Here is a 115,106-nt window from a genome sequence, read left to right on the forward strand (position 1 = left end):
CTACGTCGACGGGTCGAGCGTCGGGGAGATCACCGAGGTCGAGCTCAAGGACCGTCGGATCCTGGGCGACGAGGGCTTCGTGTCGATCTTCGCGGTCGTGTCGTCGGCCGACGGCAAGGTGCTGGCAGGCCCGCAGATCCATGCCCGCGGGTTCGCGGAGCAGGACGCCGTGTTCGACGACATCCTGCCGGAGCTCACGCGGGCGCTCGAGGACGCGGCTGCGCAGGGCGCGACCGACGTCCACCAGCTCCAGCAGGTGATGCGCCGCGTGGTGGGCCGCTGGGTGAGCAACCGGCTGCGGCGCCGTCCGATGATCATCCCCGTGGTGGTCGAGGCCTGAACCGGAGCGCAGTGCGCGGTGAGGGGCGCGAAGCGCCACTCGCCGCGCGCGGAGCGCAGGTTCAGGCCGACCGGGAACGCGAGGCCTGAACCGGAGCGCAGTGCGCGGTGAGGGGCGCGAAGCGCCACTCGCCGCGCGCGGAGCGCAGGTTCAGGCCGACCAAGAGAACAGGGCCGTCCGTGAGCCCGCGCACCGACCAACCCCGCGGGCTTGAAACGTAGCCCGAACACCGCCCAACCCCGCGGGCCTAAGACGTAGCCCGAACACCGACCAACCCCACGAGCCAAAGACGCAGCCCGAACGCAGGCCCGCCAAACGGGTGACTTCACACCGTTCCTGCCCACACCCGCCCCCAGCACCGCCACGATGCCCACGTGACGATCTCTCGAGGTGCCAGATGGGCGCTCGCAGGCGCCGGCGTGATCGCGATCGCGGGCGCGGCCGCCGTGCTGTGGCCGCGTTCCGAGGCGGAGGCGACGCCCGAGCCGCTCCCGGTGGTCACGGTGCAGGCGCACCCGGAGGTCGAGCTTCCCTACACGGTGGGCACGCCGTCGGGCTGCCCGTCGTTGTCGTACCGGAGCTCTGTGGAGTCGGCGGCAGGGACCAACATCAGGCTCTCGTCGGGGTCGCAGCGGCCGTCGATGTTCAACGTGGTGTGCTTTCCGATCGACTCGTTCGGGTCGGTCGACGAGCTCGTGGCGTGGAAGATGGCGCACCGCGTCGACTCTCAGCTCGTGGGGCAACCGGTGTGGGAGGTGGGCGCGATGGGTCGCTCGGTGCGCACCGAGCTGGACATGGGCAGCGGCACCCTCATCACCGAATGGCTCGCGGAGCGTGAGGGCAAGCTGGTCATCGCGGGCTACTACCACCACGACGACGATCCCGTGGGGGCGTCGGACGTGGCGGACGCGATGGTCGCGTCGTGGGAGTGGCGCTGAGCCGACCGCAGCGGGCGGCGGCCAGTCGGCACGCCTCGGCACGCTGTCACGGGGTCTCGGTGTCGCGGCGGTGTTCGCGCTGGTCGCAGCCGCAGGAGGATGCGCGCACGACGACGACGAGCGCGAGCGCATCCGCGACGAGATCGCGCGCGCGGGCACGATCCTCGACGAGCTCGCCCTGGCGGGGTTCGAGCTGACGCCGTGCATCGACTCGGTCGCGTCGAGCGACCGCTGCTGGCGCGTCGACGACGAGCCCCGCGCGGCGCTCGAGGCGCTGGCGGACGGCGTAGCGCACGCGGGCTACGTCGGCACGGAGCTCAGCTGCTCGCCGGCACCGGGTTCCACGGGTGGGCAGGAGCGTTGCCACATCCGGTTGGGCGCGATCCTCGCCGACGCATCCGGCGGCGTCGGGGCCGCCGGCACGAGGGGCACGTCGACGGTGCACGCCTTCACGATGCAGCTGATGCCGGACTAGTGGGCCGGTCCCGCGTCGTCAGCGGGACTGCGCGTTCGACGGGGTCGCGGCGACGTCGTCGATGCGCGGGCTGTCCGCCGTCGTCGGCTGCGCGGCGCCCGGACGGCCGCGCAGGGAGGCGGCTGCCGACCCGAGCACGATCAGGAGCGTTGCGGCGGCAATCGTCCAGGTGAACGGCTCGTCGAGGACGAGCGCACCGAGCACGACGGCGACGACGGGGTTGAGGTAGGCCACGAGCGTCGAGCGCGCCGCGCCGACCTCGGCGATGAGTCCGAAGAAGAGCACGAAGGCGAGCGCCGTGCAGACCGCTCCCAGGGCGGCGAGCGCGAGCACGGCGTCGGTGTCGGGCCAGGGGTGCGGACCCGTCGCGAGGACGATCGGTGCGTACACGAGCGCGGAGACACCGAGGCAGGTGGCCGTCAGGGGGATGACGGGGACGTCGCGGAGCCAGCGGTCGGCGATCATCGGCGCGGTCGCGTAGCCGAGGGCGGCGAGCAGCACCTGTGTCACCGCCCACGGGTCGTCGGCCGCCGCGCCGGGACCCAGCAGGAGCGCGACGCCGGCGAGCGCGACGAGCAGCCCGACCCAGCGCACGGCTGCGACGGGAGCGCGGTCGCCGACCAGCCGCCCCAGGACGACGGCGGCGATCGGGACGGTCGCGACGAGCAGGCCCGTCGTCGAGCTGGTCAGGGTGCGCTCGGCGTTCGAGAGCAGGATCCACGGCCCGACGATCTCGAGCGCGGCGAAGCCCAGCACGGCGGGCCAGTGCCCCCGCAAAGTGCGCAGACCTCCGGCGCGGACCGCGAAGGGGATCAGCAGCAGGGCGCCGAGCCCGGTGCGCACGAAGACGACCGTGGCGGGGGAGACCTGCCCGACGGCCACCTTGATCAGCAGGTACGGCACGCCCCAGACCACGCCCATGGCGATCAGGAGCAGCCAGCCGCGGCGGCTCATCGGGCCGTGCCCGGACGTCGAACGCTCACGAGACCGACGCTAACCCCGACCACCGACACGACTGTCCGCCTCGCAGGGAGCGTGCGGCGAATGGCGGTGGACCGACGGTCGTCGTCAGGATCTGGACGGTGCTGCTCGTCGGGTGCGTGGTCCTTGGCTCGTCAGGCGACGACGCGGAAGGCATCCCGGTGCCGCCTCGGCGAGGTGCCGTACCGGCTCGCGAAGTGGACGCGCAGCGCGGCGGCGGTGGTGTAGCCGCAGGCGTGGGCGACGGCCTCGACGGGTTCGTCGGTCGACTCGAGCAGCATGCGGGCGTGCGCGAGGCGCCGCTCGACGAGCCACTGCGTCGGGCTCGTGCCCGTGCGGGCGCGGAAGCGTCGCGTGAACGTGCGCCGGGACATCGACACCTGCGCGGCCCAGCGGTCGAGGTCAGCGGGTTGCTCGAGGCGCTGTGCTGCCCACGCCATCGCGCGTTCGACCGGGTCGGGTCCGGCGGAGGGGGCGAGCGGGGCGGGGATGAACTGCGCCTGCGACCCGTCGCGATGCGGCGCCAGGACGAGGGACCGAGCGATCTGCGCGGCGACGCGTTCGCCCTGGTCGGCGCGCACGACGTGCAGGCAGCAGTCGAGCGCAGCAGCGACGCCTGCGGAGGTCACGACGTCGCCCTCGTCGCACCACAGCACGTCGGGCCGGACGCGTACGCGCGGGTAGCGGGCGGCCAGCTCGTCGGCCGCGTGCCAGTGGGTCGCCACCTCCCGGCCGTCCGCGATGCCCGACGCGGCGACGAGGAAGGAACCCAGGCACAGCCCGACGACGCGCGCCCCGCGGTCGTGCGCTGCCCGGACGGCCGCGAGCAGTGACGACGACGGCGCGACCGACGTGTCGGCGCTGGGCAGCACGACGGTGTCGGCGTCTGCCAGGGCGTCGAGGCCGTGGGCGACGACCACGTCGTAGCCGCCGCTCGTCGGCAGCGGGCCCGGTTGCTCCGCGCAGACCACCACTCGGTACGGCAGCGCTGGCACTCCGTGGCGCTGTGCACCGAACACGGCGGTCGGGACGGCCAGGTGGAAGGGGCTGATGCCGGGGAACGCGACGACCACGACCGTGTGCATGGCCCGATCCTAGCGATCATCGGCCTCCGGGCCCCTGGCGACGGCCGCCCGGCGCGATGAACCTGGCAGGCATGACGCACACCCCGATCACCGCGACCTTCGTCGGCGGACCCACGTTGGCCTTCACCTACGGCGGGCTGACGTTCCTCACCGACCCGACGTTCGACGCCCCACGTGACTTCCCCGGCCCGATCACCCTCAGCAAGCTCGAGGGGCCCGCGCTCGCCGCGCGCGATCTCGGGCCGCTCGACGTCGTCCTGCTCTCCCACGACCAGCATGTCGACAACCTGGACGACGCCGGCCGGGAGCTGCTCGCCGACGTCCCGCTCGTGCTGTCCACCCCGGACGCCGCCTCTCGGATCCCGGGCGTCCGGGGCCTGGTCGCGTGGGAGCACGTCGAGCTCCCGGGCGGGGTGGTCGTCACGGCCGTGCCCGCGCGGCACGGACCGGAGGGCGCGGAAGCTCTGAGCGGGGCGGTGACGGGATTCGTCCTGGAGGCCGACGGCCTGCCGACGACCTACGTCGCGGGCGACAACTCGTCGCTCGACGTGGTGGCCACGATCGCGACCCGGTTCCCGGCGATCGAGCTGGCCGTGCTCTTCGTCGGCGGCGCCAACGTGGGGCGGTTCGGCGACGAGCCCGTGACGATGGACGCGGCGCGGGCCAGGGCAGCCGCCGACCTGCTGGACCGGGCACGGATCGTCCCGGTCCACCACACCGACTGGGCCCACTTCGTCGAGCCGCTGTCCGCGGTGGTCGACCGGTTCGAGCACGGCGGGGTCGGTGACCGTCTCGTCGTCCTCGAGAGGGGCACGCCGACAGAGCTCTGACCAACCGGACCGCCAGGCCCTCAACCCCTGGCCCCGACGTGTCGATGCCGACGTATGACGAAGACGCGGCTCGTCGCTGCCCTGGCGGTCCTGGTCGTCCTGGTCATCGCGGCGGGTGTGGCTTTCCACCAGCACCGTGAGGACGAGCGCGTCGCCGCCGCAACATACGCAGCAGCCGCCGCCGGACGCGCGGTGGGCGCCACGACCGTGCCGGCCACGTTCACGCCGGTGACCTGCACGGGTGGTCAGCGCGACTACGACCGATGCTGGCGGGCGGCGCTCCCGGCCGACGACGCCGTCGCAGCTCTCCAGGAGGCGCTCGCTGAGCAGGGCATCGACCGCCTCGTGGTCGACTGCCCGAGCAGCCCGCGCTATCGCGGGGAGTCCTTGGGGTGCACGCTCACCGGAAGCACGGTGGTCGCCGTCGCGACGCGGGACCTGCGCACGACGGTCGCAGACGGTGGCGAGCTGCTGGCTGGCACCTCCAGCGTGGCCGTGGCGAGCGCGCCCTTCGTCGGGGAGTGAAGGTCGATCACGCGGGTCGCAGGCCTCGGAACTCCGCCAGTCGCCCGTGCTCGCGCTCGACGGCCGCTCGCGTCGACGCGTCCCACGGCACCCACTCGTCGAGCTCGAGCCCCAGCACCCGCCCCTTCGCCCGCGGGCGCCACGTCCCGACGATCTCGCCTCCGGCGAGCACGGCGCCCGGTCGGCCGAGCGTCCGCCACAGCTCCGGGCGCCGACGGGCGTCGGGGACGATCACCTCGCGGTCGCGCCCCTGCAGGAACAGGTCGTAGGGGCCGAGCAGGCGCACGACCGGGTCCCCGTCGGGCGGCTCGGCCGCACGCTCGAGGGCCCCGACGTCGCCCGCGAGGAGCGAGGCCGGCGCACCGTCCACCAGGACGTCGACGGCGTCGTGCGGCCACCACTCCCGGATGTCGCGCGCCGGGGCGTCGAGGAGCTCCGCCGCCTGGCCCGGCGTCATCGGGCCCAGGAGGTGGAGCAGCGCACGCAGGACGTCGGACGGGCCGCCGGGCTCGGGCGGCGTCAGGTCACCGACCTGCGCGGCAGGCCAGCGCGGGATGCGGCGGATCACCGGGGGAGACGTGCCGGGCTCGAGCTCGAGCCCCGCGTGCAGGGCGGCGAGGCGGAACACCATCTCGTAGGGGTGCGTGGCCTGGCACGGCTCGCACCAGCGCAGGTACGGGTCGTCGAGCACAGCCGTCATCCGCGTGGAGAGCGCGCCCTTCTCGAGGGGCTGGGTCACGACGTCGCGCATCGCGGTCGCAGCGACGGACAAGGCGTCCGCGCGGCCGATCCCGGCTTTCTTCAACGGACCCGCCGCCGACATGATGCGCTTGGCGGCGTCGGCCTCGGAGAACGGGCGCACCGCGCGCTCGACGGCAGGCAGGTCCGAGCGCCGGTAGGCGTGCGGCGCCCCGCGCAGCGTCCACGCGAGGGCGAGCTCGTGCGGCCATCGCCCCGCCTCGACCGGCACGCCGCGCAGCGCCAGCGCCCACAGCGCCCCGTCGGGTCCCGTGTCCTGCACCCCGAGATCGAGGACGTCGGCGGCGTCGACGGCGCGATCCGACCGCGGTCGTCGGTCAAGCTGTTGAGCGTGCACGCGGTAGCGCAGCACCTGCGCACGGTCCACGCTCACGGCCGGTCGGGTGCTCGTCGCCATCACCCCACCGTGCCACGAGCCACCGACATCGACACCGACACGCGCGCCCGCACGCCCGTCTCGTCGGCGGACCCGGCTAGTTTGAGGACCATGGCGACTCGTACGTCCTCCTCAGGCGGCCGCGCCGGCGCGCCCGCGACGGCGCGCGCCTCCGGCCGGTCGACCGGCAAGGCGCCCGCCAAGCGGCCCGCGCCCACGCGGCCGCAGGGGCGCAAGCCCGCACCCGCACCGCACAAGCCCGCGCTCCCGGTCCGCATGGTCAAGGGTGCGTTCATGGGGTGCGCGCACCTGATCGGCGGCACCGCGCGCCGCATGGGTCACGGCGCCCGCGACCTCGACCCGGCGCACCGCCGCGACGGCGCCGCGTTCACGCTGCTCGCGCTCGCGGTCGTCGTGGCCGCGCGGGAGTGGTGGGCGCTGTCGGGGACCGCCGGCGACGCGATCCACTCGGTGGTCGCCGGCACCTTCGGCGTCGTCGGCGTGATCGTGCCCGTGCTGCTGCTGGCCGTCGCGATCCGCCTCATGCGTCACCCGGAGCGTGTGCAGGCGAACGGCCGGATGGGCATCGGCCTGACGGCGATCATCGTCGCCGTCTGCGGGATCGTGCAGATCTCGAACGGGTTGCCGGGCACGGACGACTTCGACGCGCTGCGCAGGGCCGGCGGGATCGTCGGCTTCGCGGTCGGCAACCCCCTGGCCGGCCTGGTCACCGCGCCCGTCGCGGTGATCCTCCTGCTGCTGCTGGCGTTCTTCGGGATCCTCGTCCTGACCGCGACCCCGGTGCACCAGGTGGTCCCGCGGCTGCGCAACGGCTACCACCGCCTCACCGGCGGCCACGAGCGGCCGGACGACGACGCCGAGACCGAGGACGACGACGAACCGCTCGTCATCAACGCGCTGCACTCCGCCGTCGACGAGGACGAACCGGCGCAGCCGCGCCGCAGGGGCCTCCTCCTGGGACGGCGCAAGCGGGCCGACGAGCTCGACGAGCCCGCCGACGACCGGCTGGACGGGTACGACGGGGACGAGGCGTTCGTCCGTGCGGCGGTCGTGGCCGCGGACGACGAGAGCGTCGAGCCCGCACCCGACACCGTCCCGACCGCCGTCCTGGACGCAGCGCACGCGGAGCGCAAGACGATCGTCGCCCCGACGCCCACGCCCGTCCCGCGCGGGGAGCAGCCGATGCTCGAGGGCGACGTGCTCTACACGCTGCCTGCCGAGGACGTGCTCGCCAAGGGCGCACCCCACAAGGTCCGCTCCGCGGCGAACGACCGCGTGGTCGAGTCGCTGACGGGCGTGCTCGAGCAGTTCGAGATCAACGCACAGGTCACGGGCTTCACGCGCGGGCCGACGGTGACCCGGTACGAGGTGGAGCTCGGCAAGGGCACCAAGGTGGAGCGCGTCACGGCGCTCAGCAAGAACATCGCCTACGCGGTGGCCAGCGCCGACGTCCGCATCCTGTCGCCGATCCCCGGCAAGTCCGCGATCGGCATCGAGATCCCCAACACGGACCGCGAGACCGTCTCGCTGGGTGACGTGCTGCGCTCGAGCGCCGCCAAGCGCACCGAGCACCCCATGGTCATCGGCATCGGCAAGGACGTCGAGGGCGGGTACGTCACGGCCAACCTGGCGAAGATGCCGCACATGCTCGTGGCCGGGGCCACCGGTGCCGGCAAGTCGAGCTTCGTCAACTCGATGATCGTCTCGGTCCTCATGCGGGCCACGCCCGACGAGGTCCGCATGGTGCTCGTCGACCCCAAGCGCGTCGAGCTGACGATCTACGAGGGGATCCCGCACCTCATCACGCCCATCATCACCAACCCGAAGAAGGCCGCCGAGGCCCTCGAGTGGGTGGTCCGCGAGATGGAGGCGCGCTACGACGACCTGGCCAACTTCGGCTTCAAGCACATCGACGACTTCAACGTCGCGGTGCGTGCGGGCAAGGTCAAGCCGCTGCCGGGCTCGGAGCGCAAGATCGCGCCGTACCCCTACCTGCTGGTGGTGGTCGACGAGCTCGCCGACCTCATGATGGTGGCGCCGCGCGACGTCGAGGCGTCCATCCAGCGCATCACGCAGCTCGCCCGCGCGGCCGGCATCCACCTGGTGCTCGCCACGCAGCGCCCGTCGGTCGACGTGGTCACGGGTCTGATCAAGGCCAACGTGCCGTCGAGGCTCGCGTTCGCGACGAGCTCGCTGACGGACTCGCGCGTCGTGCTCGACCAGCCGGGCGCCGAGAAGCTCATCGGCCAGGGTGACGCGCTGTTCCTGCCGATGGGTGCGGCCAAGCCGATGCGTACCCAGGGTGCGTGGGTCACCGAGTCGGAGATCCACGCGGTCGTCGAGCACGTCAAGGGCCAGCTGAAGCCGGTCTACCGCCAGGACGTGACCGTCGCCGCGGCCAAGAAGCAGGTCGACGACGACATCGGCGACGACCTGGACCTGCTGCTGCAGGCCGCGGAGCTGGTGGTCACCTCGCAGTTCGGCTCGACGTCGATGCTGCAGCGCAAGCTGCGCGTCGGGTTCGCCAAGGCCGGCCGGCTCATGGACCTGCTCGAGTCGCGCGAGATCGTCGGGCCGTCCGAGGGGTCCAAGGCCCGCGAGGTGCTGGTCCAGCCCGACGACCTGCCGGGCACGCTGGCCATGCTGCGCGGCGCCCCGGGGGACGACGACGGCGGCATGCCGGGCGACCCGCCCGTCGCGACCGACTACTTCGACGACGACGAAGGGGACGACGCCGGCTGGTCCGGCGCGGGCCGGTGAACCTGCGGACGGACGCGGGCCAGGTGCCCGCGTCGTTCCTCGGGTCGTCCGACACGTTCAGCACGGTCAGCAGCATCCTCGGCATCATCGCGATCATCGCGCTGATAGCCGTGCTGGTGCTGATGTCGCGACAGCGCCGTGAGGTGCGTCGGGCCAACGAGCTGCTCGCGCTGTCCCGCGAGCTGCGGCACCGCTACGACGCGCTGCAGTCGGTCACCCGCGAGGGTGCGCTCGTCTCGTCGTTGTCCGGGCGGGTGCTCGACATCTCCGACCGGGCCGCGGCGATCCTGGGCGTCGACCCGGCGTCGTCGGTGGGGCGTCAGCTCGGGGACCTGCCCGTGGTGCTGGTGAACGAGACGGGCCTGGCGATGAACCCGTCGGCGGTGCTGGGGCATCGGGCCGGCATGGGGCGGGCCGGCTTCACCGTCGACTCCGAGCTCGTGGGTGTCGCGCTGCCCGGCGGCCCGCAGGGGCAGGCGCGCATGGTGCAGGTCTCGAGCCAGCTCGTGCCGGCCGGGGACGGTGACAGCGCCGCCGTGCTCACGACGCTCGTCGACGTCACGGGGCGGCGCGAGGTCGAGGCTGCGCTGTCACGCAGCGAGACGCAGTTCCGCGTCGCGATGGAGAACGCGCCCATCGGCATGGCGCTCGTCGACCTGGACTGGGTGATCGTCGAGGCCAACGCCGCGTTGGCCGAGCTGCTCGGCACCAGCGTCGCGGCGCTGCGGGGCTATCCGATGGCGGACCTGAGCACCGCCGACACGCGCGCGACCGAGCGCCTCGAGGTGGACCGGCTGCTCGGCGGCGGGCAGCACCGGTTCTCGCTCGAGAAGCGCTACCAGCGCGCCGACGGCCACCAGGTGTGGGTCGTGCTCGACGCCGCGCTCGTCCGGGCGCCGTCGGGCGCACCCGACCACTTCGTCGTCCAGGTCCGGGACTCCACCGAGTCGCGGCTGCAGGCGGAGATGCTCACGCACCGCGCGATGCACGACCCGCTGACAGGCCTGGCCAACCGGACGCTCCTGCAGGAGGTCCTCCAGTCCGTGCTGGAGCAGCCCGGCATCGTGGACCGCGTCGCGGTGCTCGCGTGCGACCTGGACGGGTTCAAGGAGATCAACGACCGCTACGGGCACGCGGCGGGCGACGAGGTGCTGGTCCACGTCGCGGGCGTGCTGCGCGCGGCCACGGCGCGGCGCGGGACTGTCGCGCGGCTCGGCGGCGACGAGTTCGTCGTCGTCGTCCAGGACACCGACGGACCGAAGGCCGTCTTCGAGGTGGCGGCCGCGATCCACGCCGGGCTCCAGGAGCCGGTGCGCGTCGCGCGTCGTCGGCTCAGCGTGGGCGCGAGCATCGGCATCGCGCTGGCCGAGCCCGAGGCCGTCGAGGGTGGGGCGCCGTCCATGCTCGCCGCGGCGGACGCCGCGCTCTACCGCGCCAAGGGCTCGGGCCGCGGCCGGACCGAGGTGTACGACCAGTCGATGAGCCGAGCGAGCGGTTCCGACCTGCAGCGGGAGATCGCGAGCGCGCTCGAGACCGGCGAGCTGGTCGTGTACTACCAGCCCATCGTCGATCTCGGCGACCAACGCGTGGTCGGCTACGAGGCGCTCATCCGCTGGCGGCACCCCTACCGTGGCCTGCTGCTGCCGCAGGCGTTCCTGTCGCTCGCGCAGGAGGCGGGTCTGTCCGTGCCGCTGGGGCAGTTCGTCGCCCGACGGGTCGTCGAGGCGGTCGCGGCGATGCCGGACCAGACGCGGTGGGTGTCGGTCAACGTCTCCGCGGACCAGCTCGGTGACGGCGAGTTCGCGACGACGCTCCTCGCCGAGATCTCGCGCCACCGTGTCATGGCCGGTCGGATCGTCGTCGAGCTGACCGAGACCTCGCTCGTCGCCTCCGGGACGCGCATCCGGCACGAGCTCACGCAGCTGTCGGCAGCCGGCGTGCCCGTCCTGCTCGACGACTTCGGGACCGGCGTCTCGCCGCTGTCCTACCTGCGCGACCTGCCGGTGGCCGGCGTCAAGCTCGACATGTCCTTCACGTCGGGCATCCCCGACGACCCGACGGCCGGCAAGATCGCCCGCGCGTTGGGTGCCCTGGCGCGCGAGCTCGCGATGGTGACCATCGCGGAGGGGATCGAGCACGTCGAGCAGGCGGAGTTCCTGCACCGCAACGGGTGGCGCTACGGGCAGGGCTGGCTGTTCGGCAGCGCGCAGCCGGTGGAGACCGTGCTGGACCCGCGCACCGCGGGCTGACCCGTCAGGACGTGCGCGGCACGACCGTGGGCTCCGGACCCGTGGGGATCACCGGGCTGGTCCGCTCGGGTGCCTCGTCGCCCGCCGCGGCGGTGACACGTGCGACGCGCTCGGTGACCTTCGTCGCGCTCAGGTGCGCGGTGCCGTCGGTGATGTCGGTCAGTGCGTGCACCTCGTGCCCGCCGAGGCGGTCGACGGTGATCGGCGTCCACTCGACGGACGTCACGCGCGCGGGTCCCGCCGGGTGCTCGCCGGACGCCGCCGGGCTCGTCACGTGCGCCGTCAGGAGGATGCCGGAGTCGGTGTTCGCGACGCAGCACGCCGAGTCCTGGTTCGACAGGTAGTTGCCCAGCCCGTAGGCGACCCACATGCCGTCGCCGTCGGGGCCGCCCTCGAGCTTCGCGACCGGCTGCGGGACGTGTGCGTGGTGGCCGATCACGAGGTCGAACTGACCCGAGTCGGCCAGCTCCTGGTCGATGGCCTGCTGCTCCACCGACGGCTCGGTCCGGTACTCGACGCAGCAGTGCACGCTCGCGATGACGAGGTCCGCACCGTCGGCGCGTGCCTGCTTCGCCTCCCTGACCATGGCGGGCACGTCGATGAGGTCGACCGACCAGGGCTTGGTGGACTCGACGGGCATCCCGTTGGTGCCGAACGCCGCAGCGATTTGCGCCACCGTGATCGTCTGGCCGGCGCGCTCGAGGCGGTAGAGCTGCGGCTGCGCGGCCTCCGTCTCGGTGCGGGCCGTGCCGACGTGCCCGAGCCCCGCAGCGTCGAGGGCGTCCAGGGTCGAGGTCACACCGGCGAACCCGCGGTCCACGGAGTGGTTCGACGACGTGGAGCAGCCGTCCCAGCCCTGCTCCTTCAGGTCCTGCGCCAGCTGCGCGGGGGCGGCGAAGACCGGGTAGCCGGACGGCTTGGTGCCCGCAGGGGCCAGCGGCACCTCCAGGTGGCAGATCGCGAGGTCGGCGCCGGCGATCCACGGGTCCATGGGGGACAGGAGCGAGCTGAAGTCGTAGCCGGTCGTCGTCCGCGCGTCCGCGTCGACGGGCAGGTGGGGCAGGACGTCGCCCGCCGCGACGATCGTGAAGTCGGCGTCGGGCTCGGGCGTCCGTGTCGGGCTCGGGGTCGGTGTCGTGGCCGCCGGGGCCGGCGACACGAGCTCGGCGTCCTGCGCGGTCACGCTCGCGGCGGGATCCGTCGGGCCTAGGAACGCGACGGCGGCGCCGCTCGCCGTCGCCACGACGAGCGCGAAGGCGGCCACGCTCGCGAGCATGCGGGAGCGTGGGTGGGTGCGGACGTGACGAGTCATCTGCGAGTGTGGATCGGGAGAAGCACAGCGGGACTTTAGGCTGTGCCCGTGGTCCCCTCCGAATCGCCGTCCCCCTGGAACGCGGCGAACGTCCTGACGATGCTGCGCATCGCGCTGGTCCCTTTCTTCGCGTGGGCCATGCTCGCGGACGGTGGGCACACCACGACGTGGCGTCTGGTGGCTGCCGGGCTGTTCGCCCTGGCTGCGGTGACGGACCGGGTCGACGGCTGGCTGGCACGCCGCAACGACCAGATCACCGACCTGGGCAAGCTGATGGACCCCATCGCCGACAAGCTGCTCATGGGGACCGCGCTGATCCTGCTGTCGGCGCTGGGGGACCTGTGGTGGTGGGTCACCGTGGTGATCCTGGTCCGCGAGATCGGGATCACGGTGCTGCGGATGTTCCTGCTGCGGTACGTCGTCCTGCCCGCGTCGCGCGGTGGCAAGGTCAAGACCGTCGTCCAGTCGTTCGCGATCGGGCTGTACATCCTGCCGCTCGACGCGATGCCGTCGTGGGTCTCGGTCCTCGCGGCCGTCGTCATGGCGGCAGCCCTGGTCCTGACCGTCGCGACGGGGATCGACTACCTGCTCGCGGCTCGGCGGATCCGCCGAGCCGCCACGATCCCGCCGGGCATCTGAGGTGGTCGCCGACGGCTACACGGCGAGCGCTGCTCTGCTGGACCTGCTGCGGTCCCGCGGCATGACGGTGGCCACCGCCGAGTCGCTCACCGGCGGCGAGCTGTGCTCGCGCCTCGTGGACGTCGCGGGCGCGTCGGACGTCGTTCGGGGCGGGGTCGTGACCTACGCGACCGACACCAAGACCTCCGTCCTCGGCGTCGACGCCGAGCTCCTGGCGCGGCGTGGGCCCGTCGACCCGGACGTCGCCCGCGCGATGGCGCGCGGCGTGCGGCGGCTGCTGGGGGCGGACGTCGGGGTGGCCACGACGGGTGTCGCGGGGCCGGGACCCAGCGACGGGCATGACGCGGGGACGGTCTTCGTGGCCGTCGCTCGCGGACCAGGTGACGGCGACGACTTGGTCGACCTCGTGCGAGAGCTCCACCTGACGGGCGGCCGGGATGTCGTCAGGGACGGTGCGGTCCGCGCGGCCCTCGCGCTGGTGACGACGGCACTGGGGGTGCCGGGTGGCAGCACCGGGCCGGTGCCGGGGTGAAAACCCGGTCCAAGAAGTCCCGGCCCGCAGGATCGTCGGGAACACACCGACCAGGCAGATCGTTGCAAGGTCCGTGATGAACACGCGACCTCCGTCCCGGCACGACACCCACCGTGTGGGTGGAGCACGGTACGGTGAGACGGTCGGACAGAAGCGGACGGACGTGAGAGGGGGAGCCCCGATGGTCGTACTGCGCCGAGAGATCGGTGACGTGCTGCGTGATGCGCGGCAGCGTCAAGGGCGGACCCTTCGTGAGGTGTCGTCAGCAGCGAGGGTCTCGCTCGGGTACCTGAGCGAGGTCGAGCGAGGGCAGAAGGAGGCGTCGTCGGAGCTGTTGCACAGCATCTGCGAGGCGCTGGACGTCCCGATGTCGTTGATCCTGCGTGAGGTCAGCGACCGTGTGGCGGTCTCCGAGGGCCTGCTCATCCCGGACACCGTGCCGGCGGACCTGGCGGTGTCGATCGATGGCGTCGACGCCGGCTGGGCCAGGACACGCTCCGAGTTCGCGCCGATCGGCTGATCCAGCGCTCCACGAACGGGCCACGAACCACTCGGTTCGTGGCCCGTCGTCGTTCCCCGGGGGCGGGCGTGAGCCTCACGGCGCCTGGCAGCGCGGGCAGTAGTAGATCTGCCGGTCCTGGGGCGGCTCGCCGGCGCGCCCGACCGTGATGCGGGTCCCGCAGCGCGGGCACGGCAGGCGCTCACGCCCGTAGACCTTGCCCGGGCGCACGTCGTGCAGGACGGAGCGCTGCAGCTGTCGCCGGCCAGCCAGCAGCAGGCGAGCGGGATCGGCGACCTCGTCGGCCGGTGCCCACGGCCAGATCCCCTCGGCGAACAGGGCCTCCGCGGTGAAGATCGTGCCGAGTCCGGCGGCGACCCGCTGGTCGAGCAGCACCTCGGCGACCGGCCGCGACCCTGCGCCGGCCCAACGGCGCAGGATCTCCTCGACATCCACCTGCGAGCCGAGCAGGTCCGGGCCCAGGTGCCCGACGACGCTCGCCTCGTCGGCGGTCGCGACGACGTCGACCATGCCGAGCAACCTCCCGATCGCAGTCCACTCGCCGTCAGCCAGCACGACGCGCACCTCGTGCGACCGGGCCGCGGCGCGGTCGGATCCCGTCGGCTCGATGCGCCACGTGCCGTCCATGCGCAGGTGCGTGTGGAGCGTGCGGCCGTCGTCGAGGCGTGTGAGCAGGTGCTTGCCGACCGACTGCGTGCCCAGCACGGTCGCTCCGACGAGGTCCACGGTCGCGACCGACGGCCAGCGCAGCTCGGCCCGCACCAACCGGCGACCAGCCAGCGCGGAGTCGAGGCGTGTGGCCGCCCGCCGGACGGTGTCTCCCTCAGGCACCGCAGGCTCCCTCAGGCATCGCCGAGCCTCAGGCCGCGGGGCGTGGTTGCGAAGCCGGCCGCGACGAGTGCCTGGCCGACCGGACCGCGCAGCGCTCCGTCGGCCAGCACCTCCTGGCCGTCGATGCGGGTGATCGTGAGTCGGCCCGTCCGGCGCGTGCGCACCGTGGCGGCGAGCGCGCGTGCGGCAGCCACCAGCGCCGCCTCGGACGTCACGAACGACAGGGCGGTCCGCCCCCCGCGCTCGACGTACAGCGCGAGTGCCCCGTCGACCAGCACCACCAACGAACCCGCCTTGCGGCCGGGTCGGTGACGTCCGGCGTCGGGGCGCGCGGCCGCGAGATCGGGCCACGCCAGCGCCGCCCCGTACGGGTTGGCCGGGTCCGTCGCGGCCAGGACGACGACGTGCGCGGAGCCGCTCCCGTCGGGCCCGTGCGTGGTCCTGCCGGCCGACGGGCGGGGAGCGCCGTGAGCGTCGCTCCGGGAGGCCCCGGCCGCGTCGCCGTCGGCCCGCCGCTCCGCCGCGGCCTGCACGACCTGGGCGTCCACGCGAAGCCGGTCGACCGCGCCGGGCAGCGCGAACTGCGAGCCCCCGAGCCGCTCGACGAAGTACCCGCGCCGCACCTGACCGCCCTGCTCGAGGGCGGCGAGCACGCGGTAGACGTCTCCGAACCGTCCGCCGAGGCCCTCCGACGGGGCGATCGCCCGGGTGAGGACGCCGTGCCGGTCGAGCAGCTGCGCGGCTGCGGCATGCGCGCGGAGCGTCGGGTCGGTCTCGCGAGACGGGAGCATCGACCACCGCCCCCCGCCGGGGCCACCGCCGTCGCGCGCAGCCACCGCCCCGGCGAGCTGCTGGCTCGCCCGCAGACCCAGCCGCGGGCGCATCGGGCGGGCCCGCGGCGACGGCGCGCGCGTCCGGTGGGCCGTGGTGCCGGCGCCGAGCCAGGCACGTAGGGGCGCCAGGCCGTCGTTGGTGACCTGCCCCGTCCAGACCAGGTCCCACAGTGCGCGGGTCACGTCGGCGACGCTTACCGTCGCGGGTCCCGGATCGCCCGGCCCGTCAGCCGTCGGCGGCGCGTCCTCGGCGCTCGCGAGCGCCGCGCGCACGCGTTCGGTCAGCGGGCCGACGAACCACGCGCCGCCGCCCGCCAGCGCCGCGAGCACCGCACCGTGCAGGGGCGTCGAGGTCGGGTCGTCCGGGCCGGTCGGGGTCAGCGGCGCGAGGGTCAGGTCGGCGACCGCGGCGGGGTGCAGCGACACGAGCCCGTCGTGACCGGCCAGGGCCCCGTGCCCCGCCCAGAGCACCTCGCCCGCCGCGGTGAGCTCGTCGAGCATGGCCGGGTCGTAGCCCGCGATGCGGGCGGGCAGGACGTGCGTCTCCAGGGCGGACGCGGGCAGGACGTAGCCGGCGAGCTGCTCCACCGCGCGTGCCACACCGTCCACACCGCGCAGCGTGCCCGTGGCTCCGGTCGAGCGGGCGGACGAGGCGCCGGCCGCCACCCGACCGGACTGTCGGCCGGTCGCCCGGGTGGACGGCGACCGGCTCGGGGTCGATGGCGCCGACACGTCGATCGGGTCGGCAGGCCGCACACCCTGCCAGTGCGGCAGGAAGACGCCCAGCGCGGCGGGGTCGACCGGTTCCACCTCGGCCCGCAGCGCGGCAAGCGAGCGGCGGCGCAGGGTGCGCAGCACGTCGGCGTCGCAGAACTCGTCGCCCGTGCCGCCCAGCACGTCGGGGCGCAACCGGCCCTGCACCAGCACGCCCGTGCGCTCGAGGCGACGCAGTGCGTCGTTGACGACGGCGATCCCGAAGCCGAACCGGACCGCGGCCGCCGCAGCGGGGAACGGACCGTGCGTGCGCGCGTACCGCCGCAACAGGTCCGTGACCGGGTCCGGCACCACCTCGGTGAACGCCTCGGGGACCCCCACCGGGAGCGCCACGCCCAGCGCGTCGCGCAGGCGGCCCGCGTCCTCGATGGCGGCCCACTGCTCGGCGCGCTCCGGCGCGACCCCGCCCAGGCGCACGCGGATCACGCGGCGCGCCGCGGCCAGAGCGTCCAACCAGCCCGGGACCTCGTCACGGACCTCCGGCCGGACGCGTTCGGCGAGCTCGTCTGCCGTGAGCGGCCCGTGTCGGCGGACCGCGTCGGCGAGCTGCTCGCTGGTACCGGCCTGCCGCTCGGGTGCGCGGCCGCTCAGCTCCGCCTCGGTGCGCACCACCTGGTCCGGGTCCAGCAGGTCGGCGAGCTGGGACTCGCCGCCCTGGCCCAGCAGCTCGGCGAGCAGGGTGGGGTCGAGCGTGAGGGCGGCCGCGCGGCGCTCGGCCAGCGGCGCGTCGCCGTCGTAGAGGAACTGCGCGGTGTAGCCGAACAGCAGCGTCTGGGCGAACGGTGACGGCTGGCGCGTGGTCACCTCGACGACACGGACCCGCCCGGAGCCGACGTCGCGCATCAGCTCGGCCAGCGCCGCGGTGTCGAAGTCGTCCTGCAGGCACTCGCGCACGGCCTCGAGCAGGATCGGGAAGTCGGGGTACTGCGCGGCGACGGACAGCAGCTGCGCCGAGCGCTGGCGCTGCTGCCACAGCGGCTGGCGCCGGTCCGGCCTTCGGCGGGGCAGCAGCAGCGCGCGGCTCGCGGCCTCGCGGAACCGGGCACCGAACATGGCCGACGAGCCGAGCTCGGCCCGCACCGCGTCCACGACCTCGTCGGGCTCGACCAGCAGGTCCGCGAGCCCGATGGCCGGCCCGTCGTCGTCGGCCCCGACCGGGTCGTCCGTCCAGCCCGAGGTCGGGTCCAGGACGTCGGGCAGGCGCAGCACGATGCCGTCGTCGGAGTGCATCGCCGCCGCGTCCACCCCGTACCGCTCACGCAGGCGGGCGCCGATGACGACGGCCCACGGCGCGTGCACACGCGCGCCGAAGGGGGAGTGCAGCACGATGCGCCAGTCGCCGAGCTCGTCCCGGAAGCGTTCGAGCACGAGCGTCGTGTCCGACGGCAGCTCGCCGGTCGCCTCGCCCTGCTCCGCCAGGTAGGTCAGCAGGTTGTCGGCGGCCCACGCGTCCAGCCCGGCCGACTCGACCTCCGCGCGCGCCCGGTCCGGCGGCAGCGCGGCGACCTCGCGCACCCAGGCGCCCATGGCGCGACCCAGCTCGGCCGGCCGGCCGGGGGAGTCGCCCTTCCAGAACGGCAACCGTCCGGGCACGCCGGGCGCCGGGGTCACCAGCACCCGGTCGGGCGTGATGTCCTCGATCCGCCACGTGCTCGAGCCGAGGGTGAACGTGTCACCGACCCGCGACTCGTAGACCATCTCCTCGTCGAGCTCGCCCACACGCTTGCCGCCGCGCACCCGCCCCGCGCTCGACTCCGCGTCCACCGGGACGTCGCTCGTGGTTGACCCGGCCGCGAGGAACACGCCGTACATGCCGCGGTCCGGGATGGTGCCGCCGCTCGTGACCGCGAGCCGCAGGGCGCCCGGCCGGGCGGTGAGGACGTCCGTGACGCGGTCCCAGACCACGCGTGGGCGCAGCTCGGCGAACTCCTCGCTGGGGTAGCGCCCGGCCAGCATGTCGAGCACCGCCCGCAGCGTCCCCTCGCCGAGCCGGGCGAAGGGTGCGGCGCGCCGCACCACCGCGGCCAGGTCGTCGACCGTCCAGTCGTCGACCGCGACCATGGCCACGACCTGCTGGGCCAGCACGTCGAGCGGGTTGGTGGGGACGTGCAACGCCTCGAGCTGACCGGTCCGCATCCGCTGCGCGGTCACGGCCGCGGGCACCAGCTCGCCGCGGAACGTCGGGAACATGACACCGTGCGACACGGCCCCCACCTGGTGGCCCGCACGTCCGATGCGCTGCAGGCCGGAGGCGACCGACGGCGGCGCGCCCACCTGAACCACCAGGTCCACCGCGCCCATGTCGATGCCCAGCTCGAGCGAGCTGGTCGCGACGACGGCGGGCAGCACACCCGCCTTCAGCTCGGACTCGGTGCGGGTGCGCTCGGCGCGGCTCATCGACCCGTGGTGCGCGCGGGCCAGCACGCCGGCCGCGTCGCGCGTGTCGATCCCGACGGCCGTCCCCGACTGCGCGGGGACCGCGGCCGGCTGCAGCGCGCCCGGATCGGGCACGTCCAGACCCTGCCGCTGCGCCCACACCTCGTTGATCCGTGACGTCAGACGCTCGGCGCCGCGGCGCGAGTTGGTGAACACGAGCGTCGAGCGGTGGTCGGCGACCAGGTCGACGACCCGTTCCTCGACGTGCGGCCACACGGACGGGCGGGCGGGCGGCGTGGCGGCGTCCCCGCTCAGGTCCGCGGCCGCGTCGGTTGCCGCGGCCGTGCCCAGCTCCGTGAGGTCCGGCACGGGCACGACGACGTCCACCTCGATGCGCTTGCTCGAGGGCGGCTGCACGACCGTGACCCGCCGCCCGCGCTCGTCGGGCGAGCGTGTCCCGCCCAGGAACTCCGCCACCGCCTCCACCGGTCGCACCGTCGCGGACAGGCCGATCCGCTGCGCCGGTCCGGGGCCCTCCGGCCGGTCCAGCAGGGCGTCGAGACGCTCGAGCGAGAGCGCCAGGTGCGCGCCGCGCTTGGTCCCGGCGACCGCGTGGATCTCGTCGAGGATCACCGTGCGCACGCCGGACAGGCCCGCGCGCGCCGACGACGTGAGCACCAGGTAGAGCGACTCGGGCGTCGTGATGAGGATGTCCGGCGGCCGGACACCGAATGCGCGCCGCTCGGTCGGCGGGGTGTCGCCCGTGCGGATGCCGACGCGCACGTCCGGCAGCTCCACGCCGAGCCGCGTGGCCGCCTGCCCGATCCCGACGAGCGGTGAGCGCAGGTTGCGTTCGACGTCCGTGGCGAGCGCCTTGAGCGGGGAGACGTACAGGACGCGGCAGCGCGCCAGCGGGTCGTCGGGTACAGGGTCGGTCAGCAGCCCGTCGAGCGCCCAGAGGAACGCCGCCAACGTCTTGCCGCTGCCCGTCGGCGCGACGACCAGCGCGTGCTCCCCGCCGCTCACGGCAGTCCATGCACCCTCCTGGGCGGACGTGGGCTGCGCGAACGCACCGGTGAACCAGGACCGGGTCGGGGCGGAGAAGCGATCGAGCACCACGCCGACATCGTCGCAGGCACCGCCCACATCCGCTCCGGACAGGCCCCGCGGGATGGCAGGCTGACCCCGTGAGATTCCGAGAGTTCTGGCAGCTGGTCGACGAGGTGCTCGGCAGCGCCCACGGGCGGGAGCTGACACGCTCGCTGGTGATCGGCTCGCTCGACGACCGCACGCCCGAGCAGGCGCTCGACGCCGGCGTCGAGCCGCGCGTCGTCTGGCACGCGCTGTGCGACGAGCTCGACATCCCCGAGCCGCAGCGCTGGGGCACCGACCTGGGCCGCCAGGCCCCGCCGCGCCGGTGAGCGGCGACCGACAGGCCGCGCCGCCGCCCGTGCCCTCGGGCGACGTCGACCGTCGCCGCTGGCACCCCGACCTGGCGGACGTCGGCGACGTGGCCGTCGCGATCGCGAGCACGGCCCTCGGCCTCGGTCTGGCGATCGCGCTCGTCGACGACGTCGGGGCGTCGAGCCCGCTGCCCGTGCTGGCCGCCGCGCTGGTCGTCGGTCTCGGCGACCTGCTCCTGCGTGCCCCGATGCGCGCGCTCGCTCGGCTGACCGGTGCGGGTGGCGCGCTCGTCGTGGGCCTGGTCGCGCAGATCGCGCTGGTCTGGTTCGCGCTCTGGGTCATGCCGGGCATCCACGTGGACGAGCCGGTCGGCGCCGTCTGGGTGCTCGTCGTGACGTCGATCGTGATGGCCGTCGGGCGCTGGCTGTGGGGGGCCAACGACAGCGAGTACGTGGTCGCGGACGTCCTGCGCCGTGCCCGGCGGCAGGCGCGGCGGGACGCCCGACGCGGCACCGCCCAGCCCGTGGCCCCGGCGCAGGCCGGTCTGCTCGTCGTGCAGCTCGACGGCGTCGGCGAACCCGTCCTGCGCGAGGCGATCGAGGCGGGGCTCGCGCCGACGATCCAGCGATGGATCCGTGACGGCACCCACACGCTCGACGGGTGGTGGGCACGCATCCCGTCGACGACCCCCGCGAGCCAGGCCGGTCTCCTGCACGGCGACTCCTCGCCGATCCCCGCGTTCCGGTGGTGGGACCGCGGGCTGGGGCGCCTGGTGGTGACCAACCACCCCGCGGACGCCGCGCTCGTCGAGCGGCGCCTGAGCAACGGCGAGGGACTGCTGGCGGGCGGCGGGACGGCCGTGTCGACCATGTTCTCCGGCGACGCACGCACGACGTTCGTCGTGATGAGCCGCAGCCGCACGCCGGGGCCCGACGGGACCGGGTCCGGGCTCGGACCGGGGCCGGAGTTCCTCCGCTTCTTCGCCAGCCCGTTCGTCCTGGCGCGTGCCGTCAGCCTGACGATCGGAGAGATGGTCAAGGAGCTCTACCAGGCGCGTCGCCAGCGCGTGCGCGACGTGCTGCCGCGCATCTCCCGGCGGGGCTGGTACGTCGTCCTGCGCGGCGTCACCAACGTCGCGATGCGCGACCTCAACACGTCGCTGGTCGCGGAGGCCGTCGTCGCCGGCGTGCCGGTCGTCTACGTCGACCTCGTGGACTACGACGAGATCGCCCACCACGCCGGCCCCACGCGGCCCGAGTCGCTGCGCGCGCTCGAGGGGCTCGACCGGGTTCTGCACACGCTCGAGCAGGCCGTCGCCGCGGCCCCCCGGCGGTACCGGATCGTCGTGCTGTCCGACCACGGGCAGACCCTCGGAGCCACGTTCGAGCAGGTGGAGGGACGGACGCTGCTCGACACCGTGCGCGCGTTCATGGCCGAGCCCCAGGCCGACGGGGTCGCGAGCGGGACCGGTGAGGACTGGGGGCCGCTCAACGCCCTGCTCACCAACGCGTTCGGCGGTCGCCGGTCGGTGCTGGGCCCCGACGCGTCCGCCGAGGCGTCGCGCGCGCGCAGCGGTACCGAGCTGCCCGACGTGGTGACGGTCGGGTCGGGGAACCTGGGGCTGGTCTGGTTCCCGCGCGAACCGGTCCGGCTCACGCTCGAGGACCTGCAGGACCGCTGGCCCGGGTTGGTCGCGGGTCTCGCGGCGACCGACGCGGTCGGTGTCGTCGTCGTCGACACGCGTGAGCGCGGGCTGGTCGCGATCGGCGCCGAGGGGCTCGTCCTCCTCGAGCAGGACGGCGCCGAGCCCGAGGGCGTCGACCCGCTGGCGGGCTACGGGCCGCGGGCGCGCGCGGACCTCGCGCGCGCCGGACGGCTCGAGAACACCGGAGACCTGCTGCTGATCTCGCGGGTGACCGCTCAGGGGCACGTGCACGCGTTCGAGGGGCAGGTCGGCTCGCACGGGGGGATCGGCGGAAACCAGAACCACGCGTTCCTGCTGCATCCCACGGACTGGGGCGTCGACGACGACCTGCGCGAGCCGGTGGGCGAGGACCGGATCCTGGTGGGCGCGGAGTCCGTGCACGCACAGCTGGTCCGGTGGGCGGCTGCGGTGGGTCTGCGGCCGTGAGCACCGGCTTGCGCTGGTTGGGGCACGCGAGCGTGGTGCTCGACGTGGACGGGGTGCGGATCCTCACCGACCCGCTCCTGCGCCGGCACGCGCACCTGCTGCGTCGCCGAGGCGGAGAACCCGCGCGTGGCCACTGGCAGGACCCCGCCGCGGTGCTCGTCTCGCACCTGCACCACGACCACGCCGAGATCGCGTCGTTGGTCCGGGTGCCCGGGGCGCCCGTGCTGGCGGCGCCGGCGAACGCGCGCTGGCTGCGGTCGCACCGGGTCCCGAGCGCCGTCGGCGTGGCGGAGGGGATGTGGTGGCAGGTCCCCGGCACGGACGTGCGCATCATGGCCGTGCATGCCGTGCACGGGCACCGGCCCATGCCGCACCGCCCCAACGCGGCGTGCGGCTTCCTGGTCGCCACGCCCACGTGGCGCGCGTGGTTCGCCGGCGACACCGCCCCGTACCCCGCGATGGCCGACCTGCCCGCCCTCGCCGGTGGGCCGATCGACCTGGCGCTCGTCCCGGTCGGGGGATGGGGGCCGCGGCTGTCCGGCGGCCACATGGACCCGACGCAGGCGGCACGCGTGTGCGCGACGGTGGGGGCGCGCGTGGCGGTGCCCGTGCACTGGGGGACGCTGCACTCGCCCCTGTCGCGGAGCCTGCCGCCCGGGTGGATGGACCTTGCCGGACCCGCGTTCGCGGTGGCGGCGACGCGCGAGGCTCCCGGCTGCACGGCGCACGTCCTGGCTCCCGGCGGGTCGATCGAGCTGGACTGAGCTGTCGTCAGGGCCGTGCGCAGCTCGTGACGACACACGCTCGGCGTGTCGCACCCATCGAACACCTGTACGGGTATGGTCATCCGTGGGTGGCAGCGATCGAGCCGACCACAGCCCCGCCCCGGCGCACGCCGGTGCACAGGTTGAGGGTCGTCCCCGGTCGTGTGTCAGTGGTCGGGCATAGCGTCACCCGCGACGACAAGGACCAGCCCCGGTAGGCGCAGCGCACGCTGCTCGACACACGAAATGGTGGACATCATGCCCGCACCCCAGGACCGCGAGAAGGCCCTCGAGGCCGCCCTCAGCCAGATCGACCGCCAGTTCGGCAAGGGGTCGATCATGCGTCTCGGCGACGACGGTCGCGCCCCCGTCGAGGTGATCCCGACCGGGTCGATCGCGCTGGACGTGGCGCTCGGCATCGGCGGCCTGCCGCGCGGCCGCGTCATCGAGATCTACGGGCCGGAGTCCTCCGGCAAGACGACCGTCGCGCTGCACGCGGTGGCCAACGCGCAGAAGGCGGGCGGCATCGCGGCGTTCATCGACGCGGAGCACGCGCTCGACCCCGAGTACGCCAAGAAGCTGGGCGTCGACACCGACGCCCTGCTGGTCTCGCAGCCGGACACCGGTGAGCAGGCCTTGGAGATCATGGACATGCTGATCCGCTCCGGCGCGATCGACATCGTGGTCATCGACTCGGTGGCGGCCCTCGTGCCCAAGGCCGAGATCGAGGGCGAGATGGGCGACAGCCACGTCGGCCTCCAGGCCCGCCTGATGTCGCAGGCGCTGCGCAAGATCACGGGTGCGCTGAGCGCGTCCGGCACCACTGCGATCTTCATCAACCAGCTGCGCGAGAAGATCGGCGTGTTCTTCGGCTCGCCCGAGACGACGACGGGTGGCAAGGCGCTCAAGTTCTACGCGTCGGTGCGTATGGACATCCGCCGCATCGAGACGCTCAAGGAGGGCACCGACGCGGTCGGCAACCGCACGCGCGTCAAGATCGTCAAGAACAAGATGGCCCCGCCCTTCAAGCAGGCCGAGTTCGACATCCTGTACGGCGTGGGTATCTCCCGCGAGGGCAGCCTCATCGACATGGGCGTGGAGCACGGGTTCGTGCGCAAGTCCGGTGCCTGGTTCACCTACGAGGGTGACCAGCTCGGGCAGGGCAAGGAGAACGCGCGCAAGTTCCTGCGCGACAACCCTGACCTGGCCAACGAGCTGGACAAGAAGATCAAGGAGAAGCTCGGTATCGGGGCCCGGCTCGACGCACCTGCCGATGAAGCGGCCGCGGTCGACTTCTGAGCATGAGCGTCGGTGCGGACGGTCCACGGACCAGCCGGACGACGACGGGCGGGGGCGGTCGCTCAGGCGGGCGCCGCCCCCGCCCGTCATCGGACGACGGTGGGTTCGTGTCCGAGATCGAGGCCGAGGAGGCGGCGCGGGAGATCGCGCTGCGCCAGCTCAGTGCCGCCCCCCGTAGCCGTGCGCAGCTCGAGCAGGCGATGGCCAAGCGGGACGTCGAGCCCGAGCTCGTCGCGCGGGTGCTCGACCGGTTCACCGAGGTGGGGCTGGTCGACGACGACGAGTACGCGCGGATGCTCGTCCGGACCCGGCACGCCGAACGCGGGCTGTCACGGCGGGGGATCGCCGTCGAGCTGCGTCGCAAGGGGATCGACGACGCCACCGCGGCCGGGGCGCTGGAGCAGGTCGACGAGGACGACGAGGAGTCGGCGGCGCGCGTGCACGTCCGGCGCAAGCTCGCCGGCACGGCGGGGCTGGACTCGCAGGTGCGGCGCAGACGCGTCTACGCGGCGCTGGGCCGGCGGGGGTACGGACCGGAGCTGATCGGCCGGCTGCTGCGCGAGGAGCTGGCCGACGTCGACGACGGGGACATTCCGGGCGACTGGTGACCACAGGTGACCAGACTGCGTCGCATCCCGTCTGAACGGCGTGGTCATGGGCCACAATGGGCGTCGTGCTCGGCGGACGATCCGGCGGGTCCGGATCGGAGGCGCACGTGAAGGACGGCTCGCTGCTCGTCGTGGTCGCGCTGCTCGGTGCCTGCCTCGTCGCGCTGCTGCTGGTCCTGGTGGCCCGCCGCGAGGCATCCGCCCAACGCGCGCAGGCCGCGCAGGACGTCGCGTCGATCAAGGACGAGGCCCGCACGCTGCTGGCCGATGCGCAGCGCCGGGAGCAGCGCGTCGTCGAGCGCGAGGCGGCGCTGGAGCGAGACCGCACGGACCTGGCCGGGATGGAGAAGTCCGCGCGGGAGGCCTCGACGCTCGCCGCCCAGGCCGAGCGCCGCGCGGAACGAGCGCTGCAGGACGCTGAACGGGCTGCCGACCGGCGCCGCACCGATGCCGAGCGGACGGCCGCGCAGGTGGTCGCGGACGCCCAGCAGCTCGCAGCCACCGATCTCGCCACCGCGCGTCGGGAGGCCGCGGACGAGCTCGCGTCCGTCGCGGGGCTGACCGCCGACGAGGCGCGCGCCGAGCTCGACCGACGACTGCTCGACCAGGCGCAGAACGACGCGGCCGGCCAGGTGCGGCGCATCGAGGCCCAGGCCCGCCGCACCGCGGACGCCAAGGCCCGCCGGGTCGTCGCTGCGGCGCTGCAGCGCACCGCGGTCGCGACGAGCTCGCAGACGTCGGTGACGGTGCTGGCCCTTCCCTCGGAGGAGATGAAGGGACGCATCATCGGCAAGGAGGGGCGCAACATCCGCACGTTCGAGGCCCTGACGGGCGTCAACGTGCTGGTCGACGACCAACCCGGCTCCGTCGTCCTGTCGTGCTTCGACCCCGGGCGCCGGGAGGTCGCTCAGGTCGCGCTCGAGGCGCTCATGGAGGACGGGCGCATCCACCCGCAGCGCATCGAGGCCGCGTACGCGCAGGCCCTGGCCGGCGACGACGAGCGCGCCGACTCGGCGGGCCACGACGCGGCGGAGCGAGCCGGGGTGACCGGTCTGCACCCCGAGGTGATCCGCACGCTGGGGCGGCTGCGGCTGCGCACGTCCTTCGGTCAGAACGTCCTGGAGCACCTGGTGGAGTCCGCGCTGCTGGCCGCGGGCATCGCCGCGGAGGTCGGCGCGGACGTCGAGGTGGCGCGGCGCGGCGCGTTCCTGCACGACATCGGCAAGGCGCTGACCGCGCAGGTGCCCGGCACGCACGCGGCGGTGGGCGGCGACCTGGTCCGGCGGCTGGGGGAGTCGGATGTGGTGGTCAACGCCGTCGCGGCGCACCACGACGAGGTGCCGACCGAGACGGTCGAGGCGGTGCTGGTGCAGGTGGCCGACGCGATCTCGGCGTCCCGCCCCGGTGCGCGCCGCGAGGAGATCGAGCAGTACGTCGAACGGCTGGACAAGCTCGAGTCGCTCGTCGCGGCGCACCAGGGCGTGCGACGTGCCCTGGCGATGTCCGCCGGGCGCGAGGTGCGCGTCGTCGTGGAGCCGAGCGAGGTCGACGACTACGCGCTCCCGCAGCTCGCCGTGGCCATCGCGCGGCACATCGAGGCCGATCTCACCTACCCGGGCGAGATCAAGGTGACGGTCGTCCGCGAGATCCGGGCGAGCGCGACCGCCGGCTGACGCTCACTGGTCGACCCTCAGCCCCTTCCCACGTCCACGGTCAGCGCAGGCGCGGCCGCCGACGTCCTGCCGGCCGTCCGACCACCCAGGCGACGTGCCAGCAGCGACGCGAGCCGTGTCAGCGCGTAGTTGATCACGATGAAGATCAGCGCTGCGACGACGAGCGACTGCAGGATGTTCCCGTTGCCGGCTCCCACGCGCCGCGCGGCGTCGAGCAGCTCGGGGTACGTCACGATGTAGCCGAGCGCGGTGTCCTTGAGGATCACGACGAGCTGGCTCGCGATCGCCGGGAGCATCGCGATGAGCGCCTGCGGCACCTCGATGGCGCGCAGCGACTGGCCGCGCCGCAGCCCGACTGCGTAGGCAGCCTCACGCTGCCCGCGCGGCAGGTTGTGCACCCCGGACCGCACGAGCTCGGCGAACACGGATCCGTTGTACAGCGTCAGCCCGGCGACGACGGCCACGAGCGGGACGTCCTGCGGGGAGACGAGCTTGAGCTGGTTCAGGCCCAGGTAGAAGAAGATCATCATGAGCAGCACGGGGACCGCCCGGAAGAACTCCACGACGAGACCCGCGACGAAGCGGACGGTGCGGGACCGCGAGAGCCGGCCCAGCCCGAAGACGAGCCCGAAGATGCCGGCGGCCACGATCGACAGGGCGGCCGCTTCGAGCGTGCCCTTCAAGCCCGGCAGCAGATAGTCCGTCCACGTGCTCGCCTGGACGAACGGCTTCCAGAGCGATGCGGCGAGCTGCCCCTTCTCGGCGAGGCGCAGCAGGACGAAGACGCCGATGCCGGCCACGACGAGCGTCGCGGCGATGTTGATCCAGACCATCCGCCGGCGTCCGCGTGGCCCGGGGGCGTCGAACAGGACGTCGCTCATCGGGCCACCGCCCACCGACGCGAGAGTGCCGTGGTCGCCAGGCCCACCGGGACCACGATCACGACGAACCCGAGCGCAAACACCAGGAAGATCCCGAGGATGACGCTCGAGCTGTTCTCGATCATCTCCCGCATCAGCCCCGACGCCTCGGCGACCGAGCCGGCGGCGGCGACCGTCGAGTTCTTGATGAGAGCGATGAGCACGTTGCCGAGCGGTGCGACCGCGCCGCGGAACGCCTGCGGCAGGATCACGAGCCGTGCGGTCGGCCAGAAACCGAGGCCGATCGCACGTGCCGCCTCGGCCTGGCCTCGCGGGACGGTGTTGACCCCGGACCGGATCGCCTCGCACACGAACGCGGCGTGGTAGACGGCCAGGCCCAGCACGGAGAGCCGGAAGAAGTTGGTGGGGAAGTCCGGGCCGAGCGTGAAGCCGAGCTGCCCCCACATCCCGAGGACGAAGAACACGATGATGATGGTCAGCGGCGTGTTGCGCAGCAGCGTCACGTAGGTGCTGCCGGCCCAGCGCAGGCTCGGCACGGGGGAGATGCGCATCAGCGCGAGCAGCGTGCCGAGCACGAGCGCGATGATCCCGGCGTAGACCGTGAGCTGGATGTTCACCCAGAACGCGGCCAGCACGTCGTACTGGCCGAGCACGGTTCCGAGGTCGTCGAGATAGCCGCTGTGCACCGGCGCTCCTTGTCTCGAGAGGGCGTCCCGGCGTGCGGGACGGGTCACCGCCCGGGGTCGTGACCGGCGCGGTCACGACCCCGGACGGGTCGTCAGCTGCAGGCGGCCGGCGTGGGCGGGTTCAGCTCCTCGTTCGCCTTGTAGCCCGACGCCCCGACGTTCTTGTCGAGGAGCTCCTGCCACGTGCCGTCGTCGATCATCGCCTTGATGGCGGTGTTGATGTCCTCGCACTTGTCGCTGTCCTTGGGCAGGCCGACGCCGTAGTTCTCCTCGGAGAACGGGTTGCCGACCACCTTGACCTTGCCCTTGTTGGCAGGCAGGGACGCGAGGCCGGCCAGGATGATGTCGTCCGTCGTGACGGCGTCCACCTGACCCGCGACGAGCGCGGTGACGCACTCCGAGTAGCCCGGCTGCTCGAGCAGCTGTGTGCCCTGCGCGTAGTCGTCCTTGATGCGCTGCGCGGACGTGGAGCCGGTCACCGAGCACAGGTTCTTGCCCTCGAGGTCCTCCGGTCCGGTGATCGAGGTGTCGTCGGCCGCCACGAGGAGGTCCTGGCCGGCGACGAAGTACGGGCCGGCGAAGGAGACGACCTTCTTGCGGTCGTCGGTGATCGAGTAGGTCGCGAAGATCATGTCGACCTGGCCGCCGCTCAGCATCGACTCCCGCTGGGCCGACGGCGACTGGACGAACTCGATGTCGCCCTCGTCGTACCCGAGCTTGCCGGCGACGTACGTCGCGACGTCGACGTCGAACCCCGTGTAGCTGCTGCCGTCCTGGAAGCCGAGCCCCGGCTGGTCGAACTTGATGCCGATCCGGATCTTCCCGCTGCCCCCGCTGCTGTTGTCGTCGCTCGAGCTGTCGTCGTCGCTCGAGCACCCGCCCAGGGCGAGCGCGCCCGCCGCGAGCAGTGCAGGTGCCAGTAGTCCTCGTCGCATGGTCATCCCTCTCGTGTGGTGTCGGTACCGGTCGTCCATCAGCGGTCTCGTGCGGCTCTCAGTGGGTCAGGATCTTGGACAGGAAGTCGCGGGCGCGTGCGCTGCGCGGTGCGGTGAAGAAGGTCTCGGGGTCGGCCTCCTCGACGATCTGGCCGCCGTCCATGAACACCACCCGGTGGGCCGCGCGGCGGGCGAAGCCCATCTCGTGCGTGACGACGATCATCGTCATGCCCTGCTCGGCGAGGGAGACCATGACGTCGAGGACCTCGTTGATCATCTCGGGGTCGAGCGCGGAGGTCGGCTCGTCGAAGAGCATGACCTGCGGGTCCATCGCCAGTGCGCGGGCGATGGCGACGCGCTGCTGCTGGCCGCCGGAGAGCTGCGCGGGCAGCTTGTCGGCCTGGTTGGCGACGCCCACGCGTTCGAGCAGCGCCGTCGCCTGCTCCCTGGCCTGCGACCGGGAGGCGCCCTTGACCTTCCTCGGGCCGAGCGTGACGTTGTCGAGCACCGAGCGGTGCGCGAAGAGGTTGAACGACTGGAACACCATCCCGACGTCGGCTCGGAGCCGGGCCAGCGCCCGACCCTCCTCGGGCAGGGGCGTCCCGTCGATCGTGATGGTCCCGGAGTCGATCGTCTCGAGGCGGTTGATGGTCCGGCAGAGCGTCGACTTGCCGCTCCCGGACGGGCCGATCACGACGACGACCTCGCCCCGGTGCACGGTGAGGTTGACGTCCTGCAGGACGTGCAGCTCGCCGAAGTGCTTGTCGACGTGCTCGAGCACGACGAGGGGGTCCCCGACGGAACGCGTCGACGGGTCGGTCTGCACCTCGAGATCGGCCATTTGATGACGTTAGGGGGGAATGTCCGACAAGGCGACCCCTGAACTGCCATCAACGCACATTCGTTCGGTCACGAATCGGTCACGAGCCCGTGCGACGGGGTTCGCCTGCCCGGTCCGGCGCCGAGCATGCGGGTCGTACCCTTGACGGTGATGTCCACGATCCTCGCCCCCTCGACGACGCCGACCGAGCCCGTCGTCGCCGCGCCGCGCACCTACCTCGTCAAGACGCTCGGCTGCCAGATGAACGTGCACGACTCCGAGCACATGGCCGGCATGCTCGAGCAGGCGGGGTACGTCCCGGCCAGCGCGCAGGACGCGGCCGACGAGGCCGCGGACGTCATCGTCATCAACACGTGCGCGGTGCGCGAGAACGCGTCCGACAAGCTCTACGGCAACCTGGGCCGCCTCGCGGGCACCAAGCGCGAGCGCCCCGGCATGCAGATCGCCGTGGGCGGCTGCCTGGCGCAGAAGGACCGCACGGGCATCGTCGAGCGCGCCCCCTGGGTCGACGTCGTCTTCGGGACGCACAACCTCGACGTGCTCCCGGTGCTGCTCGAGCGCGCACGGCACAACGAGGCCGCCCAGGTGGAGATCGCGGAGTCCCTGCAGGTGTTCCCCAGCACGCTGCCGACCCGACGCGAGTCCGTCTACGCAGGCTGGGTGTCCATCAGCGTGGGCTGCAACAACACGTGCACGTTCTGCATCGTGCCGCACCTGCGCGGCAAGGAGCGCGACCGCCGGCCGGGGGAGATCCTCGCGGAGGTCGAGGCGCTCGTCGCCGCCGGGGCGGTCGAGGTGACGCTGCTGGGGCAGAACGTGAACTCCTACGGCGTGGAGTTCGGGGACCGCGGGGCGTTCGCCAAGCTGCTGCGGGCGGTCGGCGCGGTACCGGGGCTCGAGCGCGTGCGGTTCACGTCGCCGCACCCCGCAGCGTTCACGGACGACGTCATCGACGCCATGGCGAGCACGCCGACCGTGATGCCGCAGCTCCACATGCCGTTGCAGTCCGGGTCCGACCGGATCCTGCGCGCCATGCGCCGCTCGTACCGCAGCGAGAAGTTCCTCGGCATCCTGGACCGCGTCCGCGAGCGGATGCCCGACGCCGCCATCACGACGGACGTCATCGTCGGGTTCCCCGGGGAGACCGAGGAGGACTTCGCCGAGACGCTGCGCGTGGTCGAGGCGTCGCGCTTCGCATCCGCGTTCACCTTCCAGTACTCGCCGCGTCCCGGGACCCCCGCGTTCGACCTGCCCGACCAGCTGCCGAAGGCCGTCGTCCAGGCGCGCTACGAGCGCCTGCACGCCCTGCAGCAGCGGATCTCGCTCGAGGAGAACCAGGCGCAGGTCGGCCGGGTCGTCGAGGTGCTCGTCGCCGAGACCGAGGGACGCAAGGATGACGTGACGTCGCGCCTGACCGGCCGTGCCGCGGACAACCGCCTGGTCCACTTCGCCGTGCCCGCGGGGCAGACGCCGCGCCCGGGTGACCTCGTCACGGTCGAGGTCACGCACGCCGCCCCGCACCACCTGGTCGCGGACGGTGCGGTGTTCGCGGTACGCCGCACGCGAGCGGGCGACGCGTGGGAGGCGCGCGGGTCCGGTGCGGCCGACGACGACCACGGTCACGGCGGCGGCTGCGGCACACCCGGGCCCGCGGGACCCGTCGTGCTGGGCCTGCCGACGACGCGACGCTGACGACCGGCGTGCGCGTCCACCCGGGTCGCGCGGGTGCTCGGGGCCGCCGTCGGGCACGATGAGGTCGTGACCACCACCACCGAGCCCGTCCGCCGGCTGCGCAGCGCGCTGTTCGTCGACTTCGACAACGTCTACCTGGGGCTGCAGCGCATCGACCCCGAGGCTGCCGAGCTGTTCGCGACCGAGCCGGGTCAGTGGCTCGACCGGCTCGAGCACGGCGTCGACGCCGACGGTGCCTTCCAGCGCCGGTTCCTGGTGCGCCTGTGCTACCTCAACCCGGCGCCGTTCTCGCGGTTCCGGCCGAACTTCCTGCGCGCGGGCTTCCGCGTGATCGACTGCCCGTCGCTGACCCAGCAGGGCAAGAGCAGCGCCGACATCTACCTGGTCCTGGACGCCGTGGACGCGCTCGGTGGCGACACGCACTTCGACGAGTTCGTCATCGCGTCCGCCGACGCCGACTTCACGCCGCTGGCCCTGCGCTGTCGAGCCGCCGACCGTCGGGTCTCCATCATCACCGCCGGCCCGGTGGCGGGCGCGTACCGGTCGGTCGCTGACACCGTCGTGACGGCCGACGAGCTCGCCGAGCTGGTCTCGCCCGAGCGCGGCGGCGACCACGGCGACGAGGCGAACGGGGCGGACGCGGACGGCACGGAGGCGGACGCGGCGCGCGCCCGCGCGTCGGCCGCGACAGGGTCGCTCGCCTCGGCGGGGGCGGATGCTGCGCCCGCGGCTCAGCAGCGGACGGCCGGAGGTCGTCGCGCGACCAAGGCGGCGGGCGCGACGTCGACCGCCGCGGTCAAGGGAGCGCCGAAGGCGGACGTGGCCCCGGCGAAGGAGAGGACCGCCGACGCCAAGGGGGCGGCCGCGCCGCGGGCCCGCGCCGCCCGCGCCAAGGCCCAGCCCACCCCGAAGGCGTCCAAGGCCCGGCAGATGGTCCTGCAGCGGGTGCAGACGTCGGTGCGCCCGCTGCACGCGTCGACCGTCGCCCAGGTCGCGCAGGCGGCGGACGACCAGCTGACGTCGAGCTCGTGGGACGGAGCGGGCAGCTTTCTTTCCTGGCTGGCGCGGGAGGTGCCCGAGGCTGCGTCCGCGACCAAGCCCGCACCCGGCTGGGTGTGGGACCCCACCCGGTTCGGGGAGGCCGACCTGCCCAAGCCCGGTGGTCAGGTCGACTCGGCCGTGATCTCGCGCCAGGTCGTCGCCGTCACGGATACCCCCGGCCTCACCACCGCGCAGTACGGCACCGTGCTGCGCGAGCTCGCGGCCGACGTCGCCCGCCAGCCGTTCGACCGCGCCGCGACCTCCCGGCGGGTCCGTGAAGCGTGCCAGGCCGCCGGGACGCCGGTGGGTCGCGCTTCGGTGAACGTCGTCCTCGGCGGCATCGCGTTCGCGGGCCTGGACCTGTCGTCGGCGCCCACGGCCGAGCAGTGCGCCAAGGCGTGGGCCGACAACGTCATCGGGCTGTGCCGCGGCGCGCGGATGGAGCTGTCGCACCAGGACGAGGCCGCGATCCGCGCCTGGGTGGGCGGCGGGCTGATCGACGGCTGACCGCGCGCGTCAGTTGTCCGGCACGTCCGGGGGCAGCGCGTCGTCGCCCGGCATGAGGGCGTCCATGGACGTGAACAGCTGCACGCCGGTCCCCAGCCCGCAGGCCAGCACCTGCGCGAGCTGGTGGTCGCTCGCGCCGGGCTCGAAGTCGGCGGACACCTCGGAGTACAGGGCGAGCATGCCCTCCTCCTCGCGGACGTACGCCTTGGGCCAGATGCGCTCGCGGTTCCAGTCGTTGAGGGCCAGCGAGACGGCACCGCGCTGCTCGAGCGGCAGCGACCGGTTCCACCGCCCGCGCACCTGGACGATCTCGTCGGCCTCGCCGAGCAGCAGGAACCAGAACCGGTTCCCGTCCCACGTGCCTGTCAGGTCGCCGTCGTCGTCCACCACGAACCGGTAGTCGCGCTCGAGCAGGTACTCGCCGATCCGGTCCCGCGTGACCGAGCGCACGGGGTCGTCGTCGTCGGGCACGGATTTGGCCGGCTTGGGCAGGCCGCCCAGGACGCGCAGCAGCCACCCGGGCCCGCTCACGGGGCCGCTCCCGCGGGGTCGGGGTACCGCTCGTCGAGCGCGTCGAAGAACATGCTGCCCGTGGACAGGCCGCAGTAGAGCATCTGGCTCAGCTGCGCGTCGTTCGCGCCGTGCTCCAGGTCGGTCGCCACCTCGGACACCACGTGGACGCGCCCGTTGTCGCGCACCCGCACATATGCCTTGGGCCAGATGCGGTCCGCGTTCCACTCGTTGCAGATGTCCAGCACCTCCTCGAGGCGCTCGATCGCGATCTCCCGGTGCCACTGGCCGCGGATCTGCAAGATCTCCGACTTCTCCCCGAAAAGGAAGAAGTAGAAGAGCCGACCTCGCCACAGCCCGCCCAGGTCCCCGTCGTTGTCGACGAAGTAGCTGAACTGGTTGTCGGTCATCCAGGACGCGATGCGGGCGGGCGTGACCGGTGCCGGGTTGTCGGCGGCTTCCTCCGCGACGCCCAGCTCCTTGGCGAGCAGCTCGGCGACCTTGTCGTGCAGGTCGGCGTCGCTCGGCTCCGGCTGGACGGCGGCGGGCGCGGGCGCAGGCCTGCCCCGTCGCCACCACCGCCGCGAGCGGTCCTGGTTCGAGGCCATGCGCCGAGACTACCCGCCGCGTCCGACACGAGCGTGGGTGCGTCCGGTGCGAGACGGGTGCGCCGACGGCGCGCCGCGCGGTTAGGGTCAGGGGGCACGGACGACGACGACCCGAACGGTGACCCGACATGAGCAACTTCGACCCCGCAGCCCTGCCCGCGGCGGCCTTCGAGCCCCTGAACGAGCCCGCAGGGCCGATGGCCGATCTCCCGCAGGTCAGCCGGGAGCGCATCGCGGCGATCCTCGACGCGCGGGGCTACAAGTACGGCATCGACGCGGACGGCGACCTCGGCGGCCGCTGGGACGACCACGTCTTCTTCTTCCTGCTGCTCGGCAAGGACTCGGAGTACCTGCAGGTGCGCGGCCGCTGGGCCCGGACGGTCCCCACCGACGAGCTCGGGCAGGTCTTGGTGCTCGTCAACGAGTGGAACGCCGACCGCATCTGGCCCAAGGTCTACGCGCGCCTCGAGAACGACGCGGTGGCCGTCTACACCGAGCACTCGGTCGACTACGAGCCCGGGCTGACCGACCGCCAGCTCGACCAGCACCTGGGCTGCGCAATCTCGACGTCCCTCGCGTTCTTCGGCGCTCTCGACGAGCGCTACCCGGAGGCCGTCGCGGAGTCCAAGGCCGAGATCGCCCGGATGTCAGCCGAGCAGTAGTGCTGGTCGCTGCCGCTCTCGTCCCGGACACCGCGCTGCTCGTACCGGGCGCCGGTGGACGGGCTGATGCCGGCGCCGGTCTGCGTACCGCCGCGCTCGCGGTGGTCGGTGCGGCCCTCGACCGGCTCCGGACGGCCGACGACGTGTCCGACGGCACGGTCGTCGTCGTCGCGCCCGGGCGCCGGACCCGCGAGCTCACGGGGACGGTCGTCGGCTCGCTGCAGGCAGCGGGGGTGCCCGACGACCTGCTGGGCTGGCCCGCGCCGACGTTCCAGGCGCTCGACGGCCCCCCCACGCAGGAGGCTGTCGGTGTGTCCGCGGCCGTCGCGCTGCACCTGCTCGCGCGGGCGGGGTGGAGATCGCCGCTGCGGGTCGTCGAGGTCGACGACGGTCCAGCAGACGACGACGCAGGCGACGCCGACGTCGCCGACCTCACGGCGCGGGGGGCGGCGCTCGTCGCCGACCGGCCCACGGTGCTCGTCGTCGTCGGGTCCGGCAGCGGCAGGCACGGCCCGGACGCGCCGCTGGCCGACGACCCGGACGCGCCCGCGTACGACGCCGACGTGCTGGCCGAGCTCGGGTCCGGGACGCCCGACGCGCTCGATCGTCTGCGCGCGCTCGACCCCGCACGGGCCCGCGCGCTCGCGGTGACGGGCCGGGCTCCGTGGCAGGTGCTCGTCGGTGCCGTCGGCGCCCGGTCCGTGACCGCGCACCTGGAGACCGCCGAGGTCGCCGCCGGGGCCCAGCACGCGGCGCTGCGGTGGGTGATCGCATGAGCCTCGTCGTCGCGCTCGTGGGGCCCACGGCGACCGGGAAGTCGGACCTCGGCCTCGCGCTCGCGCACGCGCTGGGTGGTGAGGTCGTCAACACCGACGCCATGCAGCTGTACCGCGGCATGGACATCGGCACGGCCAAGCTGCCCGTCGGCGAGCGGGAGGGCGTCACACACCACCTGCTCGACGTGCTGGACCCGCACGAGGACGCCTCCGTCGCCGACTACCAGGCGCTGGCCCGCGCTGCGCTGCGCGACATCGACGGACGGGGTGCGCGCGCCGTGGCCGTCGGTGGTTCGGGGCTCTACGTCCGGGCGCTGCTCGACCACATGGAGTTCCCGGGCACCGACGCGGACGTCCGCGCGGCGCTCGAGGCGCGCGTCGAGGCCGAGGGGGCGCGGGCGCTGCACGCGGAGCTCGCGCGGCTGGACCCGGTCGCCGCGGCGGGGATAGGGCCGCGCAACGCGCGCCGGACCGTGCGCGCCCTCGAGGTCATCCAGCTCACGGGCCGGCCGTACTCGGCGTCGCTGCCGCAGCACGTGTACGAGGTGCCCGCCGTCCAGATCGGGCTCGACTGCGACCGGGCGACGCTCGACGCGCGGATCGAGCAACGTGTCGAGCGCATGTGGGAGGCCGGCCTCGTCGCGGAGGTGGAGCGCCTGATGGCAGCCGGTCTCGGGCGGACCGCGTCGCGTGCAGTCGGCTACGCCGAGGTCATCGCGATGCTGGACGGCACCTTGACGGCGCAGGAGGCGCGCGCGGCGACGGCGGCGGGCACGCGCCGGCTGGCCCGCAAGCAGATGGGCTGGTTCGGTCGTGACCCGCGCGTGCACTGGCTCGACGCGCAGGACCCGGAGGTGGTGGGGCGGGCGCTGGAGCTCGTCGCCCGGGCCGACGACGGGACGCTGGGGCTCGCCACCGACGACCCCGCGCCGCGCCGTACCCTGGGGTCATGACCGCCGCCACCACCGCGACGCTGCCCGACGCGACCGTGCCGGACGTCAGCACGCTCGCCGTCACCAAGGGCCACGGCACGCAGAACGACTTCGTCCTGCTCGACGACCGCGACGCGACGCTCGACCTGACCGCGGACCTCGTGCGCCGGCTTGCGGACCGACGCGCCGGACTCGGCGGTGACGGCGTCGTCCGGGTGGTCGCGACGGCCGCGCTGCCCGAGGGCGCCGGGATCCTCGTCGCCGAGCCCGCCGCCCGCTGGTTCATGGACTACCGCAACGGCGACGGCTCGGTCGCGGAGATGTGCGGCAACGGGGTACGCGTGTTCGCGGCCTACCTCGTCGACCTCGGGCTCTGGGACGGCACCGGCGAGCTGGCGATCGGCACGCGTGCCGGGGTGCGTCGCGTACGCCGGGTCCCGGCCGTCGACGGGGACGGCGACGAGCCGTGGTACGCGGTCGACATGGGTGTGTGGTCGCTGCCCGGCGGTCCTGCGGCCGTCGAGGCGGGGTTCGACGCCGAGGTCCACGTCCACGGGCTCGACGTGGTGCGGCCCGCGCTGAGCGTGGACGTCGGCAACCCGCACAGCGTGCTGGTCGTCGGCGACGACGAGCTCGAGGCGGCGGACCTGACGCGTGCGCCCGTCGTGAGCCCGACACCGCCCGCCGGCACCAACGTCGAGCTCGTCGTCCCGCTCGGCGAGTCCGAGGCGGGTGGCGTGTCCGTGGGGCGGATCCGGATGCGCGTGCACGAGCGCGGGGTGGGGGAGACCCGCTCGTGCGGCACGGGTGCGGTCGCGGCCGCGATGGCCGTGCGGACGTGGGCCGGTGCGGGTGCGCCCGACGTCTGGCTCGTCGACGTCCCGGGGGGCACGGTCCGCGTGTCCGCGCTGGCCGACGGCCACGCCGAGCTCGCCGGTCCGGCCGTGCTCGTCGCCGGCGCGCAGGTGGACCTGCGGGCCATCGGCATGCGGTGACGGACCAGGTCGTGTTCGGCGAGGTCCGGCTCGGGCCGGACGAGCTCGGTGTCCCGTTGGGGTCCGCGGCCACGCTGGTCCAGTTCTCGAGCACCTTCTGCCAGCCCTGCCGGATGACCCGGCTGGTGCTGGAGCGCGCGGCCTCGACCGCGGCCGACGTCGCGTACGTCGACCTGGACGTCGCGGACCACCTGGCTCTCGGCGAACGGCTGGACGTCACGGTGACGCCGACCGTGCTGGTGCTCGACGCGGCGGGCGTCGTCCGTCACCGCGCCACGGGGACGCCGCGCCTCGCGCAGGTCCGGGCCGCGCTGGACGCGGCGGCCGACAGGGCCGGAGAAGCTCGCGCCTGAGCGCTCGTCAGCGCTGGTCGACGCGCAGGACGCGGAAGCCGCGCGAGCTCGCGACCCGCTCGACCGGCACGGCCAGCTCGGCCGCGATCCACCGTTGCAAGGAGTCCGCGCCCAGGTTCTTGCCGACCACCAGGTAGGCGCACCCGCCGGGTGCCAGGCGCGGCAACCAGCGCAGCAGCAGGGCGTGCAGCGCCTCCTTGCCCACGCGGACCGGTGGGTTGGACCAGATCGCGGCGAACCGCACGTCGTTCGGGACGTGGTCGGGTTGGACCGCGCTCACGTTGTCGAGGCCGAGCGCGGCGGCGTTGCGACGCGTGAGGTCGAGCGCGCGCTCGTTGACGTCGACCGCCCATACCCGGGCGTGCGGAGCCTGCAGCGCCATCGTGAGCGCCATCGGGCCCCAGCCGCAGCCGAGGTCCAGCAGGTCGCCCGCCGGCGGCGGTGGGACCTCCTCGAGGAGCACGGCCGTCGCGTGGTCGAGGTGCGCGGCCGAGAAGACCCCCGCCGCGGTCTCGACGGTGACCGCCCGGCCCGCCAGCTCGACGTCGATGCTGCGGCGCTCGTCGGCCGATGCCGGCTGGGCCGTGAAGTAGTGGTCGTGCGCCGTCATGCGGCGACCCTATCCGGCGGTCGCGGCGCGACGGATCCGGCGGTCGCCGCGCGACGGATCCGGGGGACGTGGGCGCGCGGGTGCACGCCGACGTGCTCGGCCCGCAGCGAAATGGCTTTCCCCGCTCGCACGTGCGTGCGACCCTGGAGGCGTCGCCGGCGCGTCGTCGGCGCATCGCAGCCCGGGCGCACTGCTCGACCAGCAGCCCCGACGAGAGGAAACGCGTGACCGACCCGAAGCCCATCGTCAGCGAGCCGCAGGACGCGCCCGCGTCCCGCACGCCGCAGGAGGTGGCCGACGACGTCGTCGCGCGTGTGCTGGCGCGTGCCGGCACAGCCGTCCAGGCCGGCGGCACGGTCCACTCCTCCTACGACGGCGCGCAGCTCGACCTCGAGGAGCGCACGTCGTTGCGCCGCGTGCGCGGACTGTCCACCGAGCTCGAGGACGTCACCGAGGTCGAGTACCGCCAGCTGCGGCTCGAGAAGGTCGTCCTCGTGGGCCTGTGGGGCGCCGGCACCGTGTACGACGCCGAGGTGTCGCTGCGTGAGCTGGCCGCCCTCGCCGAGACGGCGGGATCGCAGGTCCTGGACGGGATGCTGCAGCGCCGGCGCTCGCCCGACCCCGGGACGTACCTCGGTTCCGGCAAGGCGGCCGAGCTCGCGAGCGTCGTGGCAGCCGTGGGTGCCGACACCGTCGTCGTCGACGGCGAGCTCGCCCCGTCCCAGCGCCGCGCGCTGGAGGACATCGTGCGCGTCAAGGTCGTCGACCGCACCGCCCTGATCCTCGACATCTTCGCCCAGCACGCCAAGTCCCGGGAGGGCAAGGCGCAGGTCGAGCTCGCGCAGCTCGAGTACCTGCTGCCGCGCCTGCGCGGGTGGGGCGAGTCGATGTCCCGCCAGGCCGGTGGCCAGGTCGGAGGCGCCGGGGCCGGCATGGGTTCGCGCGGACCCGGTGAGACGAAGATCGAGCTCGACCGCCGTCGCATCCGCAACCGCATGGCCAAGCTGCGGCGCGAGATCGCCGCCATGGAGCCGGCGCGCATCGCCAAGCGGTCGTCGCGCAAGAAGAACGCGATCCCGTCGGTAGCGATCGCGGGGTACACCAACGCCGGCAAGTCGTCGCTGCTCAACCGGCTCACGAACGCCGGGGTGCTCGTCGAGAACGCGCTGTTCGCCACGCTCGACCCGACGGTCCGGCGCGCCGAGACCACCGACGGACGCGTGTACACGCTCGCGGACACGGTCGGCTTCGTACGCGCGCTGCCGCACCAGCTCGTCGAGGCGTTCCGGTCGACGCTCGAGGAGGTCGCGGACGCGGACCTGCTGCTGCACGTCGTCGATGCCTCGCACCCCGACCCCGAGGGGCAGATCGCGGCCGTCCGGCACGTGTTCGCCGACATCCCGGGGGCCATGGACGTCCCCGAGATCATCGTCCTGAACAAGGCCGACCTGGCGGCGCCCGAGGTCATCGCCCGGCTGCGCTCGCGCGAGGTGCACTCGATCGTCGTCTCCGCGCACAGCGGCGAGGGGATCGCGGAGCTGCAGGACCTGATCGCCGACCAGCTGCCGCGCCCTGGCGTGCTCGTCGACGTCGTCGTGCCCTACGGGCGCGGGGACCTGGTGAGCCGCGTGCACCTGCACGGCGACATCGAGCTCGAGGAGCACATCGGTGAGGGCACGCGGCTGCGCGCCCGGGTCGACGAGGCCCTGGCCGTCGAGCTCGCGGACGTCGCTGTCGCGGCGCTCTGAGCGCTTGCCCGCCGTGGTTGGTGGGGTGCTGTGACGCACGCGTCGGGGGCCCTGTGCGTGGCCGCCGTCGACCGACGCGTCGGCGCACTACGCTGACGCGGTGCCTGCCCCTTCCGACGCCGTGACGCCCGCCGGTGCCGAGGACGAGCCCTCGGTCGACGAGCTCCTCGACCTGGCCGTCGGGACGCTCGGCGGCAGCCGTCGCGACGGCCAGCACCAGATGGCGGTCGCCGTCGCGGCGACCATCACGAACGGCGACCACCTGCTGGTGCAGGCGGGTACCGGCACGGGCAAGTCGCTCGGCTACCTGGTGCCGGCCGTGCGGCACGCGGTCCTGGAGAGCGAGCGCGTCGTCGTCTCCACCGCGACGCTGGCCCTGCAGCGTCAGGTCATGACGCGCGACCTGCCGCTCGTCGCGGACACGCTCGCGCCGCGCCTCCCGCGCAGGCCAGCGATCGCGCTGCTCAAGGGCTGGCACAACTACGTCTGCGTGAACAAGGTCGCGGGCGGGTATCCCGAGGACGAGGGCGCGACCCTGTTCGACCTCGGCGAGCACGCCGGCGCGGCGGACCACCCGCCGGTGGGCGGCGCGGACCGACCGGGCTCAGGAGAGTCTCTCGGTGATCAGGTCGTGCGCGTGCGTGCCTGGGCCGAGGAGACGGACTCGGGCGATCGCGACGACCTCGTTCCCGGTGTGAGCGACCGCGCGTGGCGGCAGGTCTCCGTCACGTCCATGGAGTGCGTCGGGGGCAAGTGCCCGATGCTCGCCGAGTGCTTCCCGGAGAAGGCGCGCGCGCTGGCTCGCGAGGCGGACGTCGTGGTCACGAACCACGCCATGCTCGGCATCGCGGCGTCGGGCTCGCCCAACGTCCTGCCCGAGCACCAGGTCCTCGTCGTGGACGAGGCCCACGAGCTGACCGACCGCGTCACCGCCCAGGCGACGGGTGAGCTGTCGATCGGCAGCATCGAGCACGCGACCCGTCTGGCCCGGCGGCACGGCGGGGTTCCGACGACGGACCTGGACGCCGCCGGCCAGGAGCTCGCGGCCGTCCTGGTCCCGATGCCGGAGGGGCGCCTCGCGCGCGGGCTCCCCGACGACGCGCGGGCGGCCGTCGCCGCGGTGCGCGACGCGGCCCGTACGCTGCTCAGCGTCCTCAAGCCGGACCCCGGCGTGAAGGCCGCGCAACCCGACGGCGGCCTCAAGATGGCGGCGTCGGCGATGCTCGCACTCTTCGAGACCGCCGAGCGGATGGCCGCGGACCCCGAGGACAGTCGGCACACCGTGCTGTGGGTCGCGCGGACCGAGGACCGTCGCGGCAACACCACCACGCGGCTGCACGCCGCACCGCTCGCCGTGAACGGTCTCATCCGCACGCACCTGCTGGCGGGGCGCTCCAGCGTCCTGACGTCGGCCACGCTCGAGCTCGGCGGCTCCTTCGACCCGGTGGCGCGCTCGCTCGGGCTCGAGGTGCGGCCCGACGCGGAGCCTGCTGCGGCCGGCGACGGCGAGGAGGAGCCCCGCGGGCTGAGCTGGCACGGGCTCGACGTCGGCAGCCCGTTCGACTACCGCCGCCAGGGCATCTGCTACGTCGCCCGCCGCCTGCCCCCACCGGGACGTGAGCCCGCCACGGCGGCCCAGCTCGACGAGATCGAGGCTCTCGTCACGGCCGCCGGTGGCCGGACGCTCGGCTTGTTCTCGTCGCGCCGCGCCGCCGCGGCGGCCGCGGAAGCCATGCGGGAGCGGCTCGACGTCCCGGTGCTGCTGCAGGGCGACGACCAGCTGCCGACGCTCGTCGCCCAGTTCGCCGCCGACGAGCCGACCTGCCTGTTCGGGACGCTCTCGTTGTGGCAGGGCGTCGACGTCCCCGGGCGGTCCTGCAGCCTCGTCATCATCGACCGCATCCCGTTCCCCCGACCCGACGACCCGGTGCGTTCAGCACGCGCCGACGCGGTCGGCGCGGCGGGCGGCAACGGCTTCATGGCCGTGTCCGCGACCCACGCGGCCCTGCTCCTCGCCCAGGGCGCGGGCCGCCTGATCCGCAGCACCACCGACCGCGGCGTCGTCGCAGTCCTGGACCCGCGACTGCGCACGGCGCGGTACGGCGAGTTCCTCGCGAGGTCCATGCCCGACTTCTGGCCGACGGTCGACCGGGACGCCGTCCTCGCGGCGCTCGCCCGGCTGAGCGCCTGACCAGCGGCTACCCTGCTAGGGTCCGCCTGGCCCTAGCTCCCTGGGAGTGTCCATGACGCAGCCCGACGACATCGACGAGACGCCGCTGGGCCCGCAGCGCCCGGCGCGCAGGACCTCCAAGCTGGCCATCATCGGAGCCGGAGCCGTCGGGTCCACGATGGCCTACGCCGCGCTCATGCGCGGGGCGGCACGCACGGTCGCCCTGTACGACATCAACAAGGCGAAGGTCGAGGCCGAGGCGCTCGACCTGGGGCACGGCATCCAGTTCATGCCCATGGCCGAGGTGGTGGGTTCCGACGACATCGCCGTGTGCGCCGACGCCGACGTCGTCATGTTCACCGCGGGTGCCAAGCAGAAGCCCGGCCAGACGCGGCTCGACCTCGCCGAGGCGACGATCTCGCTCGTGCGCAAGGTCCTGCCGGCCGTCACCGAGGTCGCGCCGAACGCGACGTACGTCATGGTGACCAACCCCGTCGACGTCGTGACCTATGCGTCGCTCAAGATCACCGGCCTGCCGCCTCACCAGCTCTTCGGCTCGGGGACCGTCCTCGACTCGTCCCGGCTGCGCTATCTCATCGCGCGCCACACCGGCGTGGCCGTGCAGAACGTGCACGCCTACATCGCCGGCGAGCACGGCGACAGCGAGCTGCCGCTGTGGAGCTCTGCCAGCATCGGCGCCGTCCCGCTCATGGAGTGGGAGGGCAGCCACGGGTCGGCACCGTTGACGGCGACGGTCCGCGAGCAGATCGCGCGCGAGGTCGTGGAGTCGGCCTACCGGATCATCGAGGGCAAGGGGGCGACGAACTACGCGATCGCTCTCGCCGGATCACGGATCATCGAGGCCGTCATCAAGGACGAGCAGCGCATCCTGCCCGTCTCGTCCCTGCTGGAGGACTACTACGGCATCAGCGACGTGTGCCTCTCGGTGCCGTCGATCGTCGGTTCGGACGGAGTCGGTGACCGTCTGGCCGTGCCGATGTCCGTCGACGAGCTGTCCGGGATGCGCGCGTCGGCCGACGCCGTCCGCAACGTCGCTCGCTCGTTCGGGTACTGACCCCACCGCCCGGCCACGACCGGGCCACCGTCGCAGTCGCTGACGGTGGCCCGGTCGTCTTGCGTGTCAGAGGCTGCGCAGCACGCTGACGACGCGGCCCAGCACCACGGCGTCGTCGCCGTCGATGGGCGCGTAGGACGCGTTGGCGGGCAGCAGCCAGACGTGGCCGTCGGAGCGGCGCAGCGTCTTGACCGTCGCCTCGCCCTCGATCATGGCCGCGACGATCTCGCCGTTCTCCGCCACCGGCTGGCGGCGCACCACGACCCAGTCGCCGTCGCAGATGGCGGCCTCGATCATCGAGTCGCCGCTGACCTTGAGGAGGAACAGCTCACCGTCCCCGACGAGCTGGCGGGGGAGCGGGAAGACGTCCTCGACGACCTGTTCGGCGAGGATCGGGCCACCGGCGGCGATGCGGCCGACGACGGGGACGTACGACGGTGTGGGAGCGCCGTCCCGCTCGGGTGCGTCGTCGTCCACGAAGGAGGGTGCGCCGGTCTGCCCCGGCTGGCCCCAGGCGCTGACACCGCGGGAGTCGTCGGGGTGCACGACCTCGATGGCCCGGGGCCGGTTGGGGTCGCGGCGCAGGTAGCCCTTGCGCTCGAGCGCCGTGAGCTGGTGCTTGACGCTGGAGGGGCTGTTGAGCCCGACGGCCTCGCCGATCTCCCGCATGCTCGGCGGGTACCCCCGCTGCTCGACCGACGAGCGGATGGTGTCGAGCACCATCCGCTGGCGGGCGGTCAGGCCGTCCGGCCCGGCGGGCGAGTCCGGTAGGGCGTGCACCGTCGCCAGGTCCTGCGTGGACGTCTCGTCGCTCACGGGGAGCCTCTCCTTCGCGGTGCCGTCACGTGCGGCGCCAGTCGTGTCAGCCAGTCGTGTCAGTGGTCGGTGGTGCGCTGTACCCGTGCGGCCACCCTAGGCAAGCACGCACCGGATTTCAAACATCTGTTCGACGAAACGCTCGACACGTGTCGCGGACGGTGATAGAAATCGTACAGACGTTCTACGAACACACGTTCTACCCGCATCGCAGGTGCGACCAGCGGGCAGGCCGAAGACGAGGAGCAGACATGAGCGCGATCGCGATGAGCCCCAGCCTCCGCGGTTCGGGTCGGACGAGCGCGGCCCCCAGGGCGGTCCGTGCTTCCCGGGCCCCGCGCCTGGACGAGCGGGCGCCGCACCTGGCCATCACGCGGCGTGGGCGCGCCGTGCTGGTCGCCCTGGCCCTGGTGCTCGCTCTCGGGGCCGCCTTCGTCGGCGGGCGCGCCGTCGCCGACGCCCCGGCCGCGCCGCAGCGCATGGTCCAGCACGTCGTCGTCGAAGGGGAGACGCTGTGGCAGATCGCCGACGCGGTCACGCCCCGCGGGCAGTCCGTGCGAGAGACGGTGACCGAGCTCGTGCGCGTCAACGGCCTGCCGAGCGACCAGGTGATGGCCGGCCAGACGATCCTGACCCCGTCCCGCTGACGAGCTTGCAGAGGCTTGCGCCGTGGGCTAGGTTAGGCTTACCTCATAAGGGAGCTGGGGGGCTCACCTGAGGTGCGGGAGCCAGGGGTTTGATCTCCCGCTCACCCGCAGCACCACGCGGCGCCGAGGCGAGTCGGCCCGCACTGGACGGGGGCGTCCCTCTCGGGGCGGTCGCTGAAGCGGCCGCCCCGAGTGCTCCCGCCGAGTGCTCCCTTCGAGCGCCCGAGTGCGCAGTGCCTGCCTTGCACGGGCGGCGTGCCGTGGCCTAGCGTCGCGAGGGCCCGGCGTCGACAACGTCGCCGCTCGTGGGGCCACCGACGTGAGAGGGACGATCCGTGCACTGCCCGTTCTGCCGACACCCGGACTCGCGTGTCGTCGACTCGCGGACGTCGGACGACGGTTCGTCCATCCGTCGTCGTCGGCAGTGCCCCAGCTGCACGCGCCGCTTCACGACGGTCGAGACGACGAGCCTCTCGGTGGTCAAGCGCTCGGGTGCGACGGAGCCGTTCAGCCGGGACAAGATCGTCGGCGGTGTCCGCAAGGCCTGCCAGGGGCGCCCGGTGAGCGAGGACGATCTCGCGATCCTGGCGCAGAAGGTCGAGGAGGCGCTGCGGTCCTCGGGCTCCGCGGAGATCGATGCGTACGAGATCGGGCTGGCGATCCTGGGTCCGCTGCGCGAGCTCGACGAGGTGGCGTACCTGCGGTTCGCGAGCGTGTACCAGGCGTTCGAGTCCCTCGAGGACTTCGAGTCGGCCATCAGCGGCCTGCGCGCCGAGCACCAGGACCGGCACGGCACCCGATCCGACGACGAGCCGCCTGCGCTCTGACACGTGCGCGGAGCCTGGTCGGCCCACCGGCCGGCTCGGCGACGGTGGATCTCGCTGGCGCGTCCGCGTGCTGTCGGGAAGGGTGGGGGCCGTGGCTCGCACGTGGGTCACGACGACGACGAAGGAGACGCCATGGCTGACGACGAGAAGGCTGCGACCGTGAGCGAGGACGCGAAGGCCAAGTATCGCGAGGCGCTCGAGCGCAAGAAGGCCACCAGCCACCGCACGGCCGACGGGACGTCGAACACCGGGCAGGTGCACGGCTCCGAGACGGCGGGTCCCTCGCAGCGTCGCTTCCAGCGGAAGTCGGGCTCGGCCTGAGACCAGGCCCCACGGCCGACGAGACGAGGGCGGTGCCCGCGGACAGGATCCGCGGGTACCGCCCTCGTTCGGCGTGGCGTGACCGTCTCGCTCAAGCGCGCAGGAGCGGGACGGTCACGGTCAGGACAGCAGGCGCAGGCGCACGGCCTCGGCCTGCGACGACAGGGCGTCGACGACCGCCTGGTCGACCTTGGACCCGACGTCGGTGACGACGTAGCCGTACTCGCCGCGCGTCGCGAGGAGCTGGGCCTCGATGTTGACGCCGTGCTCGGCGAGCGTGGCGTTGATGCTGGCGAGCACGCCGGGACGGTTGTGGTGCAGGTAGGCGAGGCGGTGCACGTCGGGCCGCTGGTCCAGGGCCACGTTCGGCACGTTGACGGACAGCGTCGTCGAGCCGGTGGCGATGTAGTCGCGGAGCTTCTGCGCGACGAACAAGCCGATGGCCTCCTGGGCTTCCTCGGTCGACCCACCGGTGTGCGGGGTGAGGATGACGTTGGGCAGACCGCGCAGCTCGGACTCGAACGGGTCGCCCTTGCGCTTGGGCTCGACGGGGAACACGTCGACGGCCGCGCCGGACAGGTGCCCCGAGACGATGGCGTCGCGGAGCGCCGCCGGGTCGACGACGAAGCCGCGGGACAGGTTGAGCAGGATCGCGCCCTGCTTCATCTTCGCGATCTGTGTCGCGCCGAAGAAGCCGGCGTTGCCGGGGCGGCCGTCGACGTGCAGCGTGACCACGTCGGCGGTCTCCAGGAGCTCGTCGAGCGAGCCCATCCGGCGGGCGTTGCCGAGGGCCAGCTTCTCGGCCGTGTCGTAGAAGACGACGGACATGCCGAGGTTCTCCGCGAGGACGGACAGCTGCGTCCCGATGTTGCCGTACCCGATGATGCCGAGCGTGCGGCCGCGCACCTCGTGGGCGCCGGTCGCCGACTTGTTCCAGACGCCGTCGTGCATCTGCTTGTCGAACTCGGTGAGACGCCGGGTCAGCGCGATGATCTCGGAGATCGCGATCTCGACGACCGAGCGCGTGTTGGAGAACGGGGCGTTGAAGGTGGCGATGCCGCGGGCTGCCGCGGCCGCGAGGTCGATCTGGTTGGTGCCGATGCAGAACGCACCGATCGCGACCAGGTCGTCGGCCTTCTCGATCACGGACGCGCTGACGTGCGTCTTGGAGCGGATGCCGAGCAGGTGGACGCCGTCGAGCGCCTCGATGAGCTCGGACTCGTCGAGCGCACCCGTGCGGGTGACGACGTCGAATCCGGCGGCCTCGAGGATGGCGCGCGCCTGGGGGTGGAGGTTCTCGAGCAGGAGGGCCTTGAGCACGGGCCCATGGTGCGCCTGTCCGAGTGCCGGGCACAGGCGCGTCCGACACTCGGACACCGTCAGTCGGCGATGCCTGCCGGCAGGTCGGTGGCGTGCACCACGTGCAGCAGGCGGGTGGGGCGGGTCATCGCGACATAGAGGGCGCCCGCGGACTCGGCGAGCAGGTCAGCGGGCTCGACGAGGACCACGGCGTCGAACTCGAGCCCCTTGGACTCCGCGGCCGTGAGCAGCACGAGCGGGGCGTCCAGGTCGGCCGTGCCGGCGCTGGTGATCCCCGGGGCGAGGTCGTGGGCGTGCATCGCGCGGTCGACGACGGCGAGGTCGGCGGCCGCGCAGATGACGGCCACGCGTCCTTCGCCCTCGGCGTCGACGGTCGACGCGACCGCCTGCGCCGCGGCGGAGGCGGCGGCCTCGTCGCGACCGGCCGGCGTGGTGCGCTCGATGCGCAGGGCGTCGGTGACGTCCCGGGCCGACGTCAACGGGCTGATCGGCAGCCCGGCGGCCCGGGCCATCCGGACCGCGGCGTCGGCGACGGCCGCGGGCGTCCGGTAGTTGACGGTCAGCTCACGCAGGCGCCACGAGCCACGCAGCAACGGGTCGAGCATGCGCTCCCAGCTGCGGGCACCGCCGGCGGCGCTCGTCTGCGCGACGTCGCCGACGATGGTCAGCGAGCGCGTCGGGACGCGGCGCAGCAGGACGCGCCACGCCATGGCGGACAGCTCCTGGGCCTCGTCGACCACCACGTGGCCGTAGGTCCACGAGCGGTCAGCGGCAGCGCGTTCGGCCGTCGTCAGGGCGGGTCCGCTCGAGCTGAACCGGTCCGCCAGCAGCTCGGCGGAGACCAAGGCGCCCGCTCCGGTGGACTCGAGCACCTGGCGCGCGTAGGCGACCTCGGTGGCTCGCTGCTGGGCCGCCGCGCGCTCCTGGGCGCGCAGCGCCTGGTCGTCCTCGCCGAGCAGCTCGGCGGCCTCGTCGAGCAGAGGGACGTCGGCCGGCGTCCACGGCGCGTCCGCGTCCCGGGCCAGCAGCGCGCGCTGAGCGGGGGACAGGCCGGGGGCCGCCGCCTCGAGTCGCCAGGGCCGGGAGTACAGGTCGCTGAGCAGCTTCTGGGGGCTCGTCGGCATCCAGGCCAGGTTGAGCGCGACGCGCACGTCGCGGTCCGCGCGCAGCTCGTTGATGATCTCGCCCCGCTCGTCGGGCGGCACGTCCTGGCCGAGCTGGGTGACCCACTGGTCCGCGAGCCGGGCGAGCATGTCGCGGACGAACGTGACGCGGGCCTGGTTGTGGGGGCGGTGGTTGCGTCGGGCGCGGTTGATGGCCGACGCGATGTCGCCCGGGCGGATCACGACGGTCACGCCGTCGATGCGCACGGTGGTCGCCTGCGCGGGGATCCGCTGACGCTGTCTGACGGCGCGGGCGATCACCTCCGCCATCACCGTGCGGCCCTTGAGCTCGGCGACGGCCGGGTCCTCGGCGCCGGTCGCGACGACGCCCGGGACCAGGTCGGCGATGGTCGTCGTGACCACTCCCGTCTCGCCGAGCGACGGGAGCACCTGGTCGATGTACCGCAGGAAGGTGCGGCTGGGGCCGACGAGCAGCACGCCGTTGCGCTCGAGCATGCGGCGGTGCGCGTACAGGAGGTAGGCCGCGCGGTGCAGCGCGACGGCGGTCTTGCCCGTGCCCGGGCCGCCCTGCACGACGAGCGCGCCCGCGAGCTCGGAGCGGATGATCGCGTCCTGCTCGGCCTGGATGGTCGCGACGATGTCGCCCATGCGGCCGGTGCGGCCCGCACGCATGCCGGCGAGCAGCGCGCCCTCGCCGGACAGGCCCGCCAGCCGCTCGTCGGCGTCGTCCGGCGAGCCGTCGGTGAGGACCGACAGGTCGAGCACCTCGTCCTCCACGCCCGTGACCTCGCGGCCGCGCGTCACCACGTGGCGGCGGCGCACGACGCCGTCCGGGTGGGCGGCGGTGGCGCGGTAGAACGACTGCGCCGCGGGCGCGCGCCAGTCCGTCAGCAGCGGCGTCTGCTCGTCGTCCGTCAGACCCATCCGCCCGATGTAACGGCGCGTGTCGTCGTCGAGGTCGACCCGCCCGAACACGAGCCGTTCCTCGACCGCCTCGAGCTGGGCGACGCGGTCCTCGTACAGCGTCGCGAACGCATCGCGCTCGCTGCGGTTCTGGGGCGAGCCCGCCGGGCCCGAGCGCCGCACCTCAGCGAGCCTGGCGCGCGTCGCCCGCCGCAGCTCGTCGAGGCGCCCGTACATGACGTCGACCGTCTTCTGCTCGCCGGCCAGCTCGTCGTTGGTCCCTGCCACGTGCGCGTTCTCCCGTCCACCGACTGCCGTGCGCCACCGCGGGCCACGACGTGGCGCCTGGAGCGGCCGTCCATTATCCGCCATCGGACCAGGTGGCGTGGCCGGAGCGCGCCGTGCGCAACCGGGTGATCGGCTACACCCTCACCCGGTCCCGGCCGTACGCTACGGGGGACCACGACGAGAGGACCCCAGTGTCGGACGCTTCACGCGGACCGGGAACCGCCACGGCGGTGTCCCCGTCGCAGGCGGGCGACGACCGTCAGATCCGCCTCCTGCTCGTCGAGGACGACGACGGCGACGCCGTCCTCGTCTCGGAGCACCTCGAGGACGCCGGGCTCGACGTGGCGCTGACCTGGGTGCGGACGCTCGACGAGGCCGTCGACGCGCTCGACGTCGACTGCGTGCTGCTCGACCTGGGCCTGCCCGACGCCACCGGCATCCCTGCGCTCGAGCGCCTCCTCGCCGCCGGCGCGCCCGCCGTGGTGGTGCTCACCGGCCTGTCGGGCGGGGACACGGGCGTGCAGGCCGTCGCGGCCGGTGCGCAGGACTACCTGGTCAAGGACGAGGTCGACGCGCACCGCCTGAGTCGTGCCGTGCGCTACGCGGTCCAGCGTCGCCGGCTGGAGGAGACCGACCGGGCGCTCTACCGCAGCCTGGTGCGCGCGGAGGAGACCAACCGGCTCGAGCGGGCGCTCCTGCCCAAGCCCCTCGTGCGCGACGAGCACCTGCAGGTCCTGGTCGGCTACCGGGCCGGGCGCGACGGTGTCCTGGGTGGCGACTTCTACGACGTCGTCGAGCGCCCCGACGGGTCCGTCCTCGCAATCGTCGGCGACGTCTGCGGGCACGGCCCCGACGAGGCGGCTCTCGGCGCGACGCTGCGGACCGCGTGGCGGACGCTGGTGCTGACCGGCACCCGGCCCGGTGACATCCTTGGTCTGCTCGAGACCGTGCTCGAGGCCGAGCGTGCCAGGCCTGAGGTGTTCACGACCGTCGCGATGCTCGTGGTGAAGGCCGACCGCCGCACCGCTGACATGTACCTCGCCGGTCACCCCGTCCCGTTCGTTCTCGGTCCGCCGTCGGTCCTGCCGCCGACGACGAGGCGCGGTCGTGCGCTCGGCATCCCCGTCTCGGGGACGTGGCACGCGGAGGTGCTCGACCTCGGCGAGCGGTGGCAGCTCATGCTCTACACCGACGGTCTGCTCGAGGCCACGGTCGACGGTGGACCGGAGCGGCTCGGCAAGCCGGGGCTGCTCGGGGTCGTCGACCGCGCACTCACCGCGGACGACTCCGACGTCGACCTCGTCGGGCGCGTCCTGCACGACGTCCGCACGCTGCACGGCGGCGACCTGGTCGACGACGCCGCCGCCGTCGTGCTCGGATGGGGCGCGTGAGCGCGCCGGTCGTCCCACCGATGGACGCGGACGTGCGGCCGGTCGTGCCGTCCCTGTCTGTGGGCGGCCCCCGTCGTCGGGTGACCCTGAGGCGTCGGCTCGCCACGCTCCTCGTCGTCGCCGGCGTCGTTCTCGGGCTCGTGCTGTGCGCAGCTGGGCTGGTCTTCAACCGCCTGGCCGACCGGCAGGATGCGGTCACGGGGGACATCTTCCAGGCGGTCGAGGCGACCGACGCCGCGCTGCTGAACCTCGTCGACGCCGAGACCGGGCTGCGCGGGTACGCGCTCACCGGTGACCCGGCCACCCTCGAGCCGTACGAGCAGGCGACGTCGGGAGGGGCCTCCTTCGAGCAGATCGCGCGGGACCTCGGCTCTGCCGTCGATGATCCCGAGCTCGTCACGCTCGGTCGCGCCACCGACCAAGCGGCCCAGGACTGGTTCACCGGCTACGCCGAGCCGTTGCGTCAGCAGATCGCCACGTCGGGGCCGCAGTCGGTCACGGCGCAGGACGTCGAACGCGGCAAGGCGTCGTTCGACAAGGTCCGGGCGGCGACGAGTGCTTTCTCCTCCGAGCTGCGTGACCTGCGTACGGAGGTGCGCGACGAGATGCGCAGCGCCACGCGGCAGGCGTCGATCCTCGTCGGGCTGCTTGCCCTGGCCGCGATCGCCGTCGGGATCGTGCTGTGGACCGCGTTGCGGCGGTGGGTCGTGGAACCGCTCGACGCGCTGGCGATCGACGCCCGCGAGGTCGCCGACGGTGACCTCACCCACCCGGTCGTCCTGCAGGGGCACGCGGAGATCGCCGACGTGGCCGGTGCGGTCGAGTCGATGCGGACCACGCTGCTCGCCCAGGTCGAGGAGGTCCGGGAGTCCCACGCGCTGCTCGAGCAGCAGACCGAGGAGCTGCGACGTTCGAACCGCGACCTCGAGCAGTTCGCCTACGTGGCGTCCCACGACCTGCAGGAGCCGCTGCGCAAGGTCGCGAGCTTCACGCAGCTGCTCCAGAAGCGCTACGGCGGCCAGATGGACGAACGAGCCGACCAGTACATCGCCTTCGCGGTCGACGGCGCCAAGCGGATGCAACGGCTGATCCAGGACCTGCTCGGGTTCAGCAGGGTGGGCCGCGTCGGCGGCGAGGTGACGGACGTCCCGCTCGAGGACGTGCTGCGCGAGGCGCTCGACAACCTGTCCGAGCGGATCGAGGAGGCCGGCGCGCGGGTCACGCACGACGAGCTCCCGGTGGTGCGTGGCGAGGAGCCGCTGCTGGTCCAGCTGTTCCAGAACCTCGTCGGGAACGCCATCAAGTTCGCGGACCCCGATCGCGTGCCCCATGTGCACGTGTCGGCTCGTCCCGTGCCAGACTCGGGCGGCTCCCAGTGGGAGCTGCGCTGCCGCGACAACGGGATCGGCATCGACGCGCAGTACGCCGAGCGGGTCTTCGTCATCTTCCAGCGGCTGCACCCCAAGGACGTGTACGAGGGGACGGGCATCGGCCTGGCCCTGTGCAAGAAGATCGTCGAGTTCCACGGCGGTCACATCTGGATCGACCCCCCGGAGGGGGAGGGCACAAGCATCCGCTGGACCCTGCCCGCGCCGGTCGAGGACTGACCCGCACGGGTCGAGAGAGAGGCTGACATGCCGGATTCCCGCAAGACGATCGACGTGCTCCTGGTCGAGGACGACCCGGGCGACGTCCTCATGACGCGTGAGGCGTTCGCCGACCACAAGGTGGCCAACCGCCTGTCGGTGGTCTCCGACGGCGTGAGCGCGCTGGAGTTCCTCCGCAAGGAGGGCGAGCACGAGGGCGCCCCGACGCCCGACCTCATCCTGCTCGACCTCAACCTGCCGCGGATGGACGGTCGCGAGGTGCTGGAGGCGCTCAAGGCCGACGCCGACCTGCGCGCCATCCCCGTCGTCGTGCTCACCACGAGCGAGGCCGAGGAGGACGTCGTGCGCAGCTACTCGCTGCACGCCAACGCGTACGTCACCAAGCCCGTGGACTTCGACCGGTTCATCGACGTCGTCCGCCAGATCGACGAGTTCTTCGTCGAGGTCGTGCGCCTGCCGTCTCGCTGACCGCGAACACGTCACGCGGCGGTCCCCGGAATGCGGGGGCCGCCGCGTCGTGTTGTGGCAGGTGAGCAGCGGCCGGTCGGCCGCACCGCGGACGAGAGGCAGAACCCGACGCATGTTGGACCCGAGCGAGATCTACGAGGTGGATCCTGACGTCGCTGCACGCCTGGACGAGCGCAGCGAAGGTGGTCGCGGCCCCGTGCTGGTGCACGCCGTGCGGGGCTTCATCGACGCGGGCAACGCCGGCCAGATCGCGGCCGAGCACCTGTCCGGCGAGCTGTCGAGCGTGCGGCTGGCGTCCTTCGACGTCGACCAGCTGCTCGACTACCGCTCGCGCCGTCCGCTCATGACGTTCGACGCGACCACGTGGTCGGCCTACGAGGAGCCCGAGCTCGTCGTCGACCTGGTCGACGACGCCGCCGGGACCCCCTTCCTGCTGCTGCACGGCGTCGAGCCCGACGTGCAGTGGGAACGCTACGTCGCCGCCGTCCGCCAGCTCGTCGAGCGCTTCGACGTCCCCCTGACCGTGGGGCTGCACGGGATCCCGATGGGCATCCCGCACACGCGTCCTGCCTCGGTGACGGCGCACGCGACGCGGCCCGAGCTGGTGGCGGACCACCCGTCGTGGTTCGGGACCGTCCAGGTACCCGCAAGCGCCTCCTCGCTGCTCGAGCTCCGGCTGGGGCAGCAGGGCCACGACGCGATGGGCTTCGCCGTCCACGTGCCTCACTACCTCACGCAGTCGTCCTACCCGCAGGCCAGCATCGCCGCGCTGCACGCGATCGAGCAGGCGACCGGGCTCGAGCTGCGCACCACCGCGCTGACGGCGGCCGCGACCGAGGCCACCGCCGAGATCGAGCGCCAGGTCGCGCAGTCGGAGGAGGTCAGCGGCGTCGTGCAGGCGCTCGAGGAGCAGTACGACGCCTTCGCGCGCAGCTCGGGCCGCGGCAGCCTGCTGGCGAGGTCGGCCGACCTGCCGACGGCCGACGAGATCGGGGCGGAGTTCGAGCGGTTCCTGGCCGAGCACGGGGACTCCGCCGACGACTGACCCCGTCCCGGTGCCGACCTTTACCCAATCGTTGTCGAATCCGCACCGCGGGGGCCGTCAAACCGTGGCGCGCGCCACACCCGGCGTGCCAGGATCTTCGCGTTGCAGTGGCGTGCTCGCTCGACCGGTTTATCCCGCGTGACCGGCACCGACGCCCCTGGGCCGTAGGCCGGGGGACCGGGTGCCGGTGCGGCTGGCTGGACCATCCGGTGCAGGACGTAGGCATTGCGGCACGTCGCGGAACACGTCCGCGGCGCTCACCGGTGGGACAGAAGGAAGCAAGACATGGCACAGGGTGCTGTCAAGTGGTTCAACTCCGAGAAGGGCTACGGGTTCATCGCCCAGGACGGCGGCGGCGCCGACGTCTTCGTCCACTACTCGGCGATCGACACGCAGGGCTACCGCTCGCTCGACGAGGGGCAGCGCGTGGAGTTCGACATCACGCAGGGTGACAAGGGTCCGCAGGCCGAGCACGTCCGCCCGCTCTGATCGACTGAACGGATCGAGGAGCCTTGCTGCTCTGGTTCGTACCGTGAGGCCGTCCCTTCGGGGGCGGCCTCACGGCGTCTGCGGCGCGGTCTGCTCGGTGGTCGCCACGGGAGCGGCCGCGGGGTCGCGCAGGACGGGTGCGCGGCCGACGAAGGCGCGCAGCTCGTCGCCGTGCAGCAGGCGCGCCGGTGCGGGCAGGCTGCGCACGTGGCGCGCGAGGCCCGGTGCGCCGAGCAGGTCGGTGCGGTCGGTGCCGACCAGGACGAGGTTGCCGTAGCCCCGCCCGCGCAGCACTCCGGGCTCGGCGATCGCCGCGGTGTCCGCGAAGGCGTCCGCGAGGGTCGCGAGCTCGGCGCGCGCGGAGCCCAGCGGCGGACGGTCGGCGCAGTTGACGAGGTAGACGCCGCCGGGTCGTAGCACCCGCACCACCTCCGCGACCATCTCCCGCGTCGTGACGTGCGCGGGCGTCCGGGCGCCGGCGAACACGTCGCGGACGACGACGTCGGCCGAGCCGGTGGCCATGGCGGCGAGCGTGGCCCGTGCGTCGCCGGCGCGGATCCGCAGCGCCGGTGCGCGCGGCAGGTCGAACCACGCCCGTACGAGCTCCGGGAGCGCGGTGTCCAGCTCGACCGCGATCTGCCGGGAGGCGGGTCGCGAGGCGTGGATCGCCCGGGCGAGCGCGCAGCCCGCGGCGCCCAGGTGGACGACGTCGAGAGCCGGGGGCTCGAGCTCGTCGACCACGAGCTTCATCTGCTGCATGTACTCGAACGCCAGCGCGCCCGGGTCCGCGAGGTCGAGGTACGAGCTCGGCACCCCGTTGACGAGGACCGTCACGCCGGTCGGCTCGTCCGCCGACCGCACCAGCTCGACCGTCCCCGTGGGGATGAGGACGGGGCCGTCGGGCCAGGAGCCCACCAGCGAACGGGAGGGTGTGGGTGCTCGGTGGGAACCTGGGCGGCCGCGCGCGGGTCGGTCGCGGCGGGGCATGCAGCAACCGTACTGGGCGCCGCGCACCTCGGTGCGGCCGAGGGGTTGACGCGATCGAACATGTGTTCGATGATGAGACAGGAGGTGGTCGAGGTGACCCACGCAGAGCTGATGTCGGGGGAGCGCGGTGGAAGCGGCCGGGCCGTCGCGCGCGGTCGGTCGGTGACGACCCTCATGTCCGCGAGCCGCGTCGATCCCGCGGTGAGCGGTCGTGCTCCCGCGTCTCCCCGCGCCACCGACCTCATGCACCGGGCCGACGCCGAGCTGCTGGCCGCACAGTTCTCGAACGAGGCATGGGAGCAGTTCAGTCATGCGCACCTCGCCGCGCTCCGAGCCGGGGCGGCCGTCGTCGCGTCACGGGGGGCACCCGGCGGCCGTCGGCCCCCACGCACGGTCTGGTCGATGCTGCGCCGGTGCGCTCCCGAGCTGGACCGCTGGTCCGACTTCTTCGAGGCCGGCGCTCCGGCGCGGTCCGCCATCGAGGCGGGCAGGTTCGACGCCGTCTCGTCCGAGCGTGCTGAGCAGACGCTGTGCACCGCGGAGGACTTCGTCGACGCCGTGCGGTCGCTCGTGCTCGACGTCGCACCGACCGGCCTCGGCGCCCGCGCGTCGTGAGATCGGCTCGGCGGACCCTGTTCGCCGCGGGTCCGAGGAAGGTAGGCAACGCGTCCTGAGCGGGTCAAGATCGCGCCAGCGGGAGGCCATGGGGTCGTCCGACTACCACCTTTGCTGCAGCCGATCTATCCTGAACGAGATAAGCGTCAAATCAGGGTCGACAGGAGTCGGGATGCCACTCTCCGAGTACGAGCAGCGCGTCCTCGAGCAGATGGAGCGACAGCTCACGTCTGACGATCCGCGGCTCGCGAACACGCTGACGCAGAGCGGCCACAGAGGCGTGGGCCGTTACGTCATCGCGTCCGTGGGGGCCGTGGTGGGGCTGGTCCTTCTGGTGGTCGGTGTGGCGTTCAGCCTGCCGCTGCTGGGCGTGCTGGGTTTCGTGGTCATGTTCGCGGCGGTCGCGTTCGCGTTCGCCAACCCGGGTCGGCACCGTGGCCGCACCGGACCGCAGGGTGTCGTCACGGAGGACGGTGCCGTCCGCCCCGCCGCTCGTCCGTCAGGGGCGCGTCAGCACCGCGGGTTCATGACTCGGCTCGAGGAGCGCTGGGAGCGGCGTCGCGGCGAGAGCGGTCGCTGAGCAGCCGCTTCACCTCGTCGAGCACGGTGTCGGACCAGCGGCGCAGCTCGTCCGGGCTGACGTCGGTCGAGCGCGGTGAGTACCGCTCGGTCTCGACCGCCGTCGCCAGCGAGACCAGGGCTCGTGAGGCCTCGGCACCCAGAACCGGGGCCCCTCGGCCGGCCAGCTGACCCTCGACGCTGTGCACGGCCGCCCGGGGCGTCGTGGCATCGGACCACCGGATCCCGCGCGCCGCGAGACCCTTGCGCGTCCGCGTCCACGCCTGCTCGGGCGTCAGTTCCGGGCGGGCGCGGCGGCGCGAGACGACCAGGGCGACGGCGAAGCCGGCCAGCAGCAGCACCGCGGCGAGCGTGATCAAGACCGGGACGAGCAGGTTGGCCGTGTCGGCGGTCGGCGCAGCGGGGGCCGAGGTCTCCCCGTCGGTCGGCGGGGCGTCGTCGGTGGGGACGTCGTCCGGGCGCTGGTTGAGGTTGTCGCGGGGGTCGGTGCCCGGCGCGTTGGCCTGGAACGGGTCGCTCCACACCGGCGGGGCCCCGGACTGGACGGCGGGGGTGGGCTCGAACCGGACCCACCCCAGGTCGGGACCGAAGTACAGCTCGGGCCAGGTGTGCGCCTCCTTGCCGGTGACCACGATCGCGCCGTCGTCGTTCGCCTTGCCGGGCAGGAACCCGACGCCCATCCGCGCGGGGATGCCGAGCGTCCGCGCCATCACCGTCATGGTCGTCGCGAACTGGACGCAGTAGCCGTGCTTGTCCTGCAGGAAGTCCCACACCGCATCGTCCGTGCTGGCGGGGGCGACGCGTGTGTCGTAGGTGAAGTTCGACGAGGCCCGCAGGTAGCTCTGCAGCGACATGGCCTTCGTGTACGGCGTCGGGTCGTTCTTCGTGAGGTCGCGGGCGAGCGCGGCGATGTCGTCGCTGTGGGACGTGGCCGGAACGGACAGCACGCCCGACACCTCGGCGTCTGGCGGAGCGGGCGTCGTCGCGTCCTCGAGGTCCTCGGGGCGCAGGTCAGGGAGCTCGACGACCATCGAGTACCTCATGCCCGTCGGCGTCGCGTCGGAGCCGAAGACCTCGTCGCGCTCCGCGTCGTACTGCCAGCTCCCCGGCGCGTCGACCGTGCGCGGGAAGATCCCGATCGGCAGGCGCTTCTCGTCGAGAGTGCCGACCTCGACGTCGACCTTCGCCAGCACGCCGCGCTTCGCGTCGGGCTCGGTGCCCCTCAGGTCCGGGTCGGTCGCGAGCAGGGATCCGCCTGCGACCGCGTTGGTCGCGACGGGTTCGGTCGGGGTCCAGGTCCGACCGTCGAACTCGGTCAGCGTGAAGGCCCGCAGCGGACCGACGCTCGCGACGGTGGCCACCAGCGGGGCCGGGGTGGGCGTGGCGCTCGGGCTGGGCCCGGCCGGGGCCGCCGGCAGGGGCTCGGTGCTGCTCGAGGCCTTCGGCGTCGCGGCGGGGCCGGCCGGCGCGACCGAGTAGGTCAGGACCGTGCTGCCGGAGCGCTTGCCCAGGCTGTGGCGCATGTCGAGCTCGTCGGACAGGCGCAGGGGGCCGGCGGCCCCCGACCCGAGCGACGGCAGGTCGAACGACGACCAGGCGGGCAGCACGGTCAGGATCGGCCCCAGGACGAGGGCGCCGACGACCACGGCAGCCGTGGACCACAGGGCTGCGGAGGCGAGCCGGCCGCGCTCGACCGCGCCCGCGTGCGGGGCGGACGTGACGGCAAGGAGCAGGAGGTAGGCGGCGCCCGTCCACAGCAGGGCCCAGGCGCCGGCGTCGAATCCGAGCGTGAGCGCCGGGGCCCACATGGCCAGGTAGACCAGGCCGGCCCACCCGGCGCGCCCGAGCCCCACCGCGAGCAGGTCGCATGCCAGGAAGACGAAGAGCGCACCGACGAGGATGACCATCTCGACGGGTCTGGTGACGTCCATGGGGACGACCGAGGAGTCGATGAGGGCGAGCCCGTCCGACCAGACAGCCCTCGCGCGGTCCCACGTGTCCGGTGTGGGTACCAGCTGCAGGCGACCGGGGGGAGCGCCGTAGCGCAGGACCACGCCGACGGCGGCGGCCACCAGCCCGGCAGCCGACGGCACCCACCAGGTGCGCGTGAGGGCGCGCACCCCGGCGACGAACGCGGCCAGCAGCAGGACGCACAGCCAGATGACGCCGCGACCGCCTCCGGGGCTCAGCAGGTTGGCCAGCGCCAGGGTGCTCGCGCAGGTGCCCACGGCGACGAGCGCGGTGGCGAGCGTGGCGCGGGACCCGCGCGGTGCCCGGCGCGCGACGAGGCTCATCGGGCGTCACCCAGCATCCGCAGCCAGGCGTCGACCTGGTCCTCGCCGGACGTGACGCCCACGGCACGCCAGCCGGCCCGGCGCAGCGCGTGCAGCGTGTGCTCGGCCTCCCGGGACTGGCTCGGAGTGCCGCCGTCCGTGCGGACCATCGCCCAGCACTGCGCGGTGTCGGCGACGTGGGCCAGCGCCTCGCGACCGGCCGTCCCGGTGCCGCCCAGGAGGGCGAGCACGATCTCCCCGCCCGCCTCGGTGCTGTCGAGCATGTGGGCCGCGGCGACGAGCTGGTGCTCGGCCTGCGCGGCGCTGCGGGTCGGCTCCAGGTCGATGGTCCGGTCCAGCAGCGCGCTGCGGGCGGAGTCGGTGCGCGCGTGCAGGAACGGCGTCGTCAGGCCGGACACGTGCCCGCCGTCGAGGATGCGCACGGGGTGGCCGGCGTCGAGCATGGCCAGGGCCATCGATGCCGCGGTGGAGACGGTCCACTCCATCGCGTGCCCACCGCGCAGCGGCAGGTCCATCAGCACGGACACGGGTCGCATCCCGGCGCGCTCGTCGGAACGGACCATGAGCGCGCCCCGGCGGGCGCTGCTGCTCCAGTGCACGCGCCGCAGGTCGTCGCCCTCGCGGTAGTCGCGCAGCGACGCGTCGTCGGTGGACGGGGACCGTGCGCCGAGCGCGACGCGGTCGGGCTCGCCGACCAGGACGTCCGTGGGGGCGGGCAGCGTCCGGACGGCCGGCCAGACCCGGATCTCGGCGTCGTCGCCGAGCGTCGTGGTGGTCGCCATCGTGGCGAAGACGTCCGTCCGTGTCACGACGAGCGGCCCGATCGGCCACCGGCCGCGGCGGGCGGCCTCGACCGTGTAGCTCACCGTGACGTGCGCCCGTTCCCGCGTCACCTTGGCCTTGAGCGGGCGCCCGGCCGACAGCTCCGTCGCCGCCTGCTCGGCGAACCGCAGGCCGGCCAGGCGGGTGCGTGAGCCGGCGTCCCGTGCCCGGATGTGGACGTCGACGCCGACGACGGACCCGGCGTGCACGGGGTTCGGGGCGGCGACGCGCGTCACGTCGATCCGGTTGCGCCCGCGCGCCGGGTCGCGCCACGCGACCATCGTCGCGGCGCCGCCGACGCACAGCAGCGCGAGCGCCGCGATCCGCAGGAGGTCGAGCGACTCGAGCCCGGCGCCGAGCCCCAGGAGCACGAGCCCGGTGATGCCGAGGGCCCAGCCCCGCGGCGTGGGACGCAGGCGCATCAGCGCAGCGCGGAGCGCGTCCCGCGTGCGCTCACCGACGGGCTCGGGACGGCGACGCGCGCGACGACGTCCCGCACGATGGCCTCAGTGCTGCGGCCCGACAGCCGCGACTCGGTGCTGGGCAGCAGGCGGTGCGCCAGGACGGGTTCGGCCAGCGACTGCACGTCGTCGGGGAGCACGTGGTCGCGTCCGGCGATCGCCGCAGCAGACTTCGCGGCACGCAGGAGCTGGATGGCCGCGCGCGGGGACGCCCCGAGGCGGAGCCCCTGGTCCTCGCGCGTCGCGGTGACGAGGTCGACGACGTACCGCTTGACCCCGGGAGCGGCGTAGATCCGGCGCGCGACGTCGATGAGTCGGCCCACGTGCGCGGCGTCCGTCACGGGGCGCAGGTCCGCCAGCGGGTCGACCGTCTCCTGCAGGTCGAGCATCGCGAGCTCCGAGTCGACGCTGGGGTAGCCCACGGTGAGGCGCGCCATGAACCGGTCGCGCTGGGCCTCGGGGAGCGGGTAGGTCCCCTCCATCTCGACGGGGTTCTGCGTCGCGACCACCAGGAACGGGCGCGGCAGCGGGTAGGAGTGCCCGTCGACCGTGGCCTGGGCCTCCTGCATGCACTCCAGCAGCGCGGACTGCGTCTTGGGGGAGGCCCGGTTGATCTCGTCGCCGATCACGATGTGCGAGAAGACCGGGCCGGGCCGGAACTCGAACTCGCCCGTCTGGCTGCGGTAGATGTTCACGCCGGTCAGGTCGCTCGGCAGCAGGTCCGGCGTGAACTGGATGCGACCCACCTGGCAGTCGATCGAGCGCGCGAGCGCCTTGGCGAGCGTGGTCTTGCCGACGCCGGGCACGTCCTCCAGCAGCAGGTGCCCCTCCGCGAGCAGGACGGCGACCGTGGTCGCGACGAGCTCGGGCCGGCCCGTGACCACCTTCTCGATGCCGGCGCGCATGCGACCGGTGGTGGCGACGAGGTCGTCGAGCTCGGTCGACGACGGGACGGCCTGCAGCATGGCGCCTCCTTTGGCGGGTTGGTCCGGGACGAGCCTACGTGTGCGCACACGCCCCGGTCATCGGGATGGGGGTGAGATCGCTGCTCGCCCGAGAGCCTCCACTTCGCTCCACCGCGCGACCGTCCCCCGCCTCGAGTGTCGCTGGTCGACGGCCCGATCGCGTCCTGCTGTCCGGTATGTGGTGGAACCTCCGGGGCTGCGGCCGCGGTGCGCGTCGACGACGCGCCCGGGGCCTTCGTCGGCCACGAAATCCCTCCACTTCTCCCCACTGCTGTGACCTGCGAGAACGGTGCGCATACGGGTGAACTTAGGCCTCTCTGCGGTTGCTGGTGGAGTGAAGTGGAGTAGCGTGGAGGCACGTGGTGAGGCTGGGAGGGCCGAGCACGAGAGCGGGGAGGAGGGGTGGTGACCGGTGACGCGACGTCCGGCCTCTTCGGTTCGAGCGCGCCCTTCCTGGGCACCTACACCCCGCGGCTCGACGACAAGGGCCGGCTCATCCTCCCGGCCAAGTTCCGCGGTCAGCTCTCGACGGGACTTGTCATGACGCGCGGCCAGGAGCGCTGCCTGTTCCTGCTCCCGATGGACGAGTTCCGCCGCTACCACGGCCAGCTCGCGCAGGCCCCGGTGACGAGCAAGCAGGCCCGGGACTACCTGCGTGTCTTCCTGTCCGGCGCGAGCGACGAGCTGCCCGACAAGCAGGGCCGCATCTCGATCCCGCCGGTACTGCGCAAGTACGCCGGCCTCGACCGGGACGTCGCCGTGATCGGCGCCGGGACCCGCGTGGAGATCTGGGACCTGCAGGCCTGGGAGACGTATCTCGAGGAGCAGGAGTCCGGCTACGCCGACACCACCGAGGAGGTCTTCCCCAACGGACCCTTCTAGACGGTCGACGGCCGAAGCATGCCGCCCGGTGAGACCTCCTCCCGTCCGCTCTGACGCACTTCCCCGGCGTCAGAGGGTCGGTGGGGGATCTGGTCGGACGGCGGAGGGGCCGCGAGACCACCAGCGTTTTCCAGCAGCACCTGGTTGTGAACAGCACGAGCACGGGGGGAGGGACCGATGACCGACGACCGACCTGCGGACGAGCGCCACGTCCCCGTCCTCCTGCAGCGCTGCCTGGACCTGCTCGCACCGGCGCTCGCCGTCGAGGGTGCCGTCATGGTCGACTCCACCCTCGGGATGGGTGGGCACACCGAGGGTGTGCTGTCCGCGTTCCCGCACGTGCGGGTCGTCGGCCTGGACCGCGACACGCAGGCGCTCGAGCTCGCCGGGCGCCGCCTGGCCCGCTTCGGTGACCGGTTCACGGGCGTGCACGCGGTGTACGACGAGATCCGCGACGTCCTCGAGGACCTGGGGATCGGCGCCGTCCAGGGCGTGCTGATGGACCTGGGCGTGTCGTCGCTGCAGCTCGACGAGGTCGAGCGCGGCTTCTCCTACGCGCAGGACGCACCGCTGGACATGCGCATGGACGCGACGCGCGGCATCACCGCCGCCGACGTCCTGAACACCTACGACGAGCGCGACATCGCCCGGATCCTGCGGGTCTACGGCGAGGAGCGGTTCGCGCCACGCATCGCGCGCAACATCGTCGCCGCGCGGGCCAAGGCGCCGCTCGCGCGGACGGGGGAGCTCGTCGACATCCTGCGCGCCAGCATCCCGGCGGCGACGCGCAAGACGGGCGGCCACCCCGGCAAGCGCACGTTCCAGGCGCTGCGGATCGAGGTGAACGGCGAGCTGGAGACGCTCGAGCGGGCCGTTCCCGAGTCCATCGAGGCGCTCGCGGTCGGTGGCCGCATCGTCGTTGAGGCGTACCAGTCCCTCGAGGACCGGATCGTCAAGCAGGCGTTCGCGGCGGGGGCGACGACGAGCGCGCCGCCCGACCTGCCGGTGGTCCCCGACACGCACCAGCCGTACCTGCGGCTCGTGACCCGCGGCGCCGAGGAGGCCGACGAGGCCGAGCTCGCGCTCAACCCACGCTCCGCCTCCGTGCGGCTGCGTGCCGCCGAGAGGCTCCGGCCCACCCCGACGCACATGCGCCGCACCCACGCAGACCAGCACGGCAAGGCCCCCAGGAGGACCCCATGAGCGCCCAGGCAGCCGCCCGCGTCGCACCGCCGACGTTCGCGCCCCGTCCTCGTCCGGCCGTCCAGGCGCCGCCGCCGCCGCGGCTGCGCGTGGTCCGCGCACCGGCGCAGGCCCGTACGCGGGTGCCGTTCGTCCTGGTGTGCATGGGGATCCTGGCGGTCGCGCTGCTCTCGGCCCTCCTCCTCAACACGCAGATGGCGCAGGCCGCGTACGCCCGGCACGACCTGGTCAACCAGCTCAGCCGCCTCGACCAGGACCAGAAGGACCTGGCCGCGACGTTGGACGAGAAGTCGTCGCCGCAGTCGCTCGCCAAGGCCGCGGCCAAGCTCGGGATGGTGCCCGCGGCCGGGACCGGTTGGGTGCGGCTCTCCGACGGGAGCGTGCAGGTGGCACCCAAGGCGTCGAAGTGAGCGCGCCCACCGTCCAGCGACCGCGCACGCCCGTCCCGCAGCAGCGCTCCCGCGTCGGTGGGCCCGCCGCCTCGCGCGTCATCCCCGGACGGGTCGCCGTCGCGCCGGCGCGGTCCGGGTCGCGCGGGCGGATGCTGTTCCTGACGATCGCGATCGTCGCCGTGCTCGTGCTCTTCGCCGTCCAGCTGGTCAAGATCCAGGTGGTGAACGGCCCGACGATCGCCGCGAAGGCGCGCGCCGCACGGCTCATCGACGTGACGCAGCTCGGCACGCGCGGTCAGATCACGGACGTCAATGGCGTCGCGCTGGCCACGTCCGTCGAGCGCTACGAGATCTCGGTGAACCAGAAGCTCGTCGGGCAGTACCTGGGCACGGCCGACGTGCCGAAGGGGGTCGAGGGCGTCGCGACGCTGCTGGCGCCACTGCTGGACATGGACAAGCCCGAGCTCGGTGGCCTCCTGGTCGGCGAGAAGGGCTTCAAGGTGCTCAAGAAGGGCGTCCTGCCGCAGGTCGCCCGCGAGATCCGCGCGCTCAAGCTGCCCGGCATCAACGTGGACGTCGTCGCCGACCGGACCTACCCCAACGGCGCGCTGGCGGGCAACGTCATCGGCTTCGTCAACTCGGCGGGCGCCGGCCTGGAGGGGCTCGAGGCATCGCTCGACGACAAGCTCAAGGGCACCCCCGGCGAGGAGGTGTACGAGGGCGGCGCGAACGGGCAGGCGGTGCCCGGTGGATACAACCAGGACACGCCGGCCAAGTCCGGGAGCTCGGTGCGCCTCACGATCGACAGCGACATCCAATACCGCGCCCAGGCCGCCATCGAGGCGGCGAAGAAGTCGACCGGTGCGGACTCGGCCACGGTCGTCGTCGAGGATGTCCAGACGTCCGCGATCCTCGCGCTGGCCGACACCGGCTCGGTGGACCCGAACAAGCCGGGGGACTCGAAGGGTTCGCTCGCCCCGTCGGTCTCCAACGTCTTCGAGCCCGGCTCCACGGGCAAGGTCATCACGATGGCGGCCGCTCTCGAGGAGGGGCTGGTGGAGCCGACCTCGGAGTTCAAGGTCCCGTACAGCTACACCACCGACAACGGGCAGTCCTTCCACGACTCGCACGAGCACCCCACGCTCAAGCTGACGACCACGGGCATCCTGGCGCAGTCGTCGAACGCCGGCACGGTCATGATCGGCCAGCACCTCACCACCGACCAGCGTTACGACTACCTCAAGCGGTTCGGCTTCGGCAGCAAGACCGGCATCGAGCTACCCGGTGAGTCGCCCGGTCTTTTCTCGGACCCCGACGGCCGGTCCAAGTACGCCGTCCTGTTCGGCCAGGCCGTCGCCGTCAACGCGCTTCAGGTCACGCAGGTGTTCGCCACGGTGGCGAACCACGGCGTCCAGGTGGAGCCGCACATCATTGCGGGCTGGACGGACGCGGACGGCACGTACACACCCGCAGCCAAGAAGCCCTCGACGCGGGTGGTGAGCGCCAAGACGGCCGACACGGTGCTGCGCATGATGCAGAGCGTCACCGAGGAGGGCGGCACGGCCAAGACCGCCGCGATCCCGGGCTACATCGTCGCCGGCAAGACCGGTACGGCGCAGAACTGGCTCAACGGCAAGCAGGGCATCACGGCGTCGTTCATCGGCGCGGTCCCGGCGGACAACCCGCGGATCGTCGTCAGCGTCATCCTGCACAACCCGAAGTCGTCGATCTACGGCGGCGACGTCGCCGCGCCGGTGTTCAAGGACGTGGCCGCCTACACGCTCGGGAAGCTGGGCGTCGCACCGTCGGGAGCCAAGGCCAACCCGTTCCCGACGACGTGGTGACGCCCGGCGGATGCGGGGGCGCAGGCCTGCACCGGGGTAGATTCTCCCCATGACCTCACCCGCCCGGATGCGCCCGACGCATCCCGCGGACCACGGTCTCGCCGATCTCGCTGCAGCGTTCGACCTGATCACAGGCGTGCCGCAGGAGCTGGCGTCCGTCCGCGTCACCGGAGTCACCGTCGCCAGCACCGACGTCGAGCCGGGCGACCTGTTCGTCGCCGTGCCCGGCCTGCGCGTCCACGGTGCGACCTACGCCTCGTCGGCCGTCGCCGCGGGCGCCCTCGCCGTCGTCACGGACGAGGCGGGAGCCGAGCTGCTGTCCGACCTTGCCGTCCCTGTGCTCGTCTCGCCCGACCCCCGCGGCGTCGCCGGCCCGCTGGCGGCGCACGTGCACGGCACGCCGGGGGACCGGCTGACGACCGTCGGCATCACGGGGACGAACGGCAAGACGACGACCACGTACTTCGTCGACGCCGCGCTGCGCGCCGCCCACCGGCTCACGGCCGTGATGGGCACGGTGGAGCTGCGGATCGGCGACGAGGGCATCGAGAGCCCGCGCACGACGGTCGAGGCGCCCGTCCTGCAGGCGATCCTCGCGCTCGCGCTCGAGCGAGGTGCCACCGCGATGGTCACCGAGGTCTCCTCGCACGCGCTCGCGCTGGGTCGCGTGCACGGCCTGGAGTTCGACGTGGCCGCGTTCACCAACCTGCAGCGCGACCACCTCGACTTCCACGGCGACATGGAGGGCTACTTCCGCGACAAGGCCCGGTTGTTCGCGCCCGGGCAGGCGCGCCGCGGTGTGGTCGTGGTCGACGACGAGTGGGGCCGGAGGCTCGCCCGCGAGGCGCGGATCCCCGTCGAGTCGGTCGCGACGCACGTCGGTGCGCCCGAGGCCGACGACGCCGACTGGGCTGTCGTCGCCGCGGACATCGGGCTCGACGGCGTCGGGTCGACGTTCACGCTGCGCGCCCCGGACGGGAGGCTGCACGAGGCGGCCAGCCCGCTGCCCGGGCTCGTCAATGTCTCCAACGCGGCGCTGGCCGTCGTGGTCGCGCACGCGGCCGGGGTGCCGCTGGCGGCCGCGATCGAGGCCGTCGGGATCGCCGGCGCCGTGCCCGGCCGCATGGAGCGCGTCATCGAGCGGGGCGACGGCCTGCCGCTCGCGCTCGTCGACTACGCGCACACCCCCGACGCGCTCGTGCTCGCGCTCGAGGCCGTCCGCCCCATCACGCCGGGACGCCTGATCCTGGTGTTCGGCTCGGACGGCGACCGCGACCAGGGCAAGCGCCCGATCATGGGGGAGGTCGCCGCGCGCCTCGCGGACGTGATCGTCGTCACCGACGAGAACCCCCGTTCCGAGGAGCCGCAGAGCATCAGGTCCGCCATCCTTGACGGGGTCCGCGCGGTGCGGCCCGACCTGACCGACGTGCACGAGGCGACGACCAGCCGCACGCAGGCCATCCACGACGCCCTCGCCCTGGCCGACGAGCCGGACACCGTGATCATCACGGGCAAGGGGCACGAACCCACACAGGAGATCGCCGGCGTGTTCCACCGGTACAACGACCGTGACGTGCTGCGCAGCGCGTTCGAGCAGCGGGCCCGCGCGGTCCGCGACGCCGAGGCTGCGGAGAACCACGCGTGATCGCGCTGACGGCGGCCGAGATCGCCGCCGCGACCGGCGGCCGGCTGCACGCGGTCGACGACGCCGTGCTGGTGCACGGCGCCGTGGTCACGGACTCGCGCGAGGTCGAGACGGGCGGGCTGTTCGTCGCGCTGCCCGGCGAGCACGTGGACGGGCACGACTACGCGGCGACCGCGGTCGCCGCGGGTGCCGCGCTGGTGCTGGCCGCGCGTCCCGTCGCGGGCCCGGCCGGTGACCTGCCGGTCGTGCTGGTCGACGACGTGGAGCGCGCGCTCGGTGACCTGGCGCGCGAGGTGCTGGTGCGGCTGCGCGAGGCAGCCCTGGAGCCCGGTGGTTCGGAGCTCAAGGTCGTCGGCATCACCGGCTCCGTCGGCAAGACGACGACCAAGGACCTGCTCGCGCAGCTGTGCGGCACCGCGGGCCCGACGATCGCGCCCGTGCGGTCGTTCAACAACGAGATCGGCCTGCCGCTGACGGTGCTGCGCGCCGACGAGACCACGCGCTACCTGGTGCTCGAGATGGGCGCGAGCGGGCCGGGGCACCTGACCTACCTGACGGACATCGCGCCGCCCGACGTGGCGGTCGTGCTCGTCGTCGGGCAGGCGCACCTGGGCGGGTTCGGCGGGATCGAGGCGGTCGCGACGGCCAAGTCCGAGATCGTGCAGGGCCTGCTGCCGGACGGCGTCGCCGTGCTCAACGCCGACGACCAGCGCGTCTCGGCCATGGCCCCGCTGGCGCCTGGCGACGTGGTGACCTTCGGCAGCGCGCCGGCGAGCGACGTGCGCGCCGCGGACGTCGTCGTCGACCGCGCCGGCCGCGCCCGGTTCACGATCGTCACGGCGGGCGGCAGCGCGCCGGTCGAGCTGCGGCTCGTCGGTGAGCACCACGTCCACAACGCGCTCGCCGCGGCCGCCGCCGGCCTGGCCGTCGGGCTCACGCTCGACGACGTGGCCGCGGGGCTGAGCGCCGCGGACGCGCTGAGCCCGCACCGCATGCACGTCGTCGACCGTCCCGACGGCATCACGGTCATCGACGACTCCTACAACGCGAACCCGGACTCCATGCGGGCGGCGCTCAAGGCGCTCGCCGTCGTGGCCGGGCGCGACCGCCGCTCGGTGGCCGTCCTCGGTGAGATGCTCGAGCTCGGAGAGGGATCGCGCGAGGCGCACGACGCGCTCGGCACCCTGGTGGTCCGGCTCAACATCGGGCTGACGCTCGTGGTGGGCGAGGGCGCGCGCGGCATCCGCGACGGCGCCAACCGCGAGGGGAGCTGGGGGGACGAGGTCCTGCTGGCCGACGACCTGGACGCGGCGACCCGCTTCCTGGAGCAGGAGCTGCGCCCGGGCGACGTCGTGCTCGTGAAGTCGTCGTACGGCTCGGGGCTGTGGCGCCTCGGCGACCTGCTGGCCGCGGGGGGTGACGCCGCGTGAAGGCCGTCCTGATCGCGGGCTTCGTCTCGATGCTGGTCGCGCTGCTGGCCACGCCGCTGTTCATCCGGCTGCTCGTCCGCAAGCAGTACGGCCAGTTCATCCGGCAGGACGGACCCACCGCGCACTTCACCAAGCGCGGCACCCCGACGATGGGCGGCGTCGTCATCATCGGCGCCACGCTGATCGGTTGGGCGGGGGCGTTGCTGGTCACCGGTACGGCGCCGAGCGCGTCCGAGGTGCTGGTCCTGTTCCTCATGACCGGCCTGGGCCTGGTCGGCTTCCTCGACGACTACATCAAGATCTCGCGGCAGCGCAGCCTGGGCCTCAAGGCGCGGTGGAAGTTCGTGGGGCAGGGGCTGGTGGGCGTCACGTTCGCCGTCGCCGCGCTGCAGTTCCCCAACTCCCAGTTCCGCACCCCTGCGTCCACCCACATCTCGTTCATCCGCGACACCAAGCTGGACCTCGCGTTCGCCGGCGCCACGATCGGCCTGATCCTGTTCGTGGTGTGGGCCAACTTCCTCATCACCGCCTGGTCCAACGCGGTCAACCTCACCGACGGCCTCGACGGGCTGGCGACGGGCACGTCGCTCATCGTGTTCGGCTCGTTCGTCGTCGTCGGCGTCTGGCAGTTCAACCAGTCCTGCCAGTTCCTGGCGACGGCCGGCCCCAGCTGCTACGAGACGCGCGACCCGCTCGCGCTCGCGGTCGTCGCCGCCTCGATCACGGGTGCGTGCTTCGGCTTCCTGTGGTGGAACGCCAGCCCGGCCAAGATCTTCATGGGCGACACCGGCTCGCTGGCCCTGGGCGGGGCGCTCGCCGGGTTGTCGATCCTGACGCGGACCGAGATCCTGGCCGCGATCATCGGTGGCCTGTTCGTCCTCGAGGTGCTCTCGGACGTCATCCAGATCGGCTTCTTCAAGCTGACCGGCAGACGTGTGTTCAAGATGGCGCCGCTGCACCACCACTTCGAGCTCCAGGGCTGGGGCGAGGTCACCATCGTCATCCGGTTCTGGATCATCGCCGGGCTGTTCGTCGCGCTCGGAATCGGCATCTTCTACGCCGAGTGGGTGTCCGGCTAGGTGGCTCTCGATCTGGACGGCGCGCGCGTGGTCGTCGCGGGACTGGGCGTGTCCGGGCGTGCGGCGGCGGACGTGCTCGCGTCGGTCGGCGCGCGCGTCGTGCCCGTGGACGACGCCGCGGACGACGTCGTCTCGTCGGCCGACTACCTGGCGGGGACCGGGCTGGAGCGCGCCGACCTCGTCGTCGCGTCGCCCGGCCTGGCGCCGCACCACCCGCTGATCGCCGCCGCGCTCGCCCGGGACCTGCCCGTGTGGTCGGAGGTCGAGCTCGCGTGGCGGCTGCGGGCGCCGCGCGCCGACGGCCCCGCGCCGTGGCTCGCCGTCACGGGGACCAACGGCAAGACGACGACGGTGGGCATGCTCGACGCGATCCTGCAGGCCGCGGGCCGGACGTCGGCCGCCGTCGGGAACGTCGGCACGCCCGTGGTGCTGGCGGCGACGGACCCGACCTACGACGTGCTGGCCGTCGAGCTGTCCAGCTTCCAGCTCCACTTCACGCACTCCATGTCCGCGCAGGCGTCGGCAGTGCTGAACATCGCCGCGGACCACCTGGACTGGCACGGCGACCTCGACGCCTACGCGGCCGACAAGGGCCGCATCTACCAGCGCGCGCAGGTGGCCTGCATCTACAACGTGGCCGACGAGCGCACGATGCGTCTGGTCGAGGAGGCCGACGTCGTCGACGGCGCCGTGGCGGTCGGGTTCACCACCGGGACGCCGCTGGTCGGGCAGGTGGGTCTCGTCGAGGACGTGCTCGTGGACCGCGGGTTCGCGCGGCTGCGGCACACGCACGCCGCCGAGCTCGGCACGCTCGCGGACCTCGCGCAGCTCGCAGGCCCCGACGGGACGGTCCCGCGGCACGTGATCGCCGACGCCCTGGCCGCCGCGTCGCTCGCGCTCGCGCACGGCGTCGAGCCGGCCGCGGTGCGCGACGGGCTGCGCTCGTTCGCGCCGGGCGCGCACAGGATCGAGACCGTGGCCGTGCGCGACGGGGTCGCGTGGGTCGACGACTCCAAGGCCACCAACGCGCACGCCGCCGCGGCGTCTCTCGGGGCGTTCGAGCCGGGTTCGGTCGTGTGGATCGCCGGCGGGCTGGCCAAGGGCGCGCGGTTCGACGACCTGGTCCTTGCGCGGCGTGACCGGTTGGCCGCCGTCGTCCTGATCGGGGTGGATCGGGAGCCTTTGCGTGATGCGCTGGCCCGACACGCGCCGGATGTGCCGGTGGTCGAGGTCGACGCCGGTGAGACTGGCACGGTGATGACCCGTGCCGTGCAGGAGGCCCAGCGCCTCGCCGCGCGCGTGCCCGGTGTCGAGACCGGCACGCTCGCCCCGACCGTTCTGCTCGCGCCGGCGTGCGCGTCCATGGACCAGTTCGCGTCGTACGCGGCGCGGGGGAGCGAGTTCGGCGCCGCGGTGCGGGCGCTCGGATGACGGCGGCGACCCCGCGCGACGTCCCCGCCGAGCCGGTCCGCTCGCGGCTCGGCCAGTGGAACAGCGCGGTCACGAGCTACTACGTGCTGCTGGGCGCGACCGCCCTGCTGCTCGTCATCGGGCTCGTCATGGTGCTGTCGAGCTCGAGCGTGGAGTCGCTCGACGAGGGCCACTCGCCGTATGCCGTCTTCTTGAACCAGGCGCAGTTCGCGCTGATCGGGCTGCCGATCTTCTTCGTGCTGATGCGGCTGCCGGTACGGGTGCTCAAGGCGGTCGCGTGGCCGGCTCTCGGTGCAGGTGTGCTGCTCCAGCTCCTGGTCTTCTCGCCTCTGGGCCGGTCCACGGGCGGAAACACCGGCTGGATCTACCTGGGGTCGTTCTCCGCGCAGCCGTCAGAGGCGCTCAAGCTCGCCCTCGCCGTGTGGCTTGGCGTGGTCCTCGCGCGCAAGCAGGCGCTGCTGCAGCGCTGGCAGCACGTCTTCGTGCCGGCCGTGATCGTGGCGGCCGGTGCCATCGGGCTGGTCCTGCTCGGGCACGACCTCGGCACGGCGATGGTCATGATCCTTCTCGTTTTCGGCGCGCTGTTCGTTGCCGGCGTTCCCATGAAGATGTTCGCCGTCGCAGGTGCCGCCGGCATCGGCGTGGTCATCGCGCTGGCGCAGACCAGCAACCGGACGGCGCGCATCGGCAGCTGGCTCGACAGCTCGACGTGCAGCAACTCGGGTGCCTGCTACCAGACGCTGCACGGCGGCTGGGGCCTGGCCAGCGGCGGTATCGGCGGCCTGGGCCTGGGCCAGAGCCGCGAGAAGTGGTCGTACCTGCCGGCCGCGCACAACGACTTCATCTTCGCGATCCTCGGCGAGGAGCTGGGCCTGGTCGGCACGCTCATCGTGCTCGGTCTCTTCGGCCTGCTGGCCTTCGCCATGATCCGTGTCATCCGTCGCCACCCGGACCCGTTCGTGCAGATCACGACGGGTGCGATCCTGTGCTGGATCATCGGGCAGGCGCTGCTCAACGTCGCGGTCGTCATCGGCCTCGCCCCCGTCATCGGAGTTCCCTTGCCCCTCGTCTCGGCCGGAGGTTCGGCGCTGATCATGACGATGGCCGCGCTCGGCGTGGTCATCTCCTTCGCCCGCAGCGAGCCCGGCGCGGCCGAGGCGCTCGCCGCGCGACCCGGAGTGGTCCGGCGCTCGCTCGCCGTGATCGGGCGGGCCCGTGGCTGACGCGCGTTCCGTCCTGCTGGCCGGCGGCGGCACCGCGGGGCACGTCAATCCGCTGCTGGCGGTGGCCGACGAGCTGCGCCGCCGCGACCCGGCCACGATCCTGACCGTGCTCGGCACGACGCAGGGGCTCGAGGCGCGGCTGGTGCCGGAGCACGGGCTGCCGCTCGCCCCGGTCCCGCGCGTCCCGCTGCCTCGTCGGCCGTCGGCCGACCTGCCGCGTCTGCCCGCCAACCTGCGCGCGGCCGTCCGTGCGGCGGGGAAGGCGATCGACGAGTCCGGCGCGCGCGTCGTCGTCGGCTTCGGCGGCTACGTCTCGACGCCCGCCTACCTCGCCGCCCGCAAGCGCCGCATCCCGGTGGTCATCCACGAGCAGAACGCCCGCCCCGGCCTGGCCAACCGCCTGGGAGCCCGGTGGGCGGCCGCCGTGGCCGTGACGTTCGACGGGACGAGGCTGCGCGGTGCGCAGCTGACGGGCCTCCCGCTGCGGGCCCCCATCGCCGACCTCGTCGCGGAGCGCGCCCGCGACGCGGACGCGGCCCGGGCAGCGGGAGCCGCCGAGCTGGGCCTGGACCCCGCGCTGCCCACGCTGGTCGTCACCGGCGGCTCGAGCGGCGCCGCGAGCATCAACGCGGCGGCCGCCGGAGCGGCGGCGGACCTGCTGGCCGCCGGCGTGCAGGTCCTGCACCTGACGGGCATCGGCAAGGCCGAGCCCGTGCAGGCGGCCCTGGCCGGCGTGCCCGGCAGCGAGCGCTACCACGTGCGCGAGTACCTGACGCAGATGCAGCACGCGCTGTCCGTCGCGGACGTCATGCTGGGGCGGTCCGGCGCCGGCACGGTCTGCGAGCAGGCCGCGCTGGGGATCCCCGCCGTGTACGTCCCACTGCCCGTGGGCAACGGTGAACAGCGGCTCAACGCCGCCGACGTGGTCGCTGCGGGCGGCGGTGTGCTGGTCGAGGACGACGACCTGGACGCCGACTGGATCCGCACGCACCTGCCCGTCCTGCTGGTGGGGGACGAGGCGCCTGCGACCCGGGCCCGGATGGCCGCCGCAGCGGCGAGCGTCGGGGTGCGGGACGCCGCGGCGCGCGTCGCGGACCTCGTCGAGGCGCAGCTGAGGACCAGGCCGTGAGCGCGCTGCAGGACCTGGGTCGCGTCCACCTGGTGGGTGTGGGCGGCGCGGGCATGTCCGCGATCGCGGCGCTGCTGGCCGCGCGCGGGCTGGAGGTCAGCGGGTCGGACGCCGCCGACGGCCCGGCGCTGCCGGGCCTGCGCGCCGCCGGGGTCGCGGTCCACGTCGGTCACGACGCCGCGCTCGTCGAGGGCGTCGACACGCTGGTCGTCTCGTCGGCCGTCCGCGAGACGAACCCCGAGCTGGCCGCCGCACGCATGCGCGGGATCGCCGTGCTGCACCGCTCGCAGGCGCTCGCCGCGCTCATGGCCGACCGCGACGCCGTGGCCGTCGCCGGGGCGCACGGCAAGACGACGACGAGCGCGATGGTCGCCTCTGCGCTGCTCGCTGCCGGGACGGACCCGTCGTTCGCGATCGGCGGCACCGTGATCACCGCCGACGGAGTGCTGGGTGGTGCGCGGGACGGCGCCGGCGCGTTCGTCGCGGAGGCCGACGAGTCCGACGGCTCGTTCCTGGCCTACGAGCCGACCGTCGCCGTCGTGACCAATGTCGAGCCCGATCACCTGGACCACTACGGCACGCGCGAGGCGTTCGAGGACGCGTTCGTCGCGTTCGCGGGGCGCGTCCGCGTCGGGGGCACGCTCGTGGCGTGCGCGGACGACGACGGGTCCGCGCGGCTCGTGGCGCGCGTCCGCGACGACCTCGCCGCGCGGGACGTCACGGTCGTCACCTACGGCATCGACGCGTCCGCGGACGTCGTCGTCGCCCCGGCATCGGACGCGCCGGGTGCGTGGTCCGCACGCGTGACCGGGCTCGGTGCGAGCGTCGTCGTCGACCTGGCCGTGCCGGGTGCCCACAACGCGCTGAACGCGGCCGGAGCGTGGGCCGCGTGCGTCCGGCTCGGCACGGACCCGCAGGCCGCCGCCGACGGGCTCTCGACGTTCCGCGGCACGGGCCGCCGGTTCGAGGACCGCGGCACGGTGGCGGGCGTCCGTGTGGTCGACGACTACGCGCACCACCCCACGGAGGTGGCCGCGCTGCTGCGGGCCGCCCGCTCCGTCGTGGGCACGGGGCGCGTCCTCGTGGTCTTCCAGCCGCACCTGTACTCGCGCACCCGCACGTTCGCGGCCGAGTTCGGTGCCGCGTTCGACCTTGCGGACGTCGTCGTGATCACCGACGTGTACGCCGCGCGCGAGGACCTCGACCCCGACGTCACCGGCCAGATGATCGTCGAGCGAGTCCCCACCTCGGGGCGGGCGACGTTCGTGCCCGACAAGCACGACGCCGCGACCTGGCTCGCCGACCAGGCTCGTCCCGGTGACCTGGTGCTGACCGTGGGGGCCGGCGACGTGACCGGCCTGGGTGCGGTGATCCTGGACCGGCTCGAAGGACGCGGGCAGGACGCATGAGCCCGTCGCGCCCACCCCGACCCGTCGTCCACGCGCCGGCGCGGCCCGCGACGCCGCGACCGAAGCCACCCACCTCCGGGGCGACCCCGGCCGCGACGAGGCCAACGTCGGCCGCGGAGCGCGACGAGGCACGTGGCGGGACCCGAGGTGAGGCTCCGGCGACCGCTCCGGTCGCACCCGCGCGGCCCGTCGCGGCGAGCGCACCGGCGGGGACGGCCACGGCGACCGGAACGGTCCGCAACGTGTCCACGTACTCAGCCTCGGGCCGGCGGCTGTCGGGTTCGTCCGCACCGGGCGCCCCGGCCACGTCGGCGCCGCGGTTCTCCGTCAAGATCCCCGAGGTCGTCTCGCGGACGTCGACCGCCCGGTTCGCCGAGCGGGCCAGGGCCCGGCGCCGGCTCGCGCGTCGACAGCTCGCGATGATCGCGGGCGGCGTGGTGGGCGTGCTCGCCATCGCCTGGCTGCTCTTCTTCTCGCCGGTGCTCGCGCTGGACACCGATCAGGTGACCGTCTCGGGGGCCGGGTCGGTGGTCGCGGTCGACCAGGTGCTGGCCGTCGTCGACCAGCGGGCCGACGTCCCGCTGCCGCGGCTCGACACGATCACGATGCGCGACGAGATCCTGGACGTCCCGGGGGTCCGGGGTGCGCGTGTGATGAGGGACTGGCCGCACGGCGTCTCGGTGACCCTGGTGGCGCGCGAACCTGTCGCGGCGGTGCCTGACGGCTCGCGGTTCGCCCTGCTGGACATGGACGGGGTGCAGGTGGGGCGCGTGGACAGCGCGCCGAAGGGCCTGCCGGTCGTGGACGTGCCGGTGGGGGACAAGCGCACCTTGGACGCGGTCCTGTCCGTGCTCGAGCAGCTGCCGGACAAGGTGCTCGCGGACGTGAAGAGCGTCTCGGCCCGGACGCAGGACACGGTGACCATGAACCTGCGCGACGGCGTGCGCGTCGACTGGGGGAGCGCGACGCGGACGCCGCTGAAGATCGCGGTGCTCGACGCCCTGCGCGCATCGAAGGCGGGCAAGGACGCGAAGGTCATCGACGTCTCGGCGCCGGAGCTCCCGGTCACGCGATGACGTCCTCGATCGAGGTCGAGGAGAACTACCCGATGCTCGTCGGCGACACGCGCGGCGCGGTCGTTGATCGGCGGCAGGTGGCGACCTACGGTCACGCACTGACAGCACACCTGACATAACTATAACCCTCAACCTGAGGGTGAAGGTTGAATCCGGAGTCGGCGCGTCGGCCCCGAGAACACCGCGGCCAGGCCGCGTTCAGCACCGAGAACGAGAGGCACCCACCGTGGCAGCTCCGCAGAACTATCTGGCGGTCATCAAGGTCGTCGGTATCGGCGGCGGCGGCGTCAACGCCGTGAACCGCATGATCGAGGTCGGCCTCAAGGGTGTCGAGTTCATCGCCGTCAACACCGACGCCCAGGCCCTGCTCATGTCCGACGCGGACGTCAAGCTGGACGTGGGCCGCGAGCTCACGCGCGGTCTCGGTGCCGGTGCGGACCCCGAGGTCGGCAAGAAGGCAGCCGAGGACCACGCGGAGGAGATCGAGGACGTCCTGCGTGGCGCCGACATGGTCTTCGTCACCGCGGGCGAGGGCGGCGGCACGGGTACCGGCGGTGCGCCGGTCGTCGCGCGCATCGCACGCTCGCTCGGAGCCCTGACCATCGGTGTCGTCACGCGGCCGTTCACGTTCGAGGGTCGCCGCCGCTCGGTCCAGGCCGACGCCGGGATCGACGCGCTGCGTGCCGAGGTCGACACGCTCATCGTCATCCCGAACGACCGCCTGCTGCAGATCTCCGACCGGTCCGTCTCGGTGCTGTCCGCGTTCCACTCGGCCGACCAGGTGCTGCTGTCGGGTGTCCAGGGCATCACGGACCTCATCACCACGCCGGGTCTGATCAACCTCGACTTCGCCGACGTGAAGTCGGTCATGCAGGGCGCCGGCTCGGCGCTCATGGGCATCGGCTTCGCGCGCGGCGACGACCGTGCGGTCCAGGCCGCCGAGATGGCGATCTCGTCGCCGCTGCTCGAGGCGAGCATCGACGGTGCGCACGGCGTGCTGCTGTCGATCCAGGGCGGCTCGGACCTCGGTCTGTTCGAGATCAACGAGGCCGCCCGCCTGGTGCAGGAGGCCGCGCACCCCGAGGCGAACATCATCTTCGGTGCCGTCATCGACGACGCCCTGGGCGACGAGGTCCGCGTGACCGTCATCGCGGCCGGCTTCGACGGCGGCTCCCCGCAGGTGCGTCGCGACTCGCGTGCGCTCGGCCAGGTGAGCGGGGCGGCCGCGCCGCGCCAGGTCACCGCGCCCGCGTCGGTCGAGCCGGCGCGCGTGCCCGCGCCCCGCACGGAGGCGCCCGACGAGCTGACGGCGCCGGTCCCGTCCGCGGGGCCGACCACGTCGAGCCAGCCCGTCGTCCCCGCGTTCCTGTCCACCGAGGCCGAGCCCGTCCCGATCACCGGGGCGCTCGAGGTGCCGCGCATCTTCTCCGAGGACGCCCCGCGGCGTGAGCGCGAGCGCGACGAGCTGGACGTGCCCGACTTCCTCAAGTGAGCTGACGTGATCGACCAGGTGGACCTCGGTCCGGGCGTCCGGGCCGGGTTCACCGATCGCCACGGCGGCGTCAGTCTGGCGCCGTACGACGGGCTCAACCTGGGCGACCACGTGGGCGACGACCCGGACGCCGTCGCCGAGAACCGGCGGCGCGTGGCCGAGTGGCTCGGTGCGCCGCTCGTGCTCGCACGCCAGGTGCACGGGAGCCGCGTCGTCGTCCTGGCGTCCCCGGCGGACGCCGGTGAGGCGGACGGCCTCGTGTCGGTCGACCCAGGCGTGGCCGTCGGGGTGATGGTGGCCGACTGTGTCCCTGTCCTCCTGGCCGACCACGCGGCGGGTGTGGTCGGCGCCGCTCACGCCGGCCGGCCAGGTCTCGTCGACGGCGTCCTGCAGGCGACCGTCGCCGCGATGGTGGAGGCTGGGGCGCGCGTCGAGCGGATGGTCGCCGCGCTCGGTCCGAGCGTCCAGGGAGTTTCCTACGAGGTGCCCGCGGCGATGCGCGACGACGTGGTGGCGCGCGTGCCGGGCACGGCGGCCACGACGTCGTGGGGAACTCCCGCGCTCGACCTGCCGTCGGGGGTCGCCGCCGTGCTGGCCGACCAGGGCGTGACGACGGTCGTGCGGAGCGACGTCGACACGTACCTCGAGTCCCGCGTCTACTCCTTCCGTCGCGACGGGCGGACCGGCCGGTTCGCGGGTGTGATCAGGCCCTTGACAAAACATGGGATCACCTGAACGGCATGGGACTTCGGGCGTGTCGCGCCTGAGGCCTCGTCGTTCACGTTGCTAGCGTGGTCGACGAGCTGGACCCCCGGTGACCACGCCGGGCCAGGGTCCTCACGTTATGCCGGAGCTGTCCGGGGGAGGGGCGAAGGCCATGGCCGGAGCGCTGCGCAAGACGATGCTGTACCTCGGGCTGGCCGACGACCGCGGTGAGCACGAGGAGTACCTCGACGAGTACGACGGGGGAGAGATGCCGGCAGAAGAGCACGAGCACGAGGCCCAGGTCACCCCGCTGCGACCCGCGCGCGTCACGCACGCGCCGGTGCAGGAGGCGCCGTCTGCGGGTGAGCTTCGTCGCATCACCACGATCCACCCGCGCTCGTACAACGACGCCCGCAAGATCGGTGAGGCGTTCCGCGAGGGCATCCCGGTGATCATGAACCTCACCGACATGGACGACGCGGACGCGAAGCGGCTGGTCGACTTCTCGGCCGGCCTGATCTTCGGCCTGCACGGTGCTATCGAGCGGGTGACGGCCAAGGTCTTCCTGCTCTCGCCGTCGCACGTCGAGGTCTCGGGCGAGGCGGGTGCGCGTGACCCCGGTCAGCGTGCCGGCTTCTACAACCAGAGCTGATTCGTGCGGGTAGTCCTCTCTGTCGCCTACCTGGCGCTGCTGCTCTTCTTCATCCTGCTGCTCGTGCGGCTGGTGCTGGACTGGGTCCAGGTCTTCGCGCGCTCGTGGCGACCGACCGGCGTCGTGCTGGTGATCGCCGAGGCGACCTACACGGTGACGGACCCGCCGCTGCGGCTGCTGCGGCGGATCATCCCGCCGCTCCGGATCGGGTCGGTGGCGCTCGACCTGGGCTTCATGATCCTGTTCATCGCGTGCACGATCGGGCTGTCGATCCTGGGCGGCTACGCGATGTGACAGCTGGCTGTCGACGCGGCCGGGCTCACCGTGCCGGGTGAACGACGTCGACGAACGCATCCCCCGGGGAGTGCCACCCCCGCAATGTCCGCTACGGTGAGCCGAGGTGGTCGGTGGACTGCCCCCGGCCTGACCAGTACGACCGACAGAGGTGACGACGATGGCGCTGCTGACCGCAGACGAGGTGCTGAACAAGAAGTTCCAGGCGACCAAGTTCCGCGAGGGCTACGACCAGGACGAGGTCGACGACTTCCTCGACGAGGTCGTCAACACGCTCCGTGACCTCCAGGGCGAGAACGACGACCTGAAGACCAAGCTGGCCGCCGCCGAGCGTCGGATTGCGGAGCTCAGCCGCGCGGGCGCCCAGCAGGCTGCTCCCGCCCCCAAGCCCGAGCCGGAGCCGGAGCCCACGCCGGCCCCCGCTCCCGAGCCGGTCGTCGCCGCTCCGGCCCCGGCGCCCGTCGCCGCCCCCGTGGCCCCGGTCGCCGCCGCGCCGCAGCGCGGTGGCAACGAGCCCGAGTCCGCGACGGGCATGCTCGCCCTGGCCCAGAAGCTGCACGACGACTACGTGCGCAGCGGCCAGGAGGAGTCCGAGCGCCTGGTCGGCGAGGCCAAGAGCCAGGCCAACCGCATCGTGCGCGAGGCCGAGGAGACGTCGCAGCGCACGCTCGGCCAGCTCGAGCAGGAGCGCTCGCTCTTGGAACGCAAGATCGACGAGCTCCGGGTCTTCGAGCGCGACTACCGCACGCGTCTGAAGAGCTACCTCGAGAACCTTCTCGGCGACCTGGACAACCGCGGCAGCGCGCTGCCGCCGGCCCGTCCGGGGCAGTCGCAGCCGGGTGCCGACGCCCACAACCTCTGATCGAGCAGCGGGACGCAGGGCCGTTCCGCTGACCAGCATCGACACGCCACGCCGGGTGAAACCGGCGTGGCGTGTTGTGCGCGTCCTCTCCCGCGCTTACAGTCACGTGACCTTGACAGACAGGGGGGCCGTCATGGCCGTCAACGACTCCATCACCGCCGTCGACCTGACCGACAGCAAGGAGCTCGCCAAGCTCGTCCGTTCCTTCCCGGTGCGCGACGGGGAGAAGCCGTGGACCGGCAAGGAGGTCCGCGAGGTCGCCGACGAGCTGACCGCGGACATCGACCGTCTCACCGGCGAGCTCGCGTCCGCTGACGCCGAGCTGTCCAACTTGCTTCGCAACTCCGGCGACGGCGCGGGCGACGACCAGGCGGACTCCGGCTCGTCGGCGCTCGAGCGCGAGCAGGAGCTGGCGCTGGTGATCAACACCCGCGACATGCTCGGCCAGACGCAGCGGGCCCTCGCCCGCATCCAGGCCGGCACGTTCGGCACGTGCGAGTCCTGCGGCAACGCGATCGGCAAGGCCCGTGTGCAGGCCTTCCCGCGCGCCACGCTGTGCGTCACGTGCAAGCAGCGGGAGGAGCGGCGCTGAGCCGCCCGTAGACTCCTGCGGTGCCTTCTACCCCTTCGGTGGCTCGTCGCCGCCTCGTCGCCACGCTCGTGTCCGTGACCGTGCTGGTCCTGCTCGTCGACCAGCTGACCAAGGTCTGGGCGCTCGACTCGCTGACCGCCGGTGAGCGCACCGACGTGCTGGGCGGGTGGCTGGGCTTCGAGCTCGTGTTCAACCCCGGTGCCGCGCTGTCGATCGCGACCGGGATGACGTGGTTGCTGACCCTGGTCGCGGCTGTCGTCGTGGTCGTCATCGTGCGGGCCTCGCGCCGCATCGGCTCGGCCCTGTGGGCCGTCTCGCTCGGCCTGCTGCTGGGTGGCGCGCTCGGCAACCTGATCGACCGCATGTTCCGGCAGCCAGGGATCGCGCGCGGTCACGTCGTCGACTTCATCGCGTACGGCGACTGGTTCGTCGGCAACGTCGCCGACATCGCGATCGTCGTCGCCGCCGTGCTCATCGTCCTGGCCGTGGTGCTGGGCATCCACCTCGACGGGACGCGGGAGGGTCAGCGCTCCGACGACGCCGCCGAGCCGGTCACGCCGGTCGCGCCGGCCGAGTCCGACGGCGAGGCGCGCACCGGTGCCTGAGACGCGCGCGCTGCCCGTCCCCGACGGTCTGGCCGGCGAGCGGGTCGACGCGGCCCTGTCGCGCCTGCTGGGCCTGTCCCGCACGCGTGCGGCCGAGATCGCTGCCGCGGGTGGCGTCCGGGTCGACGGCCGTGCGGTGGGCAAGTCCGACCGGCTGATGGCCGGGGCGTGGCTCGAGGTCGAGATCCCCGAGGTGGCGCCTGTCGCGGTCGAGGTCGTGGCGGAGCCCGTGCCCGGCATGGTCGTGCGGTACGACGACGACGACCTCGTCGTGATCGACAAGCCGGTGGGTGTCGCCGCGCACCCGTCGCCGGGTTGGACGGGGCCGACGGTCGTCGGCGCGCTCGCCGCCGTCGGGTACCGGATCTCGACGTCGGGCGCGGCCGAGCGCCAAGGCATCGTGCACCGCCTCGACGCAGGCACGAGCGGCCTCATGGTCGTGGCGAAGAGCGAGCACGCATACACGGTCCTCAAGCGCGCCTTCAAGGAGCGCACGGTCGAGAAGGTCTACCACGCGCTCGTCCAGGGCCACCCGGAGCCGACGACCGGCACGATCGACGCCCCCATCGGGCGCCACCCCAGCTCGGACTGGAAGTTCGCCGTGGTCGCGAGCGGCAAGCCCAGCGTCACGCACTACGAGGTGCTCGAGATGCTGCCGGCCGCCTCCCTGGTCGAGGTGCACCTGGAGACCGGGCGCACCCACCAGATCCGCGTGCACTTCTCCGCGCTGCGCCACCCGTGCGTCGGCGACCTCACCTACGGGGCGGACCCGTCGCTCGCGGCGCGCGTGGGCCTGACGCGGCAGTGGCTGCACGCCATGCGCCTCGGGTTCCACCACCCCACCACGGGCGAGTGGCTCGAGCTGACGAGCGAGTACCCGGACGACCTGGCCAAGGCCCTGGCCGCCCTGGGCGAGGGGTATCGGTGACCGTCGTCGTCCGGGTCGAGGACGAGGCCCAGCGCGCCGCCATGACGGCGATCCGCATGGCGGTCTTCGTCGACGAGCAGAACGTCGATCCGGCACGCGAGATCGACGCGCTGGACGACGACCCGACCACCGTGCACGTGCTGGCGTCGGCCGACGACGGTACGCCGCTCGGCACGGCCCGCCTGCTCGCGCCGCACCACGAGGGCGACCCGGCCCACATCGGGCGCGTCGCGGTGACGGCGGCCGCGCGCGGGCTGGGCGTCGGCGCGGCGCTCATGACCGCGCTCGAGGACGAGGCGCTGGCCCGGTTCGGGATCGTCCGGGACGGGGTCCGGACGGTCGCCGTCGAGCTCAGCGCGCAGGAGCAGGCGCTCGGTTTCTACGAGCGACTCGGGTACGTCGCGCGCCCGGAGCGGTACCTCGACGAGAACATCTGGCACCGCGACGCGGTGAAGATCGTCACGTCCTGAACCGGCCCGCGGGGCGGTCCCGACGTGTCGGTGGACCGACGTAGGATCGCCCGCATGGCTGCTGCTGGAGGATCCGACTTCGTCCACCTCCACGTGCACACCGAGTACTCGATGCTCGACGGTGCGGCGCGCCTGGGCGACCTGTTCGCGGAGGTCGAGCGGCTCGGTCAGAGCGCGATCGCGACGACCGACCACGGCTACCTGTTCGGCGCGTTCGACTTCTGGGCCAAGGCCACGGCGGCCGGGGTCAAGCCCATCATCGGCGTCGAGGCCTACGTCACGCCCGGCACCAGCCGGTTCGACCAGACGCGCGTGCGGTTCGGTCAGCAGGGGCAGGAGGCCGACGACGTCTCGGCGCGCGGTGCCTACACGCACATGACCCTCCTGGCCCGCAACAACGAGGGCCTGCACAACCTGTTCCGCGCCAGCTCGCTCGCGTCGCTCGAGGGGCAGCTGGGCAAGTGGCCGCGCATGGACCGCGAGCTGCTGTCGACGTATGCCAAGGGCATGATCGCCACCACCGGCTGCCCGTCGGGCGAGATCCAGACGCGGCTGCGGCTCGGCCAGTGGGACGAGGCGGTCCGCGTCGCCGGAGAGCTGCAGGACATCTACGGCAAGGACTTCTTCTACGTCGAGCTGATGGACCACGGCATCGACATCGAGACCCGGGTGCTCAAGGACCTGCTGCGGCTGTCGGAGACGATCGGTGCGCCGCTGCTGGCCACCAACGACCTGCACTACGTCAAGCAGGAGGACCGCGGGTCGCAGGACGCGCTCCTGGCGATCAACTCCGGCTCGACGCTCACGGACCCGGACCGGTTCAAGTTCGACGGAGACGGCTTCTACGTGAAGTCGGCAGCTGAGATGCGCCGCATCTGGGCGGAGCACCCCGAGGCGTGCGACAACACGCTGCTCGTCGCCGAGCAGTGCGAGGTCTCGTTCAACACGTCGGCCAACTACATGCCGAACTACCCGTGCCCGCCCGGCGAGGACGAGACGAGCTGGTTCATCAAGGAGGTCGAGACCGGCCTGCAGGCGCGCTACCCGGCCGGCATCCCGGACGAGGTGCGCAAGCAGGCGGAGTACGAGACCGGCGTCATCACGCAGATGGGCTTCCCGGGGTACTTCCTCGTGGTCGCCGACTTCATCAACTGGGCCAAGGACAACGGCATCCGCGTGGGGCCGGGGCGTGGTTCCGGTGCCGGCTCGATGGCCGCCTACGCCATGAAGATCACCGACCTCGACCCGCTGCAGCACGGCCTGATCTTCGAGCGGTTCCTCAACCCCGATCGCGTCTCGATGCCCGACTTCGACGTCGACTTCGACGAGCGTCGGCGCGGTGAGGTCATCCGGTACGTGACGGACAAGTACGGCGAGGACCGCGTCGCGCAGATCGTCACGTACGGCACGATCAAGGCCAAGCAGGCCCTCAAGGACTCCGCCCGGCTGCTGGGCATGCCGTTCGCGATGGGGGAGAAGCTCACCAAGGCGATGCCGCCCGCGATCATGGGCAAGGACATCTCCCTGACGGGCATCTTCGACCCCGCCGACAAGCGATACAACGAGGCCGAGGAGTTCCGGCAGGTCCATGCGGCCGACCCGGAGGCGCAGCGCGTCGTCGAGCTCGCCAAGGGCATCGAGGGCCTGAAGCGCCAGTGGGGCGTCCACGCCGCCGGCGTCATCATGTCCAGCGACCCGCTGATCGACATCATCCCGATCATGCGGCGCCCGCAGGACGGCGCCGTCATCACGCAGTTCGACTACCCGACGTCCGAGGGCCTCGGCCTGATCAAGATGGACTTCCTGGGGCTGCGGAACCTGACGATCCTCGACGACGCGCTCGAGAACATCGTCATGAACGACAAGGAGCCGGTGGTCCTGGAGGACCTCGAGCTCACCGACCGCAAGACCTACGAGCTGCTGGGCCGCGGCGACACCCTGGGCGTGTTCCAGCTCGACGGCGGCGGCATGCGCTCGCTGCTGCGCCTCATGCGACCCGACAACTTCGAGGACATCTCGGCCGTCGGCGCCCTGTACCGACCGGGCCCGATGGGCGCCAACTCGCACACCAACTACGCGCTGCGCAAGACGGGCGCGCAGCAGGTCACGCCCATCCACCCCGAGCTGGCCGAGCCGCTCGAGGACATCCTGGGTACGACGTACGGCCTGATCGTCTACCAGGAGCAGGTCATGGCGATCGCCCAGCGCGTCGCCGGGTACTCGCTCGGTCAGGCCGACATCCTGCGTCGTGCCATGGGCAAGAAGAAGAAGTCCGAGCTGGACAAGCAGTTCGAGGGCTTCTCCGGCGGCATGGTCGAGCGCGGGTTCTCGATGGCGGCCGTGCAGACGCTGTGGGACATCCTGCTGCCGTTCTCCGACTACGCGTTCAACAAGGCGCACTCGGCCGCGTACGGCGTGGTCTCGTACTGGACCGCCTTCCTCAAGGCGAACTACCCGACCGAGTACATGGCGGCGCTGCTCACCTCGGTGCGCGACGACAAGGACAAGTCGGCGCTGTACCTCGGCGAGTGCCGGCACATGGGCATCACCGTGCTGCCGCCGGACGTGAACTCGTCAGCCGCCAACTTCACGGCCGTCGGCACCGACATCCGGTTCGGTCTGACCGCCGTGCGCAACGTCGGCGCCAACGTGGTCGACGCGATCGTGCGGGCCCGCGAGGAGAAGGGCGCCTTCACGTCGTTCACGGACTTCCTCGACAAGGTGCCCGCGGTCGTCTGCAACAAGCGCACCATCGAGTCGCTGATCAAGGCCGGCGCGTTCGACTCCCTGGGCCACCCGCGCCGGGCCCTGCTGCTGGTGCACGAGCAAGCCGTCGACGCGGTGATCGGCGTCAAGCGCAAGGAGGCCGAGGGGCAGTTCGACCTGTTCGCGGACGTGTTCGGCGGCGACGACGACCCCGGCTTCTCCATCGCGATCCCGGACCTGCCGGACTGGGACAAGAAGCAGCGGCTGGCGTTCGAGCGCGAGATGCTCGGCCTGTACGTGTCCGACCACCCGCTGTCCGGCATCGAGCACGTGCTGGCGGCGGCGGCGGACGTGTCGATCGCGACGCTGAACGCCGACGAGGCGCGGCCCGACGGCTCGACCGTCGTGGTCGCGGGACTCATCACGTCCCTGCAGCGCAAGATGTCCAAGCAGGGCAACCCGTGGGCCGCGGTGACGATCGAGGACCTCGAGGGCGCCGTCGAGATCATGTTCTTCGGCGAGACGTACCTGGCCTACTCCACCGTGCTGGCCGAGGACGCGGTCGTCGTCGTGCGGGGGCGTGTGCGCCGGCGCGACGAGACCATGCAGCTGCAGGCGATGGAGGTGTCGCTGCCCGACGTCTCGGTCACGGCCGACTCGCCGGTGGTCGTCTCGATGGCCGTCGCGCGGTGCACGCCGCCGCTCGTCGAGCGGCTGCGCGAGGTGCTCTCGACCCACCCCGGCGTCACCGAGGTGCACCTGCGCCTGACCCAGCCCGGGCGGGCCACGGTCATGCGGCTCGACGACGGCCTGCGGGTCGAGCGGTCGCCGTCGCTGTTCGGCGACCTCAAGGCGCTGCTCGGGCCGAGCTGCCTGGCGTCCTGAGCTCAGCCGACCGTCGCGGCGAGCTGCCCGCCGGGCAGGTCGACGACGACCTCGTCGCCGCGGCGCAGCTGACGGCCACGGCGCAGCTCGGGCTCACCGTTGACGCTCACCGCGCCGTCCTCGATCAGCTCGCGGGCGGCCGAGCCCGACTCGGCCAGGTCGGCGAGCTTGAGGAACTGACCCAGCCGGATGGAGTCGTCGGCGATCGGCACGGTCGCGGTGTGCTCGTCGGGTGAGGGTCCAGTGATCATGGGCACAGTCTGCCCCGGGATCGGGCATGACCGGGCTCTCGCACGGCCGCGCGGCATAGACTCGGCGCGTGATCTCCCGCATCGACCTGCGCGGTCGCGCCCTGTCGCGTCGTGAGCTCCTCGCCGAGCTGCCTCGTGCCGAGGTGGACGTCGAGCACGCCGGGACCGTCGTCGCGCCCATCATCGACGACGTCCGCGCCCGCGGTGCCGCCGCGCTGCGGGACCTCGCCGAGCGGTTCGACGGTGTGCGCCCCGCAGCCCTGCGCGTGCCCGCCGATGCGATCGCGGACGCCGTGCGGGTGCTCGCGCCCGACGTGCGCGCGGCCCTCGAGGAGACCATCCGCCGCGTGCGCCAGGTCCACGGCGCGCAGGTCCCCGCCGACTTCACGGTCCAGGTGGCACCGGGTGCGCAGGTCCGTCAGCGGTGGGTTCCCGTCCGGCGCGTCGGGCTGTACGTGCCCGGCGGCCTGGCGGTCTACCCCTCGTCGGTGATCATGAACGTCGTCGCCGCGCAGGCGGCCGGCGTCGGCTCCCTCGCCGTCGCGTCCCCGCCGCAGAAGGACGCCGACGGCCTGCCCGACGCTGTGGTCCTCGCGACGTGCGCGCTGCTCGGCGTCGACGAGGTCTATGCGGTCGGCGGTGCGCAGGCCGTGGCGATGTTCGCGTACGGCGCCGCAGGCTCCGAGGCTGCCGACGGCGAGACGCTGTGCGAGCCGGTCGACGTCGTCACGGGTCCGGGCAACGTCTACGTCGCCGCGGCGAAGCGTCTGGTGCGCGGCGTGGTCGGTATCGACGCCGAGGCGGGCCCGACCGAGATCGCGATCCTGGCCGACGGCGGCGCGAACCCCGTGCACGTCGCGGCCGACCTGGTCTCCCAGGCCGAGCACGACCCGCTCGCCGCCGCCGTGCTCGTGACGCCCAGCGTCGAGCTCGCCGGTGCGGTCGAGTCCAAGCTCGTCGACCTGGTCGACGCCACGTTCCACCGTGACCGGGTGGCGACGGCCCTGGACGGCCCGCAGTCGGCGATCGTCCTGGTGGACGACCTGGAGGCCGGCCTCGAGGTCGTCAACGCGTACGGCGCCGAGCACCTGGAGATCCAGACGGCGGACGCCGCGCAGGTCGCCGAGCGCGTGAGCAGCGCCGGCGCCATCTTCGTCGGCCCGTACTCCCCGGTCTCGCTGGGCGACTACATGGCCGGATCCAACCACGTCCTGCCGACCGGCGGGTGCTCGCACTTCACGAGCGGCCTGGGGGTCCACTCGTTCCTGCGGGCGGTCCAGGTGATCGAGTACGACGCGGACGCGCTGGCGCAGGTGGCCGCGCCGATCGTCGCCCTGGCGCAGGCCGAGGGTCTGCCCGCGCACGGCGAGGCGGTACGGGCGCGTTTCTGACGGTGCGGGCCGTGTGGCCCGCACCGTCCCGCAAGTGCACAGTAGGAGCACGACGACACGCGCCCGTGCAGCGCGAGGGAAGTGAGCGCTGAGAGTGACGCCATCCATGACAGGCAGTGTGGGAACAGGCGCAGGCCGAGCAGGCAACGCCGTCTTCGAGCACCGCGACGTCGCGCTCCTGGCCGTGACCGCCGTCGAGGCGCCCGTGGTCATGCCCTCGGGCCGGTTCGACGAGCAGCTCGCCGCGACGCTCAAGCGGCTGCGCCTGCCCAAGGGCCTGCTGCGCCGCGTCGCCGGGGTGACCGAGCGACGCTGGTGGGACGCCGGCACGACGTTCGACGACGCGGCCACGCAGGCCGCAGCCAAGGCGCTCGCGGAGTCCGGGGTCGACCCGAGCGACGTCGGGCTGCTCATCAACACGTCCGTGACGCGCACGCACCTCGAACCGTCTGTCGCCTCCCGCATCCACGACGGGCTGGGCCTGCCGTCGAGCGCGCTCAACTTCGACATCACCAATGCGTGCCTGGGCTTCGTCAACGGCCTGACGCTGGCGGCCCAGCTCATCGACGCGGGTCAGATCCGGTACGCCGTGATCGTGGACGGCGAGGACCCCCAGCCCACCCAGGAGGCGACGATCCGGCGGTTGTCGGAGGGCGACTCCACGCGTGAGGACTTCCTGCGCGAGTTCGCGACGCTGACGCTGGGAGCAGGTGCCGCCGCGGCGGTGCTCGGCCCCGCGAGCCTGCACCCGGGTGCGCACCGCGTCCTGGGCGGCGTGTCGCGTGCGGCGACCCAGCACCACACGCTGTGCGTCGGCGGCCCCGACGGCATGTCGACCGACCCGCAGGGCCTGCTCGACGGTGGGCTCGAGCTCGTCGTCGACGCGTGGCACGAGGCCGAGCCGCGCTGGAACTGGAACGCCGCGGACCGCTTCATCACGCACCAGGTCTCGACCGTGCACACCAAGTCGATCGTCGACGCGCTCGGGCTCGACAAGCGTCGCGTGCCGACGACGTTCCCGCTGTGGGGCAACGTCGGTCCCGCATCGTTGCCGATGACGCTGGCCGCCGAGGCGGACTCCCTGTCCGCGGGCGACCGCGTGGTCTGCATGGGCGTCGGCTCGGGCCTCAACACGGCCATGACGGAGATCGTCTGGTGAGCTCGCACGTCACAGCGGCATCCCTGCCTCCGAGCGGGCTGCCGGGGCTGGACCCTGCCTGGTCGCGGGTGGTGCGTACCCCGTCCGGTGCGTGGCACGTGCTCGACAACGCCTCGCGGCTCGAGGCCGAGCCGGTCGGCACGATCCTCGCCGTGCACGGCAACCCGACCTGGTCGTACCTGTGGCGCTCGTTCGTCGCCGCCGCGACGCGCGCCGAGCGGCCGTGGCGCGTGATCGCCGTCGACCAGCTCGACATGGGGTTCTCCGAGCGCACCGGCCGGCAGCACCGGCTGGCGGACCGCGTGCGCGAGCTCGGTGAGCTCACCGACGTCCTGGCGCTCGAGGGCCCCGTGGTGACGGCCGGTCACGACTGGGGCGGCTCGATCAGCCTCGGCTGGGCCGTCGACCACCCCGACCTGCTGGCCGGCGTGGTGCTGCTCAACACCGCCGTCTACCAGCCGCTGGGGGAGCGAGCCCCGGCGGCACTGCGCCCCGCCATGGTGGGCGGCGTCCGGCAGGCTGCCACGGTCACGACGACGGGCTTCATCGACACGACGCTCGCACTGGCGCACCCGCGCCTGACCAAGCCGGTGCGCGACGCGTTCCGCCTGCCGTACCGCACGCCGTCACGCCGCGCCGCGGTGGGCGACTTCGTCGAGGACATCCCGGCGACCGCAGAGAACCCGAGCCGGCCCGAGCTCGAGCGCATCGCCGCCGGCGTGCGTGACCTGCAGGTGCCCGCGCTGCTGGCGTGGGGTGCGCGCGACCCGGTGTTCTCCGACCGGTTCCTCGACGACCTGCGCGACCGTCTGCCGCACGCCGACGAGCACCGCTACCCGACCGCGGGCCACCTGGTCGCCGAGGACGAGGACGTGGCCTCCGGTGTGCTGCGCTGGCTGGACGCGCGCGTCACGAATGCCGGCGAGGCCGCGGCGCACCTGGACCCGCCGGCCGACGGCACGCCCGTGCGCCTGCTGGGCGCGGCCCTCGACGAGCGTGCGGACGACGACGGCCCCGCGCTCGTGGAGCTGCGCGGAGGTGGCAGCCGGACGATCTCGTGGCGTGCGCTCGCGCGCCGCACGGCCGAGCTGTCCCGTGGCCTGGCGGCGCTGGGTGTGCGACCGGGCGACCGGGTCGCGGTGCTGATCCCGCCCGGCGCGGACCTGACCGCCGTCCTGTACGCGTGCCTGCGCCTCGGCGCCGTGGTGGTCGTCGCGGACGCGGGGCTGGGCGTGGGCGCGCTGTCGCGTGCGGTCAAGGCATCGCGCCCGGTCGCGGTGATCGGCATCGAGCGCGCCCTGCTCGCGGCCCGTGCGTTCGGCTGGGCTCCGACCCTGGTCGCCGCGGGTCCCGTGCATCGCCGGTCCCGAGGGGCGCTCGGCGTGGACGCGACGCTCGTCGAGGTCGCCGAGCTGGGGGCCGGGATCGAGCTGGACCCGGCGCAGCCGCAGCCCGACGACGAGGCCGCGGTGCTGTTCACGTCGGGTTCCACGGGCCCGGCCAAGGGCGTCGTCTACACGCAGCGCGGGCTCGCAGCCATGCGTGACGCGGTCGCGACGACGTACGGCATCAGCCCCGACCGCCCGTTCGTCGCGGCGTTCGCCCCCTTCGCGCTCCTCGGTCCGGCTCTCGGTGCGACGAGCGCGAGCCCCGACATGGACGTGACCGCACCGCGCACCCTGTCGGCCGCGGCGCTCGCGGCGGCCGTGCGTGCGGTCGACGGGTCGGTCGTGTTCGCGTCGCCCGCGGCGATCGTCGGCCTGCTCGAGACGGCCGGTGACCTGGGCGACGACGACCGGACCGCGCTGGCCGGCGTCGGGACGCTCCTGTCGGCGGGAGCACCGGTGCCGAGCGAGCTCCTGCTGGCCGCCCGTGAGCTGCTTCCTGCGGCCGAGCTGCACACGCCGTACGGCATGACCGAGATGCTGCCCGTCACGGACGTCGAGCTCACTCAGATCCTGGCGGCCGGCGACGGTCCGGGCGTCTGCGTGGGGCGTCCCGTCTCCGGTGCGGCCGTGAGCGTGAGCGCGCTCGACGAGACCGGCGCCGCGACGGGGCAGCCGTCCACCGAGCCGGGCGTCCTCGGCGAGATCCTCGTCGGCGGTGCGCACCTCAAGGCCCGCTACGACAGGCTCTGGTTCACCCAGGACGTGTCGGCCCGCGACGCCGGGTGGCATCGCACGGGTGATGTCGGAAGGCTCGACGCCGAGGATCGGCTGTGGGTGGAGGGGCGCCTCGCCCACGTCGTCGTGACGGATGCGGGCGTCGTGACGCCCGTGGCGCCCGAGCGGGCGGTCGACGCCGTGACCGGCGTCGTGCGCTCGGCGGTCGTCGGGGTGGGCCCCGCGGGCACCCAGCAGGTGGTCGTCGTCGTCGAGCCGGACGGCTCGTCGCGCGCCGGGCTGGCGCCCGCCGACCTCGCGGCGCGCGTGCGCGCTGCGCTCGACGTCCCCGTCGCCGCGGTCCTGACGCTGCCCGAGCTGCCGACGGACCTGCGGCACAACTCCAAGATCGACCGCACGCGGATAGCGGCCTGGGCCGACGCCGTCCTGGCGGGTCGCCGGGCGAAGCCGTGACGGGCGCCGGCGGCCGCACGGTCCTGGTGACCGGCGCGAGCGGCATGCTCGGCGGTGGCGTGGCGGCCCGGCTCGTCGCCGACGGGTGGGACGTCCGTGCGCTGCAGCGACGACCGTCCGGCGTCGTGGGGGCCGCGGACGTGCTCGGCTCGGTCACGGATCCCGACGCGGTCGCGCGCGCGGTCGACGGTGTCGACGCGGTCGTCCACCTGGCCGCCAAGGTCGACATCGTCGGCCCCGAGCAGGAGTACCGGGCGGTCAACGTCGAGGGCACGCGCACCCTGCTCGCCGAGACGCGGGCCGCGGGCGTCCCGCGCGTCGTGTTCGTCTCGTCGCCGTCCGTCGCGCACGTGGGCGGCTCGCTCGTCGGGGCGGGGGCCGGTCCGGCCGAGCCGGCGCACGCCCGCGGGCCCTACGCGCGCACCAAGGCGTCGGCCGAGCTGCTCGCGCTCGGCGCCGACGCGCCCGGCCACCGGGTCCTCGCCGTCCGACCGCACGTCGTGTGGGGGCCGGGGGACACCCAGCTGATCGGCAGGATCGTCGAGCGTGCGCGTGCCGGGCGGCTGCCCGTGCTGGGGTCGGGCGCACCGCTCATCGACACGACCTACGTCGACAACGCCGTGGACGCGCTGGTCGCCGCCGTGGTGGCGCCCGACGACGCCTACGGCGCGGCCTACGTCGTCACGAACGGCGAGCCGCGCCCGGTGCGCGAGCTCATCGAGCAGATCTGCGCCGCGAACGGTGTGCCCGTGCCGCGGCTGCGCGTCCCCGCGGCACTCGCTCGGGGCGTCGGAGCCGGCCTGGACGCGGCGTGGGCGCACCTGCCGCTGCCGGGCGAGCCGCCGCTGACGCGGTTCGTCGCCGAGCAGCTGTCCACCGCGCACTGGTTCGACCAGCGGCGCACGCGCCGGGCCCTGCGCTGGGAGCCGCGCGTCAGCGTCGACGAGGGCATCGCCCGCCTGGCCGCGCACGCGGGCGTCCCGTGGACGGCGCCCGCGCCCGTCGTCGGGCGTCCCTAGACTCGGTCGCGTGACCGCCCAACCGCTGCCGCTGCGACCCGAGCTCGCCGGGCTCGAGCCCTACGGGGCTCCCCAGCTCGACGTCCCGCACCTGCTCAACGTCAACGAGAACCCGTACGCGCCGTCGGAGCAGGTGGTCGCCGACGTCGCGGCCGCCGTCGCCGACGCGACGCGCGGGCTCAACCGCTACCCGGACCGCGACTTCACCGCGCTGCGCGAGGACCTCGCGGCGTACCTGGCCGCCGAGTCCGGCGTCGAGCTGGGGGCTGAGCAGATCTGGGCCGCGAACGGATCGAACGAGATCATGCTGCACGTCCTGCAGGCGTTCGGCGGCCCGGGTCGCACGGTCCTGTCGTTCGGGCCCACGTACTCGATGTACCCCGAGTACGCGCGCGACACGTTCACGGGCTGGGTCGAGGCACGGCGCGAGGAGGACTTCAGCCTGGACGCCGACGTGGCGCGCGCGGCCATCGCCGAGCACGCGCCCTCCGTCGTCCTGCTGGCGAGCCCCAACAACCCGACGGGCACCGCGCTGCCAGCGGCCACGGTCCTGGCCGTGCTCGATGCAGCATCAGCAGTCCCGGGGGGCTGCGTCGTGGTCGTCGACGAGGCGTACGGCGAGTTCCGCCGCCGGGGCGTGCCGTCGGCGCTCGAGCTGCTCACGGACCACCCGCACCTGGCGGTGAGCCGGACCATGTCCAAGGCGTTCGGCCTGGCCGGGGCCCGGCTCGGCTACCTGGCCGCCTCGGTGCAGCTCGTGGACGCGCTGCGCGTCGTCCGCCTGCCGTACCACTTGTCGGCCGTCACGCAGGCGACGGCTCGGGCCGCGCTCGCGCACAGCGACGAGCTCATGGCGCAGGTGGGCTCGTTGCGCGACGAGCGGGACGCGCTGGTCGGGTGGTTGCGCGAGCACGGGCTGACCGTCGCGGAGTCCGACGCGAACTTCGTGCTGTTCGGGATGTTCGACGACCGGCGCGCGATCTGGCAGGGTCTGCTCGACCGGGGGGTCCTGATCCGGGTGGTCGGTCCGGAGGGGTGGTTGCGGGTGTCGGTCGGCACCAGCAAGGAGATGACGGCGTTCAAGGACGCCCTGGTGGAGGTTGCCGGACTATGAGCGCGAAGCGCACCGCCCGCATCGAACGTGCCACGAGCGAGTCGAGCGTCCTGGTCGAGCTCGATCTCGACGGCACGGGCCGCACCGACATCTCGACGACGGTGCCGTTCTACGACCACATGCTCACCGCCCTCGGCAAGCACTCGCTCATCGACCTGACCGTCAAGGCGACGGGCGACACCCACATCGACGCCCACCACACGGTGGAGGACGTCGCGATCACGATCGGCGAGGCGCTGCGTGAGGCGCTCGGCGACAAGCGGGGGATCTCGCGCTTCGGCGACGCCACGGTCCCGCTCGACGAGGCGCTCGCCCAGGCCGTCGTCGACGTGTCGGGCCGGCCGTACCTCGTGCACACCGGCGAGCCGGTGGGCCAGGAGTACCACCTGATCGGCGGCCACTTCACGGGTTCGCTCACGCGGCACGTGCTGGAGTCCATCGCGCACCACGCCGCGTTCAGCATCCACGTGCGGGTGCTCGCCGGTCGCGACCCGCACCACATCGTCGAGGCCCAGTTCAAGGCGCTGGCCCGGGCGCTGCGGTTCGCCGTGCAGCTGGACCCGCGCGTGGACGGGATCCCGTCCACCAAGGGTGCGCTCTGATGCCCGACGAGCAGGGCGTCCCTGACGGGCCCGACGTTCCCGACGACGTCGTCGTCCCCGACGACCTGTCGTCGCTGTTCGCGCCCGCCGACGAGGTCCCGTCGGTCGCCCTCGTCGTGACGCAGGTGGCCCTGCCGGCGCCGCTCGCCGCGGCGTGCGTGCTCGCGGGTGTGGCCGTCGACGTCGTCCCGTCGTCCGGCGGAGCGATCGCCGCGCTGCGCGACCCGGCGGCGGCGACCGAGGGTGCCGCCGCCATCTCCAAGCTGCTGCGCGCCAACCCCGTCGTGCTGCTGGAGCGGCGCGAGGGCAACGTGCGTGCCGTGCGTTGGACCAACGGCGCGGCGGGCGAGGAGATGCCGTCCGGCCTGCTGCTGGCCACTGGCCCCGGCGTGCTCGAGGACCTGCTGCTCGGCTCCGTCGAGGTGGGCGACCTCGAGGGCGTGGTCACGAGCGTCGGCATGTCGCGCTGGCGCGCGACCAGGCTCCTGGCGTCGTCGGCCCGCAAGCGCTGACCCCAGCCCCGCCTACAGGTTGGTCAGGAACGGGGTCAGCGCCGCGGTCGTCGTCTCGTACAGCGCGGCGCGTGCCTGGGCGACCTGCTCGCGGTAGCGGGCCTGCTCGGTCACGATCGCGGTGCTCAGCTCCGTCAACCGCGCCCCGAGGTGCGGGTCCGTGACCTCGACCCCCCACTCGGGGCGCCCGATGTCCTCGAGGAAGTAGCGCAGCTTGGCGTGCGAGATCAGGCTGACGATGGGCGTGCCGAGCCCGAACGGGATCATGCCCGCGTGCCCGCGCATGCCCACGACGAGGGCCGCGTCCCGGTAGCGGCGGGTGGTCTCCTCGATCCCGAGCCGGAAGAAGCTGTCGACCGGGACACGGGTGCCGTGCTCGCGGAACAGGTCGGTCGCGATCTTCTCGTCCGGGATGGTGTGCGCGCCGACGCGGACCTGCGCGACGCCGTCCAGAGACCGCACGAACGCGTCGATCTGGGCGAGGAACGCGGCGTAGTCGTCCTTGAACCGCAGCGCCGAGCGGTCGTAGGCGATGTTGAGGTACACGACGTCCCGCGGCGAGGCCTGGCCGACCGGGTCGGCGTAGGCCGTGCCGTCGAGCAGCCCCAGCACCGTCGTCGGGCACGGCAGGTAGGTGACCTTGTCCGCGAGGTCCGACGGGAGCAGCGCCCGCACGCGCTCGATCGAGCCGCGGTTGCGCAGCCCGACGAAGTCCGCGCGCTCGACCACGCGCGTCAACGAGTCGCGGAACCGCGACCCGACGAACTCCTGGCCGGGGAACAGGTTGTAGCCGACGGCGACCAGACCGAGCGGGACCCGGAGCCGCTCCAGGCTCGCGTCGGGCACGTTCCACTGCCAGCCCGAGTTGCCGTTGGGGGAGGTGTCCGGCAGGAACAGCCCGCCGCCGCCGACCAGCAGGCCGCTCGTCTCGTTGACGGCGTCGACGGCCGCCTCGTCGAACACCTGGTGGACGTGGACGCCGTGCCAGTCCGCGACGCCGCGCACGTGACCGACCGCCTCGCGGACCGCCGCCGGGAGCAGCACGTCGCCGTAGTTGCCGAGCGGGTCGACGTAGAACGCGGCGTGCGAGAGCGTGATGCCGTCGGGGTCCACCGTCGCGACCACGTCGTCGTCGGGGGTCGGGCGCGTCGCGCGGGCGTGCACCAGGCGGGCCTTGTGACGCAGCGGCTCGAGGGAGAGCGCGGCCCGCGCGTGCTCCCGGGCGCCGGGCAGGTCACCGACGATCCACGCGACCTCGGCGAGCAGGACGTGCGCCTCGGCGGCCCGGTCCGACGTCAGCGCCAGGCTCGCGGCGACGGTGGCGTCGTCGTACCGAGACACGGCGCGGTACGCCGTCGCCAGCTCCAGGGCGTACGCGGGGCCGAGCCGACCGACCTCGAGCGCTCTCGACTCGAGCAGCGTCACGGCGGCCGCGAAGTCGCCGGCGGCCCGCAGGGACGCGCTCTCGCGGAGCACGGCTGCGGAGGTGCGCGCCTCGGGGTCGGCGTCGGACGTCGCGCGCGCCTTGTAGGACCGCGCCGCACCCTCGTCGGCGATCAGCCCCTGCTCGGCCAGGTGTGCGCACGCGGTCAGGAACGCACGGTCGCTCACGTCGTAGCGGTGCCAGAGCGCCTCGAGGCGGGCGTACCCGTGCTCGCCGCCGTCCCACGGCTTGAACTTGCCGGTGAAGTGCAGGATCGCGGTGTCCTGCGGCGGCACCCCACCGCGGCGCGTCGCGCGCTTGACCCAGTTGTAGCGGCGCGGCAGGCGCAGGTAGTCGCCGTCGAGCGCGGCGGTGATGACGCCCTGGTCGTGCCGCTCCAGCTCGTAGGCGCCGCTGCGACCGATCGCGTCGAGGCGATCCGCGAAGTCGCCGTCCGTGAACGTGTGGTCGAACGCCAGCAGGCCGCTGTTGAGCTTGCGGCCGCCGTCCGAGTCGAAGAACTGGGGGACCGCGGCGAACGGGGCGTCGACCTCGAACAGGTCGTCGATCCGGTCGAGCACCACCATGTCCGTGTCGAGCGTGACGATCCGGCGGTAGCCGCCCAGACGGAACACGTCGAGGATGTAGTAGGCCTTGGTGTACAGGTAGTTCGCGGCGGATCCCTTGGCGTACGTGTCGTAGCGCTCGGTGTCCACACGGACGAAGCGCAGGTCCGGGCGCAGGGACAGGGCGCGGGAGATGTGGGCGGGCGCGAGGCCGTCGTGCAGGACGACGAAGTCGGCGTCCGCGTCGGGGTTGGTCAGCGTGAGGCTCTTGAGCAGCACGACGAAGCCGGGGAAGTAGTTGTCGTCGACGAACGCGACGAACGCGTCCCTGCGGGGCGTGGGCACGGGGTTCACCTCAGGCTGATCGTGATGTCGGTGGTGGACACGGCCCGGTCCATGACCCAGCGCCGTTCGTTCTCGTAGCTGTGCGCCGCGGCCACGGGCAGGTGCATGGCCTCCGGGATGCGGTAGGCGCCGCCGTCGTAGAAGTCGAAACCGATCAGGTCGATGGCGGTGCTGACGTCCAGGAAGTCGATGAGACGCATCGTGTTGAAGCCGGTGGTGGGGACCTTGAAGTCCGCGCGCTCGGCGGGGGTGAACAGGCTCAGGGCGGGCCAGCGCAGGGACTCGTCCCCCAGGTAGGTCTGGGCTCCGGGCTCGACGTGCTCGACGACGGAGCTGCGCCACAGGTCCCGCTTGCCGCTGAACACGAGGCGCACGTCGACCGGTACCGACCAGTTGAAGCTGTGCAGATGGATCGTGGCGTGCACGTCGGTCTTGGTCCCCGTGCGCGGGGCGTCCAGGGCGAAGGAGTTGAACCGCACGACCACGTCGTAGGAGTCGATCAGCGGTCCCGCGTCGTGCTTCAGGAGTCGTGCCGAGTTGGCGACGAGGCACACCGACTTCCCGTCGAGGTACTGGCGCAGGCCCGACATGTCGAGGGTGCGCAGCGCGACCGCGTCGTCGGCGGTGAGTCGACCGGGCCGCGGCGCGCGGCGCGCGCCCTCGACGGCGTCGACCAGCGGCGCCAACGGGGCGAGCGGCTCGCCCGCCGCGACGGTGCGCGCGACGAGCGCGTCGAACGCCGACCCGAACCCGTACCGCTGCTGCGCGCCCCTCGTCGCGGCCAGCGCCGTCGCGAACGTCGCGAGCGCGGGTCGACCAGTGGCGGCGAGGGACTCGGCGCGCACCCAGGTCTGCGTCGCGTCGGCGCCCACGGGCTCGGTGGCCGGGCCGGACGCTGCGTCGTCGGCAGGGTCGTCGGCACTGCCGGTCAGCTCGGCCAGCACCGCGTCGAGCTCCGCGCTCGCGGCTGCGTCCCAGCCCCGGGCGTCGTCGTTGGGCAGGGTGACCTGTCGGCCCGTCAGGGCCGTGTACCGCTCGGCGGCCGACCGGGCGTCGCGGTACTCGCCGAGCGCGTCGAGCGTCGTCGCGAGGCCCAGCCAGCTCGCCTGCGAGACGGGACGGGAGTCGGCCAGCAGCCGGTACACGTCGAGCGCGAGCGCGTTCTCGCCGGCGGCCTGGGCGCGGCGGCCGACGTCGAGCAGCGACGTGAACAGCGACGGCCAGGCGGCGTGCCACGGCTTGGCGCCGGACTCGACCGCGAGCGAGCGCCAGGGGTTGCGCCGCAGCTCGGCGAGCGCCTGCGCGTGCGCCAGGACCGCCTGGGTCAGCAGGATCCGCTCCCACTGCGAGCTCGAGGACAGGCTCGTCGCCGTCGTCGAGACCGAGGCCACCACGGAGGCGTAGCGGCGGTTGATCGGCAGCGACGGTGCCACGACGACCGCCGTCCGGCGCACGCCTGCCGCCGCGACTCGTCGGGTTCTGCGCTTGAGGTCCGGCACGCGTCGTCCTTCCGGGGGTTGGGGCGCTCGGATGTCGAGGCCGATGACCGGACCCTAGGAGGGGCAGGTGACCGGCAGGGGGCGCTCGGATGTCGAGTCCGACAGGTGGCCGAACGCCAGGTGAACATTGGCCGCCCGCCTGCGCAGGGCGTCGCGACCGACGTCCGCGACGCGGCACCCTCGACGTCGAGGGCGTGCGCACCCGGGCGCCCCGGACGTGGACGAAGGACTGATGACGCTGCTCAACCCGCCCCTGACCCTGGACGGACCGGTCGTCGACGACACGTACGACATCGCGTACCTGACGTCCTACCTCGGCAAGCTCGACACCGGGATCGCGTTCACCGACCGCGTCTACCTCGAGGGTCTGTCCCGTTCGGCGTACTCGACCCTCGTGCTCGGCAACGGCGTCCCGGCCCGATACCCGGGCGACGGGCTGACCTACACGTCGAACGTCGCGGAGTACCGCCGCCGGGACCCGCTGCTGCACGTCGTCAACGGCCTCGGCTCGTTCGTCGGGCACCTGCGGGGGGCGTACCTGCCCGAGCACCGCGCGGCCCACAAGGTCGCGATCATGCACGACGAGCCGGACGCCTTCGACTTCTACGGCACCGACGTCTGGAACCGCACCCACGTGCGGGACACGCTCATGGCCGCGCAGGACCGGCTCGTCTTCGTCTCCGAGCGCAGCCGCGACCTGTGGGTCGCCGAGGGCGGGTTCGACGACGTCCCGCTGCACGTCCTGCCCAACACGTGCGCCGAGGAGCAGTACATCTCGGACGCGCTCGCGGGCCTGGGGCGCGCCGAGGTCGCCGCCCGCCTGGGCCTCGCACCCGATGCGTTCCACGTCGTCGTCCTCGGCACGGTCCAGCGCCGCAAGGCGCAGCTCGACGTGGTCGAGGCGGTCCGCCGGCTGCGGCGTGCACGTCCGGACCTGGTGGTCCACCTGCACGTCGTCGGACGCCCGCGAGAGCGGGACTACGGCGACACGCTGCAGGCGTGCGTGGTCGAGCACGGGCTCGAGAGCGTCGTCCATGTGGTCGGCGAAGTGAACAAGCGGCGCGCGCTGGAGTACGTGGCCGCGGTCGACGCGCTCGTGCTGGCGTCCCACTCCGAGGCGATGCCGCTGGTGCTGCTCGAGGCCATGCAGCTGGGCACCCCGATCGTCGCGACGGCCGTGGGGGGCGTCGACGAGCTCCTGGGTGCGGGCTACGAGGCCACGGTTCCCGTCGGCGACGCAGATGCGATCGCGGCGGCGCTCGAGCGGCTGGCCGACGACAGCGGGTGGGCGGCCCGGATCGCGGCCGGCAGCACCGCCCGGTACTGGGGCGAGTACTCCAACGCACGCTTCCAGCAGCGGTTCGACGCGCTGCTGGCCGAGATGGCACAGGCCGCGGGCCTGACGTCGGGGCAGCCCGGCACGCCCACGGAGCCGGTCGTCCCGGCCGACGGGCGCGCCTGGCGCGCCGAGCTCGCCGAGCGCGGTGCTCCCGACCGCATCGAGCTGACGCTCCCGCCGGAGGGCCTGCTGGCCGCGCTCGACGAGCTGGCGCCGCTGGCCCGGCTCGGCCTGGGGGTTGCCGAGGTGGACGCGGCCGCGGGCCTGGTCGTGTGCGGGCCCGCGGACGGCGGTCTGATGTCGGCGCAGGACGTGCGCCAGGTCGTCGGGCGCCCGCAGCACGAGGTGGCGTACGCCGAGCACGTCCGTGCGGCGGGTCGACGGCAGGCCCGGGCGCGGACCCTGGCGAAGGCGGCCGCCGAGCTGGAGGTCGCCGAGGCGCGCCGGGTGGGCGCGGCCGGCTCTGGCGGTCGCACGCCGCTGTCGCGTCGTGCACGTCGGTGGGTCGGGCGTGCCCGGCGCCGGCTGGCGTCCCGACCCGCGGCGCCGGTGACGCCCGCGGCCGCTGCGCTGCCCCCGATGCCGGTCGAGGCCGCCGTGGTGCTCGTGCTCAACAGCCCCATGCAGCTCATGGCGGGCCTGAGCCTGTTCGACGCCCGCCTCGCCACGACCTACCCGCAGGCGCGGCTGGTCGCGCTCGTGCACTCCACGAACGGCGCCGCCGGGTTCGCCGAACGGCTCGTCGAGCTGTGCCGGCGGACGGGCCGGTTCGACACCGTCGCGGACATCACCGCGGCGTACGGCCAGGTGTACGCCGACAAGCCGTCGACCGTCGCGATCGAGCGGTTCGGGAGCGCGTTGGCCGAGGTCTGGGGCCCCCAGCCGCGCGCGCTGGTCGTCGCCGGGTACGTGTCCGCCAGGGCGCAGAAGTACCTCTACGAGGTCGCCGGCTCCACACCGGTCCACGTCTACGAGGACGGGCTCGGCTCCTACGTGCCGAAGTCCATCAGGCTGCACGACTCGGGCGTGGTGGACCGCGTCGGGTCCGGCGACTGCGCGGTGGCGCGGCACATCGGTGCCCTGACGTCGGTCGACCTCATGCTGCGTCACGTGCCCGTCCCGCAGCAGTACGACGCGCCCGTCCCGCGCGTCGTGTTCCCACCCGTGCGGGTGGGCGGGTACCGCATCGACTACGCCCGGTTCGCGTCCGTGCTGGGTGCTGTGGGGCGGCGGTTCGCGCCCGACGAGGTGCTGCTGGTGGCCCAGAACTTCTGCGACCACCTGCGCCCCCGCCAGGAGGTCCTGGCCGCGGAACGGGCCGCGAACGACCAGGTCATCGAGGCGCTGCTGGCCGCCGGGCACCGGGTGGTGATCCGCCCGCACCCGCGCGCCAGCGCGCTGACGTGGGGGGAGCGGTGGGCCGACGACCCGCGCGTCGAGGTGTGGCAGGACGAGCCGCTGCTGCCCGTCGAGGTGCTGCTCGTGCCGGGCGCGCTGCCGGCGTTCGCGGTGGGTGCCACGTCGTCGTGCCTGTTCTACCTGGACGAGCTCACGGGACTGCCCGTGCGCCGGTTCGACGACCGGTCCATGGACCTGCTGCGCGCGCACGCCAACGCCGAGCACGGCTGGATGATGGACCTGGCCGCGCAGGTCCTGACGCCGCTGGATGCACCCGTCGAGGCAGGGCCATCGGACGCAGACCGCGTGCACGACGACGAGCGGGCGCTGGCGCCGTGACGCGTTCGGTCCTGGCTGTCGCCGACTCCGACTCGTACGTGAAGTGGGCCGCCGCGACCCTGGACTCGCTGCCCGACGTGCGCCCGCACCTCGTCGTGCTGCGCACGCGCGTGCGCCCCGACGACGCCCAGACGACGTCCGCGCTCGCGGGCACCCGGTGGGCGGGCAGCGTCCTCGACGACCACTCGTTGCTGGGGCTGGCTGCCCGGCTGCGGCGCACGCGGCCGGACGTGATCCTCGTCGCGAGCACCGGGCCCGCGGCGGAGCTGGTGATCCGCCTCGTGGCGACCCTCCCGTACCGTCCCGTCGTCGTGACCGGGTTGCCGGGCATGTCGATCCCGGCGACGCCCCGGGCCCTGCGGTTCCGGGCCGGAGCCGACGTGTTCGTCGTGCACTCCCACCGTGAGCGCCTGGCCTTCGAGGACATGGCGACCGACACCGGTGTGCGGCCGGCGTTCGCCGTGAACCGGCTGCCGTTCCTGCGCGGGAGCGCGGGCGAGCACGCGGCCTTCGACGACGCACCGGTGCGCCGCGTCGTCTTCGCGCCGCAGGCGAAGTTCCCGGAGACGCCCGAGCAGCGCCGGGCGGTGCTGCAGGCGTTGGCTGCGCTCGCCCGCGCACGGCCGGACGTCGAGGTCGTCGTGAAGCTGCGGGCGCGCCCCGGCCAGGCGCAGACGCACGACGAGGCCTACCCGTTCGACATCCTGTGGGACGAGCTCGGCTCCGACGCGCCGGTCCGCCTGGTGACCGGTCCGCTCGCGGACCAGCTGGCTGCGGGGACGGCGCTCGTGAGCGTGAGCTCGACCGCGCTCCTGGAGGCGCTCGGTCACGGCCTGCGCGCGCTCGTGCTGAGCGACTTCGGCGTCGGTGACGCGAACCTCACGGGTGTGTACGAGGGCAGCGGCCTGGTGGGAACGTTGCGGGACGTGGAGCAGGCGCGGTTCTTCCACCCGGACCGGGCATGGCTCGCCGACAACTACTTCCACGTGGAGCCCGACGAGCTCGCCGCCGTCCTTGCCGAGGTCGACGTGAGCGGGCCGGTGCGGCCGGGGCCGCCCGTCGGGGGTCGTCGGGCGCAGGCCCGCCGCTACGCCCGCACGGCCCTCCCGCTGCCCCGCCCCTTCCCGAGCGTCCGAGTCTTCGGTCGTCACGGCGACCGAAGACTCGGACGTACCGGGGAGGTGTCTCGGGGGGCGGGCTCGTGACCGGTCGGTCGGCGGGCGCCGGTAACCTGGCCGCGTGAGCACCCCCGCGCGCGTCGTCGTCCTCGACTACGGCTTCGGCAACGTCCGGTCCGCGGTCCGCGCCCTCGAACGCGTCGGGGCGCACGTGGAGCTGACGGCCGACAAGCGGGCCGCGAGCGAGGCGGACGGCCTGGTCGTCCCGGGAGTCGGGGCGTTCGCGGCGGTGATGGCCGGGCTGCGGGGAGTCGACGGGCACCAGGTCGTCGACCGTCGGTTGGCGGGTGGTCGTCCGGTGCTCGGCATCTGCGTGGGTATGCAGGTCATGTTCGCGGAGGGTGTCGAGCACGGTGAGCGCGCCGACGGCCTGGGGGAGTGGCCCGGCGTGGTGGACCGGCTCCAGGCGCCCGTCGTCCCGCACATGGGTTGGGCGACCGTGGACGCGCCGGACGACTCCGTGCTGTTCGCCGGCATCGCCGACGAGCGGTTCTACTTCGTGCACTCCTATGCGGCGCGCTCGTTCCCGCTGACCGACGACATCCCGACGGACTCGCCGATCAACCGGCCGCTCGTGACGTGGTCCGACCACGGTGGCCGCTTCGTCGCCGCCGTCGAGAACGGTCCGCTGGCCGCCACCCAGTTCCACCCCGAGAAGTCCGGCGACGCCGGTGCCCAGCTGCTGACCAACTGGGTCGCGTCCCTGCGCTGACCCGCCCACACCTCCTGGAGACCACCGCATGACGAATGCACGCCTCGAGCTCCTGCCCGCCGTCGACGTCGCCGACGGCCAGGCCGTCCGCCTGGTGCAGGGCGAGGCCGGCTCGGAGACGAGCTACGGCGACCCGCTGTCCGCCGCCCTGGACTGGTACGACGGCGGTGCGGAGTGGATCCACCTGGTCGACCTGGACGCGGCCTTCGGGCGCGGTTCGAACGCGGCGCTGCTCGCGGAGGTCACCACCGAGCTGGCCGGCAAGGGCGTCAAGATCGAGCTCTCCGGCGGCATCCGCGACGACGAGTCGCTCGAGCGTGCGCTCGCGATGGGCGCCACGCGCGTCAACCTCGGCACGGCGGCGCTGGAGAACCCCGAGTGGACCGCGCGCGTGATCGCCGCCCACCGCGAGCAGGTGGCCGTCGGCCTCGACGTTCGCGGCACCACGCTCGCCGCCCGTGGGTGGACGCAGGAGGGCGGGGACCTGTGGGACGTGCTCGCTCGCCTGGAGGAGGCAGGCTGCGCCCGCTACGTGGTCACCGACGTGACCAAGGACGGCACGCTGCGCGGCCCCAACGTCGAGCTGCTGCGCGAGGTGTGCGCACGCACGGACGCCCCCGTGGTCGCGTCGGGCGGCATCTCGAGCCTCGACGACCTGCGCGCCCTGCGTGAGCTCGTGCCGCTGGGCGTCGAGGGGTCGATCGTCGGCAAGGCGCTCTATGCGGGTGCGTTCACGTTGCCGCAGGCCCTGGACGTTGCCGGACGGCCCTGACCGTGGCCGGTCGCGAGCTCCCTCCCACGTCCCCGTTCGCCGGCGACGACGGGACCGCCGACCCGCGCGTCGCCGCCGCGCTCGCGGGGTACGGCGCGGGCACCGGCACGCTCGCCGACGTCGTCGCCGCGCTCGCCGGAACGCGCGTGCTGGTGCCGGTCCTCGCCGAGCTCGAGGTCGCCGGGACCGTCGTGCACGGCGGGCACGAGCACACGGTCGACAAGGAGGCGTCCGCGGGGATCGTCGCGCTGCAGGCGCCCGACGGCCGCACCGCCCTGCCCGTCTTCACCAGCACGGACGCCCTGGCCCGCTGGCGGTCGCAGGCGCGCCCGGTGCCGACCGACGTGGAGCGCGCGGCGCTGTCGGCCGTGCAGGAGGGGTGGGAGGTGATGGTCGTCGACGCGGGTGGTCCCGTGACCGCGCTCGTCCCGCGCCCGGCCGTGTGGGCGCTCGCGCAGGGCCACGCGTGGCGCCCGGCCGTCGTCGGGGATCGCGTGGACGACGACGTGCGCGCGGCAGTTGTCGCGGCGGTGCGGTCCTTTCCCGAGATCGTCGGGGTCGACGCGCTGCCCGGCGCGCGCGCCGAGGTCGCCATCGTGCTCACGCTCGTCGCGGGGCTCGACCGCGTACGCCTCGACGCCGTCCTGGCCGGCGTGAACGGCGCGCTCGCGGCCGACGGCACGATTGCCGCACGCGTCGACGGTCTCGAGCTCCGGTTGCGCGCCGCCTGAGCCCTGGCCGGCCCTACGACCGGCTGAACGCCGACGCGATCCCGCGGATCGCCCACGCCACGGCCAGGGCGGTAGCGGCGGTCGCTGCGGCGGCCTGGCCGCCCAGGATGACGCGGTTGACGTCGACGGTCGGGTGCCACCGCACGCCCTTGTCGTTGATCACGACGACGCCGACGGCCTTGACGTGCACGCCGTACCCGCCGCCACCGCCGTGCCCGCCGCCGTGGCCACCACCGACGCCTCCGTCCTCCAGGCGTGCCTTGTAGGTGGGCAGGTCGCCCTCGCCGTCACCCAGGCCGAGGCCGGTGGCGGCCCAGGCGCGCGCGACCGGGATGACGGTGGAACCGTGGGCCTCGTAGGCCTCACCGAAGACGCGGCGCACGGTCGCGCTGTCGCTCGCGGCGTTGGTCAGGTGGGCGGGGTCGAAGCGCGGCGTCTCGGTCATCGTGTCCTCCGGGTGGTTCGGCGGCCCACCGCGGCGGCCTAGCCGCACGCGGTGGTGGGGACCAGCGAGTCCTCGTCGTCCAGCATGGCCCGCAAAGTGCTCACAGGCACGAAGAACGTCGTGTCGTTCGTCCCTTTTGCGTAGACGACACCCACCACGGCGTCGTCGTCGTCGAGGACGGGAGACCCCGACGAGCCCGGCTCGACGGTCGCGTCGGCGACCAGGACGGGTTCGGCGTTGACGTCGAGCGGGTCCTTGCGCTCGCCCGTGACGTGCCCGGACGTGACCGTGAGCGCGTCCCCCTTCGGGTAGCCGACGACGTGCACCGCGTCCCCGACCTGCGGGTCCGCGTCCGCGAGCGGCAACGAGGCCGGCAGGGGCGCGTCGGTGCGGACGATCGCGAGGTCGGCGTCGGGTGCCGTCGCGGAGCCCGACGACGTCAGGTCGTGGCCGTCGTACGTGCTGACCCGCACCTCGCGCGCGTCGCCGACCACGTGGCGCGCCGTCACGAGCGTGTGCGCGTCGATCGCGAAGCCCGAGCCGGTGGCGAGCTCGCCGCACCGGATCGACAGCAGGCGGACGGTGGCTCGGTGCGCGTCGTCGAACCCGTCGGGGGACAGGTCCGCCGGGGTCGTCGGGGCCGCGACGGGTGCGAGGACCGACGACGGCACAGGCGCCGGCGGTCCGGGCAGCGCCGAGCACGCCCCCAGGCACGCGGCGCCGACGACGAGCGCCGCTCCCGCCCGCACCCGCACGGGTCGCGCCCTCATGGGTCGAGCGCCTTCTGCAGTGCGTCGTTCGCGTCGGTCGCCGCGTCGCACAGCTTCTCCACGTCGTCCCGGTAGCGCGCGACGTCGTCGGCGTCGTACCGGTCGGGATCCTGGGCGTACGCCACGAGCTGTCGCTCGCCGTCGACGCACCGGCCGAGCGCGCTCGCGACGGTGCCGGCCGCCTGGGAGACGCGGGACTCGTAGTCGTCGGTCTCCTGGCTCGTGGCCGCCTTGTCGCCGAGCGCCGCTTTCTCGTGCGCGAGCGCGGTGATGCGCTTCTTGGCGGTCGCGAGCTGGCGCTTCGTCTCGTCGAGGTCGGCCTGGAGCTGGTCCGCCTCGCCGGTCGCCTTCGCGGCCTGTGCGCCGTGCGTGCGAGCAAGCGCCTCCCACTGCGCCGACGAGTCCTGCCACCGCTGGTTCGTGTCGAGGAGCCGGGCGGTCACCAGTGCGCCCGCGGCGAGAGAGGCGACCAGGGCGACGCCCAGGAGGGTCGCGGTCACGCGCGCGGACACCGGCCAGCGCCGACGTGGGCGAGTGGTGCCCGGGCTCGCCGACGCCTCGGGGCTAGGCGGCTGCGGGCCGCCTTCGTCCGGCGGGTCTGGCGGGGCGCTGCCGACGTCGGTGGCCATCGGGCCAGAATAGGTGGCCCGCCCGCGCGGGGACGGGGGATCGGTAGGGTGACCGGCGTCGACGACGAGGGGGCAACCGGTGAAGCGATCCACCATCACGGACGTCGCGCGCGCCGCCGGTGTCTCGGTCGCAGCCGCCTCCTACGCGCTCAACGGACGACCGGGCGTGTCCGACGCGACGCGGGAACGCGTGCTGGCCGCGGCACGCGACCTGCACTGGCGGCCCAACGTCGCGGCCCGGTCGCTGTCGTCGACGACCGTGCGCGTGGTGGGCATCGCGAGCGCGCGACGCCCCGAGGACCTCGGCCTGGAGCACTTCTTCATGCAGTTCCTGTCGGGCCTGCAGGGTGAGCTCGCGGACCGCCAGATCGGTGTGCTCCTGCAGCTCGTCGCGGACCACGACGCCGCCGTGGAGACCTACCGGACGTGGCGGGCCGAAGGGCGCGTCGACGGGGTCGTGGTGATGGACCTGTGGCCGGACGACGTGCGCCTCGATGCGCTGACCGAGCTGGCGCTGCCCGCCGTCGCCGTCTGCGACCCGAGCGCGGCCGGCGCGTTCCCCGCGATCTGGTCCGACGACGCGACGTCCCACGCCGAGGCGGTCGGGTACCTCGTCGGGCTCGGCCACCGCCACGTCGGCCGCGTGACGGGCATCAGCGAGCTCGCGCACACCACGATCCGGTCGCAGGCCGTGCGGCGTGCCGCGGACGACCTGGGCGTGCGGCTGACGGTCGCCGACGCGGACTACTCGCCGGAGTCGGGTGCGCTCGCGACCAGGCGTCTCCTGGCGCTCGCGGACCCGCCCACGGCGATCCTGTACGACAACGACGCGATGGCGGTCGCCGCGCTCGACGAGATCCGGCGCCTGCGCCTGCGCGTCCCGCAGGACGTCTCGGTCCTCGCGGGCGACGACTCGGCGATGTGCCAGCTCACGATGCCCACCTTGACGGCCCTCTCGCGCGACACGGTGGGCTACGGGCGGGACGCCGGACGCGTGCTGCTCGACCTGTTGACCGATGGCGAGGCGACGACGTCCGAGTCGCCGCGCTCGACCCTCGTCGTCCGGCAGAGCACGGCGCCGCCGCCCGCACGGTAGACCGAGTCGAAAATCACGTCGAGAGCACGACCGGGCCCGTCGGAGAATGGTCGGATGCTCTCCACCACCTACGGACCCGTGCTGCGCCTGCCCGGCGTCGCTCGGCTGTACCTGGTGGGGTTCGTGGCGCGCATCCCGGCGTCGATGGTCGGGGTGGTGCTCACGCTGCACGTCGTGACGTCGCTGGACCGTGGCTACGCGCAGGCCGGCGTCGTGGCGGGCGCCGTGACCGTGGGCGCCGCGATCGGCGCACCGTGGCGCGGACGCCTCGTCGACCGGGTGGGCCTGCGCCGCGCCGTCGCGCCGTCGGTCGTCGTCGAGTCCGCCGTCTGGCTCACCGCGCCGCACCTCGGGTACGAGGCCCTGATCGGCGTCGCCTTCCTGGCGGGGCTGTTCCTGGTGCCCGTGTTCTCGGTGACCCGGCAGTCGTTGTCGGTGCTCGTCCCGTTCCCGCTGCAGCGCTCGGCGTTCGCGCTCGACTCCGTGTGCGTCGAGCTCACGTTCATGCTGGCGCCCGTGCTGGGTGTCCTGCTCGCGACGCAGACGTCGACGACGACCGCGCTGACCGTGGTCGGGTCGATCACCGTGCTGTCGGGTCTGCTGCTCATGTGGGCGAACCCGCCCACCCGCTCGGCCGTGCCCCAGCAGGCCACCGCCCCTGCGCCGGAGTCGACGCGCGGGCGCATCCTGAGCCCCGACCTGGCCGTCGTCCTGCTCGCTGCGCTCGCCGCCAGCTTCGTCCTGATCGGCACCGACGTCTCGCTCGTCGCCGCGCTGAACGAGGTGGACCGCACGGGCGACGTGGGCTGGATGATCGCGCTGTGGGCCGGCGGTTCCGTCGTCGGCGGCCTGGTCTACGGCGGTCGCAAGCGCGGACTGCCGCCCCTGCTGCTCGTCGCGATCCTCGGCCTGGCGACGATCCCGGCCGCGTTCGCGCCCGCCCCGCTGTGGCTCGCGCTCGCGGTGGTCCTGGCCGGTCTGCCGTGCGCGCCCGCGCTCTCGGCGATCAACGCGACCCTGGTCTCCCTGGTCGACGAGCGTCGGCGCGGCGAGGTCATGGGCTGGAGCGGGACGATGTCGACGGTCGGCAACGCGCTGGGCGCGCCCGTCGTCGGCGCGGTGATCGACGCCTCGCACCCGGGTGCGGGGTTCCTCGCCGCGGGTGTCGTCGGTGGCGGCATCGCCGTGGCAGGCCTCGTGGTCCTGCGCGTCGGGCGGACCCGTCGACGGGGCGGAGCGATCACGGCTGCGCCCGCAGCGGAGCACGTCGTCCCGCCGGGGGAGCACCGCACGGACCTCCCGGTCGCCTGACTCGGGCGACGCGTCCTCAGACGACGGAGCCGGTGAACTTCTCGCCGGGGCCGTCGCCGGGAGCGTCGGGGAACGCCGACGCCTCACGGAACGCGAGCTGGAGCGACCGCAGCCCGTCGCGCAGGGAACGGGCGTGCTGGTTGCCGATGTCGGGTGCGCTCGCGGTGACCAGGGCGGCCAGCGCGGTGATGAGCTTGCGGGCCTCGTCGAGGTCGAGGTACTCGCTGCCGTCGCCGTCCGGGCCGTCGGTCGCGAGGCCGCACTTGACGGCGGCGGCGCTCATGAGGTGCACGGCGGCGGTGGTGATGACCTCCACGGCGGCGACGTCGGCGATGTCGCGGGTTGCGTCGGACGTGGGGTCGGGCGTCTCGCTCATGGCACGATTCTCGCACTGCGGCCCCCGGCCGCCGCGGGCCGTCGGCGTGAGGCAGGCGACACGACCGCGGGTGTGATCCCGGAGCGCTCCTCTGGTAGCCTGGTCGACGACTGATCTGGTCGAGCGTTCCTGCGTGTCTTCGGACACGCGGTTTCGGGCGACCGGATGCACAAGCGGAGATCCCTCCCACCTGGGTTCCGACTGATCGTCACGGCAACGGCCGGGACGTCGACGGGGACCGGGTTCCAGTCCGGCTCGTCGAGGTCCGCGCCCCGACGAGCAGCGCGTGACCAGCCCTCGCGGGGTGGCTCGCTCGGACACCTGGGCCTCCGCTCGTGCCACCGCACGACGGAGGCCTTCTTCGTCTGCGATGTCACCCGAGACGATTACGAGGAGCACCACATCAGCGAGCCCCGCATCAACGATCGGATCCGCGTAGCCGAGGTCCGCCTGGTCGGCCCCAACGGCGAGCAGGTCGGCATCGTCCGCGTGGAAGACGCACTGCGCCTGGCCCAGGACGCAGATCTCGACCTGGTCGAGGTCGCCCCTGACGCCCGTCCGCCCGTGTGCAAGATCATGGACTACGGCAAGTACAAGTACGAAGCCGACATGAAGGCGCGCGAGGCACGACGGAACCAGACGAACACGATCCTCAAGGAGATCCGTTTCCGGCTGAAGATCGACCCGCACGACTACGGGACCAAGAAGGGTCACGTCGAGCGGTTCCTCAAGGCCGGCGACAAGGTCAAGGTCATGATCATGTTCCGTGGCCGCGAGCAGTCGCGCCCGGAGATGGGCGTGCGGCTGCTGCAGCGGCTCGCCGACGACGTGACCGAGCTCGGCTTCATCGAGTCCATGCCCAAGCAGGACGGCCGCAACATGGTCATGGTGCTGGGCCCGACGAAGAAGAAGGCCGACCAGAAGCTCGAGCAGCGCCGTGCTGCCCAGGCTGCTGCGGCCCGCGAGGAGAACGCCGCGAAGGCCGCCGCCAAGGCGCAGGCCGCCGAGGAGACGGAGGCCGAGGAGGCGCCCGTCGCCACGGACGCCCCCGTCGAGCAGGCTGCCCCGGAGATCGTCGCGGAGCCCACCGCCGTCGAGCCGTCGGCCGACGAGGTCGTCGAGGAGTCGGCACCGGAGCCCGCCCCCGTCGAGGAGGCCCCGAAGGCCGCCGCTCCGAAGGCCGCGGCTCCGAAGGCCGCGGCTCCGAAGGCCCCCGCCAAGCCGGCCGCTGCCAAGCCGGCCGCGAGCCCCGCCGCTGCGAGCCCGGCCCCCGCGCCGCGGCCCGCAGCACCCCGTCCGGCCGCTCCCCGGCCGGCAGCCCCCAAGCCTGCGGCAGCGCGCACGGCGGCCACCTCGGCCTCCAAGCCCGCTCCGCGCCCGGCCCCGAAGCCGCGCAGCACCCCTTCGGAGCCCACCGCCTGACCTGCACGAGAACAGCACGACGGACGGGTCGATCCCCTTCGACCGGCCCGCACCACGAACGAGTCGCACGAACCCGTGCGATGCGAACGACAAGGAGACACGGCAGCCATGCCGAAGAACAAGACGCACTCCGGTGCCAAGAAGCGCTTCCGGGTCACCGGGACCGGCAAGGTCATGCGCGAGCAGGCCGGCGGTCGCCACCTGCTGGAGCACAAGTCGAGCCGCCAGACGCGCCGCATCGCGGGCGACGTCGTCGTCTCCGCTGCCGACGCCCCCAAGATCAAGAAGCTGCTCGGTAAGTGATCCGGCGGGCGCACTGCGCCCCCGGGGCACCTGAGCCCTAGACCAGCAAGGAGCATCACGTGGCACGCGTGAAGCGGGCGGTCAACGCCCAGAAGAAGCGCCGGGCAACCCTCGAGCGCGCCGCCGGTTACCGTGGACAGCGTTCGCGCCTGTACCGCAAGGCGAAGGAGCAGGTCACCCACTCCCTCGTCTACGCCTACCGCGACCGCAAGGCGCGCAAGGGCGACTTCCGCCGTCTGTGGATCCAGCGCATCAACGCGGCCTCGCGTGCGCAGGGTCTGACGTACAACCGCCTGATCCAGGGCCTCAAGGCCGCCGGTGTCGAGGTGGACCGTCGCGTCCTCGCCGACCTGGCCGTCTCCGACGTCGCGACGTTCAACGCGCTCGTCGAGGTCGCGAAGAAGGCTCTGCCGGCCGACGTCAACGCCCCCAAGGCTGCGTGACGCACCAGCACCCGATCGAAGCCCCCGGAACCCGCAAGGGTGCCGGGGGCTTCGTCGTCCGCTTGCGGTGTACGTTCCGCTCATGACGGGTGGTGCCGGGCGGCGCGCGGCGGCCGGGAGGGGAGCGAATCCGTGGCCCGCGGCCGAGGACATCCCCACGACGGCGTGGGACGTCGCGGAGGAGGCTCACACGATGCTGGGCTACGCGGGCGAGCGGGTCGCCCGCGGGCTCAGCGTGCAGGAGCGTGAGCGCGTCGAGCGCCGGTTCGGGTTCCGGTTCGCGACGGTGCACCGCGCGTTCCTCGCGATCGGCGTGCCGATCGGTCCGATGTGGCCGAACTGGCGTGCCCGGTCGTTGACCGCGGTCGCGGTCGCCGTGGCTGCGCCGGTCGACGGCGTCGTGGCCGACGTCCTGGAGCACGACTTCTGGCCGGCACGCTGGGGTCCGCGCCCCGACGACGACGCCCGGGAGGCCGTCGCGCGAGCCGAGCTCGCACGGGTCCCTGTCCTCGTCCCGTTCTACGGGCGCCAGTACCTGCCCGCCGGTGCCCGCAGCCCGCACGCCCCCGTGCTCGGCGTCTACCGCACCGAGGTGATCGAGCTCGGCGACCTGAGGAGCGTCGTCGACGCGGCCACGTCGTCCGTCGATGCGTCACGCGTGCGGCGGCGGCTCCCTCGGGTGCGGTTCTGGTCGGACGTCGCCGACGTGGTACCCGCGTCGGCCCAGGGTCGAGGGATCCTGGCCCCGTGATCCGCACGGCTCGACGACAGCGACGCGCCGACGTCGAGCCCGACCGCGGTTCTCGCCTCGGGTGCGCGGCTCGGCTCGAGGTCGGGCGCGGCCGGTGCGGTCGGGAGCAGGGATGATGGGGGCGTGAGCGAGCTGCTGGTCAATCCGCGGGCCGATCGGGTCAAGGCGGTCCGGGCGTTGGCCGGTCGGTCGGCGCGTCAGCGGGCCGGACGGTTCCTCGTCGAGGGGCCGCAATCGGTGCGCGAGGCGGTGAGCGCGGACCTCGTCGTGCACGACGCGTACCTGTCGGAGGCGAGCGCGGCGCGGTACCCCGAGATCGTGGCCGCCGCCGACGAGCGGGGGGTCCGGGTCCACCTGGCCTCGCCGGAGGTGCTCGCGGCGATGAGCGCCGACGCGCAGGAGGTCGTGGCCGTCGCCGACCTCCTGGCCACGCCGCTGGCCGCGGTCCTGGCGACACCGCCTCGGCTCGTCGCCGTGCTCGCCCACGTGCGCGACCCCGGCAACGCGGGCACCGTGATCCGCGCGGCCGACGCCGCCGGGGCCGACGCCGCGGTCCTGACCGGCGAGAGCGTCGACATCCACAACCCGAAGGTGGTCCGGTCCACCGCCGGCTCGCTGTTCCACCTCCCCGTCGCGACGGGGGTCGACCTGGCCGGCGGCGTCGACGCGCTGCGCGCAGCGGGCTTGACGATCCTGGCCGCCGACGGCTCCGGTGAGCACGACCTGGACGACCTGCTCGACGTGGTCGGCGGCGCGCCCGACGGCGTGCCTGATCTGGCGCGTCCGACGGCATGGGTGTTCGGCAACGAGGCGTGGGGTCTGCGCGACGAGGACCGCGCGCTGGCGGACGCCGTCGTTCGCGTTCCCCTGCGCGGGCGGGCCGAGTCGCTGAACCTCGCCACCGCCGCGACCGTGTGCCTCTACGCGAGCAGCCGCGCGCACCGGTGACACCGGCGATGCTCGCCTTTCACGCGCGGCGGTGGATGTCGGCGGCAGGTGACAGGGTGGCGGCATGAGGCTCTTCGCCGCCGTGTGGCCGCCCGACGACGTGCTCGACCACCTGGACCTCGCGCTCGCCGGCATGCGCGGCGGCCCGTCGGGGCGTTCCGCGACGTTCCGCTGGTCCGCGCGTGAGACGTGGCACCTGACCGCGGCGTTCTACGGCGAGCTGCCCGACGGTTCCGTGCCTGCGCTCGTCGCCGCGTTGACGGACGAGGTCGGGGGCCTGGCACCGTACGACCTCGCGCTGCACGGGGCGGGCCTGTTCTCGCACCGCACGCTGTGGGTGGGCGTGGGTGGCCAGGTCGACGAGCAGCGTCGGTTGAGCGCCGCGTGCGCACGCGCGGGCGACGAGGCGGGTGCGTGGCGCGACGAGCGCGCGCGCGACCGCCCACACCTCACGGTCGCCCGGGTGCGGCCGGGCAGCGGGCCGCCGCGGCGTCGTTCGTCGCCCGCCTCCACCGCCCCGGCCGGACGCCGCGGGAACGTGCCGCAGGAGGAACCGGCGGCCGCGTTCGTGCGGGCGATGTCGGTGTACGACGGGCCGTCGTGGACGGTCGACAGCGTCGCGCTGGTCGAGTCACGACCCGGCGAGGGACGCGGGGGAGGACCGCTCTACACGGTCGTCGAGCAGGTCCCGCTGCGGGCAGACGATCCTGGCATGCCCGACGAGGC

Annotated in this window: 106 protein-coding genes (2 of these 106 cut by a window edge); 79 read left to right on the forward strand and 27 right to left on the reverse strand. The window is 73.4% G+C overall.

The annotated features are described in order from the left end of the window. The 3 genes from IC607_RS16535 to IC607_RS16545 all read left to right on the forward strand — a co-directional run. A protein-coding gene (locus IC607_RS16535) for a ribonuclease J (protein WP_191788517.1) crosses the window boundary here: on the forward strand, positions 1–340 show its 3' end. Its footprint begins 1,346 nt before the window's first position; 340 of the gene's 1,686 nt are visible here — the last part of the coding sequence; its start codon lies off the left edge, out of view; its stop codon occupies positions 338–340. A 374-nt stretch (positions 341–714) separates the two neighbouring features. Then, a complete protein-coding gene (locus IC607_RS16540; RefSeq protein ID WP_191788518.1) occupies positions 715–1,278 on the forward strand; it encodes a hypothetical protein in 564 nt (187 codons plus the stop codon). 70 nt (positions 1,279–1,348) lie between these two features. After that, positions 1,349–1,753, forward strand: coding sequence for a hypothetical protein (locus IC607_RS16545; RefSeq protein WP_191788519.1), 405 nt, complete (start codon positions 1,349–1,351; stop codon positions 1,751–1,753). A gap of 18 nt (positions 1,754–1,771) precedes the next feature. On the opposite strand, the gene IC607_RS16550 is transcribed toward IC607_RS16545, so the two are convergent. Then, the gene (locus tag IC607_RS16550; RefSeq protein ID WP_191788520.1) at positions 1,772–2,707 is read right to left on the reverse strand and encodes a DMT family transporter; all 936 of its coding nucleotides are present in this window, start codon (positions 2,705–2,707) and stop codon (positions 1,772–1,774) included. Between the two features lie 161 nt (positions 2,708–2,868). Then, a complete protein-coding gene (locus tag IC607_RS16555) occupies positions 2,869–3,819 on the reverse strand; it encodes a GlxA family transcriptional regulator (RefSeq protein WP_191788521.1) in 951 nt (316 codons plus the stop codon). A gap of 71 nt (positions 3,820–3,890) precedes the next feature. Between IC607_RS16555 and IC607_RS16560 the strand changes: the two genes are divergently transcribed. Then, positions 3,891–4,649, forward strand: coding sequence for an MBL fold metallo-hydrolase (locus IC607_RS16560; protein ID WP_191788522.1), 759 nt, complete (start codon positions 3,891–3,893; stop codon positions 4,647–4,649). Between the two features lie 54 nt (positions 4,650–4,703). Beyond that, positions 4,704–5,174: a hypothetical protein gene (locus tag IC607_RS16565; protein WP_191788523.1), complete on the forward strand. Its 471-nt coding sequence runs from the start codon at positions 4,704–4,706 to the stop codon at positions 5,172–5,174. A gap of 7 nt (positions 5,175–5,181) precedes the next feature. Here IC607_RS16565 and IC607_RS16570 read toward each other — a convergent pair whose 3' ends face one another. Beyond that, on the reverse strand, positions 5,182–6,330 hold the full coding sequence (locus tag IC607_RS16570; RefSeq protein WP_191788524.1) for a DNA glycosylase AlkZ-like family protein: 1,149 nt from the start codon (positions 6,328–6,330) through the stop codon (positions 5,182–5,184). Between the two features lie 90 nt (positions 6,331–6,420). Here IC607_RS16570 and IC607_RS16575 point away from each other — a divergent pair, with 90 nt between their 5' ends. Together IC607_RS16575 and IC607_RS16580 are read left to right on the forward strand one after the other, a co-directional pair. Next, positions 6,421–9,090: a DNA translocase FtsK gene (locus IC607_RS16575; protein WP_191788525.1), complete on the forward strand. Its 2,670-nt coding sequence runs from the start codon at positions 6,421–6,423 to the stop codon at positions 9,088–9,090. Continuing rightward, complete coding sequence (locus IC607_RS16580) at positions 9,087–11,339, forward strand: putative bifunctional diguanylate cyclase/phosphodiesterase (protein ID WP_370526337.1); 2,253 nt, start codon at positions 9,087–9,089, stop codon at positions 11,337–11,339. The genes IC607_RS16575 and IC607_RS16580 overlap by 4 nt, the downstream gene beginning before the upstream one ends. A 4-nt stretch (positions 11,340–11,343) precedes the next feature. On the opposite strand, the gene IC607_RS16585 is transcribed toward IC607_RS16580, so the two are convergent. After that, positions 11,344–12,651, reverse strand: a complete 1,308-nt coding sequence (locus IC607_RS16585) for a CapA family protein (protein WP_191788526.1) — start codon at positions 12,649–12,651, stop codon at positions 11,344–11,346. A gap of 42 nt (positions 12,652–12,693) precedes the next feature. On the opposite strand from IC607_RS16585, the gene pgsA reads away from it, so the two are divergent. The 3 genes from pgsA to IC607_RS16600 all read left to right on the forward strand — a co-directional run bounded on the left by pgsA (position 12,694) and on the right by IC607_RS16600 (position 14,342). Beyond that, on the forward strand, positions 12,694–13,290 hold the full coding sequence (gene pgsA / locus IC607_RS16590; protein ID WP_191788527.1) for a CDP-diacylglycerol--glycerol-3-phosphate 3-phosphatidyltransferase: 597 nt from the start codon (positions 12,694–12,696) through the stop codon (positions 13,288–13,290). 1 nt (position 13,291) lies between these two features. After that, the gene (locus IC607_RS16595; protein WP_191788528.1) at positions 13,292–13,822 is read left to right on the forward strand and encodes a nicotinamide-nucleotide amidohydrolase family protein; all 531 of its coding nucleotides are present in this window, start codon (positions 13,292–13,294) and stop codon (positions 13,820–13,822) included. 181 nt (positions 13,823–14,003) lie between these two features. Next, the gene (locus tag IC607_RS16600) at positions 14,004–14,342 is read left to right on the forward strand and encodes a helix-turn-helix domain-containing protein (RefSeq protein ID WP_191788529.1); all 339 of its coding nucleotides are present in this window, start codon (positions 14,004–14,006) and stop codon (positions 14,340–14,342) included. 75 nt (positions 14,343–14,417) lie between these two features. On the opposite strand, the gene IC607_RS16605 is transcribed toward IC607_RS16600, so the two are convergent. Both IC607_RS16605 and IC607_RS16610 read right to left on the reverse strand, forming a co-directional pair. Next, positions 14,418–15,173: an Fpg/Nei family DNA glycosylase gene (locus IC607_RS16605; protein ID WP_191788530.1), complete on the reverse strand. Its 756-nt coding sequence runs from the start codon at positions 15,171–15,173 to the stop codon at positions 14,418–14,420. An 11-nt stretch (positions 15,174–15,184) separates the two neighbouring features. Further along, positions 15,185–20,275 (reverse strand): DEAD/DEAH box helicase, encoded by a 5,091-nt coding sequence (locus IC607_RS16610; RefSeq protein WP_191788531.1) that lies wholly within the window; start codon positions 20,273–20,275, stop codon positions 15,185–15,187. A 68-nt stretch (positions 20,276–20,343) separates the two neighbouring features. Here IC607_RS16610 and IC607_RS16615 point away from each other — a divergent pair, with 68 nt between their 5' ends. The 6 genes from IC607_RS16615 to rny all read left to right on the forward strand — a co-directional run bounded on the left by IC607_RS16615 (position 20,344) and on the right by rny (position 27,035). Further along, positions 20,344–20,577: a DUF3046 domain-containing protein gene (locus IC607_RS16615; protein WP_191788532.1), complete on the forward strand. Its 234-nt coding sequence runs from the start codon at positions 20,344–20,346 to the stop codon at positions 20,575–20,577. After that, positions 20,574–22,691 carry an alkaline phosphatase family protein gene (locus IC607_RS16620; protein WP_370526338.1) on the forward strand — a complete coding sequence of 706 codons (2,118 nt, stop codon included), beginning with the start codon at positions 20,574–20,576 and terminating at the stop codon, positions 22,689–22,691. Before IC607_RS16615 ends, IC607_RS16620 begins: the two co-directional genes overlap by 4 nt. Then, positions 22,688–23,455 (forward strand): MBL fold metallo-hydrolase, encoded by a 768-nt coding sequence (locus IC607_RS16625; protein ID WP_191788533.1) that lies wholly within the window; start codon positions 22,688–22,690, stop codon positions 23,453–23,455. The genes IC607_RS16620 and IC607_RS16625 overlap by 4 nt, the downstream gene beginning before the upstream one ends. Before the next feature lie 258 nt (positions 23,456–23,713). Continuing rightward, the gene (gene recA / locus IC607_RS16630; RefSeq protein ID WP_191788534.1) at positions 23,714–24,754 is read left to right on the forward strand and encodes a recombinase RecA; all 1,041 of its coding nucleotides are present in this window, start codon (positions 23,714–23,716) and stop codon (positions 24,752–24,754) included. 107 nt (positions 24,755–24,861) lie between these two features. Further along, on the forward strand, positions 24,862–25,362 hold the full coding sequence (locus IC607_RS16635) for a regulatory protein RecX (RefSeq protein ID WP_370526339.1): 501 nt from the start codon (positions 24,862–24,864) through the stop codon (positions 25,360–25,362). A gap of 65 nt (positions 25,363–25,427) precedes the next feature. Next, a complete protein-coding gene (gene rny, locus IC607_RS16640; RefSeq protein ID WP_370526340.1) occupies positions 25,428–27,035 on the forward strand; it encodes a ribonuclease Y in 1,608 nt (535 codons plus the stop codon). Positions 27,036–27,052: 17 nt separating this feature from the next. On the opposite strand, the gene IC607_RS16645 is transcribed toward rny, so the two are convergent. The 4 genes from IC607_RS16645 to IC607_RS16660 all read right to left on the reverse strand — a co-directional run bounded on the left by IC607_RS16645 (position 27,053) and on the right by IC607_RS16660 (position 30,378). Continuing rightward, complete coding sequence (locus tag IC607_RS16645; RefSeq protein WP_191788537.1) at positions 27,053–27,916, reverse strand: amino acid ABC transporter permease; 864 nt, start codon at positions 27,914–27,916, stop codon at positions 27,053–27,055. Further along, positions 27,913–28,602 carry an amino acid ABC transporter permease gene (locus IC607_RS16650; RefSeq protein WP_191788538.1) on the reverse strand — a complete coding sequence of 230 codons (690 nt, stop codon included), beginning with the start codon at positions 28,600–28,602 and terminating at the stop codon, positions 27,913–27,915. Before IC607_RS16650 ends, IC607_RS16645 begins: the two co-directional genes overlap by 4 nt. 92 nt (positions 28,603–28,694) lie before the next feature. Next, positions 28,695–29,543: a glutamate ABC transporter substrate-binding protein gene (locus IC607_RS16655; protein ID WP_370526341.1), complete on the reverse strand. Its 849-nt coding sequence runs from the start codon at positions 29,541–29,543 to the stop codon at positions 28,695–28,697. A 52-nt stretch (positions 29,544–29,595) separates the two neighbouring features. Continuing rightward, positions 29,596–30,378, reverse strand: a complete 783-nt coding sequence (locus IC607_RS16660) for an amino acid ABC transporter ATP-binding protein (RefSeq protein WP_191788539.1) — start codon at positions 30,376–30,378, stop codon at positions 29,596–29,598. Positions 30,379–30,528: 150 nt separating this feature from the next. On the opposite strand from IC607_RS16660, the gene miaB reads away from it, so the two are divergent. Both miaB and IC607_RS16670 read left to right on the forward strand, forming a co-directional pair. Next, entirely contained in the window at positions 30,529–32,070 is a 1,542-nt protein-coding gene (miaB, locus tag IC607_RS16665; RefSeq protein ID WP_191788540.1) for a tRNA (N6-isopentenyl adenosine(37)-C2)-methylthiotransferase MiaB, read from the forward strand. Positions 32,071–32,136: 66 nt separating this feature from the next. Continuing rightward, positions 32,137–33,618, forward strand: coding sequence for an NYN domain-containing protein (locus IC607_RS16670; RefSeq protein WP_191788541.1), 1,482 nt, complete (start codon positions 32,137–32,139; stop codon positions 33,616–33,618). A 9-nt stretch (positions 33,619–33,627) separates the two neighbouring features. Here IC607_RS16670 and IC607_RS16675 read toward each other — a convergent pair whose 3' ends face one another. Beyond that, complete coding sequence (locus tag IC607_RS16675) at positions 33,628–34,149, reverse strand: YbjN domain-containing protein (RefSeq protein WP_191788542.1); 522 nt, start codon at positions 34,147–34,149, stop codon at positions 33,628–33,630. Continuing rightward, on the reverse strand, positions 34,146–34,736 hold the full coding sequence (locus IC607_RS16680) for a YbjN domain-containing protein (RefSeq protein WP_191788543.1): 591 nt from the start codon (positions 34,734–34,736) through the stop codon (positions 34,146–34,148). The genes IC607_RS16675 and IC607_RS16680 overlap by 4 nt, the downstream gene beginning before the upstream one ends. 128 nt (positions 34,737–34,864) lie before the next feature. On the opposite strand from IC607_RS16680, the gene IC607_RS16685 reads away from it, so the two are divergent. The 5 genes from IC607_RS16685 to IC607_RS16705 are packed head-to-tail and all read left to right on the forward strand — an operon-like array spanning position 34,865 to position 38,454. Next, positions 34,865–35,398: a YbjN domain-containing protein gene (locus IC607_RS16685; RefSeq protein ID WP_191788544.1), complete on the forward strand. Its 534-nt coding sequence runs from the start codon at positions 34,865–34,867 to the stop codon at positions 35,396–35,398. Further along, a complete protein-coding gene (locus IC607_RS16690) occupies positions 35,398–36,174 on the forward strand; it encodes a hypothetical protein (protein ID WP_191788545.1) in 777 nt (258 codons plus the stop codon). The genes IC607_RS16685 and IC607_RS16690 overlap by 1 nt, the downstream gene beginning before the upstream one ends. Beyond that, on the forward strand, positions 36,171–37,127 hold the full coding sequence (gene miaA, locus IC607_RS16695) for a tRNA (adenosine(37)-N6)-dimethylallyltransferase MiaA (RefSeq protein ID WP_191788546.1): 957 nt from the start codon (positions 36,171–36,173) through the stop codon (positions 37,125–37,127). The genes IC607_RS16690 and miaA overlap by 4 nt, the downstream gene beginning before the upstream one ends. After that, positions 37,124–38,101, forward strand: a complete 978-nt coding sequence (dapF, locus tag IC607_RS16700) for a diaminopimelate epimerase (protein ID WP_191788547.1) — start codon at positions 37,124–37,126, stop codon at positions 38,099–38,101. The genes miaA and dapF overlap by 4 nt, the downstream gene beginning before the upstream one ends. Continuing rightward, entirely contained in the window at positions 38,098–38,454 is a 357-nt protein-coding gene (locus IC607_RS16705; RefSeq protein WP_191788548.1) for a thioredoxin family protein, read from the forward strand. The genes dapF and IC607_RS16705 overlap by 4 nt, the downstream gene beginning before the upstream one ends. 7 nt (positions 38,455–38,461) lie before the next feature. On the opposite strand, the gene IC607_RS16710 is transcribed toward IC607_RS16705, so the two are convergent. Then, positions 38,462–39,064: a class I SAM-dependent methyltransferase gene (locus tag IC607_RS16710; protein ID WP_191788549.1), complete on the reverse strand. Its 603-nt coding sequence runs from the start codon at positions 39,062–39,064 to the stop codon at positions 38,462–38,464. Between the two features lie 242 nt (positions 39,065–39,306). On the opposite strand from IC607_RS16710, the gene hflX reads away from it, so the two are divergent. The 3 genes from hflX (at position 39,307) to IC607_RS16725 (ending at position 44,057) form a co-directional block, all read left to right on the forward strand. Further along, positions 39,307–40,812, forward strand: coding sequence for a GTPase HflX (gene hflX, locus IC607_RS16715; RefSeq protein ID WP_191788643.1), 1,506 nt, complete (start codon positions 39,307–39,309; stop codon positions 40,810–40,812). A 100-nt stretch (positions 40,813–40,912) separates the two neighbouring features. Further along, positions 40,913–43,003, forward strand: a complete 2,091-nt coding sequence (locus IC607_RS16720; RefSeq protein WP_191788550.1) for an ATP-dependent DNA helicase — start codon at positions 40,913–40,915, stop codon at positions 43,001–43,003. Positions 43,004–43,055: 52 nt separating this feature from the next. Then, on the forward strand, positions 43,056–44,057 hold the full coding sequence (locus IC607_RS16725) for an L-lactate dehydrogenase (RefSeq protein WP_191788551.1): 1,002 nt from the start codon (positions 43,056–43,058) through the stop codon (positions 44,055–44,057). 66 nt (positions 44,058–44,123) lie between these two features. Here IC607_RS16725 and lexA read toward each other — a convergent pair whose 3' ends face one another. Next, entirely contained in the window at positions 44,124–44,873 is a 750-nt protein-coding gene (gene lexA, locus IC607_RS16730; RefSeq protein ID WP_370526342.1) for a transcriptional repressor LexA, read from the reverse strand. A 251-nt stretch (positions 44,874–45,124) separates the two neighbouring features. Between lexA and IC607_RS16735 the strand changes: the two genes are divergently transcribed. The 3 genes from IC607_RS16735 to IC607_RS16745 all read left to right on the forward strand — a co-directional run bounded on the left by IC607_RS16735 (position 45,125) and on the right by IC607_RS16745 (position 46,668). Then, entirely contained in the window at positions 45,125–45,520 is a 396-nt protein-coding gene (locus tag IC607_RS16735; RefSeq protein ID WP_191788552.1) for a LysM peptidoglycan-binding domain-containing protein, read from the forward strand. Positions 45,521–45,855: 335 nt separating this feature from the next. Then, positions 45,856–46,347, forward strand: a complete 492-nt coding sequence (gene nrdR, locus IC607_RS16740) for a transcriptional regulator NrdR (RefSeq protein WP_191788553.1) — start codon at positions 45,856–45,858, stop codon at positions 46,345–46,347. 132 nt (positions 46,348–46,479) lie between these two features. After that, a complete protein-coding gene (locus tag IC607_RS16745) occupies positions 46,480–46,668 on the forward strand; it encodes a DUF5302 domain-containing protein (protein ID WP_191788554.1) in 189 nt (62 codons plus the stop codon). A gap of 120 nt (positions 46,669–46,788) precedes the next feature. On the opposite strand, the gene serA is transcribed toward IC607_RS16745, so the two are convergent. Beyond that, entirely contained in the window at positions 46,789–47,988 is a 1,200-nt protein-coding gene (gene serA, locus IC607_RS16750; protein ID WP_191788555.1) for a phosphoglycerate dehydrogenase, read from the reverse strand. 59 nt (positions 47,989–48,047) lie between these two features. Further along, on the reverse strand, positions 48,048–50,303 hold the full coding sequence (locus IC607_RS16755; RefSeq protein WP_370526343.1) for an AAA family ATPase: 2,256 nt from the start codon (positions 50,301–50,303) through the stop codon (positions 48,048–48,050). Between the two features lie 230 nt (positions 50,304–50,533). Between IC607_RS16755 and IC607_RS16760 the strand changes: the two genes are divergently transcribed. The 5 genes from IC607_RS16760 to IC607_RS16780 all read left to right on the forward strand — a co-directional run bounded on the left by IC607_RS16760 (position 50,534) and on the right by IC607_RS16780 (position 55,303). Then, the gene (locus tag IC607_RS16760; protein ID WP_370526344.1) at positions 50,534–51,694 is read left to right on the forward strand and encodes a PP2C family protein-serine/threonine phosphatase; all 1,161 of its coding nucleotides are present in this window, start codon (positions 50,534–50,536) and stop codon (positions 51,692–51,694) included. After that, positions 51,691–53,301 (forward strand): ATP-binding protein, encoded by a 1,611-nt coding sequence (locus IC607_RS16765; protein ID WP_370526345.1) that lies wholly within the window; start codon positions 51,691–51,693, stop codon positions 53,299–53,301. The genes IC607_RS16760 and IC607_RS16765 overlap by 4 nt, the downstream gene beginning before the upstream one ends. Positions 53,302–53,328: 27 nt before the next feature. Then, positions 53,329–53,769 (forward strand): response regulator, encoded by a 441-nt coding sequence (locus IC607_RS16770; RefSeq protein WP_191788558.1) that lies wholly within the window; start codon positions 53,329–53,331, stop codon positions 53,767–53,769. 112 nt (positions 53,770–53,881) lie between these two features. After that, on the forward strand, positions 53,882–54,814 hold the full coding sequence (locus tag IC607_RS16775; protein WP_191788559.1) for a proteasome assembly chaperone family protein: 933 nt from the start codon (positions 53,882–53,884) through the stop codon (positions 54,812–54,814). A 285-nt stretch (positions 54,815–55,099) separates the two neighbouring features. Further along, a complete protein-coding gene (locus IC607_RS16780) occupies positions 55,100–55,303 on the forward strand; it encodes a cold-shock protein (protein WP_191788560.1) in 204 nt (67 codons plus the stop codon). A 69-nt stretch (positions 55,304–55,372) separates the two neighbouring features. Here IC607_RS16780 and IC607_RS16785 read toward each other — a convergent pair whose 3' ends face one another. Next, the gene (locus IC607_RS16785; RefSeq protein WP_370526346.1) at positions 55,373–56,218 is read right to left on the reverse strand and encodes a spermidine synthase; all 846 of its coding nucleotides are present in this window, start codon (positions 56,216–56,218) and stop codon (positions 55,373–55,375) included. Positions 56,219–56,383: 165 nt separating this feature from the next. Between IC607_RS16785 and IC607_RS16790 the strand changes: the two genes are divergently transcribed. Beyond that, on the forward strand, positions 56,384–56,905 hold the full coding sequence (locus IC607_RS16790) for an SAV_6107 family HEPN domain-containing protein (RefSeq protein WP_370526347.1): 522 nt from the start codon (positions 56,384–56,386) through the stop codon (positions 56,903–56,905). A gap of 172 nt (positions 56,906–57,077) precedes the next feature. Beyond that, complete coding sequence (locus tag IC607_RS16795; protein ID WP_191788562.1) at positions 57,078–57,485, forward strand: DUF3040 domain-containing protein; 408 nt, start codon at positions 57,078–57,080, stop codon at positions 57,483–57,485. On the opposite strand, the gene IC607_RS16800 is transcribed toward IC607_RS16795, so the two are convergent. The 3 genes from IC607_RS16800 to IC607_RS16810 are packed head-to-tail and all read right to left on the reverse strand — an operon-like array spanning position 57,430 to position 62,026. Continuing rightward, entirely contained in the window at positions 57,430–59,778 is a 2,349-nt protein-coding gene (locus tag IC607_RS16800; RefSeq protein ID WP_191788563.1) for a DUF3488 and transglutaminase-like domain-containing protein, read from the reverse strand. The two genes, IC607_RS16795 and IC607_RS16800, sit on opposite strands and share 56 nt — an antisense overlap. Beyond that, positions 59,775–61,022, reverse strand: coding sequence for a DUF58 domain-containing protein (locus IC607_RS16805; RefSeq protein WP_191788564.1), 1,248 nt, complete (start codon positions 61,020–61,022; stop codon positions 59,775–59,777). The genes IC607_RS16800 and IC607_RS16805 overlap by 4 nt, the downstream gene beginning before the upstream one ends. Further along, positions 61,022–62,026, reverse strand: coding sequence for a MoxR family ATPase (locus IC607_RS16810; RefSeq protein ID WP_191788565.1), 1,005 nt, complete (start codon positions 62,024–62,026; stop codon positions 61,022–61,024). Before IC607_RS16810 ends, IC607_RS16805 begins: the two co-directional genes overlap by 1 nt. Before the next feature lie 405 nt (positions 62,027–62,431). On the opposite strand from IC607_RS16810, the gene mraZ reads away from it, so the two are divergent. The 23 genes from mraZ to dnaE all read left to right on the forward strand — a co-directional run bounded on the left by mraZ (position 62,432) and on the right by dnaE (position 86,960). Next, positions 62,432–62,908 (forward strand): division/cell wall cluster transcriptional repressor MraZ, encoded by a 477-nt coding sequence (gene mraZ / locus IC607_RS16815; protein WP_191788566.1) that lies wholly within the window; start codon positions 62,432–62,434, stop codon positions 62,906–62,908. A 177-nt stretch (positions 62,909–63,085) separates the two neighbouring features. Then, complete coding sequence (gene rsmH / locus IC607_RS16820; RefSeq protein ID WP_191788567.1) at positions 63,086–64,111, forward strand: 16S rRNA (cytosine(1402)-N(4))-methyltransferase RsmH; 1,026 nt, start codon at positions 63,086–63,088, stop codon at positions 64,109–64,111. Continuing rightward, a complete protein-coding gene (locus IC607_RS16825) occupies positions 64,108–64,521 on the forward strand; it encodes a hypothetical protein (protein ID WP_191788568.1) in 414 nt (137 codons plus the stop codon). The genes rsmH and IC607_RS16825 overlap by 4 nt, the downstream gene beginning before the upstream one ends. After that, positions 64,518–66,347, forward strand: coding sequence for a peptidoglycan D,D-transpeptidase FtsI family protein (locus tag IC607_RS16830; protein WP_370526348.1), 1,830 nt, complete (start codon positions 64,518–64,520; stop codon positions 66,345–66,347). The genes IC607_RS16825 and IC607_RS16830 overlap by 4 nt, the downstream gene beginning before the upstream one ends. A 49-nt stretch (positions 66,348–66,396) precedes the next feature. Next, complete coding sequence (locus IC607_RS16835; protein WP_191788569.1) at positions 66,397–67,992, forward strand: UDP-N-acetylmuramoyl-L-alanyl-D-glutamate--2,6-diaminopimelate ligase; 1,596 nt, start codon at positions 66,397–66,399, stop codon at positions 67,990–67,992. Further along, complete coding sequence (gene murF, locus IC607_RS16840) at positions 67,989–69,422, forward strand: UDP-N-acetylmuramoyl-tripeptide--D-alanyl-D-alanine ligase (protein WP_191788570.1); 1,434 nt, start codon at positions 67,989–67,991, stop codon at positions 69,420–69,422. Before IC607_RS16835 ends, murF begins: the two co-directional genes overlap by 4 nt. Then, positions 69,419–70,501: a phospho-N-acetylmuramoyl-pentapeptide-transferase gene (mraY, locus tag IC607_RS16845; protein ID WP_191788571.1), complete on the forward strand. Its 1,083-nt coding sequence runs from the start codon at positions 69,419–69,421 to the stop codon at positions 70,499–70,501. The genes murF and mraY overlap by 4 nt, the downstream gene beginning before the upstream one ends. After that, on the forward strand, positions 70,502–71,932 hold the full coding sequence (gene murD / locus IC607_RS16850; RefSeq protein WP_191788572.1) for a UDP-N-acetylmuramoyl-L-alanine--D-glutamate ligase: 1,431 nt from the start codon (positions 70,502–70,504) through the stop codon (positions 71,930–71,932). It begins immediately after the preceding gene. Continuing rightward, positions 71,929–73,155 carry a putative lipid II flippase FtsW gene (gene ftsW / locus IC607_RS16855; RefSeq protein WP_191788573.1) on the forward strand — a complete coding sequence of 409 codons (1,227 nt, stop codon included), beginning with the start codon at positions 71,929–71,931 and terminating at the stop codon, positions 73,153–73,155. The genes murD and ftsW overlap by 4 nt, the downstream gene beginning before the upstream one ends. Next, positions 73,148–74,284 (forward strand): UDP-N-acetylglucosamine--N-acetylmuramyl-(pentapeptide) pyrophosphoryl-undecaprenol N-acetylglucosamine transferase, encoded by a 1,137-nt coding sequence (locus IC607_RS16860; RefSeq protein WP_191788574.1) that lies wholly within the window; start codon positions 73,148–73,150, stop codon positions 74,282–74,284. Before ftsW ends, IC607_RS16860 begins: the two co-directional genes overlap by 8 nt. Next, entirely contained in the window at positions 74,281–75,693 is a 1,413-nt protein-coding gene (gene murC, locus IC607_RS16865; RefSeq protein WP_191788575.1) for a UDP-N-acetylmuramate--L-alanine ligase, read from the forward strand. Before IC607_RS16860 ends, murC begins: the two co-directional genes overlap by 4 nt. Before the next feature lie 242 nt (positions 75,694–75,935). Continuing rightward, positions 75,936–76,769 carry a cell division protein FtsQ/DivIB gene (locus IC607_RS16870; RefSeq protein ID WP_370526349.1) on the forward strand — a complete coding sequence of 278 codons (834 nt, stop codon included), beginning with the start codon at positions 75,936–75,938 and terminating at the stop codon, positions 76,767–76,769. Continuing rightward, positions 76,766–76,888 (forward strand): hypothetical protein, encoded by a 123-nt coding sequence (locus IC607_RS17680; RefSeq protein WP_255502346.1) that lies wholly within the window; start codon positions 76,766–76,768, stop codon positions 76,886–76,888. The genes IC607_RS16870 and IC607_RS17680 overlap by 4 nt, the downstream gene beginning before the upstream one ends. 107 nt (positions 76,889–76,995) lie before the next feature. Continuing rightward, entirely contained in the window at positions 76,996–78,261 is a 1,266-nt protein-coding gene (ftsZ, locus tag IC607_RS16875; RefSeq protein WP_191788577.1) for a cell division protein FtsZ, read from the forward strand. A gap of 6 nt (positions 78,262–78,267) precedes the next feature. Continuing rightward, positions 78,268–78,996 carry a peptidoglycan editing factor PgeF gene (gene pgeF, locus IC607_RS16880; RefSeq protein WP_191788578.1) on the forward strand — a complete coding sequence of 243 codons (729 nt, stop codon included), beginning with the start codon at positions 78,268–78,270 and terminating at the stop codon, positions 78,994–78,996. 142 nt (positions 78,997–79,138) lie between these two features. Further along, on the forward strand, positions 79,139–79,618 hold the full coding sequence (locus IC607_RS16885; protein WP_191788648.1) for a cell division protein SepF: 480 nt from the start codon (positions 79,139–79,141) through the stop codon (positions 79,616–79,618). Between the two features lie 3 nt (positions 79,619–79,621). After that, on the forward strand, positions 79,622–79,912 hold the full coding sequence (locus tag IC607_RS16890) for a YggT family protein (RefSeq protein ID WP_191788579.1): 291 nt from the start codon (positions 79,622–79,624) through the stop codon (positions 79,910–79,912). 160 nt (positions 79,913–80,072) lie between these two features. Continuing rightward, positions 80,073–80,774 carry a DivIVA domain-containing protein gene (locus IC607_RS16895; protein WP_191788580.1) on the forward strand — a complete coding sequence of 234 codons (702 nt, stop codon included), beginning with the start codon at positions 80,073–80,075 and terminating at the stop codon, positions 80,772–80,774. Positions 80,775–80,907: 133 nt separating this feature from the next. Continuing rightward, positions 80,908–81,366, forward strand: coding sequence for a TraR/DksA family transcriptional regulator (locus IC607_RS16900; protein ID WP_191788581.1), 459 nt, complete (start codon positions 80,908–80,910; stop codon positions 81,364–81,366). Positions 81,367–81,386: 20 nt separating this feature from the next. Next, positions 81,387–81,971 carry a signal peptidase II gene (lspA, locus tag IC607_RS16905; RefSeq protein ID WP_370526350.1) on the forward strand — a complete coding sequence of 195 codons (585 nt, stop codon included), beginning with the start codon at positions 81,387–81,389 and terminating at the stop codon, positions 81,969–81,971. Then, positions 81,964–82,899: an RluA family pseudouridine synthase gene (locus IC607_RS16910; protein ID WP_191788582.1), complete on the forward strand. Its 936-nt coding sequence runs from the start codon at positions 81,964–81,966 to the stop codon at positions 82,897–82,899. The genes lspA and IC607_RS16910 overlap by 8 nt, the downstream gene beginning before the upstream one ends. After that, positions 82,896–83,369, forward strand: a complete 474-nt coding sequence (locus tag IC607_RS16915; RefSeq protein ID WP_370526351.1) for a GNAT family N-acetyltransferase — start codon at positions 82,896–82,898, stop codon at positions 83,367–83,369. The genes IC607_RS16910 and IC607_RS16915 overlap by 4 nt, the downstream gene beginning before the upstream one ends. Positions 83,370–83,423: 54 nt before the next feature. After that, on the forward strand, positions 83,424–86,960 hold the full coding sequence (gene dnaE, locus IC607_RS16920; RefSeq protein WP_191788583.1) for a DNA polymerase III subunit alpha: 3,537 nt from the start codon (positions 83,424–83,426) through the stop codon (positions 86,958–86,960). 2 nt (positions 86,961–86,962) lie between these two features. Here the strand turns inward: dnaE and IC607_RS16925 are convergent, their stop codons facing one another. After that, positions 86,963–87,211, reverse strand: coding sequence for an RNA-binding S4 domain-containing protein (locus IC607_RS16925; protein WP_191788584.1), 249 nt, complete (start codon positions 87,209–87,211; stop codon positions 86,963–86,965). A 68-nt stretch (positions 87,212–87,279) separates the two neighbouring features. Here IC607_RS16925 and hisD point away from each other — a divergent pair, with 68 nt between their 5' ends. The 7 genes from hisD to IC607_RS16960 all read left to right on the forward strand — a co-directional run bounded on the left by hisD (position 87,280) and on the right by IC607_RS16960 (position 95,584). Further along, positions 87,280–88,602 carry a histidinol dehydrogenase gene (gene hisD / locus IC607_RS16930; protein ID WP_191788585.1) on the forward strand — a complete coding sequence of 441 codons (1,323 nt, stop codon included), beginning with the start codon at positions 87,280–87,282 and terminating at the stop codon, positions 88,600–88,602. Positions 88,603–88,708: 106 nt separating this feature from the next. Beyond that, positions 88,709–89,761: a 3-oxoacyl-ACP synthase III gene (locus IC607_RS16935; protein WP_191788586.1), complete on the forward strand. Its 1,053-nt coding sequence runs from the start codon at positions 88,709–88,711 to the stop codon at positions 89,759–89,761. Continuing rightward, positions 89,758–92,337, forward strand: coding sequence for an alpha/beta fold hydrolase (locus tag IC607_RS16940; RefSeq protein ID WP_370526352.1), 2,580 nt, complete (start codon positions 89,758–89,760; stop codon positions 92,335–92,337). Before IC607_RS16935 ends, IC607_RS16940 begins: the two co-directional genes overlap by 4 nt. Then, positions 92,334–93,356: an NAD-dependent epimerase/dehydratase family protein gene (locus tag IC607_RS16945; protein WP_370526353.1), complete on the forward strand. Its 1,023-nt coding sequence runs from the start codon at positions 92,334–92,336 to the stop codon at positions 93,354–93,356. The genes IC607_RS16940 and IC607_RS16945 overlap by 4 nt, the downstream gene beginning before the upstream one ends. A gap of 10 nt (positions 93,357–93,366) precedes the next feature. Continuing rightward, entirely contained in the window at positions 93,367–94,470 is a 1,104-nt protein-coding gene (locus IC607_RS16950) for a histidinol-phosphate transaminase (RefSeq protein WP_191788587.1), read from the forward strand. Continuing rightward, on the forward strand, positions 94,467–95,072 hold the full coding sequence (gene hisB, locus IC607_RS16955) for an imidazoleglycerol-phosphate dehydratase HisB (protein WP_191788588.1): 606 nt from the start codon (positions 94,467–94,469) through the stop codon (positions 95,070–95,072). The genes IC607_RS16950 and hisB overlap by 4 nt, the downstream gene beginning before the upstream one ends. After that, positions 95,072–95,584 carry a hypothetical protein gene (locus tag IC607_RS16960; protein WP_191788589.1) on the forward strand — a complete coding sequence of 171 codons (513 nt, stop codon included), beginning with the start codon at positions 95,072–95,074 and terminating at the stop codon, positions 95,582–95,584. The genes hisB and IC607_RS16960 overlap by 1 nt, the downstream gene beginning before the upstream one ends. A 12-nt stretch (positions 95,585–95,596) precedes the next feature. Here IC607_RS16960 and IC607_RS17960 read toward each other — a convergent pair whose 3' ends face one another. Both IC607_RS17960 and IC607_RS17965 read right to left on the reverse strand, forming a co-directional pair. Further along, positions 95,597–97,918 (reverse strand): polysaccharide pyruvyl transferase family protein, encoded by a 2,322-nt coding sequence (locus tag IC607_RS17960; protein ID WP_370526354.1) that lies wholly within the window; start codon positions 97,916–97,918, stop codon positions 95,597–95,599. A 5-nt stretch (positions 97,919–97,923) separates the two neighbouring features. Continuing rightward, on the reverse strand, positions 97,924–99,417 hold the full coding sequence (locus IC607_RS17965; RefSeq protein WP_191788591.1) for a hypothetical protein: 1,494 nt from the start codon (positions 99,415–99,417) through the stop codon (positions 97,924–97,926). Positions 99,418–99,649: 232 nt separating this feature from the next. Here IC607_RS17965 and IC607_RS16975 point away from each other — a divergent pair, with 232 nt between their 5' ends. From IC607_RS16975 to IC607_RS16995, 5 genes are read left to right on the forward strand one after another with little or no spacing between them, the layout of a single operon-like run. Next, a complete protein-coding gene (locus IC607_RS16975) occupies positions 99,650–102,493 on the forward strand; it encodes a glycosyltransferase (protein ID WP_191788592.1) in 2,844 nt (947 codons plus the stop codon). Then, complete coding sequence (locus IC607_RS16980) at positions 102,490–103,698, forward strand: DUF6716 putative glycosyltransferase (RefSeq protein WP_191788593.1); 1,209 nt, start codon at positions 102,490–102,492, stop codon at positions 103,696–103,698. The genes IC607_RS16975 and IC607_RS16980 overlap by 4 nt, the downstream gene beginning before the upstream one ends. A 34-nt stretch (positions 103,699–103,732) precedes the next feature. Beyond that, positions 103,733–104,383 (forward strand): imidazole glycerol phosphate synthase subunit HisH, encoded by a 651-nt coding sequence (gene hisH / locus IC607_RS16985; protein WP_191788594.1) that lies wholly within the window; start codon positions 103,733–103,735, stop codon positions 104,381–104,383. A gap of 28 nt (positions 104,384–104,411) precedes the next feature. After that, positions 104,412–105,155 (forward strand): bifunctional 1-(5-phosphoribosyl)-5-((5-phosphoribosylamino)methylideneamino)imidazole-4-carboxamide isomerase/phosphoribosylanthranilate isomerase PriA, encoded by a 744-nt coding sequence (gene priA / locus IC607_RS16990; protein WP_191788595.1) that lies wholly within the window; start codon positions 104,412–104,414, stop codon positions 105,153–105,155. Between the two features lie 2 nt (positions 105,156–105,157). Beyond that, on the forward strand, positions 105,158–105,886 hold the full coding sequence (locus IC607_RS16995; RefSeq protein ID WP_191788596.1) for an SseB family protein: 729 nt from the start codon (positions 105,158–105,160) through the stop codon (positions 105,884–105,886). Between the two features lie 13 nt (positions 105,887–105,899). On the opposite strand, the gene IC607_RS17000 is transcribed toward IC607_RS16995, so the two are convergent. From IC607_RS17000 to IC607_RS17010, 3 genes are read right to left on the reverse strand one after another with little or no spacing between them, the layout of a single operon-like run. Beyond that, the gene (locus tag IC607_RS17000) at positions 105,900–106,331 is read right to left on the reverse strand and encodes a spore germination protein GerW family protein (RefSeq protein ID WP_191788597.1); all 432 of its coding nucleotides are present in this window, start codon (positions 106,329–106,331) and stop codon (positions 105,900–105,902) included. Between the two features lie 38 nt (positions 106,332–106,369). After that, positions 106,370–107,101, reverse strand: a complete 732-nt coding sequence (locus IC607_RS17005) for a serine protease (protein ID WP_191788598.1) — start codon at positions 107,099–107,101, stop codon at positions 106,370–106,372. Next, the gene (locus tag IC607_RS17010) at positions 107,098–107,730 is read right to left on the reverse strand and encodes a hypothetical protein (protein ID WP_225225227.1); all 633 of its coding nucleotides are present in this window, start codon (positions 107,728–107,730) and stop codon (positions 107,098–107,100) included. The genes IC607_RS17005 and IC607_RS17010 overlap by 4 nt, the downstream gene beginning before the upstream one ends. A gap of 79 nt (positions 107,731–107,809) precedes the next feature. Here IC607_RS17010 and IC607_RS17015 point away from each other — a divergent pair, with 79 nt between their 5' ends. Both IC607_RS17015 and IC607_RS17020 read left to right on the forward strand, forming a co-directional pair. Then, positions 107,810–108,826, forward strand: a complete 1,017-nt coding sequence (locus tag IC607_RS17015; protein ID WP_191788599.1) for a LacI family DNA-binding transcriptional regulator — start codon at positions 107,810–107,812, stop codon at positions 108,824–108,826. A gap of 54 nt (positions 108,827–108,880) precedes the next feature. Continuing rightward, positions 108,881–110,137 (forward strand): MFS transporter, encoded by a 1,257-nt coding sequence (locus IC607_RS17020; RefSeq protein ID WP_191788600.1) that lies wholly within the window; start codon positions 108,881–108,883, stop codon positions 110,135–110,137. A 16-nt stretch (positions 110,138–110,153) separates the two neighbouring features. Here the strand turns inward: IC607_RS17020 and IC607_RS17025 are convergent, their stop codons facing one another. After that, positions 110,154–110,513, reverse strand: coding sequence for a DUF1844 domain-containing protein (locus IC607_RS17025; RefSeq protein ID WP_191788601.1), 360 nt, complete (start codon positions 110,511–110,513; stop codon positions 110,154–110,156). 450 nt (positions 110,514–110,963) lie between these two features. Here IC607_RS17025 and infC point away from each other — a divergent pair, with 450 nt between their 5' ends. From infC to thpR, 6 genes are all read left to right on the forward strand, one after another. Further along, positions 110,964–111,935 (forward strand): translation initiation factor IF-3, encoded by a 972-nt coding sequence (infC, locus tag IC607_RS17970; RefSeq protein ID WP_225225303.1) that lies wholly within the window; start codon positions 110,964–110,966, stop codon positions 111,933–111,935. Positions 111,936–112,043: 108 nt separating this feature from the next. Then, entirely contained in the window at positions 112,044–112,238 is a 195-nt protein-coding gene (gene rpmI, locus IC607_RS17035) for a 50S ribosomal protein L35 (protein ID WP_191788602.1), read from the forward strand. A gap of 59 nt (positions 112,239–112,297) precedes the next feature. Beyond that, complete coding sequence (gene rplT / locus IC607_RS17040) at positions 112,298–112,681, forward strand: 50S ribosomal protein L20 (protein WP_191788603.1); 384 nt, start codon at positions 112,298–112,300, stop codon at positions 112,679–112,681. A gap of 82 nt (positions 112,682–112,763) precedes the next feature. Next, positions 112,764–113,432 (forward strand): hypothetical protein, encoded by a 669-nt coding sequence (locus tag IC607_RS17045; RefSeq protein WP_191788604.1) that lies wholly within the window; start codon positions 112,764–112,766, stop codon positions 113,430–113,432. 123 nt (positions 113,433–113,555) lie between these two features. After that, positions 113,556–114,380, forward strand: coding sequence for a TrmH family RNA methyltransferase (locus tag IC607_RS17050; RefSeq protein WP_370526355.1), 825 nt, complete (start codon positions 113,556–113,558; stop codon positions 114,378–114,380). Positions 114,381–114,444: 64 nt separating this feature from the next. After that, a protein-coding gene (thpR, locus tag IC607_RS17055) for an RNA 2',3'-cyclic phosphodiesterase (protein WP_191788605.1) crosses the window boundary here: on the forward strand, positions 114,445–115,106 show its 5' portion. Its footprint extends 7 nt past the window's final position; 662 of the gene's 669 nt are visible here — the first part of the coding sequence; it begins with the start codon at positions 114,445–114,447; its stop codon lies off the right edge, out of view.

It is taken from the genome of Cellulomonas sp. JH27-2 (assembly GCF_014837175.1).
Classification (GTDB): domain Bacteria; phylum Actinomycetota; class Actinomycetes; order Actinomycetales; family Cellulomonadaceae; genus Cellulomonas.

What these genes read in the sequence shown, in the direction of transcription:
- IC607_RS16810 (WP_191788565.1), bottom strand. Translation starts at nt 62,026, where the DNA reads ATGCTGCAGGCCGTCCCGTCGTCGACCGAGCTCGACGACCTCGTCGCC.
- IC607_RS16775 (WP_191788559.1), top strand. Translation starts at nt 53,882, where the DNA reads ATGTTGGACCCGAGCGAGATCTACGAGGTGGATCCTGACGTCGCTGCA.
- rpmI (WP_191788602.1), top strand. Translation starts at nt 112,044, where the DNA reads ATGCCGAAGAACAAGACGCACTCCGGTGCCAAGAAGCGCTTCCGGGTC.
- IC607_RS16550 (WP_191788520.1), bottom strand. Translation starts at nt 2,707, where the DNA reads ATGAGCCGCCGCGGCTGGCTGCTCCTGATCGCCATGGGCGTGGTCTGG.
- IC607_RS16925 (WP_191788584.1), bottom strand. Translation starts at nt 87,211, where the DNA reads ATGATCACTGGACCCTCACCCGACGAGCACACCGCGACCGTGCCGATC.
- IC607_RS16735 (WP_191788552.1), top strand. Translation starts at nt 45,125, where the DNA reads ATGAGCGCGATCGCGATGAGCCCCAGCCTCCGCGGTTCGGGTCGGACG.
- IC607_RS17045 (WP_191788604.1), top strand. Translation starts at nt 112,764, where the DNA reads ATGACGGGTGGTGCCGGGCGGCGCGCGGCGGCCGGGAGGGGAGCGAAT.
- IC607_RS16825 (WP_191788568.1), top strand. Translation starts at nt 64,108, where the DNA reads ATGAGCGCCCAGGCAGCCGCCCGCGTCGCACCGCCGACGTTCGCGCCC.
- IC607_RS16585 (WP_191788526.1), bottom strand. Translation starts at nt 12,651, where the DNA reads ATGACTCGTCACGTCCGCACCCACCCACGCTCCCGCATGCTCGCGAGC.
- IC607_RS16565 (WP_191788523.1), top strand. Translation starts at nt 4,704, where the DNA reads ATGACGAAGACGCGGCTCGTCGCTGCCCTGGCGGTCCTGGTCGTCCTG.
- priA (WP_191788595.1), top strand. Translation starts at nt 104,412, where the DNA reads ATGACGAATGCACGCCTCGAGCTCCTGCCCGCCGTCGACGTCGCCGAC.
- IC607_RS16960 (WP_191788589.1), top strand. Translation starts at nt 95,072, where the DNA reads ATGCCCGACGAGCAGGGCGTCCCTGACGGGCCCGACGTTCCCGACGAC.
- IC607_RS16900 (WP_191788581.1), top strand. Translation starts at nt 80,908, where the DNA reads ATGGCCGTCAACGACTCCATCACCGCCGTCGACCTGACCGACAGCAAG.
- ftsW (WP_191788573.1), top strand. Translation starts at nt 71,929, where the DNA reads ATGACGGCGGCGACCCCGCGCGACGTCCCCGCCGAGCCGGTCCGCTCG.
- IC607_RS17025 (WP_191788601.1), bottom strand. Translation starts at nt 110,513, where the DNA reads ATGAGCGAGACGCCCGACCCCACGTCCGACGCAACCCGCGACATCGCC.
- miaB (WP_191788540.1), top strand. Translation starts at nt 30,529, where the DNA reads ATGTCCACGATCCTCGCCCCCTCGACGACGCCGACCGAGCCCGTCGTC.
- IC607_RS16685 (WP_191788544.1), top strand. Translation starts at nt 34,865, where the DNA reads ATGAGCAACTTCGACCCCGCAGCCCTGCCCGCGGCGGCCTTCGAGCCC.
- IC607_RS16600 (WP_191788529.1), top strand. Translation starts at nt 14,004, where the DNA reads ATGGTCGTACTGCGCCGAGAGATCGGTGACGTGCTGCGTGATGCGCGG.
- miaA (WP_191788546.1), top strand. Translation starts at nt 36,171, where the DNA reads ATGAGCCTCGTCGTCGCGCTCGTGGGGCCCACGGCGACCGGGAAGTCG.
- IC607_RS17680 (WP_255502346.1), top strand. Translation starts at nt 76,766, where the DNA reads ATGACGTCCTCGATCGAGGTCGAGGAGAACTACCCGATGCTCGTCGGC.
- IC607_RS16745 (WP_191788554.1), top strand. Translation starts at nt 46,480, where the DNA reads ATGGCTGACGACGAGAAGGCTGCGACCGTGAGCGAGGACGCGAAGGCC.
- IC607_RS16795 (WP_191788562.1), top strand. Translation starts at nt 57,078, where the DNA reads ATGCCACTCTCCGAGTACGAGCAGCGCGTCCTCGAGCAGATGGAGCGA.
- recA (WP_191788534.1), top strand. Translation starts at nt 23,714, where the DNA reads ATGCCCGCACCCCAGGACCGCGAGAAGGCCCTCGAGGCCGCCCTCAGC.
- IC607_RS17000 (WP_191788597.1), bottom strand. Translation starts at nt 106,331, where the DNA reads ATGACCGAGACGCCGCGCTTCGACCCCGCCCACCTGACCAACGCCGCG.
- IC607_RS16555 (WP_191788521.1), bottom strand. Translation starts at nt 3,819, where the DNA reads ATGCACACGGTCGTGGTCGTCGCGTTCCCCGGCATCAGCCCCTTCCAC.
- dnaE (WP_191788583.1), top strand. Translation starts at nt 83,424, where the DNA reads ATGGCTGCTGCTGGAGGATCCGACTTCGTCCACCTCCACGTGCACACC.
- IC607_RS16800 (WP_191788563.1), bottom strand. Translation starts at nt 59,778, where the DNA reads ATGAGCCTCGTCGCGCGCCGGGCACCGCGCGGGTCCCGCGCCACGCTC.
- IC607_RS16935 (WP_191788586.1), top strand. Translation starts at nt 88,709, where the DNA reads ATGACAGGCAGTGTGGGAACAGGCGCAGGCCGAGCAGGCAACGCCGTC.
- IC607_RS17005 (WP_191788598.1), bottom strand. Translation starts at nt 107,101, where the DNA reads ATGAGGGCGCGACCCGTGCGGGTGCGGGCGGGAGCGGCGCTCGTCGTC.
- IC607_RS16805 (WP_191788564.1), bottom strand. Translation starts at nt 61,022, where the DNA reads ATGCGCCTGCGTCCCACGCCGCGGGGCTGGGCCCTCGGCATCACCGGG.
- dapF (WP_191788547.1), top strand. Translation starts at nt 37,124, where the DNA reads ATGACCGCCGCCACCACCGCGACGCTGCCCGACGCGACCGTGCCGGAC.
- IC607_RS16655 (WP_370526341.1), bottom strand. Translation starts at nt 29,543, where the DNA reads ATGACCATGCGACGAGGACTACTGGCACCTGCACTGCTCGCGGCGGGC.
- IC607_RS16895 (WP_191788580.1), top strand. Translation starts at nt 80,073, where the DNA reads ATGGCGCTGCTGACCGCAGACGAGGTGCTGAACAAGAAGTTCCAGGCG.
- IC607_RS16680 (WP_191788543.1), bottom strand. Translation starts at nt 34,736, where the DNA reads ATGGCCTCGAACCAGGACCGCTCGCGGCGGTGGTGGCGACGGGGCAGG.
- IC607_RS16560 (WP_191788522.1), top strand. Translation starts at nt 3,891, where the DNA reads ATGACGCACACCCCGATCACCGCGACCTTCGTCGGCGGACCCACGTTG.
- IC607_RS16835 (WP_191788569.1), top strand. Translation starts at nt 66,397, where the DNA reads ATGACCTCACCCGCCCGGATGCGCCCGACGCATCCCGCGGACCACGGT.
- IC607_RS16780 (WP_191788560.1), top strand. Translation starts at nt 55,100, where the DNA reads ATGGCACAGGGTGCTGTCAAGTGGTTCAACTCCGAGAAGGGCTACGGG.
- IC607_RS16885 (WP_191788648.1), top strand. Translation starts at nt 79,139, where the DNA reads ATGGCCGGAGCGCTGCGCAAGACGATGCTGTACCTCGGGCTGGCCGAC.
- IC607_RS16975 (WP_191788592.1), top strand. Translation starts at nt 99,650, where the DNA reads ATGACGCTGCTCAACCCGCCCCTGACCCTGGACGGACCGGTCGTCGAC.
- IC607_RS16725 (WP_191788551.1), top strand. Translation starts at nt 43,056, where the DNA reads ATGACGCAGCCCGACGACATCGACGAGACGCCGCTGGGCCCGCAGCGC.
- IC607_RS16770 (WP_191788558.1), top strand. Translation starts at nt 53,329, where the DNA reads ATGCCGGATTCCCGCAAGACGATCGACGTGCTCCTGGTCGAGGACGAC.
- IC607_RS16570 (WP_191788524.1), bottom strand. Translation starts at nt 6,330, where the DNA reads ATGGCGACGAGCACCCGACCGGCCGTGAGCGTGGACCGTGCGCAGGTG.
- IC607_RS17010 (WP_225225227.1), bottom strand. Translation starts at nt 107,730, where the DNA reads ATGGCCACCGACGTCGGCAGCGCCCCGCCAGACCCGCCGGACGAAGGC.
- IC607_RS16660 (WP_191788539.1), bottom strand. Translation starts at nt 30,378, where the DNA reads ATGGCCGATCTCGAGGTGCAGACCGACCCGTCGACGCGTTCCGTCGGG.
- rsmH (WP_191788567.1), top strand. Translation starts at nt 63,086, where the DNA reads ATGACCGACGACCGACCTGCGGACGAGCGCCACGTCCCCGTCCTCCTG.
- hisB (WP_191788588.1), top strand. Translation starts at nt 94,467, where the DNA reads ATGAGCGCGAAGCGCACCGCCCGCATCGAACGTGCCACGAGCGAGTCG.
- IC607_RS16575 (WP_191788525.1), top strand. Translation starts at nt 6,421, where the DNA reads ATGGCGACTCGTACGTCCTCCTCAGGCGGCCGCGCCGGCGCGCCCGCG.
- IC607_RS17020 (WP_191788600.1), top strand. Translation starts at nt 108,881, where the DNA reads ATGCTCTCCACCACCTACGGACCCGTGCTGCGCCTGCCCGGCGTCGCT.
- IC607_RS16710 (WP_191788549.1), bottom strand. Translation starts at nt 39,064, where the DNA reads ATGACGGCGCACGACCACTACTTCACGGCCCAGCCGGCATCGGCCGAC.
- IC607_RS16645 (WP_191788537.1), bottom strand. Translation starts at nt 27,916, where the DNA reads ATGAGCGACGTCCTGTTCGACGCCCCCGGGCCACGCGGACGCCGGCGG.